The organism is Streptomyces sp. NPDC048461 (assembly GCF_055587105.1).
The window spans coordinates 185,560-298,654 of record NZ_JBVJGW010000002.1 but is presented as its reverse complement, the minus strand read 5'-3'; the positions used below and the strand labels follow the sequence as shown (position 1 = coordinate 298,654).

General features: G+C 74.3%; 93 protein-coding genes, 1 tRNA gene, 1 pseudogene and 1 riboswitch (2 of these 96 running past the window's edge). Of the genes and pseudogenes, 45 read left to right on the top strand and 50 right to left on the bottom strand.

Going from position 1 to position 113,095, the window contains the following annotated elements; translation table 11 throughout:
• The 4 genes from ACZ6S8_RS04270 to tsaD form a co-directional block, all read right to left on the bottom strand.
• A protein-coding gene (locus ACZ6S8_RS04270; RefSeq protein ID WP_469452308.1) for a VMAP-C domain-containing protein crosses the window boundary here: on the bottom strand, positions 1–972 show its 5' end (the start). It extends 1,290 nt beyond the left edge of the window; the window shows 972 of its 2,262 coding nt (coding positions 1–972); its start codon is at positions 970–972; its stop codon lies off the left edge, out of view.
• Positions 969–2,318 (bottom strand): hypothetical protein, encoded by a 1,350-nt coding sequence (locus ACZ6S8_RS04265; RefSeq protein ID WP_469452306.1) that lies wholly within the window; start codon positions 2,316–2,318, stop codon positions 969–971. Before ACZ6S8_RS04265 ends, ACZ6S8_RS04270 begins: the two co-directional genes overlap by 4 nt.
• Positions 2,319–2,400: 82 nt before the next feature.
• Complete coding sequence (locus ACZ6S8_RS04260; RefSeq protein WP_469452304.1) at positions 2,401–3,069, bottom strand: O-methyltransferase; 669 nt, start codon at positions 3,067–3,069, stop codon at positions 2,401–2,403.
• Positions 3,070–3,190: 121 nt separating this feature from the next.
• Positions 3,191–4,288 (bottom strand): tRNA (adenosine(37)-N6)-threonylcarbamoyltransferase complex transferase subunit TsaD, encoded by a 1,098-nt coding sequence (tsaD, locus tag ACZ6S8_RS04255; protein WP_469452302.1) that lies wholly within the window; start codon positions 4,286–4,288, stop codon positions 3,191–3,193.
• Positions 4,289–4,676: 388 nt separating this feature from the next.
• Between tsaD and ACZ6S8_RS04250 the strand changes: the two genes are divergently transcribed.
• Positions 4,677–5,246: a DUF3291 domain-containing protein gene (locus ACZ6S8_RS04250; RefSeq protein WP_469452299.1), complete on the top strand. Its 570-nt coding sequence runs from the start codon at positions 4,677–4,679 to the stop codon at positions 5,244–5,246.
• On the opposite strand, the gene ACZ6S8_RS04245 is transcribed toward ACZ6S8_RS04250, so the two are convergent.
• Together ACZ6S8_RS04245 and ACZ6S8_RS04240 are read right to left on the bottom strand one after the other, a co-directional pair.
• Positions 5,243–5,644, bottom strand: a complete 402-nt coding sequence (locus ACZ6S8_RS04245; protein WP_469452297.1) for an SgcJ/EcaC family oxidoreductase — start codon at positions 5,642–5,644, stop codon at positions 5,243–5,245. The genes ACZ6S8_RS04250 and ACZ6S8_RS04245 overlap by 4 nt on opposite strands.
• 240 nt (positions 5,645–5,884) lie before the next feature.
• Positions 5,885–6,973, bottom strand: coding sequence for a phosphatidylinositol-specific phospholipase C domain-containing protein (locus tag ACZ6S8_RS04240; protein WP_469452780.1), 1,089 nt, complete (start codon positions 6,971–6,973; stop codon positions 5,885–5,887).
• Positions 6,974–7,173: 200 nt separating this feature from the next.
• On the opposite strand from ACZ6S8_RS04240, the gene ACZ6S8_RS04235 reads away from it, so the two are divergent.
• Positions 7,174–8,115: a trypsin-like serine peptidase gene (locus tag ACZ6S8_RS04235; protein ID WP_469452295.1), complete on the top strand. Its 942-nt coding sequence runs from the start codon at positions 7,174–7,176 to the stop codon at positions 8,113–8,115.
• A gap of 261 nt (positions 8,116–8,376) precedes the next feature.
• Here the strand turns inward: ACZ6S8_RS04235 and ACZ6S8_RS04230 are convergent, their stop codons facing one another.
• The 5 genes from ACZ6S8_RS04230 to ACZ6S8_RS04210 form a co-directional block, all read right to left on the bottom strand.
• Positions 8,377–8,868: a hypothetical protein gene (locus ACZ6S8_RS04230; RefSeq protein ID WP_469452293.1), complete on the bottom strand. Its 492-nt coding sequence runs from the start codon at positions 8,866–8,868 to the stop codon at positions 8,377–8,379.
• A 97-nt stretch (positions 8,869–8,965) separates the two neighbouring features.
• Entirely contained in the window at positions 8,966–10,552 is a 1,587-nt protein-coding gene (locus ACZ6S8_RS04225; RefSeq protein WP_469452778.1) for a protein kinase domain-containing protein, read from the bottom strand.
• On the bottom strand, positions 10,549–11,295 hold the full coding sequence (locus tag ACZ6S8_RS04220; protein WP_469452292.1) for an FHA domain-containing protein: 747 nt from the start codon (positions 11,293–11,295) through the stop codon (positions 10,549–10,551). The genes ACZ6S8_RS04225 and ACZ6S8_RS04220 overlap by 4 nt, the downstream gene beginning before the upstream one ends.
• Positions 11,296–11,475: 180 nt before the next feature.
• Positions 11,476–12,336, bottom strand: a complete 861-nt coding sequence (locus tag ACZ6S8_RS04215) for a peptidoglycan DD-metalloendopeptidase family protein (RefSeq protein ID WP_469452290.1) — start codon at positions 12,334–12,336, stop codon at positions 11,476–11,478.
• 106 nt (positions 12,337–12,442) lie between these two features.
• Positions 12,443–12,874: a VOC family protein gene (locus tag ACZ6S8_RS04210; protein ID WP_469452288.1), complete on the bottom strand. Its 432-nt coding sequence runs from the start codon at positions 12,872–12,874 to the stop codon at positions 12,443–12,445.
• A 48-nt stretch (positions 12,875–12,922) separates the two neighbouring features.
• Between ACZ6S8_RS04210 and ACZ6S8_RS04205 the strand changes: the two genes are divergently transcribed.
• From ACZ6S8_RS04205 to ACZ6S8_RS04195, 3 genes are all read left to right on the top strand, one after another.
• The gene (locus tag ACZ6S8_RS04205; protein WP_469452286.1) at positions 12,923–13,453 is read left to right on the top strand and encodes a GNAT family N-acetyltransferase; all 531 of its coding nucleotides are present in this window, start codon (positions 12,923–12,925) and stop codon (positions 13,451–13,453) included.
• Positions 13,454–13,594: 141 nt separating this feature from the next.
• The gene (locus ACZ6S8_RS04200; RefSeq protein ID WP_469452284.1) at positions 13,595–14,137 is read left to right on the top strand and encodes a DapH/DapD/GlmU-related protein; all 543 of its coding nucleotides are present in this window, start codon (positions 13,595–13,597) and stop codon (positions 14,135–14,137) included.
• Positions 14,138–14,231: 94 nt separating this feature from the next.
• Positions 14,232–14,789 (top strand): pyridoxamine 5'-phosphate oxidase family protein, encoded by a 558-nt coding sequence (locus tag ACZ6S8_RS04195; RefSeq protein WP_469452282.1) that lies wholly within the window; start codon positions 14,232–14,234, stop codon positions 14,787–14,789.
• 63 nt (positions 14,790–14,852) lie between these two features.
• Here the strand turns inward: ACZ6S8_RS04195 and ACZ6S8_RS04190 are convergent, their stop codons facing one another.
• Together ACZ6S8_RS04190 and ACZ6S8_RS04185 are read right to left on the bottom strand one after the other, a co-directional pair.
• Positions 14,853–15,785, bottom strand: a complete 933-nt coding sequence (locus ACZ6S8_RS04190) for an oxidoreductase (protein ID WP_469452280.1) — start codon at positions 15,783–15,785, stop codon at positions 14,853–14,855.
• A gap of 51 nt (positions 15,786–15,836) precedes the next feature.
• Positions 15,837–16,799 carry a winged helix-turn-helix domain-containing protein gene (locus ACZ6S8_RS04185; RefSeq protein ID WP_469452278.1) on the bottom strand — a complete coding sequence of 321 codons (963 nt, stop codon included), beginning with the start codon at positions 16,797–16,799 and terminating at the stop codon, positions 15,837–15,839.
• Between the two features lie 236 nt (positions 16,800–17,035).
• On the opposite strand from ACZ6S8_RS04185, the gene ACZ6S8_RS04180 reads away from it, so the two are divergent.
• Genes ACZ6S8_RS04180 through ACZ6S8_RS04165 form a run of 4 tightly spaced genes read left to right on the top strand, consistent with a single transcriptional unit; the run spans position 17,036 to position 21,159 of the window.
• The gene (locus ACZ6S8_RS04180) at positions 17,036–18,253 is read left to right on the top strand and encodes an MFS transporter (RefSeq protein WP_469452277.1); all 1,218 of its coding nucleotides are present in this window, start codon (positions 17,036–17,038) and stop codon (positions 18,251–18,253) included.
• Positions 18,250–19,584 carry a precorrin-6y C5,15-methyltransferase (decarboxylating) subunit CbiE gene (cbiE, locus tag ACZ6S8_RS04175; RefSeq protein WP_469452275.1) on the top strand — a complete coding sequence of 445 codons (1,335 nt, stop codon included), beginning with the start codon at positions 18,250–18,252 and terminating at the stop codon, positions 19,582–19,584. The genes ACZ6S8_RS04180 and cbiE overlap by 4 nt, the downstream gene beginning before the upstream one ends.
• Positions 19,581–20,330, top strand: a complete 750-nt coding sequence (cobM, locus tag ACZ6S8_RS04170; protein ID WP_469452273.1) for a precorrin-4 C(11)-methyltransferase — start codon at positions 19,581–19,583, stop codon at positions 20,328–20,330. The genes cbiE and cobM overlap by 4 nt, the downstream gene beginning before the upstream one ends.
• Positions 20,320–21,159: a cobalt-precorrin-6A reductase gene (locus tag ACZ6S8_RS04165; protein ID WP_469452271.1), complete on the top strand. Its 840-nt coding sequence runs from the start codon at positions 20,320–20,322 to the stop codon at positions 21,157–21,159. Before cobM ends, ACZ6S8_RS04165 begins: the two co-directional genes overlap by 11 nt.
• Positions 21,160–21,198: 39 nt before the next feature.
• Here the strand turns inward: ACZ6S8_RS04165 and ACZ6S8_RS04160 are convergent, their stop codons facing one another.
• From ACZ6S8_RS04160 to cobG, 4 genes are all read right to left on the bottom strand, one after another.
• Positions 21,199–21,567, bottom strand: a complete 369-nt coding sequence (locus tag ACZ6S8_RS04160) for a hypothetical protein (protein WP_469452269.1) — start codon at positions 21,565–21,567, stop codon at positions 21,199–21,201.
• A gap of 80 nt (positions 21,568–21,647) precedes the next feature.
• Entirely contained in the window at positions 21,648–23,081 is a 1,434-nt protein-coding gene (cobJ, locus tag ACZ6S8_RS04155; protein ID WP_469452775.1) for a precorrin-3B C(17)-methyltransferase, read from the bottom strand.
• Positions 23,082–23,245: 164 nt separating this feature from the next.
• A complete protein-coding gene (locus ACZ6S8_RS04150) occupies positions 23,246–23,893 on the bottom strand; it encodes a precorrin-8X methylmutase (protein ID WP_383918949.1) in 648 nt (215 codons plus the stop codon).
• Positions 23,890–25,203 (bottom strand): precorrin-3B synthase, encoded by a 1,314-nt coding sequence (gene cobG / locus ACZ6S8_RS04145; RefSeq protein ID WP_469452266.1) that lies wholly within the window; start codon positions 25,201–25,203, stop codon positions 23,890–23,892. Before cobG ends, ACZ6S8_RS04150 begins: the two co-directional genes overlap by 4 nt.
• A gap of 463 nt (positions 25,204–25,666) precedes the next feature.
• A riboswitch (cobalamin riboswitch) is annotated at positions 25,667–25,766 on the top strand.
• 53 nt (positions 25,767–25,819) lie between these two features.
• Here cobG and cobN point away from each other — a divergent pair.
• Together cobN and ACZ6S8_RS04135 are read left to right on the top strand one after the other, a co-directional pair.
• Positions 25,820–29,437 carry a cobaltochelatase subunit CobN gene (cobN, locus tag ACZ6S8_RS04140; RefSeq protein WP_469452264.1) on the top strand — a complete coding sequence of 1,206 codons (3,618 nt, stop codon included), beginning with the start codon at positions 25,820–25,822 and terminating at the stop codon, positions 29,435–29,437.
• Between the two features lie 334 nt (positions 29,438–29,771).
• The gene (locus ACZ6S8_RS04135; protein WP_469452262.1) at positions 29,772–31,988 is read left to right on the top strand and encodes a terpene synthase family protein; all 2,217 of its coding nucleotides are present in this window, start codon (positions 29,772–29,774) and stop codon (positions 31,986–31,988) included.
• A gap of 131 nt (positions 31,989–32,119) precedes the next feature.
• On the opposite strand, the gene ACZ6S8_RS04130 is transcribed toward ACZ6S8_RS04135, so the two are convergent.
• The 7 genes from ACZ6S8_RS04130 to ACZ6S8_RS04100 all read right to left on the bottom strand — a co-directional run bounded on the left by ACZ6S8_RS04130 (position 32,120) and on the right by ACZ6S8_RS04100 (position 41,957).
• On the bottom strand, positions 32,120–33,355 hold the full coding sequence (locus ACZ6S8_RS04130) for a GNAT family N-acetyltransferase (protein ID WP_469452260.1): 1,236 nt from the start codon (positions 33,353–33,355) through the stop codon (positions 32,120–32,122).
• A gap of 88 nt (positions 33,356–33,443) precedes the next feature.
• Complete coding sequence (locus ACZ6S8_RS04125) at positions 33,444–34,706, bottom strand: YncE family protein (RefSeq protein WP_469452258.1); 1,263 nt, start codon at positions 34,704–34,706, stop codon at positions 33,444–33,446.
• 181 nt (positions 34,707–34,887) lie between these two features.
• Positions 34,888–36,039 (bottom strand): XdhC family protein, encoded by a 1,152-nt coding sequence (locus tag ACZ6S8_RS04120; protein WP_469452256.1) that lies wholly within the window; start codon positions 36,037–36,039, stop codon positions 34,888–34,890.
• 71 nt (positions 36,040–36,110) lie between these two features.
• Positions 36,111–37,574: an NCS2 family permease gene (locus ACZ6S8_RS04115; RefSeq protein ID WP_469452254.1), complete on the bottom strand. Its 1,464-nt coding sequence runs from the start codon at positions 37,572–37,574 to the stop codon at positions 36,111–36,113.
• 473 nt (positions 37,575–38,047) lie between these two features.
• Entirely contained in the window at positions 38,048–40,450 is a 2,403-nt protein-coding gene (locus ACZ6S8_RS04110) for a xanthine dehydrogenase family protein molybdopterin-binding subunit (protein WP_469452252.1), read from the bottom strand.
• Positions 40,451–40,452: 2 nt separating this feature from the next.
• A complete protein-coding gene (locus tag ACZ6S8_RS04105) occupies positions 40,453–41,061 on the bottom strand; it encodes a (2Fe-2S)-binding protein (protein WP_469452250.1) in 609 nt (202 codons plus the stop codon).
• Between the two features lie 2 nt (positions 41,062–41,063).
• Positions 41,064–41,957 (bottom strand): FAD binding domain-containing protein, encoded by an 894-nt coding sequence (locus ACZ6S8_RS04100; protein ID WP_469452248.1) that lies wholly within the window; start codon positions 41,955–41,957, stop codon positions 41,064–41,066.
• A gap of 254 nt (positions 41,958–42,211) precedes the next feature.
• On the opposite strand from ACZ6S8_RS04100, the gene ACZ6S8_RS04095 reads away from it, so the two are divergent.
• Together ACZ6S8_RS04095 and ACZ6S8_RS04090 are read left to right on the top strand one after the other, a co-directional pair.
• Positions 42,212–43,891, top strand: coding sequence for a PucR family transcriptional regulator (locus ACZ6S8_RS04095; protein ID WP_469452246.1), 1,680 nt, complete (start codon positions 42,212–42,214; stop codon positions 43,889–43,891).
• Positions 43,892–44,056: 165 nt separating this feature from the next.
• Complete coding sequence (locus tag ACZ6S8_RS04090; protein WP_469452244.1) at positions 44,057–44,836, top strand: hypothetical protein; 780 nt, start codon at positions 44,057–44,059, stop codon at positions 44,834–44,836.
• 49 nt (positions 44,837–44,885) lie between these two features.
• On the opposite strand, the gene ACZ6S8_RS04085 is transcribed toward ACZ6S8_RS04090, so the two are convergent.
• Complete coding sequence (locus ACZ6S8_RS04085) at positions 44,886–45,584, bottom strand: GntR family transcriptional regulator (RefSeq protein WP_469452243.1); 699 nt, start codon at positions 45,582–45,584, stop codon at positions 44,886–44,888.
• Between the two features lie 131 nt (positions 45,585–45,715).
• Between ACZ6S8_RS04085 and ACZ6S8_RS04080 the strand changes: the two genes are divergently transcribed.
• Entirely contained in the window at positions 45,716–46,576 is an 861-nt protein-coding gene (locus ACZ6S8_RS04080) for a (2Fe-2S)-binding protein (protein WP_469452241.1), read from the top strand.
• Between the two features lie 254 nt (positions 46,577–46,830).
• Positions 46,831–47,916, top strand: coding sequence for a DUF2637 domain-containing protein (locus ACZ6S8_RS04075; protein ID WP_469452239.1), 1,086 nt, complete (start codon positions 46,831–46,833; stop codon positions 47,914–47,916).
• A gap of 51 nt (positions 47,917–47,967) precedes the next feature.
• Here the strand turns inward: ACZ6S8_RS04075 and ACZ6S8_RS04070 are convergent, their stop codons facing one another.
• The 4 genes from ACZ6S8_RS04070 to ACZ6S8_RS04055 form a co-directional block, all read right to left on the bottom strand.
• A complete protein-coding gene (locus ACZ6S8_RS04070; RefSeq protein WP_469452238.1) occupies positions 47,968–48,399 on the bottom strand; it encodes an ATP-binding protein in 432 nt (143 codons plus the stop codon).
• A gap of 172 nt (positions 48,400–48,571) precedes the next feature.
• Entirely contained in the window at positions 48,572–50,314 is a 1,743-nt protein-coding gene (locus ACZ6S8_RS04065; protein WP_469452237.1) for a pyruvate dehydrogenase, read from the bottom strand.
• A gap of 84 nt (positions 50,315–50,398) precedes the next feature.
• Entirely contained in the window at positions 50,399–51,988 is a 1,590-nt protein-coding gene (locus ACZ6S8_RS04060) for a protein phosphatase 2C domain-containing protein (protein ID WP_469452236.1), read from the bottom strand.
• Positions 51,989–52,090: 102 nt separating this feature from the next.
• Positions 52,091–55,858, bottom strand: coding sequence for a S8 family peptidase (locus ACZ6S8_RS04055; RefSeq protein ID WP_469452234.1), 3,768 nt, complete (start codon positions 55,856–55,858; stop codon positions 52,091–52,093).
• Between the two features lie 200 nt (positions 55,859–56,058).
• Between ACZ6S8_RS04055 and ACZ6S8_RS04050 the strand changes: the two genes are divergently transcribed.
• The 3 genes from ACZ6S8_RS04050 (at position 56,059) to ACZ6S8_RS04040 (ending at position 58,878) form a co-directional block, all read left to right on the top strand.
• The gene (locus ACZ6S8_RS04050) at positions 56,059–57,036 is read left to right on the top strand and encodes a helix-turn-helix domain-containing protein (RefSeq protein ID WP_386528564.1); all 978 of its coding nucleotides are present in this window, start codon (positions 56,059–56,061) and stop codon (positions 57,034–57,036) included.
• A 24-nt stretch (positions 57,037–57,060) separates the two neighbouring features.
• Positions 57,061–57,546, top strand: coding sequence for a DUF456 domain-containing protein (locus ACZ6S8_RS04045; protein ID WP_469452232.1), 486 nt, complete (start codon positions 57,061–57,063; stop codon positions 57,544–57,546).
• Positions 57,547–57,708: 162 nt separating this feature from the next.
• The gene (locus ACZ6S8_RS04040; protein ID WP_469452230.1) at positions 57,709–58,878 is read left to right on the top strand and encodes a cation diffusion facilitator family transporter; all 1,170 of its coding nucleotides are present in this window, start codon (positions 57,709–57,711) and stop codon (positions 58,876–58,878) included.
• Between the two features lie 43 nt (positions 58,879–58,921).
• Here the strand turns inward: ACZ6S8_RS04040 and ACZ6S8_RS04035 are convergent, their stop codons facing one another.
• Positions 58,922–59,455, bottom strand: coding sequence for a putative immunity protein (locus tag ACZ6S8_RS04035; RefSeq protein ID WP_469452229.1), 534 nt, complete (start codon positions 59,453–59,455; stop codon positions 58,922–58,924).
• A 212-nt stretch (positions 59,456–59,667) separates the two neighbouring features.
• On the opposite strand from ACZ6S8_RS04035, the gene ACZ6S8_RS04030 reads away from it, so the two are divergent.
• Positions 59,668–60,168: a DUF4232 domain-containing protein gene (locus tag ACZ6S8_RS04030; RefSeq protein WP_469452228.1), complete on the top strand. Its 501-nt coding sequence runs from the start codon at positions 59,668–59,670 to the stop codon at positions 60,166–60,168.
• Positions 60,169–60,227: 59 nt separating this feature from the next.
• On the opposite strand, the gene rsgA is transcribed toward ACZ6S8_RS04030, so the two are convergent.
• The 5 genes from rsgA to ACZ6S8_RS04005 all read right to left on the bottom strand — a co-directional run bounded on the left by rsgA (position 60,228) and on the right by ACZ6S8_RS04005 (position 69,453).
• Positions 60,228–61,334 (bottom strand): ribosome small subunit-dependent GTPase A, encoded by a 1,107-nt coding sequence (gene rsgA / locus ACZ6S8_RS04025; RefSeq protein ID WP_469452226.1) that lies wholly within the window; start codon positions 61,332–61,334, stop codon positions 60,228–60,230.
• Positions 61,335–61,597: 263 nt separating this feature from the next.
• The gene (locus ACZ6S8_RS04020) at positions 61,598–61,711 is read right to left on the bottom strand and encodes a cytochrome (protein ID WP_469452224.1); all 114 of its coding nucleotides are present in this window, start codon (positions 61,709–61,711) and stop codon (positions 61,598–61,600) included.
• A 97-nt stretch (positions 61,712–61,808) separates the two neighbouring features.
• The gene (locus tag ACZ6S8_RS04015) at positions 61,809–66,644 is read right to left on the bottom strand and encodes a DNA repair ATPase (protein ID WP_469452223.1); all 4,836 of its coding nucleotides are present in this window, start codon (positions 66,642–66,644) and stop codon (positions 61,809–61,811) included.
• 99 nt (positions 66,645–66,743) lie between these two features.
• Positions 66,744–68,828, bottom strand: a complete 2,085-nt coding sequence (locus ACZ6S8_RS04010) for a flotillin family protein (protein WP_469452221.1) — start codon at positions 68,826–68,828, stop codon at positions 66,744–66,746.
• A 28-nt stretch (positions 68,829–68,856) separates the two neighbouring features.
• Positions 68,857–69,453 (bottom strand): hypothetical protein, encoded by a 597-nt coding sequence (locus tag ACZ6S8_RS04005; RefSeq protein ID WP_469452218.1) that lies wholly within the window; start codon positions 69,451–69,453, stop codon positions 68,857–68,859.
• A 210-nt stretch (positions 69,454–69,663) separates the two neighbouring features.
• Here ACZ6S8_RS04005 and ACZ6S8_RS04000 point away from each other — a divergent pair, with 210 nt between their 5' ends.
• Complete coding sequence (locus ACZ6S8_RS04000) at positions 69,664–70,077, top strand: VOC family protein (protein ID WP_469452216.1); 414 nt, start codon at positions 69,664–69,666, stop codon at positions 70,075–70,077.
• On the opposite strand, the gene ACZ6S8_RS03995 is transcribed toward ACZ6S8_RS04000, so the two are convergent.
• Positions 69,996–70,757 carry a helix-turn-helix domain-containing protein gene (locus ACZ6S8_RS03995; RefSeq protein ID WP_469452215.1) on the bottom strand — a complete coding sequence of 254 codons (762 nt, stop codon included), beginning with the start codon at positions 70,755–70,757 and terminating at the stop codon, positions 69,996–69,998. The genes ACZ6S8_RS04000 and ACZ6S8_RS03995 overlap by 82 nt on opposite strands.
• Before the next feature lie 38 nt (positions 70,758–70,795).
• Positions 70,796–71,911: a YihY/virulence factor BrkB family protein gene (locus ACZ6S8_RS03990; protein ID WP_469452213.1), complete on the bottom strand. Its 1,116-nt coding sequence runs from the start codon at positions 71,909–71,911 to the stop codon at positions 70,796–70,798.
• A gap of 17 nt (positions 71,912–71,928) precedes the next feature.
• Here ACZ6S8_RS03990 and ACZ6S8_RS03985 point away from each other — a divergent pair, with 17 nt between their 5' ends.
• From ACZ6S8_RS03985 to ACZ6S8_RS03920, 14 genes are all read left to right on the top strand, one after another.
• Positions 71,929–73,572, top strand: coding sequence for an acyl-CoA dehydrogenase family protein (locus ACZ6S8_RS03985; protein ID WP_469452211.1), 1,644 nt, complete (start codon positions 71,929–71,931; stop codon positions 73,570–73,572).
• A gap of 381 nt (positions 73,573–73,953) precedes the next feature.
• Positions 73,954–75,216 (top strand): GAF domain-containing protein, encoded by a 1,263-nt coding sequence (locus tag ACZ6S8_RS03980; RefSeq protein ID WP_469452773.1) that lies wholly within the window; start codon positions 73,954–73,956, stop codon positions 75,214–75,216.
• Positions 75,217–75,221: 5 nt separating this feature from the next.
• On the top strand, positions 75,222–75,785 hold the full coding sequence (locus tag ACZ6S8_RS03975; protein ID WP_469452210.1) for a GNAT family N-acetyltransferase: 564 nt from the start codon (positions 75,222–75,224) through the stop codon (positions 75,783–75,785).
• A 205-nt stretch (positions 75,786–75,990) separates the two neighbouring features.
• Entirely contained in the window at positions 75,991–76,074 is an 84-nt protein-coding gene (locus ACZ6S8_RS03970; RefSeq protein WP_312847410.1) for a putative leader peptide, read from the top strand.
• Positions 76,075–76,295: 221 nt separating this feature from the next.
• Entirely contained in the window at positions 76,296–77,987 is a 1,692-nt protein-coding gene (locus ACZ6S8_RS03965) for a nitrite/sulfite reductase (protein WP_469452208.1), read from the top strand.
• A complete protein-coding gene (locus ACZ6S8_RS03960) occupies positions 77,984–78,163 on the top strand; it encodes a hypothetical protein (RefSeq protein WP_469452207.1) in 180 nt (59 codons plus the stop codon). The genes ACZ6S8_RS03965 and ACZ6S8_RS03960 overlap by 4 nt, the downstream gene beginning before the upstream one ends.
• Positions 78,160–78,861 carry a phosphoadenylyl-sulfate reductase gene (locus tag ACZ6S8_RS03955; RefSeq protein ID WP_469452206.1) on the top strand — a complete coding sequence of 234 codons (702 nt, stop codon included), beginning with the start codon at positions 78,160–78,162 and terminating at the stop codon, positions 78,859–78,861. The genes ACZ6S8_RS03960 and ACZ6S8_RS03955 overlap by 4 nt, the downstream gene beginning before the upstream one ends.
• A 44-nt stretch (positions 78,862–78,905) precedes the next feature.
• The gene (cysC, locus tag ACZ6S8_RS03950) at positions 78,906–79,451 is read left to right on the top strand and encodes an adenylyl-sulfate kinase (protein ID WP_469452204.1); all 546 of its coding nucleotides are present in this window, start codon (positions 78,906–78,908) and stop codon (positions 79,449–79,451) included.
• Positions 79,448–80,389 (top strand): sulfate adenylyltransferase subunit CysD, encoded by a 942-nt coding sequence (gene cysD / locus ACZ6S8_RS03945; protein ID WP_469452203.1) that lies wholly within the window; start codon positions 79,448–79,450, stop codon positions 80,387–80,389. The genes cysC and cysD overlap by 4 nt, the downstream gene beginning before the upstream one ends.
• 2 nt (positions 80,390–80,391) lie before the next feature.
• Positions 80,392–81,741, top strand: a complete 1,350-nt coding sequence (locus tag ACZ6S8_RS03940) for a sulfate adenylyltransferase subunit 1 (RefSeq protein WP_469452201.1) — start codon at positions 80,392–80,394, stop codon at positions 81,739–81,741.
• A gap of 214 nt (positions 81,742–81,955) precedes the next feature.
• A complete protein-coding gene (locus ACZ6S8_RS03935; RefSeq protein WP_469452199.1) occupies positions 81,956–83,104 on the top strand; it encodes an ABC transporter substrate-binding protein in 1,149 nt (382 codons plus the stop codon).
• Between the two features lie 34 nt (positions 83,105–83,138).
• Complete coding sequence (locus ACZ6S8_RS03930) at positions 83,139–83,936, top strand: ABC transporter ATP-binding protein (RefSeq protein ID WP_469452197.1); 798 nt, start codon at positions 83,139–83,141, stop codon at positions 83,934–83,936.
• Positions 83,923–84,825, top strand: coding sequence for an ABC transporter permease (locus ACZ6S8_RS03925; protein ID WP_469452195.1), 903 nt, complete (start codon positions 83,923–83,925; stop codon positions 84,823–84,825). The genes ACZ6S8_RS03930 and ACZ6S8_RS03925 overlap by 14 nt, the downstream gene beginning before the upstream one ends.
• Positions 84,826–84,833: 8 nt before the next feature.
• Positions 84,834–85,598, top strand: a complete 765-nt coding sequence (locus ACZ6S8_RS03920) for a sirohydrochlorin chelatase (protein WP_469452193.1) — start codon at positions 84,834–84,836, stop codon at positions 85,596–85,598.
• Positions 85,599–85,604: 6 nt separating this feature from the next.
• On the opposite strand, the gene ACZ6S8_RS03915 is transcribed toward ACZ6S8_RS03920, so the two are convergent.
• The 3 genes and pseudogenes from ACZ6S8_RS03915 to mgt form a co-directional block, all read right to left on the bottom strand.
• The gene (locus tag ACZ6S8_RS03915) at positions 85,605–86,606 is read right to left on the bottom strand and encodes a ketopantoate reductase family protein (RefSeq protein ID WP_469452191.1); all 1,002 of its coding nucleotides are present in this window, start codon (positions 86,604–86,606) and stop codon (positions 85,605–85,607) included.
• Between the two features lie 195 nt (positions 86,607–86,801).
• Positions 86,802–87,365 (bottom strand): DUF1697 domain-containing protein, encoded by a 564-nt coding sequence (locus tag ACZ6S8_RS03910; protein ID WP_469452190.1) that lies wholly within the window; start codon positions 87,363–87,365, stop codon positions 86,802–86,804.
• A 9-nt stretch (positions 87,366–87,374) separates the two neighbouring features.
• A pseudogene (mgt, locus tag ACZ6S8_RS03905) lies at positions 87,375–88,627 on the bottom strand (macrolide-inactivating glycosyltransferase).
• A 215-nt stretch (positions 88,628–88,842) separates the two neighbouring features.
• Here mgt and ACZ6S8_RS03900 point away from each other — a divergent pair.
• Positions 88,843–89,700 carry a hypothetical protein gene (locus tag ACZ6S8_RS03900; protein ID WP_469452189.1) on the top strand — a complete coding sequence of 286 codons (858 nt, stop codon included), beginning with the start codon at positions 88,843–88,845 and terminating at the stop codon, positions 89,698–89,700.
• On the opposite strand, the gene ACZ6S8_RS03895 is transcribed toward ACZ6S8_RS03900, so the two are convergent.
• Entirely contained in the window at positions 89,691–90,053 is a 363-nt protein-coding gene (locus ACZ6S8_RS03895; protein WP_469452187.1) for a hypothetical protein, read from the bottom strand. The genes ACZ6S8_RS03900 and ACZ6S8_RS03895 overlap by 10 nt on opposite strands.
• A 164-nt stretch (positions 90,054–90,217) precedes the next feature.
• On the opposite strand from ACZ6S8_RS03895, the gene ACZ6S8_RS03890 reads away from it, so the two are divergent.
• Together ACZ6S8_RS03890 and ACZ6S8_RS03885 are read left to right on the top strand one after the other, a co-directional pair.
• The gene (locus ACZ6S8_RS03890) at positions 90,218–90,883 is read left to right on the top strand and encodes an HAD family hydrolase (RefSeq protein WP_469452186.1); all 666 of its coding nucleotides are present in this window, start codon (positions 90,218–90,220) and stop codon (positions 90,881–90,883) included.
• Positions 90,884–90,973: 90 nt separating this feature from the next.
• Positions 90,974–91,825 carry a phosphotransferase enzyme family protein gene (locus tag ACZ6S8_RS03885; RefSeq protein ID WP_469452184.1) on the top strand — a complete coding sequence of 284 codons (852 nt, stop codon included), beginning with the start codon at positions 90,974–90,976 and terminating at the stop codon, positions 91,823–91,825.
• A 9-nt stretch (positions 91,826–91,834) separates the two neighbouring features.
• On the opposite strand, the gene ACZ6S8_RS03880 is transcribed toward ACZ6S8_RS03885, so the two are convergent.
• Both ACZ6S8_RS03880 and ACZ6S8_RS03875 read right to left on the bottom strand, forming a co-directional pair.
• Complete coding sequence (locus ACZ6S8_RS03880; RefSeq protein WP_469452182.1) at positions 91,835–92,548, bottom strand: exonuclease domain-containing protein; 714 nt, start codon at positions 92,546–92,548, stop codon at positions 91,835–91,837.
• A gap of 268 nt (positions 92,549–92,816) precedes the next feature.
• Entirely contained in the window at positions 92,817–94,082 is a 1,266-nt protein-coding gene (locus tag ACZ6S8_RS03875; RefSeq protein WP_469452180.1) for an SAV2148 family HEPN domain-containing protein, read from the bottom strand.
• Positions 94,083–94,356: 274 nt separating this feature from the next.
• Here ACZ6S8_RS03875 and glgX point away from each other — a divergent pair, with 274 nt between their 5' ends.
• Complete coding sequence (gene glgX, locus ACZ6S8_RS03870; protein ID WP_469452178.1) at positions 94,357–96,471, top strand: glycogen debranching protein GlgX; 2,115 nt, start codon at positions 94,357–94,359, stop codon at positions 96,469–96,471.
• A 109-nt stretch (positions 96,472–96,580) separates the two neighbouring features.
• Here glgX and ACZ6S8_RS03865 read toward each other — a convergent pair whose 3' ends face one another.
• Positions 96,581–97,861 carry an MFS transporter gene (locus tag ACZ6S8_RS03865; RefSeq protein WP_469452176.1) on the bottom strand — a complete coding sequence of 427 codons (1,281 nt, stop codon included), beginning with the start codon at positions 97,859–97,861 and terminating at the stop codon, positions 96,581–96,583.
• Between the two features lie 82 nt (positions 97,862–97,943).
• Between ACZ6S8_RS03865 and treY the strand changes: the two genes are divergently transcribed.
• Together treY and ACZ6S8_RS03855 are read left to right on the top strand one after the other, a co-directional pair.
• Positions 97,944–100,337 (top strand): malto-oligosyltrehalose synthase, encoded by a 2,394-nt coding sequence (gene treY, locus ACZ6S8_RS03860; protein ID WP_469452174.1) that lies wholly within the window; start codon positions 97,944–97,946, stop codon positions 100,335–100,337.
• Positions 100,338–100,507: 170 nt separating this feature from the next.
• Positions 100,508–101,791 carry a M14 family zinc carboxypeptidase gene (locus tag ACZ6S8_RS03855; protein ID WP_469452172.1) on the top strand — a complete coding sequence of 428 codons (1,284 nt, stop codon included), beginning with the start codon at positions 100,508–100,510 and terminating at the stop codon, positions 101,789–101,791.
• Here the strand turns inward: ACZ6S8_RS03855 and ACZ6S8_RS03850 are convergent.
• Together ACZ6S8_RS03850 and ACZ6S8_RS03845 are read right to left on the bottom strand one after the other, a co-directional pair.
• Entirely contained in the window at positions 101,788–102,273 is a 486-nt protein-coding gene (locus ACZ6S8_RS03850) for a GNAT family N-acetyltransferase (protein ID WP_469452170.1), read from the bottom strand. The genes ACZ6S8_RS03855 and ACZ6S8_RS03850 overlap by 4 nt on opposite strands.
• Before the next feature lie 85 nt (positions 102,274–102,358).
• Positions 102,359–102,922, bottom strand: a complete 564-nt coding sequence (locus ACZ6S8_RS03845) for an FHA domain-containing protein (RefSeq protein ID WP_469452168.1) — start codon at positions 102,920–102,922, stop codon at positions 102,359–102,361.
• 110 nt (positions 102,923–103,032) lie between these two features.
• Between ACZ6S8_RS03845 and treZ the strand changes: the two genes are divergently transcribed.
• Positions 103,033–104,781, top strand: a complete 1,749-nt coding sequence (gene treZ / locus ACZ6S8_RS03840; RefSeq protein ID WP_469452167.1) for a malto-oligosyltrehalose trehalohydrolase — start codon at positions 103,033–103,035, stop codon at positions 104,779–104,781.
• A gap of 58 nt (positions 104,782–104,839) precedes the next feature.
• Here the strand turns inward: treZ and ACZ6S8_RS03835 are convergent, their stop codons facing one another.
• A complete protein-coding gene (locus ACZ6S8_RS03835) occupies positions 104,840–106,000 on the bottom strand; it encodes a M24 family metallopeptidase (protein WP_469452165.1) in 1,161 nt (386 codons plus the stop codon).
• Entirely contained in the window at positions 105,969–106,841 is an 873-nt protein-coding gene (locus ACZ6S8_RS03830; protein ID WP_469452163.1) for a LysR family transcriptional regulator, read from the bottom strand. Before ACZ6S8_RS03830 ends, ACZ6S8_RS03835 begins: the two co-directional genes overlap by 32 nt.
• 77 nt (positions 106,842–106,918) lie before the next feature.
• Here ACZ6S8_RS03830 and ACZ6S8_RS03825 point away from each other — a divergent pair, with 77 nt between their 5' ends.
• The 4 genes from ACZ6S8_RS03825 (at position 106,919) to ACZ6S8_RS03810 (ending at position 111,357) form a co-directional block, all read left to right on the top strand.
• Entirely contained in the window at positions 106,919–107,701 is a 783-nt protein-coding gene (locus ACZ6S8_RS03825) for a CTP synthase C-terminal region-related (seleno)protein (protein WP_469452161.1), read from the top strand.
• A 74-nt stretch (positions 107,702–107,775) separates the two neighbouring features.
• Positions 107,776–107,848, top strand: a tRNA-His gene (locus tag ACZ6S8_RS03820).
• A 565-nt stretch (positions 107,849–108,413) separates the two neighbouring features.
• Positions 108,414–110,489 (top strand): RICIN domain-containing protein, encoded by a 2,076-nt coding sequence (locus ACZ6S8_RS03815; protein ID WP_469452159.1) that lies wholly within the window; start codon positions 108,414–108,416, stop codon positions 110,487–110,489.
• 220 nt (positions 110,490–110,709) lie between these two features.
• Complete coding sequence (locus ACZ6S8_RS03810; RefSeq protein ID WP_469452157.1) at positions 110,710–111,357, top strand: hypothetical protein; 648 nt, start codon at positions 110,710–110,712, stop codon at positions 111,355–111,357.
• A gap of 104 nt (positions 111,358–111,461) precedes the next feature.
• Here the strand turns inward: ACZ6S8_RS03810 and ACZ6S8_RS03805 are convergent, their stop codons facing one another.
• Together ACZ6S8_RS03805 and ACZ6S8_RS03800 are read right to left on the bottom strand one after the other, a co-directional pair.
• Positions 111,462–112,217: an alpha/beta fold hydrolase gene (locus tag ACZ6S8_RS03805; RefSeq protein ID WP_469452155.1), complete on the bottom strand. Its 756-nt coding sequence runs from the start codon at positions 112,215–112,217 to the stop codon at positions 111,462–111,464.
• A gap of 116 nt (positions 112,218–112,333) precedes the next feature.
• A protein-coding gene (locus ACZ6S8_RS03800) for a phosphocholine-specific phospholipase C (protein ID WP_469452153.1) crosses the window boundary here: on the bottom strand, positions 112,334–113,095 show its end. It continues 1,299 nt past the right edge of the window; 762 of the gene's 2,061 nt are visible here — the last part of the coding sequence; its start codon lies beyond the right edge, outside the window; it ends in the stop codon at positions 112,334–112,336.

Here is a 113,095-nt window from a genome sequence, read left to right as displayed (position 1 = left end):
GTCGGGGAAGTCCAGGAAGGAGCAGGAATCCCAGTCCCGGTCGACGACGAACTGCGGCAGCTGCCAGCCCTCGCCACGCTGTTGCAGCTCCTGGAACGTGCGGTGGATCGAGCGGGCGGCGCCGGCCAGTCCGGTGACGCCCTCCCGGACGGAGCGCTGCCCGAGTTCGCCGAGCAGCGCCTCGGTGAAGCGGCCCGCGCCGCGTTCGGCGTCGTTCTGCGCAGCCTCCCCCTCGCGGGAGGCGTACAGCCGGAACTGACGCCGGCCCGGGACGGAGCTCCCGCCGCCGTAGTCGGTGGTCCCGAAGTTCCACCGGGTGTCGCGGGGCGCGTCCACCCGGCAGGCGTCGACGAGCGCGGCCTGCAGCGGGAAGCGGCGGTGCTTGACCATGTCGGTGTGCCACCAGCGCAGCGCCGAGTCGAGGTTGAGGTGGCGGATCTGGCCGGGGCGGGCGTCGGCGCAGGGCAGGATCAGTTCGCTGCGCGGTCCGAGGTAGCCGTGCCCGGCCCAGAAGATCCACAGCAAGTCGCCGTCGCACTGCGGGAGTTCGTCGAGGAGCGCCGTCTTCGCGTTGTCCTCGGTGGCCGGGCGGTGGGCGGCTCTCAGCGCGGCCATGGCCGGGGAGTCCGACCAGTCGAGGGTGTCCGGGTCGTCGAGCGGGGAGAGCAGCAGCCGGACGTTGCCGGCCGGCACCTGGCCGGGGCCGGTCAGCCAGCGGGCGAACCGCAGCGCGTCACGGGCCGGGCCGCGCAGGTTCCACCGGTGGCTGATCTCGTAGCGCTCCACGCCGGCGACGAGCGCGAAGGTGCGCCGCGGGCCGAGGGACGCGGGGAACCGGTCGAACCGCGCGGGATCGGGGCGCGCGGGGTCGGGCCGGGCGGAGTCGGGGCGCACGGGATCGGGGCGCACCGGTTCGGGACGCGCAGGATCGGGGCGCACGGGATCGGGACGCACCGGTTCGGGCCGGCTCACCCGATCTCCGCCTCGGCCACCGCCTGTTCGATGCGCTCGTAGAGGGAGTCCTGCTTCCAGTAGGCGCTGTGGCAGGCGGGGAAGGGCTGGCGGCTGCTGATCTCGTGGTCGGTGACGCGGGCGTCGCCGGGGAAGACCGGGCCCGCCAGGTAGGAGAGCACGTCCTGGCGGTCGTAGACGTTGAGCCAGCGGGGGAAGCCGTGCGGGAGCTTCGCCCCGGGGGCGAGCGCCGTCAGCGCGCCCAGCTCGTGCAGGAAGGGGGCCTGCGAGCCGACGGTGACGAGCAGTTCGGCGCCGGGGACGGGTTCGCCCCGGGCGGCGGCGAGGGCGAGGAGGTCGACGAGGGCGATCCCGCCCAGGCTGTGGCCGACGAGGACGACCGGTCCGGGCACGGCGGCGATCTCGGCGCGCAGGAACGCACGCAGGTCGCGGCCGCGGGCCTGGTAGCGCAGGATGTCGCCCAGCGCGGGGGTGGCGCCGACGGTGAGGGAGCCGCGCCAGGCGTTGAGCAGCGGCTGCGTGGTGACCCGCAGCGCGAGCCGGCCGAGGACGGCGGCCGCGCGGGCGCCGGGGACCCGGGCGTCGCCGCCGAGGCGCTGGGTGAGCAGCTCGACCACGCGGTCCCGTTCGGCGCCGGTGCAGTAGGCCTCGGCTCCGGCGGCGGCGAGGGCCGAAGCGGTGACGGCCCGGGCGAGGGCGGTGGCCAGCTCGCGGGCCTGCGGCTCCTCGGCGGCGCGTTCCCCGGCCCGGCGGGCCTCGGCGGAGCGGGCGGTGTCCTCCAGCGCGGAGGGGTAGCCCTCGGCGAGGCCGGTGTCGCGGAGCAGGGCCCCGAGCTCGTCCCCGTCGGCGGGCCGGGCCGGTAACCCGTCCAGCAGGGCCAGCACCCGGTCCCCCGCGGCCCGTACGCCGGGCATCGCGAAGCCGTCGTCGCCGTCGCCGGGTTCGGTGTCCCAGCCGAGGCCGGTTTCCCAGCCCGTTTCGGCGAGGACGCGCAGCTCGCACAGGGGGTCGGCCACCAGCAGCGCCCACTCGGCGGTCTCGGCGTCCACCGGGTCGGCGAGGAGGCCGGGGTGAAGGGCGTCGGGGTGGAGCGCGTCCGGGTGGAGCGCGCCGGGCTGCGCGGCCTCGGGGTACGGGGTCTCGGGGTACGGGGTCTCGGGGCGCGGGCGCAGGCCGGGTACGGAGCGGCCCCCGGCGCCGAGGGTGGCGCCGAACCGGTCGCCCCAGAAGCAGGAGTCGACGGCCGCGCCGGGGAAGCGGGCCGTCAGCCGCTTCCGGACCAGCGCGAACAGCGTGTCGTGCCGCTCGCGCCGTACGCCCGTGCCGTGGACAAAGAGAAAACGCATCGCCGTCCGCCCCCCTCGTACGATCGTCCCCCGCCCGGCACCTTAGCGCCGTGCGGGGAAGCGGGGGCCGGGAACGGCGGGTTCAGCGCTTGCGGGCCAGGGTCAGGCCGTCGGCGACCGGCAGCAGGACGGACTCCACCCGGTCGTCGGCGCGCACGCGGGCGTTGAACTCCCGGATGGCCAGGGCGTTGCCCGCGGCGTCGGCGCGGGCGGCCTCGCCCCCGTACAGGACGTTGTCGGCGAGGAGCAGCCCGCCGGGGCGCACGCGCGGGACGAGCTGCTCCCAGTAGGCCTGGTAACCGGGCTTGTCGGCGTCCAGGAAGACCAGGTCGATGACGGGTTCGGCGGGCAGCGCGGCGAGGGTCTCCAGGGCGGGGGCGATCCGCAGGTCGATGCGGTCCTCGACCCCGGCGGCCCTCCAGGCCTCCCGGGCGATCGCCGTCCACTCCTCGGAGACGTCGCAGGCCAGGACGGTGCCGCCGGGCGCCAGACCGGCGGCGAGCGCGAGCGTCGAGTACCCGGTGAACGTGCCGACCTCCACGATCCTCCGGGCGCCGGTGAGTTTGGCCAGCAGGGTGAGGAACACGCCCTGCTCGTGGGAGACCTGCATCTGCGCCGGGCCGCCCAGGGCGCGGGTGCGCTCGACCAGCTCGCGCTGGACCGGGGTCTGCGGTTCGGCCTGGGCGACCAGGTAGTCGTAGACCTCCCTGGTGAGCGGCACGGTCTTGACTCCGTCGTCGGTCCTGCTCATACGGGCCTCCTTGCGTCGTCGGGCAGGTGGCCGTAGGGGGCGGCCGGGGGATCACACCCGGCTGGTCAACGACGGCGGCGGCGCGCGGAAACGAACCGGACCGGACCGGACCGTGCGGCGCTCAGCGCCCGGCGGGCCGGGCCGGCCTGCCCGGCGCGCTCGCGACCGGCGTCAGTGCGGCGTACTCCAGCGGGGCGGAGGGGTCGATGGTCATCTCCAGCGGGCCCGGTTCGGCGCCCGCGCGCACCAGGAGGTCGCCGATGGCGGCGATCATCGCCCCGTTGTCGGTGCACAGGGTCATCGGCGGCACCCGCAGCTCGATGCCGGCCGAGGCGCACCTTCGCTCGGCGAGGGCCCGGACCCGGGAGTTGGCGGCGACGCCGCCGACGACCACGAGGGTCCTGACGCCGTGGGCCGTGCAGGCCGCGACCGCCTTGCGGGTGAGCACGTCGGCGACCGCCTCCTGGAGCGAGGCCGCGCCGTCGGCGACCGGCGGCTGCTCACCGCGCAGCCGGTACCCCTCGGCCCAGCGGGCGGCGGCCGTCTTGAGCCCCGAGAAGGAGAAGGAGTACGCGTACGGATCGTCCCCGCGCGGCCCGCCGGTCAGCGGGCGGGGGAAGGAGACGGCCTTGGGGTTGCCGCCGCGGGCGGCGCGGTCGATGGCCGGACCGCCGGGGTAGGGCAGGCCGAGGACCCGGGCGACCTTGTCGAAGCACTCCCCGGCGGCGTCGTCCAGGGTGTCCCCGAGGTGCAGGATCGGCTCGCGCACGAGGTCGCGGACGAGCAGCAGCGAGGTGTGGCCGCCGGAGACGATCAGCACCATGCAGGGCTCGGGCAGCGGCCCGTGCTCCAGGGTGTCGGCGGCGACGTGGCCCGCGAGGTGGTGGACCCCGTACAGCGGCAGGCCGAGGGAGTAGGCGAGGGTCTTGGCCCCGGCCAGGCCGACCTGCAGGGCCCCGGAGAGGCCGGGTCCGGTGGTGACGGCGACGGCGTCGAGCTGGGAGGCCTTCAGCCCGGCCTGGTCCAGGGCCCGGCGGACGACCGGGTTGAAGGCGTGCAGGTGGGCGCGGGCGGCGATCTCGGGGACGACCCCGCCGAAGCGGGCGTGCTCGTCCATGCTGGAGGCGACGACGTGCGCGAGGAGCTTCCCGTCGCGAACGATGCCGGCCCCGGTCTCGTCGCAGGACGACTCGATGCCGAGCACCACCGGAGATCCCACCACAGCACCCTCAACCCTTATTGCGAATAGCTCGCAATAAGGATACTGCGCCGGCGAACGGGCGGGCTCCGCCGCGGGGCGGAGCCGCGGGGCCACGGGCGGGACCGCGGCGTCGGCCCGATCCCCGCGGAGCCGCACGTGGCGTGGTATCCGCCGGCCGCAGCGACCGCAGCAAGAGGCCACTTGGACAGGGAAAACGCAACGTCGACACGGCCCGCAGAGGCAGCTACCTTCACCTCGTCTCCGGCGATCGCCCACGCTCGCACCGGAGTTCCTCCAGGCTCAGCCACCCGCGACGATATGAGCCGGTCACGCCCCGCGCATCCGCGCCCCCATGTGAGCCACCGAACCGGGTCCCCACCGGACACCCCCGACCAGGGAGAGACGAATGCCCCGTCTTGCGCTGTACACATTCGGCGTACTGAAGTCACCTCGCGCCGATCCCGCACCTCTCACGCGGGAACTCCACGACAGCGGCGCGGCCGTCTACCGGAAGATCACCGGGCACCCCGGGTACCTCGGTCGCGCCGAAGCGGCGGACCACGGCCGGGGCACGCACTTCGACCTGGACTGGGGCGCATGGGGAGCGTTCGCCGTACCGACCTGGTACGGCAAGGGCCGTACGGCGGAAACCACCGCCCTGGACGCGACCCTCTCGCTCTGGACCGACCTGCACTCCGCCTTCGACGCCGTCTACACGGGAGTGCACCGTGAGGCACTGAACAGGCGTCACGACTGGTTCGAGAGGACGGGACACCCGAGTCACGTGTTCTGGTGGGTCTCCGACGGCGGCACGCCCACCTGGCAGGACGGGGTGTCCAGGCTGGAACACCTCCACGACCACGGCTCGGCGCCGGACGCCTTCACCTTCCACCACGCGTTCGCCCCGGACGGAACCCCGACCGGGATCAAGGCCATCGGACCGAACGGCAACCGGGTTCGCCGGCAAGCGGCCTAGGCGGCGACCCCCGTGTTCTGGCAGGCGGTCAGCAGCCAGCGGCCGTCGGGCTGCTTCGAGATCACGTACAGCGGGGCGCCCTCGCTCTCCTCCGCCGGCGACACGTAGCGCTGGCGGACCTTGACGGCCGCGACGTCGGGGCGGATGAAGAGCACGTGGACCACCTCGTAGGTGACCTGGCCGTCCCAGCTCGCCGTGGGAAGGACCGCGCGGGTGAACTCCGCGATCGCGTCGAGGCCGATGAGGACCTTGCCGTGGGCCGTAGTCCAGATCGCGTCCGGGTGGAAGAGGCCGAGGAACTCCTCGGGGTCCTTGGTCCGCTGGGAGTGCTCGACGGTGGCGACGAGGCGGTGGATGGCTTCGGTGTCCGCTGCGCGGGACGTGGCTTCCGTGGTCATGCCGACCACGGTCACACCTCGAGCGCGCTTGAGGTCAAGGGGGCGGGCACAGGCACCGTACGGCCGGGTGCCGGGGCCGTAGGCCGTGTCTTTCGGATCAGGGCGGATCAGCCCGGGGTGTCCGGTGCCGTGCGTCGCAAGGCCGAGGAGGGAGTCGACGTGGTGTGTCGGCGACCGACGAGAACGCCGCGAGGCGCGGTGCCGGGCAGCCCGGGCCCGCCATGATCCGAAAGACACGGCCTAGCCGCGCGGGACGACCGTGCCCAGCACCTGCGGCAGCGGGTACCAGTCGGACGAGACGATCGAGGCGTGGTGCCCGGCGAGCAGCGCGAGGCGCTCGCGCGCCTGGGCCTCGGTGGGGCGGACGCCGTCGATGGCGGGCGCCACGTTGTGGGCGTCGGTGGCGATCAGCAGGTAGTGGTTGCGGTCGTACCAGCCGGTGTCGATCGTGCCGCCCGCGTACGCACTCGCGTCCCCGTCGAAGACGACGAACCAGGGGCGCAGGGAGGCGTCGGCGTAGCGGCTACGCGGGTCGCCGGGCTCGGCCCGGTGCACCGCCGGGAACGCGGCCGCGCGGCCGAGCCGGCCCTGGGCGGCGAGGGCCCGCAGGTGCTCGGCGTACTCCCGGTCGGTCCACAGCGTGTCGGCGCTGTTGCCCTCCTCCAGGGTGCCGGGTATCAGCTCCACGAGGAACTTCCCGGCGAGGGCGGCCCGTCCGGGCCAGGCGCCGGCGCGGGCGGCGGTGTCCAGGTCGGGGTGGCCCGCCGCGAGCTGCCCGGGGCGGTAGACGGCGTCGCCGAGCTTCGCGGTCAGCAGCGCGTCGAGGTCGGCGGGGCCGCGCCCGAGGTTGGCGGCGAAGCCGTCCTTGAGCTCCAGCTTGAGAACGATCGGGCGGTGTCCCGGGTGGGCGTCGTGCCAGGCGCGGAGGTCGGAGAGGCATCCGGCGAGGTTCTGGTTGCGGGACTTGGTGCGCAGCTCGCCCGGATGGGCGGCGTTCTCGCAGTTGTTGTCGTTGCCGAAGGGGTTGTCGTGGGAGACCCGCCAGGAGCTGCCGAAGAAGTTGGTCCACACGTCGAGTTCGAGCATCGCGGCGCCCGAGTCCAACGCGTCGGCGAGGTAGGGGTACTTGGTCTTCTCGTAGGCGTTGTGCACCCCGACTCCGGTCGATGCCGCGTAGGGGAGGTCCGCGGCGGCCGGCGCGGCGCCGGCGGGCGCCGTGCCCAGTACGAGGGCGGTGGCCACGGCCACCGCGGCCACCGCGCACGCGGTCCGGCTCGACACCCGCCGCGCGGTCCGGCGCGAGGTGGGGTGCGAGGTCCGGTGCGGCATTCCCATGACGGCTCCCACAGATCGGTACATGACAAGTCGCGCGGAGCGTAGGGGACCCGGGTGACGCACGGAAGGACGGGAGGTGACGCATCGGGCGGCTGTGACGACGGACACGCCCCTCCCGGGGAACCGCGGCGCCCGCACCCCCATCGAACGGTGCGGAAAAGAATCGGACGGGTGAACGGGCGGGAGTGCCACACATGTCGAACGAGGTCCGCCGGCGGGCCCTGCGCGCCACCGCGCTCGCCGTCGTCCTCACCGCGCTGCTCTTCGCGGGGGGATGGTACGTGTGGGAGCTGCGCGGCATCGCGGCCCACCGCGCGGACGGCAACCCGGCCGAGGGCTTCTACCTGCAGGACCCCGAACGCGCCGACCGGACGGCCTTCGCCGTCCTGGAGTCGGTCACCCAGGGCACCCCGGAACCCGCGCCGGAGGCCACGTCCTCGGCCGCCACCGCCCCGGAGCGGTGGCGGTCCGGCGGGTGGCGGCCCTCCGACCCCCTGGAGGCCGGGCCGGTACCCGCCCAGCCCTCGGTCGGGGCGCTGTTCTCGCCCGGCGACGACGCCGACCCCGACCACCACTGCTCGGCGGTCGTGGTCCACTCCCCCGCCGGCGACCTCATCGCCACCGCCGCACACTGCGTGTACGGCGCCGGCTTCCGCACGAACCTCGCCTTCGCCCCGGGCTACCGCGACGGCACGGCCCCGTACGGGGTCTGGGTGCCCACGCGCATCGACGTGGACCCGCGCTGGAGCGAGGACCAGGACCCCGACCACGACCTCGCGTTCGTCCGCCTGCGCCGGCCCGGCTACCCGGAGCAGCGGCTGGAGGACATCACGGGCGCCGAGACGATCGCCTTCGGGACCGAACTGCCCGCCCCTGCCCGGCTCGTGGGCTACCCGAACGATACCGAGCAGCCGGTCGACTGCCGCACCACCGCCACGGCGGCCGGCCCGACGCAGCTGCGCCTGGACTGCGCGGACGTCCCCAACGGAACGAGCGGCGGCCCCGTCCTGACCGACGGCCACACCCTGATCGGGGTGATCGGCGGCCGGGACGGGGGCGGCGACGACGAGACCTCGTACAGCAGCCGCTTCGGCGACGCCGCCCGCGCCCTGTACGAACGCTCCACGAAGGGCTGAGCGGCCGGCTCCGGAGCGAGGACCCCGGGAGCGCGACCGGGTCCGGCGCGGCCGTGGGCGCCTGGGTGGTTGTCCGTAGCGTCGTCGTCCATGCCGCCGAGTCTCCGGGGCCGGCGGCGCACCGGTCAGGTCCCGTCCGGGGCGCCCTGAGGCGTTCCGGGGGCGGACGGACTCACATCGGGGCGCCCACCCGCCCCGCACACGACCCCGGCACGGCCGGGGCCACGACCCCGCAACCCGGTGCGACCGCGCGGCGACCGGTCAGCAGTTGCGGATGGACCAGATCGGCGTCCAGTCCTGGCCGGTCTGACCGCCGCCGGGCTTGAACGACTTCACGACGCCACCGCCCTGGTTGTACAGGTACGAGGTGACGTTGCCGGTCTGGTTGTCGAAGTACCAGCCGTTGCCGTTCCAGTCGTACATGTAGTAGCGGTTGCAGGCGTTGAGGTGGAACATCTTCCAGTCCGACGTCGTCGGGTCCCAGACGAAGGCGCAGAGGTTCCCGCTCGCGCAGCTGTACGTACCGCCCGGCGGCACGTGGGAGGTGGGTGCGCCGGGCGAGACCCTCGGGGACGCGGCCGCCGCGAGGGCCGACGAAGCGGCCTCGGGCGCGGCGGGCGCGACCAGGACGCGGGCGGCGGGCCGGGCCGCCGGTTCGGGTGCGGCTGCCTGGGCGGGCCCGGTGGCGAGGGTCGCCGCGAGCAGCGTGGCGGTGATGCCGGCCATGCCGAGGACGGAACGTGTGACGCGCATCGTGAACCCCTTGTCAGGTGCGGTGTGACGTGTCCCCAGGCTCGCGGAGGAGCCGGCCGGGCAGTACCTCGCACGTACGAGGTTCACGACGGTGCGGTCAGCAGCTCGGGACCCAGGCGTGCGAGCGCGGCGACCGGTCGGCGCCGGCGAGGTTGGCCCTGGTGCGCACCTTCACGCACCCCAGCTGCTCCTGCCGGTCGGGCCGGGCGTAGTAGAGGACGTCGACCTGGCTCGCCCCCTCCGCGAGGTCGAAGCCGTTGTTGTAGACCGAGCGGGGCGCTGCGCGGGCCGTCCACGGGCACGGGGACAGGCCGTCGGCCCAGTCGGCGTCGCCGTCCACCCAGGAGCACATCTCGCCCCGGCCGTCCGCCTCCGCGAAGAAGCAGACGGCCCCGCGCCGGCACCGGTCGTACCCCTCCGGCCCGGCGGCGCCCCCGGGGCTGAGCAGGCCCGCGCCCCACGCCGCGGCGAGGCCCGCGAGCACCGCCGTACCGGCCGCGATCAGCAGGCGGCGCCGCAGCCGCCCGGGCCGGCGGCCCGGCGGCCCGGGCACGTACGGTTCGGGGCCCGGCTCCCGGCGTACGGACGGCTCGGGGCCGGGCTCCCGGCGTACGGACGGCTCGGGGCCGGGCTCCCGGCGTACGGACGGCTCGGGGCCGGGTGATGCCGGCTCCGGGTCGGCGGCCCGGTGGCCGGACCCGGCGGCCGGGCTGCCGGGCGGGCTCTCGGGCGGGCAACCGGCCAGGGCGCCGAGGCGGCCTTCGGCACGGCCGGCCGCCGCCGACTCCACCCGGCACAGCAGCGACGCCGCCGTGTGCCGGACCCGGTCCTCGTGCCTGCGGGCCAGGCAGTCGTGGACGATGTCCCGCCAGGCTTCCGGCAGCCGTGCCGACAGACGCAGTTCCTCCTCGCCCCGGGCGTAGCGCAGCGCGGCGTCCCGGCGGGCGGCGGGCGTACCGCCGGGCAGCGGGAGGACGCCGGTCAGGACGACGTGGGCGAGGACGCCGAAGGCCCACACGTCGGCCGTCGGCCGGATCTTCATGCCGCGTTCGCCGACCTCCGACCAGAGCAGGTCCGGCGGGGTGTAGTCGGGCGTCGCGAAGGCGGGCGCGTAGGCGTGGGTCCCCTCCAGCTCCGCCGCCATGCTGAAGTCGGCCAGGCGGGCCGTGCCGTCGGCCATCAGCAGGACGTTCCCCGGTTTGAGGTCGCCGTGCACCCACCCGGCCCGGTGCAGCTGGTCGAGCCCCTCGCAGACCTGGGCCAGGAGCGCCGGGCCCCCGGCCGGCGCTCCGTCCCCCGCCAGCAGGGCGTCCAGGGAGCCCGCCGCCTCCTCCAGGACGAGGACGGTGGCGCCGTCGAGTTCGGGCCGGCCGGGGTCGTCGACCGTGAGCACCTCGTACATCCGGATCAGCCGGGGCGTGCACACCCGGCGCAGCACCTCGGTCTCGCGGTCGGCGAGCTCGCTCAGGTGGCGCAGCTGGCGCGGGGTGCGGGTGCCCGTCGGGAGGACCTTGAGCGCGGCACGCTCGGGCAGGCCCGGCTCGGGGACGGCGCGCAGCGCCGCGTACACGCTGCCGAAGGCTCCGGCCCCCAGCAGGCGGCCGGTGGACCAGGGGCCGATCCGGTAGCCGGGCGGAACCGCGAGGGCCCCCGGGCGGCCGTCCCGCCCGCCCCGCCCGGTCAGCGGGCGGTACCGGTCGGGGCGGACCGCAGGGCCGCCAGGTCCTGCTCGCGGACGAGGTCGAAGCGCAGGGCCAGCGAGACCAGGGTCTCCTTCTTGCCCACCAGTCGCGGCCCCTGCTCGGCCGTCTCGGGGCCGGGCTTGAGGCGGAGCTTGACGGCCAGGTAGTCGATGTTCCACTGCACGACGGCCCGGTTGGCGGCCGGCCAGAGCGGCTTGAGCCGCTCGACGACCTGCTCGACGGTGGGCGGCGGCGCCTGCGGTGCGCCGCGCAGTCGTGGCTCGCAGAGCGCGGCGAGGACCAGGAAGTACCGGCTGGAGCGGTCGAGGGGGAAGGCGAGCGCGGTCGGTTCGCCGCCGGATGCGTCCGGCTCGTCGCGGTCGGCGTAGTCGTGGCGCGGAGCCCAGACGTCCAGGGTGAGCAGTTCGGAACCGGCCGGCAGCACGATCCGCGCGAACTCGAACGGGACGGGGGCGTCGAGCCGCCCGGGCGCGATCTTGATGTGCTCGCCGGCGCCCTCGGGATTCTCGACCACGTACGTCGACGAGCGGCTGAGGTTGCTGAGCGACCAGTACGTGCCGGTGGCGGCGATCTCCCCGGCCGAGCGCGAGACGCCGGCGTGCGGGATCCGCAGGTGCCCGCCCGGCGCCTCCTCACGGCCGAACCGGAGGCTCTGCCCCGGTGCGAGGCGGATCTGTGCGGCCGGGGACATGGTGGGTCCCGGTACCACGAGGATGCTGTACACGGTGTTCCCTTCCCCCGGAGCGCCGGGGGAAGGTTAGCCGTCGGAATCAATCGTTCCCGTAACGATGGGATGCGTGCGGGCCTTCGGACACGGGGGCGGCCGCGGCGCGCGGTCCCTCCGGGCGCCCGAGCCCGACCCGCCCGGCCCCGCGGCGGGCGCGCCCCGGGCCCTTTGGGCTCCTCAGCACTCGCCGCGCCAGTGGAACCGGTCGACGACCCTGCCGCCGGCGGGGAGGTTCCCGCGGCCCTCGTCCCGGCCGAAGTGCAGGCAGGCGCTGCCGCCCTCGCCGAAGTAGACCTGTACGTGGTCGTAACCCGTCTGCGGCGTACCGTTGTTGAAGAACGACCTGCGCAGGCCGCAGGTGCTGCGGGGCTCGTCGCCGGCGGAGCGGCAGACCGTGCCGGTGCCGTCGGCTCCCGAGTAGAAGCAGACGTGGCCGGAGGGACAGTGCTGCCAGGACGGCGGCGTTCCGGTGCAGTTGCGGCTGGTGACGCCGGTCCAGGCCTTCCCCGCACCGGTGTACGCGACGCCGTCGAAGTGGACCGGCACGCGGTGGCTCTCGTCGGTGAAGTCACCCGCGGCCAGGTAGCGCTGCTCGTAGTGCAGGTGGGCCCAGCCCGAGGCGCCCGAGGTGCCGATGCGGCCGATCGGGGTGGCCGCATCGACGGCGTCGCCCTTCTTCACGTAGGCCGCCGGGTCGTCCTTCAGGTGGTAGTACGCCGTGAACCAGCCGTTGCCGTGGCTGATCTGCACGGTGTTGCCCGAACCGGTGTCGCGGTACGTGGCGGACACCGTACCGGCGGCCGACGCGAGGACGGGCAGCCCGTCGGACCCGGTGTTCCCGTCGACGACGATGTCCAGGGCGGGGTCGTGGCCCCAGGTGTTCAACTGCCAGGCCGTGCCGCACGGGAACGGCAGGTGGAACAGCGGCTTGGCCGGGGCCACGTCCCGGACTTCGGCGGAGGCGGTCCCGCCCGCCAGCACCAGTCCCGCCACGCACATCAGCACCACCGCCCGCAGCCTGCGCACGTACAGCAGCATGTCGTCCCCTCCCGGCCCGCGTGGACGCCACCCGGACGGGCGGCGTCGAGCGCCATGCTCGGGGACGCCGCGCGGCGCCACCACCTCGCAACTGCGAGGGCCGGACTCAGTCGAGGCAGAACTCGTTGCCCTCGATGTCCTGCATCACGATGCACGCGTCGTCGCCGCCGTCGTACAGGAGCCGCACCCGTACCGCGCCGAGGGGGACCAGTCGGGCGCACTCGGCTTCGAGCGCGGCCAGGCGCTCCTCCCCCACCAGACCGGCGGCGACCCTCACATCGAGGTGCAGCCGGTTCTTGGCGGCCTTGCCCTCGGGGACCCGCTGGAAGAACAGGCGCGGACCCACCCCCGAGGGATCGCCGCACGCGAACCACGCGCCCCGGTCCTCGGGGCTCCGGGAGCGGTCGAAGTCGTCCCACGTGGCGAACCCCGCCGGTGGGGGCGATACGGCGTACCCCAGCACCTGGCACCAGAAGCGGGCGAGGCGCTCGGGTTCCGCGCAGTCGAACGTGACCTGGAACTGCCTGATCGATGGCACGGCCGCACCCTAACAGCGCGGTCACCGGACGCCCCCTAGGATTTCTCCGTGAACGACACCACCCCCGGCATACGGATCCGACCGGGCACCCTGGGCGACGCACCGGCCGTGCTGGACATGCTCGACTCCGCGGTGGCCTGGATGAACGCGCGCGGCAACACCGAGCAGTGGGGCACGACGCCCTACTCGCGGAAGCCCGGCGGGGTGGAGCGGGTCGAGCGGTACCTCACGGAGAACTCCCCGCACATCGCCGAGCTCGACGGAGTGCCCGTCGGAGCACTGGTGCTGGACACCGGGCCCAGCCCGCAGATGCCGATCGCGCCGGCCGGGGAACCCGAGCGCTACGTCCGGCTGCTGGTCACCGACCGGCGGCACGCGGGCCTGGGGTTCGGGGCGCTCCTGCTGGCCCACGCCGCGGAGGAGACCCGGCGCGAGGGGGTGGAGCTGCTGCGGGTCGACTGCTGGGCGGGCGGCGGTGGCGAGCTCGTGTCGTTCTACGCGCGCAACGGTTTCACCCCCACCGAGCCCTTCGTGTCCGGGACGTGGCCGGGGCAGGTGCTGGCCCGCCGGGTCGGCTGACGGCTGCAGGGGCGGGCCGGACGGGCGGGCCGGCCGGCGCCGCACGGGCTCGCCCGGGGGCCCGGCGGGGCCGCGCCGCCGCCCTCTCTCCGCCTCCCGTGGCGACTTGTCCGGTGTGCGTCCGCGCGCGAGGATCGGGGGATGCCCAGCGAACGTCTCATGCGCATCCACAGCCCGGAGTTCCAGGCGATGGCCGACAGGGTCCTGCGCGTCACCGCGCTGACCTCCCGCCTGAACGTCCTGCCCTTCGAGGACGAAGCGGGCAAGGCCGCGCTGTGGGAGGAGATCCTCGGCCGGCCGCTGCCGCCGAGAACCACGATCTATCCCCCCTTCTTCACCGACCACGGCCTGCACCTCGACCTCGCCGAGCGCGTGTTCATCAACCAGAACTGCACGTTCCTGGACTACGCCGGCATCCGGATCGCCGAGCGCGTGATGATCGGCCCGAAGGTCACGTTCATCACCGGCGGCCATCCGGTCGATCCCGAGGAGCGGCGGCTGTACCTCACCGGCGCGCCCATCGACGTCGCGGAGAACGTGTGGATCGGCGCCGGGGCCACGATCCTGCCCGGCGTCAGCATCGGCCGTGACGCCGTGATCGCCGCCGGCGCCGTCGTCGCGGAGGACGTGCCCCCGGCGAGCCTGGTGACCGGGCCGAAGGCCGCCGTGAAACGGCAGTGGTGACGCCCCCTCCGGCCGGCCCGGCGCCCCCGGCCGGCGGCCGGGAGCCACCGTGCGGCCGCCCGCTCGTTGGGAGGTGAAAGGAAGGAGAACCGCCATGCCGACACGAGGACCCGCCGACCGGCCCACGACCGAGCTCGACGCCCGCTACAGCTCCGCGCTCAATCCCCGCCCCGGCGCCGCCTACGTCGTTCCCACCGAATGGGAGGACGCCCAACGGCAGTTGGAGGCCGCCGAGATCTTCTGGTTGTCCACGGTGCGGCCCGACGGCCGGCTCCACGTCACCCCGGTGATCGCCGCCTGGCACGACGGGGTGCTGTACTTCTCGACCGGTCCGGGGGAACAGAAGGCGAAGAACCTCGCCCTGGACGGCCACTGCGCCCTGACCACCGGCGGGAACGCGCTCACCGAAGGGCTCGACCTCGTGGTCGAGGGCACGGCGGAGCGCGTGGCCGGCCCGGCGGCGCTGGAGGCGGTGATCGGGGCGTACGAGGCGAAGTACGGGGCCCACATCACCTCGCCCGAGGGCACCTTCCACGGGATCGGCGACGCCTTCCGCAGGGGCGACGCGGTGGTGTTCGCGGTGGCCCCGGACACCGCGTACGGCTTCGGCCGGGACGACGGGGTCTACACGCACACGCGGTGGACGTTCTGAGCCCGGGCCCCGCGACCCCGCACCCGGGCCCCGCTGCGCCGTAGAGACGCCGGCCCGGGGGCGTCAGCGCGGCAGGGAGGCGTACGAGACGCCGGTGAGCTTCTCGGAGGCGGCCCAGAGCCGCTCCCCGGACGTGTCGTCCAGGGTCCACTTCGCCCGCCAGGAACGGGCCGGGGCGCCCCGCCAGCCGAAGCGCGGGCCGATGAAGTCGTCCGGGCGGACGCCGGGGGCGGTGGCCGCGTAGAGGGTGGGCAGGGCGCCCGAGGTGGCGGGCTGGGCGACGACCGCGTTGCCGAGGGCCGCCACGCGCGAGTTGAGGCTGTGGCCCTCCTCCTTCGCCGCGCCGGCGTGGAGGTTGGTGGAGGCGTACCCGGGGTGGGCGGCGGCCGCGACGATCGTCTCGCCGGCATCGGCGAAGCGGCGGGACAACTCGTGGGTGAAGAGCAGGTTCGCCGTCTTGGACCGGCCGTACGCCACCCAGCGGCGGTAGCCGTGCTCGCTGCCGAGGTCGGCGAGGTCGATGTCGCCGAGCGCGTGGAAGCCGCTGGAGACGTTGACGATCCGGGCACCCGGTGCGGCGGAGCGCATCCTCGGCAGGAGCAGCCCGGTCAGGGCGAAGTGTCCGAGGTGGTTGACGCCGAACTGCGTCTCGAAGCCGTCGGCGGTCCGCCCGTACGGCAGCGCCATCACGCCGGCGTTGTTGACCAACAGGTCGAGGTTCCCGTGGCGTTGCCCGTACCACTTCGCGAACTGCCGTACCGAAGCCAGGTCGGCGAGGTCCAGCTCGGCGAACTCCACCTCGGCTGCCGGGACTTCGTTGCGCAGCCGGATCACGGCCGCGCGCCCCCGGGCCGCGCTCCGGCAGGCCAGCACCACGACCGCCCCGCGCCGGGCGAGCTCACGGGAGGCGGCGTAGCCGATCCCGCTGTTGGCGCCGGTCACGACCGCGGTGCGGCCGCTCTGGTCCGGGATGTGCGTGGCGTTCCAGCCGGGCATGGCTACTCCCTCGCGACACAGGTGGGTTACCTTCGGTAAATCCGGGCCACCCTACTCGGGGCGGGTCGCCGCCGACACCAGCACGTCCCCGGCAGCCACCCGGCTGTACAACACGGTACGTCCGGTGCGGCGCCGCAGGATCAGCCCCGCCCCGAGCAGCACCTTCAGCTGCCCCGCCACCGCTCCCAGGCTCAGCCCGGTCAGCGCCACCAGCTGTGTCGTGGACTTCGGGCTCTCCAGCAGCACCAGCACCCGCGCCCGTACGGGTCCCAGCAGCCGGACCAGCGCCTGCGGGGCGCCGGCGGCCGGCTGGGCCAGCTGTCCCGCACAGGGGTACACCAGCGCGTGCCGGCCGGGGCCGGCCCACGACACCCAGCCGTGTCCCGGCGTCACGGGGACGAACACCAGCCCGGCCCGGCCCGTGAGGTCGCGCGGCGGCCGTTCCTGGAGGTTGATCCGCAGCCGGCCCCCGCCGAGCCACGCCATTCCCGGCCGCATCCCGGAGAGCGCCGCCGACCATCCGCCCAGGCTCAGCTCCCGCGTGCGCAGCAGGACGTCCGCCTCGGCGATCCGGCGCCGCCGCTCCCAGTCCGGGAGCACGGTCTCGGTCCAGACCCACTCCAGCACCTCGGCGGCGCGCGCTCCGAGCCCCCGGGTGCGGGCGAGGGGGGCGGGCAGCCCGGACGCGGCGCGCAGGTCCGTACGGACCACGGCGTCCGGGGTCGCGCGCACCGACGCCAGTTCCTCCGCGAAGGGGCGGTCGTCGGGCGGCGGGGTCAGGAAGCCCGCGTTCCACACCCGGCCGAAAGCCGCCCGTACGAGCGCGGCGTCGAGCGGATCGGCCGCCAGGCGGGCCCGGTAGTGCGGGAGCCGGTCGGCGAGCCAGGCCCGGTCCCCCGGATGTGCGGCGGTCCGCCGCTCCAGGGCCATCAGCGCGGCCGTGGTCTCGGCGAGCGCGGACACCACGAACCGGCTCCCGGCCAGCGCGTCGGTGTCGATCCGCCACCACCCCATCCCGCCCCGCTCCTCCCCGGCGCCGCCTCCGACACCACCCCGGGCTCCGACACGACGCCGGTCTCCGACACCACCCCGGCCGCCGGCCCGCTCGCCGCCGCCCGCCCACGCTCCCGGGCCGGGCGCCCGGCCGGCCGGGCCGCGATGACGAGCCCGGGCCGCGGGCCGCGGGCCACCACGTTTCGCCTCCGCGCGAAACTCTAGGCGACCCGGCGGCCCGCCCCGAGACTCCCCGCATGCCCCGGACCTACCGCGCGCTCGCCCGCGTCCCCGAGTTCAGCCCGTTCTTCGCCGCCACCGCCCTGCGGACCGGTGCCTCGACCATCGGCGGGCTCGCCCTCGGCGTCCTCGTCTACGACCGCACCAACAGCCCGCTCCTGGCCGCGCTCGGCATGTTCGGCCCCTCCCTCGCCCAGGTGCTCGGCGCGACCCTGCTGCTCTCCGCCGCCGACCGGCTGCCTCCGCGGGCCGCCCTCGGCGGCCTCGCCGCCCTCGCGGCGCTCGGCACCGCCCTGCTCGCCGCGCCGGGCCTGCCGCTGTGGGCCGTGTTCGCGGTGCTGCTCGGCCAGGGGCTCGCCGACTCCCTGGCCGGCGGGGTCCGGTACGGGCTGCTCACCGAGATCCTGCCGCCCGCCGACTACCTGCTGGGCCGCTCCCTGCTCTCCGTCTGCGGCGGCGCGACGCAGATCGCCGGCTTCGCCGCCGGCGGCCTCCTCGTCGCCGCGCTCTCCCCGCGCGGGGCGCTGCTGGCCGCCGCCGGACTGGGACTGGCCGGCGCGCTCACCGTCCGGCTCGGGCTGCGCCGCCGCCCTCCGCGCGCGGTCGGCAGGCCTTCGGCGGGCCTGACCTGGCGCACCAACGCCGCCCTGCTCTCCGACCCGTCCCGGCGCGCCCTCTACCTGGCGCTGTGGGTCCCCAACGGCCTGATCGTCGGCTGCGAGGCGCTGTTCGTCCCGTACGACCCCGCCCGCGCCGGCCTGCTCTTCGGCTGCGCCGCCGCCGGGATGCTCGTCGGGGACACCCTCGTCGGGCGCTGGCTGCCCGCGCGGCTGCGGGCCCGGCTCGCGGCCCCGCTGCGGCTGCTGCTGGCCGTGCCGTACCTGGTCTTCGCCCTGGAGCCCGGGCCCGTCCTGGCGACGGTCGCGGTGACCGTGGCCTCCGTCGGGTACTCGGCGGGGCTGCTGATGCAGGAGCGGCTCGTCGCCCTGCTCCCCGAGGGGACGCAGGGCCAGGCGCTCGGCCTGCACTCGGCCGGGATGCTCACCCTGCAGGGCCTGTGCGCCGCGCTCGCCGGAACCGTCGCCCAGTTCACCTCGCCCGCCGTCGCCATCACCGCCCTCGCCGCGGCCTCCGTCCTGGTCACCCTGGCTCTGGAGCGCAGCCTGCGCCCCAGTAGGCTGCGGGTCCACCCCTCGCACGCCCCTTCGACCGTTCCCCGAGGTACCGCGCAGTGAGCTCCGTACCACCCCCCTCGCCCGTGACGGTCGTCGGCCTCGGCGCCGACGGCTGGGACGGGATCACCGCCGCGGCCCGGTCCGCGCTCGGCTCCGCCGACGTACTGATCGGCGGGCCCCGGCAGCTGGACCTGCTGCCCGCCGACGCCTGCCCCGGCGAGCGGGTGGCGTGGCCGAGCCCGCTGCGGCCGGCCGTGCCGAAGCTGATGGCGGAGCACGCGGGGCGCCGCATCGCGGTGCTCGCGAGCGGCGACCCGATGTTCTACGGCATCGGCCGCGCCCTGGTCCAGGAGCTGGGCGAGGGCGTCCTGCGGGTCCTCCCGCACCCCTCCTCGGTGTCGTACGCCTGCGCCCGGCTGGGCTGGCCGGTGGAGGACACCGAGGTCGTCACGGTCGTCGGCCGCCCGGTGGCCCGCCTCGCGTCCGCGCTGTACGAGGGCCGGCGGGTGCTGGTGCTCAGCGCGGGCGCCGGCTCCCCCGGCGAGATCGCCGCGCTGCTGCGGGAGCGGGGCTTCGGCCCGAGCCGGATGCGGGTGCTGGAACAGCTCGGCTCCGAGCGCGAGGACGCGTACGAGGGCGTCGCGGACGGCTGGGAGCACCCGGCGCGCGATCCCCTGAACGTGGTGGCCGTCGACTGCCGCCGGGACCCCGCGCACCCGGGCCCGCGGCTCGGCGCGGCCCCCGGCCTGCCGGACACCGCGTACGAGCACGACGGGCAGCTCACCAAGCGGCACGTCCGGGCGGCGACCCTCGCCGCGCTGGCCCCGGCCCCCGGTGAACTGCTGTGGGACATCGGCGGCGGCTCCGGGTCGATCGGCATCGAGTGGATGCGGACGCACCCGTCGTGCCGGGCGGTGGCGGTGGAGCGGGTCCCGAAGCGAGCGGAGCGCATCGCGCGCAACGCGGCCGCCCTCGGCGTCCCCGGCCTGCACGTGGTCGTCGGCGCCGCCCCGGAGGCGCTCTCCGGGCTGCCGGCCCCGGACGCCGTGTTCATCGGCGGCGGCCTGACCGCGCCCGGCGTCCTCGACACGGTCTGGGCGGCACTCGCCCCGGGAGGCCGGCTCGTCGTCAACACCGTCACCCTGGAGTCGGAGGCGGTCCTCGCCGGACGCCACCGGCGCCACGGCGGTGACCTGGTGAAGCTCGCCGTCGCGCACGCCGTGCCGGTCGGCGGCTTCACGGGCTGGCGCCAGGCCATGGCGGTCACGCAGTGGTCGGTGACGAAACCGGCGGAGCCGGCGGAAGCCGTGGAAACGCCCCAGACGGCGGAAATGGCGGAAGTGGCGGAGCCCGCCGGGACCGCACGGACCAAGGAGACGGAGCAATCATGACCGTGTACTTCATCGGTGCGGGCCCCGGCGCCGCCGACCTGATCACGGTGCGCGGCGCCCGGACCCTGGCCGCCGCCCCCGTCTGCCTGTACGCGGGCAGCCTGGTCCCGCGCGAGCTGCTGGCCGAGTGCCCGGAGGGGGCGCGGCTGGTCGACACCTCGCAGCTGAACCTGGACGAGATCGTCGCCGAGTGCGTCCGGGCGCACGCGGCGGGCCTGGACGTGGCCCGGCTGCACTCCGGCGATCCGTCGATCTTCAGCGCGGTCGCGGAGCAGATGCGCCGGCTGGACGCGGCGGGCATCCCGTACGAGGTGGTCCCGGGCGTCCCGGCCTTCGCCGCGGCGGCGGCCGCGCTCAAGCGGGAGCTGACCGTCCCCACCGTCGGGCAGACCGTGATCCTGACCCGGATCGCCCAGCAGGCCACGCCGATGCCGCCGGGCGAGGACCTGGCGACGCTGGGCCGCAGCGGCGCGCTGCTGGTGCTGCACCTGGCCACCCGGTACGTGGACCGGGTGGTGGACGAACTGCTTCCGCACTACGGCGCCGCGTGCCCGGCGGCCGTGGTGGCAATGGCGAGCCGGCCGGACGAACTGGTCCTGCGCGGCACCCTGGCCGACATCGCCGCCCAGGTGAAGGAGGCGGGGCTGGTGCGCACCGCGGTGATCCTGGTGGGCCGCACGCTGGCCGCGGAGCAGTTCCGCGACAGCCACCTGTACTCCCCCGAGCGCGACCGGCATGCCTGCTGATCCCGCCCGTCGGGCGGACCGCCACGTACTCGTCCTGGGCGGTACGACGGAGGCCCGCCGCCTCGCGCAGGCACTGGCCGGCGCCCCGGTTGCGGAGGAGGCGGCCCCCGGAACCGGGGACCCGGCAGCGGGGGGTCCGCCGACCGGCCCGTGGGAGGCGACCCGCGTCACGACCTCCCTCGCGGGGCGGGTCGCCTCGCCGGTGCTCCCGCCGGGCGAGTCCCGCATCGGCGGCTTCGGCGGTCCCGACGGGCTCGCGGCGTGGATCACCGCCCACGGGGTCACGCACGTCGTCGACGCCACCCACCCCTTCGCGGAGCGGATGAGCTTCAACGCGGCCCGCGCCGCGGAGCTCACCGGCGTCCCGCTGCTGGCGCTGCGCCGTCCCGGCTGGTCCCCCGGGCCCGGCGACGCCTGGACCTTCGCGGACTCCCTCGCGGGGGCGGCCGCGATGCTGCCGGAGCTGGGCGGCGGGCGGGTGTTCCTGACCACCGGCCGGACGGGCCTGCACGCCTTCGCGCACCTGGCCGGCCCCTGGTTCCTGGTGCGCTCGGTGGACCCGCCGGCCGGCCCGGTACCGCCGCGGCTCGAAGTCCTGCTGGACCGGGGCCCGTTCACCCTCGACGGGGAGCGGGAGCTGCTGGCCCGCCGCCGGATCGACGTCCTGGTCACCAAGGACAGCGGCGGCTCGGCCACCGCGCCGAAGCTCACCGCGGCCCGCGAGGCCGGCCTCCCGGTCCTCGTCGTACGCCGCCCCCCGACCCCGCAGGGCGTCCCGGAGGCCCACTCCCTCCCCGCAACCCTCCACTGGCTCACCCACACCCCGTAACACCCCCGCGCGCCACACGGGCAGGCGTTCCCGCACCTCCTACAGGGGGTCGTCACTTTCCCACGGGTGGACGAAGGCGCCCGGGCGGATCCCCCACGATGCGAGTACGCCGGTCAAGCCGGCCTCGTCGGCGGCATCTGCGGCTCGGACGAGCGCGGCTCCGATGTCGTGGTCGAAGCCGTCGATCCGCTCGCTGTCGTATTCCCGGTGCTCGATGCGGAAGCGGCGTCCCGCATCACTGCGGACCCATCCCTCGGCCAGGGCCCGGGCATCGGCCTCGCCGGTCGCCGGGGTGACGCCCACGAACGCCCGCCGGTCCGGGCGCGAGGCCGGAACCTCGGCGACCAGCCTCCTGCCGAGCCGGAGGGCGGTCAGTTTGCCCACCGGCCAGGCCGGTCCGTCGGTCATGGGACGTCATCCTGCCTCGTGCCCGCGCCCGCGCCCGCGCCCGAACGCGACGGTCACGGGCGGCGGGGGCGGGGGGGCGGTCAGCCGTAGCGGCGGGGGGTCCAGGTGAGGCGGGAGCCGTCGGGGCGGTCCGTGACCCGGGTCTGCGACGAGCCGATCAGCAGGATCGTGCGCATGTCGACCTCGGACGGCTCCAGTTCGGCGAGCGTGACGATCCGCACCGACTGCTCGGGGCCGCCCACGTCCCGCGCCACGACCACCGGGGTCTGCGGCGGCCGCAGCTCCAGCAGCAGTTCGCGGGCCTGCGCCACCTGCCAGGTACGGGTCCGCGAGCCGGGGTTGTACAGGGCCAGCACCAGGTCGGCCGCGGCGGCGGCGCGCAGCCGCTCCGCGATGACCTCCCACGGCTTGAGCCGGTCCGAGAGGGAGACGGTGGCGTAGTCGTGGCCGAGCGGGGCTCCGGCGGCGGCCGCGGCGGCGTTGGCGGCGGTCACCCCGGGCAGGACCCGTACGGGCACGTCCGCGTACTCCGGCTGCGCCGCGACCTCCAGGACGGCGGTGGCCATGGCGAAGACGCCCGGGTCGCCGCCGGAGACCACGGCCACCCGCCGGCCGCGGCGGGCCAGGTCGAGGGCGAACTCGGCGCGCTCGGACTCCACCTTGTTGTCCGAGCCGTGCCGGACCTGGCCCGGCCGGACCGGCACCCGGTCCAGGTAGGTGGTGTAGCCGACCAGCACCTCGGCGTCGGCCAGCGCCCGCCGCGTCTCGGGGGTGAGCCACAGCGGGCCCGCCGGGCCGGTGCCGACGACCACGACCCCGCCGGGCCCGGACGGCACGCTGCCCGGGTTGCCGATCCGGCTGGGGACGACGGCGACGGCGAAGTACGGCACGGACCCGGGGTCGGTGTCGGCGAGGAGTCCGGTGCGCTCCCCGTCCATGGTGGCGCGCTCCACGTAGCGGGCCTCGGCGAGCCGGCCGCTGGACTCCATCGCCCCCATGACGGCGGGGAAGGTGCGGCCGAGCTTCATGACGACCGCCGAGTCGGTGGCGGCGAGGCGCGCGGCGAGCTCCTCCTCGGGCAGGGTGCCCGGCAGGATCGTCAGCACCTCCTCGCCCTCGACGAGCGGCGTGCCGAGGCGGGCGGCGGCGGCGCTCACGGAGGTGACGCCGGGGATGACCTCGGTGTCGTACCGGTGCGCGAGCCGCTTGTGCATGTGCATGTACGAGCTGTAGAAGAGCGGGTCGCCCTCCGCCAGCACGGCGACGGTCCGGCCGGCGTCCAGGTGGGCGGCCAGGCGGGCGGCGGCGGACTCGTAGAACTCGTCCATCGCGCCCTGGTAGCCGCCGGGGTGGTCGGTGGTCTCGGTGGTGACCGGGTAGACCAGCGGCTCCTCGACGTGGTCCTCGCGCAGGTGCTTCGCGGCGATGGACCGGGCGATGGAGCGGCCGTGCCGGGCGCTGTGGTAGGCGACGACGTCCGCCGCGGCGATCGCCTCGACCGCGCGCAGCGTCATCAGGGAGGGGTCGCCGGGGCCGAGCCCGACGCCGTAGAGGCGACCCGTGGACTGCAGAACGGGCTGCTCGACGGCCTGCAGGACGGGCTGGTCCACGGGCTGGTCTGCGGGCTGGTCTGCGGGCTGCTCGATGGGCTGCTCGATGGGCTGCTCGACCGCGGCGCTCATTCGGCCACGCTCGCAATGGCGTTGACGGCGGCGGCCGCGATGGCGCTGCCGCCGCGGCGGCCCCGGACGATCAGGTGGTCGAGCCCGGAGGGGTGTGCGGCGAGCGCGTCCTTGGACTCCGCGGCGCCGATGAAGCCGACGGGCACGCCGATGACGGCGGCGGGGCGCGGAGCGCCCTCCTCGATCATCTCCAGCAGTCGGAACAGCGCGGTAGGCGCGTTGCCGACGGCGATCACCGAACCCTCCAACAGGCCCCGGTCGCGCCACACTTCGAGCGCGGCGGCGCTGCGCGTGGTGCCCATCCTCGCCGCCAGGTCCGGTACCGACGGATCGGAGAGCGTGCAGATCACGTCGTTCCCGGCGGGCAGCCGCTTGCGCGTGACCCCGCTCGCGACCATCTGTACGTCGCACAGCACCGGCGCGCCCGCCTCCAGCGCGGCGCGTGCCCTCAGCACCACCTCGGGCGTGTACCCGAGGTCCTGCGGGAGGTCGGTCATCCCGCAGGCGTGAATCATGCGCACCGCGACCTGGGCGACCGAGGCGGGCAGCCCGGAGAGGTCGGCCTCGGCACGGATCGTGGCAAAGGACTGGCGGTAGATCGCGGCGCCGTCCTTCTCGTACTCGAACACTGTGTACTCGCTCATCTCTTCACTGCGTCTTCGGAGGTGGTGCGGGCCGCCGTGAGGGCGGCGGCCAGGTCGGGACGGTACGGCAGGGGCCGTCCGTGCACGGAGAGCCGGTAGCCGTCCGCGGTCGCGAGGGCGTCGACCCAGGCCGTCCCCCGCGGGTGCCCGCACCGGCGCTCGCAGCCGGACCAGTGCACGGGCAGGGGCCCGCGGGCCGCGTGGACGACGGCGGCCGCGTCGGCGCGCACGTCCGCGAGGGACTTGGCGCAACCGGGCCGCCCCGTACAGGCGGTGACGGACCGTCGGGGGTCGTCGGCGGCGGTGATCAGGCCTGCGTCCGCGAGGCCGGCGAGGGCCAGGCCGGCGCGGTCCGCGGGCAGGCCCGGGACGACGACCCCGCGCCAGGGCGTGAGGCGCAGCCGCCCCGTGAGGCCGGCCAGGCGGCGCCACTGGTCGACGGTCAGCCGCCCGAGGGGCGCGAGGACGGACAGTGCGACGGTCCCGCCGGGGCCGGGCACGAGCCCCGGCTCGGGCGCGGCCGGGGCGCCGGCCGGTCGGGCGGGCAAGGAGACGGGCACGGGTACGGGCTCCGCGCCGATCCCCGCGGCGGCGAGCCGTTCGGTCAACCAGGCGCAGGACAGGGCGTGTTCGGCGGGAAGCTCGCTCACCCGCCAGGCGCGGGTGCCGGCTTCGCGGGCCGCGTCGAGGAAGTACGCGGCGGCCACCAGGGCGGCCCGGGCGGCGTCCGGCGCGGCGACGAGCGCGCCCTCGCGGGATCCGGCCGTCCACACCACGGCCCGGCCGGGGTCCCGGGCGGTGAGGTTCACGTCCGCGGCGAGGGAGGCGACGTCACCGCGGCCGTCGTCGAGGGCGAAGAGGAAGCGCCCGGACAGGGCGGCCGCGGCCGGGTCGGCGCACAGCAGCCCGTCCAGTTCCGGGACCCAGGGCGCCACGTCGGGCAGCCCTCGCCCGTCCAGGCCGCTCAGCGGCGAGGCGACGACGTTGCGCACCCGCTCGTGGGCGGGGGCGGGCAGCAGCCCTGCCGCCGCCAGCAGCTCCGCCAGCTCGCCGCCGCAGCTCGCGCCGAGGCCGCGCAGCTGTACGTTGCCGCGCGAGGTGAGGTCGAGGTGGCCGTCGCCGAGACGGTGCGCGGCCTGCGCCAGCACGAGGGCGGCCCGGCCGTCGAGCAGCCCGCCCGGGATCCGCACCCGCGCCAGGAACCCGTCGTCGGCCTCGTGCAGCCGCAGCGCGCCGGGGCAGGCGTCACCGCGGTCCCGTACGACGGTTTCGTCGCGCGGCACGGCGGAGGCGGGCGGGGGCGGGGGCATGGCGGCGAGCATACCCACGATTCCGGCCCCCCGACCTGTGTCCGTCGCCACCCCACCCCCCGCGACCAGCACACCCCTCCCCACCCCGCCCGCCCGTGCCCGGACCACGAAACCGGCCCACCACCCGCACGCGAACAGCCGCACACCGGCCCCGTCCAGCCCCGCCGGCGCCCACGCCCGGCCCACCACCACACGTACGCACCGCGCACCGCACACCACCCACACGCACACCGCCCACCGCCCACCACCCACCGGTCCCGTCCAGCCCCGCCGGCGCGTGAGGCGCGGGGTCCTGGGCGGAGCCCCGGGAACCCCGCCGCACCGGGCCGCCGCCGGCCCGGACGCCCGCCGCCGGCGAACCGGCACCCCCGCCCGCCCCGGCGGACCGGCAGGACCGGCCCCCCACTCCCGGCCGGGGATCACGCCACCTAGGATGACCACCGGCAGGCCACTCGGCCCGCCATCGCCGAGGACGGCGACCTGGGAGGAAGCCCGGTGCGATTCCGGCGCGGTCCCGCCACTGTGAACCCCGCGGAGTGCTCGGCGGGGTGAGTCAGGAACTCCCGCCGCCCTCACTGCCCGGGGCGCGGAAACCCCGAGGAAGGCCTGCCGCCGCATGATCCTGCTGCTGTCGACGTCCGACACCGATCTGCTCAGCGCCCGCGCCGCGAACACGGCGGACGGCCCCGTGCCGTACCGGTTCGCGAACCCCTCCCGCCTTCCCCTCGACGACCTCCCCGGCCTCCTCGACGGCGTCGGCCTCGTCGTCGTACGCCTCCTCGGCGGCCTCCGCGCCTGGCAGGAGGGCCTCGACGTGCTGCTGGCCGCCGACCAGCACCGTCCGGTCGTGGTCCTGACCGGCGAGCAGGCCCCGGACGCGCAGCTGATGGAGGCCTCCACGGTCCCGATCGGCATCGCGGCCGAGGCCCACGGCTACCTCGCGCACGGCGGCCCCGCCAACCTCGGCCAGCTGGCCCGCTTCCTCTCCGACACGGTCCTGCTGACCGGCCACGGCTTCGAGCCGCCCGCGGCGTCCCCCACCTGGGGACCGCTGGAGCGCACCGCCGGCCGGACGGACGGCCCCCGGGTCGCCGTGCTGTACTACCGCGCCCACCAGATGAGCGGCAACACCGCCTTCGTGCACGCCCTGTGCGAGGCCGTCGAGGCCCACGACGCGCAGCCCGTGCCGCTGTACGTGTCCTCCCTGCGCACCCCCGAGCCGGAGCTGCTGGCCGCGCTCCGGGGGGTCGACGCGGTGGTCACCACCGTCCTCGCGGCGGGCGGCACCAAGCCCGCCACCGCCTCGGCCGGCGGGGACGACGAGTCCTGGGACGCGGGCGCCCTCGCCTCGCTCGGCGTACCGATCCTGCAGGCCCTGTGCCTGACCGGCTCGCGCAGCAACTGGGAGGAGAACGACGAGGGCTTGTCCCCCCTGGACTCCGCCACCCAGGTCGCCGTGCCGGAGTTCGACGGCCGTCTGATCACCGTCCCGTTCTCCTTCAAGGAGTTCGACGAGGACGGTCTGCCCGCCTACGTGGCCGACCCCGAGCGGGCCGCCCGCGTCGCGGGGATCGCCGTGCGCCACGCGCGGCTGCGGCACATCGCGCGCCGCGACAAGAAGGTCGCGCTGGTCCTCTCCGCGTACCCGACCAAGCACTCCCGCATCGGCAACGCGGTGGGTCTGGACACCCCGGCCAGCGCCGTCGAACTGCTGCGCACGCTGATCGCCGGCGGGTACGACTTCGGTCCCGTCGAGGGGATCCCGGGCCTGGTGTCCGGTGACGGCGACGAGCTGATCCGGGCCCTGATCGAGGCCGGCGGCCACGACCAGGACTGGCTGACCGAGGAGCAGCTGGCCCGCAACCCGGTCCGCATCCCGGCCGCCGACTACCGGCGCTGGTTCGCGCAGCTCCCCGCCGAGCTCCGCGAGAGCGTCGAGCGGCACTGGGGCGAGGCGCCGGGCGAGATGTTCGTCGACCGGTCCTCGAATCCGGAGGGCGACATCGTCCTGGCGGCCCTGCGCCGCGGGAACCTGCTCATCCTGATCCAGCCGCCGCGCGGCTTCGGCGAGAACCCGATCGCGATCTACCACGACCCGGACCTGCCGCCCTCGCACCACTACCTCGCCGCTTACCGCTGGATCCAGGCGCGGACGGAGGACGGCGGCTTCGGCGCCGACGCGATGATCCACCTGGGCAAGCACGGCAACCTGGAGTGGCTGCCGGGCAAGAACGCGGGCCTGTCCGCTGCCTGCGCGCCCGACGCCGCCCTCGGCGACCTGCCCCTGATCTACCCCTTCCTGGTCAACGACCCGGGCGAGGGCACGCAGGCCAAGCGCCGCGTGCACGCCACCCTGATCGACCACCTGGTGCCGCCGATGGCCCGCGCGGAGTCGTACGGGGACATCGCGCGCCTGGAGCAGCACCTCGACGAGTACGCGCAGATCTCGGCGATGGACCCGGCCAAGCTGCCGGCGATCCGCGCCCAGATCTGGACCCTGATCCAGGCCGCGAAGCTGGACCACGACCTCGGTCTGGAGGAGCGTCCCGACGACGAGGGCTTCGACGACTTCCTGCTGCACGTCGACGGCTGGCTGTGCGAGATCAAGGACGCCCAGATCCGCGACGGACTGCACGTCCTGGGCGGCGCCCCGACGGGTGCGGCCCGGGTCAACCTGGTCCTGGCGATCCTGCGCGCCCGCCAGATCTGGGGCGGTACGACGGCCCTGCCGGGCCTGCGCGAGGCGCTGGGCCTGGACGAGTCCGCCGCCACCCGTACCTCGGCGGACGCCGTCGAGGAGACGGCCCGCGCCCTGGTGCAGGCGATGGAGGACGCGGACTGGTCCCCGGACGCCGTCGCGGCGGTCGCCGAGGGGCACTCGGCCGACGTCGCCGCGGTCCTCGCCTTCGCGGCGCACGAGGTGGTTCCCCGCCTCGCGGGCACGGTGGACGAGATCGCCCACGTGGTGAGCGCCCTGGACGGTTCCTTCGTCCCGGCCGGCCCCTCGGGCTCGCCGCTGCGCGGTCTGGTGAACGTCCTGCCGACCGGCCGCAACTTCTACTCCGTGGACCCCAAGGCCGTCCCGTCCCGGCTCGCCTGGGAGACCGGGCAGGCCCTGGCGGAGTCCCTGCTGACGCGCTACCGCACGGACAACGGCGAGTGGCCCGCGTCCGTCGGCCTGTCCCTGTGGGGCACCAGCGCGATGCGCACCTCCGGCGACGACATCGCGGAGGCCCTGTCCCTGCTGGGCGTCCGCCCGGTCTGGGACGAGGCCTCGCGCCGCGTCACGGGCATCGAGCCGATCCCGCTCGCGGAGCTGGGCCGTCCCCGCATCGACGTCACGCTGCGCATCTCGGGCTTCTTCCGGGACGCGTTCCCGCACGTCATCGGCCTGCTCGACGACGCGGTGCGACTCGCCGCCTCCCTCGACGAGCCGGCCGCGGACAACTACGTCCGGGCCCACGCCCAGGCGGACCTGGCCGAGCACGGCGACGAACGGCGCGCCACGACCCGGATCTTCGGCTCGCGCCCGGGGACGTACGGGGCGGGCATCCTCCAGCTGATCGACTCCCGCGACTGGCGCACGGACGCCGACCTCGCGGAGGTCTACACGGTGTGGGGCGGGTACGCGTACGGCCGCGGCCTGGAGGGCCGTCCGGCGCGCGCCGAGATGGAGACGGCGTACAAGCGGATCACGGTGGCCGCGAAGAACACGGACACCCGCGAGCACGACATCGCGGACTCGGACGACTACTTCCAGTACCACGGCGGCATGGTGGCCACGGTGCGCGCCCTGCGCGGCACGGCCCCCGAGGCGTACATCGGCGACTCCACCCGCCCGGAGACGGTCAAGACCCGCACCCTGGTCGAGGAGACCTCCCGCGTCTTCCGCGCCCGCGTGGTGAACCCGAAGTGGATCGAGGCGATGCGCCGCCACGGCTACAAGGGCGCCTTCGAACTGGCGGCGACCGTCGACTACCTCTTCGGGTACGACGCCACGACGGGCGTGGTGGCGGACTGGATGTACGACAAGCTGACGGAGACGTACGTCCTGGACCCGGAGAACCGCGCCTTCCTGGAGGAGGCCAACCCCTGGGCCCTGCACGGCATCGCCGAGCGGCTGCTGGAGGCCGAGTCCCGCGGCATGTGGGAGAAGCCGGACCCGCAGGTCCTCGAAGCCCTGCGCCAGGTGTACCTGGACACGGAGGGCAACCTGGAGGGCGAGGCGGAGTAGCCCGTCCCCGGGGCGCCCCCTGCGGGGCCGGGCCCCGGTCTCCACGGTGAAGGCCGTCCCGCCGCCCGCCCCCGGGCCGGCCGGGACGGCCTCTTCGCGTCCGGGTGTCCGCTCGGTCCTCGGCCCGGGCTCCTCCGCCGGGGTCCCCCGACAACGCCCTGCGCCCGCCTCCCATATCGGGCGCGGGGCCGCCGCGGCGCGGAACGGCGCGTCCGTCACCTGAAGCGGTGAACTACCCCTTAGCCCGGCTGCATCAGGGGTAGGGCACTGCTGATCTCGTGCGGGGGCCGGGCCCAACCGGCCCCGCACCCATGGACGAAGGGCCGACCCTGCCGTGACGCAGCCGTTTCAACTGCCGGATTTCTATGTGCCTTATCCGGCGCGACTGAACCCCCACCTGGAGGACGCGCGGGTACACACCAAGACGTGGGCGCGGGACCTCGGAATGCTGGAGGGCTCCGGCGTCTGGGAGGAGAGCGATCTCGACTCGCACGACTACGCGCTGCTCTGCTCGTACACGCACCCCGACTGCGACAGCGAGGCGCTGTCGCTGGTCACCGACTGGTACGTGTGGGTGTTCTTCTTCGACGACCACTTCCTGGAGATGTACAAGCGCTCGCAGGACCGTGACGGCGCCAAGGCGTACCTCGACAGGCTCGCGGCCTTCATGCCCATGGACCTGTCCGACGGGTTCCCCGAGCCCACCAACCCGGTCGAGGCCGGGCTCGCCGACCTGTGGGCGCGGACCGTGCCGGCGATGTCCGCGCACTGGCGGGAACGGTTCTTCGAGTCCACGAAGAACCTCCTCGACGAGTCGATGTGGGAACTCGCCAACATCAACATCGGACGGGTGTCGAACCCCCTCGAATACATCGAGATGCGCCGCAAGGTGGGCGGCGCCCCCTGGTCGGCCGGACTCGTCGAGTACGTCTCCGCCGAGGTTCCGGCGCGCGTGGCCCACTCGCGCCCGCTCGGAGTGCTGCGCGACTCCTTCTCCGACGCCGTCCACATCAGGAACGACATCTTCTCCTACGAGCGCGAGGTCGCCGACGAGGGCGAACTCTCCAACGCCATCCTGGTGTTGGAGACCTTCCTCGGCTGCTCCACCCAGGAGGCCGCCGAGGCCTCCAACGACCTGCTCACCTCCCGCCTCCAGCAGTTCGAGCAGACCGCCCTCGCCGAGCTGCCCCAGCTGTTCGCCGACCACGCCATGGACCCGGCCGAGATCGCGGCCGTCCTGGCCTACGCCAAGGGCCTCCAGGACTGGCAGTCCGGCGGTCACGAGTGGCACATGGTCTCCAGCCGCTACATGAACAAGGGGGCCAAGGCCACCGCGCCGCTCACCCTCCCCTTCCTTCCGGCCGGGCTCGGCACCACCGCGCTCGACCTCCGGTCGGTCTTCAACCGGCGCTCCGTGGAGCTGCGCCGGCGCTCCTTCACCCACGTCCCGTTCGAGAAGACGGGCCCCTCCGTCATCCCCGACATCTACATGCCGCACCCGCTGACCCTCAGCCCCCACCTGGCGCACGCGCGCGAGGAGTCGGTGGCGTGGTGCGGGCGGATGGGCATGCTGGACCCCCAGCCGGGCGACCCCGGCTCGGCGATCTGGAACGAACAGAAGCTGCGGGGCTACGACTTCGCGGTCTGCTCGGCGGGGATCGACCCCGACGCCACCCCGGAGGCGCTCGTCCTGAACGCCTGCTGGCTGAGCTGGGGCACGTACGGGGACGACTACTACCCGGTGGTCTTCGCCCAGGCCAGGAACCTGCCCGCCGCGAAGGCGGCCACGGCGCGCCTGATCGCCATGATCCCCGTGGACCACTCCGAGCAGGCCGTCCCGGCGACGGCCATGGAGCGCGGACTCGGCGACCTGTGGGTGCGTACGAGCGCCGGCATGTCCACGCAGCAGCGGACCGAGTTCCGCGCCACCCTGGTGGACATGCTGGATGCCTGGCTCTGGGAGGTGGACAACCAGATCCAGAACCGCATCCCGGACCCGGTGGACTACGCCGAGATGCGGCGCAGCACCTTCGGCAGCGGCCTGACGATGTACCTGTGCCGGCTCGGCCACCAGGGCCGGGGCATCCCGGAGGAGATCTACGCCTCCGGGACCATCCGGTCGCTGGAGAACGCCGTCTCGGACGCGGCCTGCCTGATCAACGACATCTACTCGTACCAGAAGGAGGTCGAGGTCGAGGGCGAGGTGCACAACTACGTGCTCGTCACCCGGAACTTCTTCGACATCGACTACCCGCGGGCGCTGCACATCTGCCACGCGCTGATGACGCAGCGCACCGAGGAGTTCGAGCACATCGTGGCGAACCAGCTGCCGCTGCTCTACGACGACTGGAAACTGAGCGCGGAGGCACGGGCCGCCCTCGACGCGTACGTCGGCGAGCTGAAGGACTGGCACGCGGGCATCCTCAACTGGCACCAGAAGATCGCCCGTTACCGTCCGCAGGACCTGCACGCGCTGCCCGACGGACTGTCCACCGGCGTCTGGGCATCGGACTTCGGCATGTCCGCGGCCCGCATCTCGCTGCCCGTGTAGTCCTCGCGCCGTCCGGGGGCGGTGGTGGGGGCGGTCCGCTCGCCCGCCCCCGCCACCGCCCCCTCGGGCCCGGGCCCCCGCGGGTCCGGGCCCCTCCGGTCCGGGCGCCTCCGGTCCGGGCGCCGTACGCCTCAGAACTCGTCGGCGGTGTGCGGCAGCAGCCGCGTCCGCAGGGCCGCGTCCAGCGCCGCCGCCGCGCCCGGCGTGTGCTCGGCGACCAGTCCGGCGGCGACCAGCTCGGCGGCCCGGGTCCCGCCCAGGTAGCAGGAGGCCAGCTCCCGTACGTCCAGGGACAGGTCGGGGGCGGCGCGGGCCGGATCGAACGCGGCGCCGTCCGGGCCGGCATCGAGCCGGTACCGCCCGGCGTTCGCGGGGAGCCGCGCGTCGGTCAGCTCCAGCACCAGTTCCACCGGAGCGGCCCAGGAGCGCGCCGTCAGCGCCGCCCGTACGTCGACCAGCCGCAGCCAGAGCGCCGGGAACTGGGCGGTGACCCGCACCTGGTCCCGGTCGGCCGCGAAGTGGAGCAGCGGATCGTCGGCCGGGCGCCCCCAGGCACGGACCCGGCCGGTCAGGTCGAGGGCGGCGACGCATTCCCACAGGGCGGCGGCGACCGCCGGGCCGTCGGCCTCCAGCTCGTCGACGCGGACCAGCCCGAGGGTCCGCCCGGCACCGTCGCCGCCGCCCTCGGGCTTGGTCCGGTAGAGGACGTACCCGGCGACCGGCTCGCCCGGCTCCCCCAGGACGATGACCCGGGGCGGACCCAACTCCTCGTCCTCCTCGTCCTGTTCGGAGAGCCACTCCTCGGTCCAGCGTTCGGTGCCGCGGGTCGGGCGGCCGGCCCGCAGCCCTCGGGCGCGTTCGTGGAGGGGTCCGACGGCGGCGAGCGCCTCGTCCGGGTCGAGGAGCCGCAGCGGGCGCCGGTCGGGGGCGATGCGCAGGGCGAGCGGGCGGGTGGAGTCGATCTCGACGGTGACGCCGGTGGTGGCGCCGCCGAAGCCGAAGCGGCCGTAGATGGCGGCCTCGGAGGCCCAGAGCGCGGCGAGGGGCCGGCCCGCGTCCGCCGTGCGGCGCAGCTGCGCGGCCATCAGGGCGGTGAGGACCCCGCGCCGGCGGTGGGTGGGGGCGACGGACACGAAGGTGAGTCCGGGGCAGGGCAGGTCCGCGCCGGGTACGGAGAGGTGGAAGTCGTGCGCGGCCATGAACCCGACGAGGGAGCCGCCCTCGTACGCGCCGATCCGTTCGCAGCGGGTGAGGAGCGCGCGGTGCTTCTCCCGGCGCTCCTTCTCGGGCCGGTCGTGGAAGACCAGGTACGCGAGCTCCAGAGCACGGTCGATGTCGGACTCGGGTACCTCGCGGATGTCCACCATGATCGCGAGACTAATCGGTCATCGCGGACCGGTCACCCCATAGTGGCCGGATGTGCCCGCCCGGCGATCACGGGGCGACCGCGAAGGGTCAGCGCGCCGCGGGGCCGGTCCATCCGGCCGGGACGTGCCCGATCCGGACCCGCTGCGGGTGGTCCCCGACGGGGACGGAGACCCGCTTGAGGCCGGTCGCGAAGTCGATGGCGGTGACCTGGTCGGAGCCGCTTTCGGAGATGACGCAGCCGGTGCCGTCTCCGTCGACGGTGGCCCAGTACGGCTTGTCGGCGGGCACCAGCGGCCCTTCGGCGAGGGTGGCCCGGTCCACCACGGTCGCGTAGTCGTCCATCGTGCCCGCGATGCAGAGGCTGCTGCCGTCCGGACTCATCGACATGCCGTGGTGCCGGGAGTCGTTGACCCAGGTGGTCCGGTCCGTGCTGGTGTCCGGGTTGCCGGGGAGGGTCTTGAGCCGGGTGATCCGGTCGCTGGCCACGTCGTACTCCAGGAAGCCGTTGAAGAACGACACCTGGAAGTACAGCTTCGACTCGTCCGGGCTGAAGGACACCGGCCGTACGGCGTCGGACAGGTCCGGGCGGCCGAAGGCGTCGAGGCGCTCGCGCATGTCGATGACGCGGACCGTGCGGAAGGTGTGCGCGTCGACGACGGTGATCTTCCGGTCGCCCTTCGTCCAGTCCAGCCACGGTGCGTCGAGGGCGGTGTTCACCTCGCCGATGGAGCTGTTCCAGAGGAACCGGCCGTCGCGCGTGAAGGTGTTCTCGTGCGGCTTGTCCCCGGTCCGGAAGGAGCCGAGCCCGCGGCCGGTCGCGATGTCGAGGACGTGGACGGTGTTGGCGGTCGAGGCGGAGACGGCCACGCGGGTCCCGTCGGGCGAGACCGCCATGTGGTCGGAGCGGAAACCGGCGACGGGAAAGCGCCAGTTGATCCTTCCCGAGCGTACGTCGATGGAGACGACGTCGGCGAAGCTGGGCCGGGAGACCACGACGGCGGCGCCGTCGGGGGTGGTGTACATGTCGTCCACGAACTGGTCGTGGCCCTCGCCGGCGGTTTCCCGGACGCCGAGGAAGAACGCGAGCCGGACGGGGTTGAGGTAGATCTCGCGGAGCCGCTCCGCCTTGTCGGGGATCACGTCGATCCGGCCGACCTTGCCGAGGTTCCCGGTGGAGTCCAGGACGTCGGCGGTCCCCTCCCAGTTGTTCCCGACGAAGAGCACCTCCCGCAGTCCGTCCGCGGGAGGGGCGGGTGCCGGCCCCGCGGCGGGAGCGGCTGTCGCCGGTCCCCCGGCGGCCAGCAGGGTGGCCGCGGCGAGCAGGCCCAGGGTGCGCAGGGTGCGTGACATCCGTTCGACTCCGATACGGGGAAGGGATGGAGAGGGTGCCTCCTGTTACCGGCCGGTAAGGTAGGGGAAACGGCGAAAGGGCGCAACCCCTGCGGGTGGCGCCCTTTTCTCACGTTCGGCGTTCAGCGGCCGGTGCCCGTGCCGGTGTCGATGCCCGTGCCGGTGTCGCGGGGTCCGCTCTTCAAGCGACGGAGCCTATGCGGCCGATCACCGTGCTGGAGACGTCGGGGTGGATCGGGATGTGCGCCCCGGTGAGCGCGACCCCGGTGCCGCCGCGGCGGTTGGCGACGATCTCGGCGGCGATGGACAGCGCGGTCTCCTCCGGGGAGCGGGCGCCGAGGTCCAGGCCGATCGGGGACCGCAGGCGGGCCAGTTCCAGCTCGGTCACGCCCACCTCGCGGAGCCGCTTGTTGCGGTCCTCGTGGGTGCGGCGGGAGCCCATGGCGCCGACGTAGGCGACGGGGAGGCGCAGGGCGGTTTCGAGGAGCGGGACGTCGAACTTGGCGTCGTGGGTGAGCACGCACAGGACGGTCCGCCCGTCGACCTCGGTGGCCTCCAGGTAGCGGTGGGGCCAGTCGACGACGATCTCGTCGGCCTCGGGGAAGCGGGCCTTCGTCGCGAAGACGGGCCGCGCGTCGCACACGGTGACCCGGTAGCCGAGGAACTTGCCGATGCGCACGAGGGCGGAGGCGAAGTCGATGGCGCCGAAGACGATCATGCGCGGGGGCGGGACGCTGGACTCGACCAGCACCTTGAGCGGCTCTCCGCAGAGCCTGCCGTCGGCCCCGACCTCCAGCACGCCGGTCCGGCCGGCGTCGAGCATGGCGCGGGCCTCTTCGGCGATGGTGCGGTCGAGCTCGGGGTGGCCGCCGAAGCCGCCCTCGTGTGCGCCCTCGGTACGGACGAGCACGGCGCGGCCCATGAGCTCGGCCGGCCCCTCGGCTATCCGGGCGACCGCGGCGGCCTCACCGCGGGCGGCGGCGGCCAGCGCGGCCGCGAGCACCTCCCGGGCGGCGGAGCCCACGGACACCGGGGTGACGAGGATGTCGATGATCCCGCCGCAGGTCAGACCCACGGCGAAGGCGTCGTCGTCGCTGTACCCGAAGCGCTCGGTGACGGTCTCGCCGTCCTCGAGCGCCTGCCGGCACAGCTCGTACACCGCGCCCTCCACGCATCCGCCGGACACCGAGCCGATCGCCGTGCCCTCGCCGTCGACGGCGAGGGCGGCCCCGGGCTGCCGGGGCGCGCTCCCGCCGACCGCCACGACCGTGGCGACGGCGAAGTCACGTCCCTGCTCGACCCACCGGTTCAGTTCTTCGGCGATGTCCAGCATGGGGGCCTCCTCGGAGGGGTTCGGTTCCAGTATCGGATGCGTGGAGGGTCAGGTACGGATCATCGCCGGGCCTAGCCGACGCCGAGCCATCCCTCGATGGGGTGGAGGGCGAAGAAGACCAGGAAGATGCCGGTCAGCGCCCACATGAAGGCGCCGATCTCGCGCGCCTTGCCCTGCGCCACCTTGATGGCCACGTAGGAGATGACACCGGCGGCGACGCCGGCCGTGATCGAGTACGTGAAGGGCATGACCACGACGGTCAGGAAGACCGGGATGGCGGTCGCACTGTCGGCCCAGTCCACGTGGCGGGCGTTCTGCATCATCATCGCGCCGATGACGACGAGGGCGGCGGAGGCGACTTCACCGGGGACGATCTGCGTGATCGGGGTGAAGAAGAGGCAGGCGGCGAAGAACAGGCCGGTGACCACGGAGGCGAGACCCGTACGGGCGCCCTCGCCGACTCCGGTGGCCGACTCGACGAACACGGTCTGGCCGGAGCCGCCCGCGACGCCGCCGATGGCGCCGCCGGCGCCGTCGATGAACAGGGCCTTGGACAGGCCCGGCATGCGGCCCTTGTCGTCGGCGAGCTTGGCCTCGGTGCCGACGCCGATGATGGTGGCCATCGCGTCGAAGAAGCCGGCGAGCACCAGGGTGAAGACGATCATGCCGACGGTCATGTAGCCGACGTCGCCCCAGCCGCCGAAGCTGACGTCGCCGAAGAGCGAGAAGTCGGGCGGGGAGACCACGGAGCCGTCGAGCACCGGCGGGCCGTTCTTCCACGCCTTCGGGTCGATGTCCACGACGGCGTTGAGGATCGCGGCGAGGATGGTGCCGCCTACGATGCCGATCAGGATCGCGCCGGGCACCTTGCGGGCCTGGAGCATGAAGATGGCGATCAGGGTGATGGCGAAGAGCAGGACGGGCCAGCCGGAGAGCTCACCGGTGGCGCCGAGCTGGACGGGGGGCATGAACTCCCCGCCGTTGCCGACGAAGCCCGCCTTGACGAAGCCGATCAGGGCGACGAACAGGCCGATGCCCATGGTGATGGCGTGCTTGAGCGCGAGCGGGATCGCATTCATGATCATTTCTCGGAGGCCGGTGACGACCAGGAGACAGATCACGACGCCGTAGACCACGCACATGCCCATGGCCTGCGGCCAGGTCATCTGCGGGGCCACCTGCGAGGCCAGTACGCCGGACACGGAGAGGCCGGCGGCGAGGGCCAGCGGCACCTTTCCGACGAAGCCCATCAGCAGGGTGGTGACGGCCGCGGCGAACGCCGTGGCGGTGATGATCGCCGAGGCGGCCATCGTGGTGCCCTCGACGTCCTTGCCCGAGAGGAGCAGGGGGTTGAGGAGCAGGATGTACGCCATGGCCATGAAGGTCGTGATACCGCCACGAACCTCGTTGCCGACGTTGGATCCTCTGAGCGTTATGTGGAAGTACCGATCGAGCCAAGACCGTCCGGCGGGGTTCAGAGAGCCGTCGCCGGCCTCTTCCGCACTGGTCTTGGGCTCCACAGACGATTGGGTCATGGTGCCTAACTCCCAAGGTTCAAAGGGGCACCCGCATAAAGATTGGAGACGCGGGATTTGGGAAACTCCGTTGGCTGCACGACCCGGGGTGACGGCCCGAGGCGACGCGAATGTTCACTGCGTGTACTGCGGGTAGTGCGGGGGTTACCGCTGGTACTACATGGGGGGGGTCGCAGGGGTACTGCCGGGTGAAGGGACCGCGAGCGGTGCGGTACTTCGTGTACTCCGGGCGGTGTGGGTGGAAGTGTGACGTTCCCGGGTCACACCGCCCGGAGAGTCTTGGGGGGGGTGCGGGGGGGGGGGGGGCCCCCGCCCCCCCCCCCCGGGGGGGGGGCGGGGGGGGGGGGGGGGCCGCGGGGGGGGGGGTGTGTCACCACACCCGGCGGGCGCCCGGGCCCCCCGCGCCCCGCCCCCGGGGGGCCCCGCGCCCGCCCCCCCCCCCCCCCCCCCCCCCCCCCCCCCACCGCGCCGTCCTAGAGGGTGCCGGTGAGGGCTTCCGGACGGATCGGCGTCTTGTTGATCTCCAGACCGGTCGCCTGCCGGATCGCCGCGAGGACGGCCGGGGTGGACGAGAGGGTCGGGGCCTCGCCCATGCCGCGCAGGCCGTACGGCGCCTTCGGGTCGGCGAGCTCCAGGACGTCGACCGGGATGGTCGGGGTGTCGAGGATGGTCGGGATCAGGTAGTCCGTGAAGGAGGGGTTGCGCACCTTCGCGGTCTTCGGGTCCACGATGATCTCCTCCATGATCGCCACGCCGAGGCCCTGGGTGGTGCCACCCTGGATCTGGCCGACCACGGAGAGCATGTTGAGCGCCTTGCCGACGTCCTGGGCGGTCGCCAGCTCGACGACCTTGACCAGGCCCAGCTCGGTGTCCACCTCGACGACCGCGCGGTGCGCGGCGAAGGTGTACTGGACGTGCCCGTTGCCCTGGCCGGTGACCAGGTCGAAGGGCACGGTCGGGTGGTGGCGGTATTCGAGCTCGAGGTCGATGGCCTCGTCACCGAGGATCTCGGCGATGTCCGCGAGGACCTCGCCGCCGTCGGTGACGATCTTGCCGCCTTCGAGCAGCAGCTCGGCGGTCGCCCACGCGGGGTGGTACGAGCCGTTCTTGCGGCGGCCGATCTCCAGCAGGGCCTCGCGGACCGCCTCACAGGTGTTCTTCACCGCGCCACCGGTCATGTACGTCTGCCGCGAGGCGGACGTGGAACCGGCGGAGCCGACCTGGGTGTCGGCCGGGTGGATGGTCACCTGCGTGACGCCCAGCTCGGTACGGGCGATCTGCGCGTGGACGGTGATGCCGCCCTGGCCGACCTCCGCCATGGCCGTGTGGACCATCGCGACGGCCTCGCCGTTGATGACCTCCAGGCGCACGCGGGCGGTCGAGTAGTCGTCGAAGCCCTCGGAGAAGCCGACGTTCTTGATGCCGACCGCGTAGCCGACGCCGCGGACGACGCCCTCGCCGTGCGTGGTGTTGGAGAGGCCGCCGGGCAGCGCGCGGACGTCCGCGCCCTCACCGGCCGACTCCCACTGGCGCTCCGGCGGCAGCGGACGGGACTTCACGCGGCGGAGCAGCTCGGCGACGGGCGCCGGGGCGTCCACGACCTGGCCGGTGGGCATGACCGTGCCCATCTCCATGGCGTTCAGCTGGCGGAACTCGACCGGGTCCATGCCCAGCTTCGCCGCGAGCTTGTCCATCTGGGCCTCGTACGCGAAGCAGGCCTGGACGGCGCCGAAGCCGCGCATCGCGCCGCAGGGCGGGTTGTTCGTGTAGAGCGCGATCGCCTCGATGTCCACGTCCTCCAGGACGTACGGACCCACCGAGAGGGAGGACGCGTTGCCCACGACCGCCGGGGAGGCGGACGCGTAGGCGCCGCCGTCCAGGACGATCTTGCACTTCATGTGCGTGAGCTTGCCGTCCTTGGTGGCGCCGTGCTCGTAGTAGAGCTTCGCCGGGTGGCGGTGCACGTGGCCGAAGAAGGACTCGAACCGGTTGTAGACGATCTTGACCGGCTTGTTCGTGGCCAGGGCCAGGAGGCAGGCGTGGATCTGCATCGAGATGTCCTCGCGGCCGCCGAAGGCACCGCCGACGCCCGAGAGCGTCATGCGGACCTTCTCCGGCGGGAGGCCCAGGACCGGGGCGATCTGCTGGAGGTCCGAGTGCAGCCACTGGGTGGCCACGTACAGCTCGACGCCGCCGTCCTCGGAGGGCACGGCCAGGCCGGACTCCGGGCCGAGGAAGGCCTGGTCCTGCATGCCGAAGGTGTACTCGCCCTCGACGATGACGTCGGCGCGCTTGCGGGCCTCCTCCACGTTGCCGCGGATGATCGGCTGGCGGTGCACGATGTTCGGGTGCGGGACGTGACCGATGTGGTGGTCGTCGCGGCCCTCGTGGATCAGCGGCGCGCCCTCGGCGAGGGCGGAGGCCTCGTCCGTGACGAGCGGCAGCTCCCGGTAGTCGATCTTGATCTTGGCGGCCGCGCGGCGGGCGGTCTCCGGGTGGTCGGCGGCCACGAGGGCGACCGGCTCGCCGTGGTGGCGCACCCGTCCGTTGGCGAGGACCGGGGTGTCCTGGATCTCCAGGCCGTAGTTCTTCATCTCGGCCGGCAGGTCGTCGTACGTCAGCACCGAGTACACGCCGGGCATGGCGAGCGCCTCGGAGATGTCGATGGAGACGATCTCCGCGTGGGCGACGGTGCTGCGCAGCGTCTGGCCCCACAGCATGTCCTCGTGCCACATGTCCGAGGAGTACGCGAACTCACCGGTGACCTTGAGGGTGCCGTCCGGGCGGAGCGTGGACTCGCCGATGCCGCCCTTGTTGTGCTTCTGGCTGACGTTCGTCGGAGCGCCTGCGGGCACGGTGCGGGTGTTCTGAGCCATGGTCAGACCGCCTCTGACTGACGGGCGGCCGCGAGGCGGACCGCGTCGAGGATCTTCTCGTAACCCGTGCAGCGGCACAGGTTGCCGGACAGGGCCTCGCGGATGTCCTGGTCGGACGGGGAGGAGTTCTCCTCCAGCAGCGCGTCCGCCTGGACCAGGAGGCCCGGGGTGCAGAAGCCGCACTGGACGGCGCCGGCGTCGATGAACGCCTGCTGGATGGTGGAGAGCTCCACGCCCTCGCCGGTCTGCGAGTCACCGGGCTTGGCCTGCCACTGCTTGGCCGCGTCCAGGGTGACGCCGCCCTTGCCGCCGCAGCCGCCGCCGGTGCCACAGGCACCGCCGTGGCCGTGCTCCTCGCGCTGCTTGGAGAATTCCGCCAGGCCCTCGACGGTCACGACGTCGCGGCCCTCGACCTGGCCGGCGGCCACGAGACAGGAACAGACCGGCACGCCGTCGAGGCGGACGGTGCAGGAACCGCACTCGCCCTGCTCACAGGCGTTCTTCGAACCGGGCAGGCCCATGCGCTCGCGCAGGACGTAGAGGAGGGACTCGCCCTCCCAGACGTCGTCTGCTTCCTGCGGACGGCCGTTGACAGTGAAATTGACGCGCATGATTACGCAGCCCCTTCAAGCGAGCGGCCGGTGGTGCCGCGGTACTGCTCCCAGGTCCAGACGAGCTGGCGGCGAGCCATGATGCCGACCGCGTGACGGCGGTACTTCGCCGTGCCGCGGACGTCGTCGATCGGGTTGGCCGCGCCGGAGGCGAGGTCACCGAACTGCTTGGCGATCGACGGGGTGACGACCTTGCCGGACTCCCAGAAGCCGCCCTCTTCGAGCGCGGCGTTCAGGAACTCCTCGGCGGCCTTCGCCCGGATCGGGGTCGGCGCGGCCGACCCGATGCCGGTGCGGACCGTGCGGGTCTCCGGGTGCAGCGCCAGGCCGAACGCGCAGACCGCGATGACCATCGCGTTGCGGGAGCCGACCTTGGAGTACTGCTGGGGGCCGTCCGCCTTCTTGATGTGGACGGTCTTGATGAGCTCGTCGGCGGCGAGCGCGTTGCGCTTCACGCCGGTGTAGAACTCGTCGATCGGGATCAGGCGGGAGCCGCGTACGGACTCCACCTCGACCTCGGCACCGGCCGCGAGGAGCGCCGGGTGGGAGTCGCCGGCCGGAGAGGCGCAACCGAGGTTGCCTCCGACACCGCCGCGGTTGCGGATCTGCGGGGACGCGACCGTGTGCGAGGCGAGCGCGAGTCCCGGAAGCTCCGTGCGGAGGTTCTCCATGATCTGCGTGTACGGGACGGAGGCGCCCAGACGAACCACGTCCTCGCCGACCTCCCACTCCCGCAGGAGACCGATGCGGTTCAGGTCCAGGAGGTACTCCGGCCGACGGTGGTCGAAGTTGATCTCGACCATCACATCGGTGCCACCCGCAATCGGCACAGCTGTGGGGAACTCGGCCTTAGCGGCGAGCGCCTCCTCCCAGCTGGCGGGGCGAAGGAAGTCCATGTGCGGCTCTCTTCTTCTTAATCGGGTCGTTCACTTCAAGCCAGGAGGCCCAATGGCCCTCGACTGGTCGTTCACGTGCTGTTAACGCGGTGTGGAGTCAGTACACAAGCCGCGCGTCCCCCGGGTGCAGTCACCGAAACCATGAAGGAGTTGGCTGGGGACCTCCCTCGTCTTGTAGATTCGTATGAAAGGCAGGATGCGACGACCTGCCCGATTTCCAACGGCAACATTCGAGACAGATCGGCGGCGACATCATGCGGCTGCGCGCACTGCTGGAAACCGAGGCGCTGGGGCTGCGGCTGCTGGGCGGCGAGGATGAACTCGACCGGACGGTCCGCGGGGTCATGACGACCGACCTGCGGGACCCCAGCCGATACCTCTCCGGAGGCGAGCTCGTACTCACCGGCCTGGCCTGGCGAAGAAATTCGGCCGATTCCGAGCCGTTCGTACGAATCCTGGCGGGCGCGGGCGTGGCGGGCCTCGCCGCGGGCGAGGCCGAGCTCGGAGACATCCCGGACGACCTGGTCTCGGCCTGTCTGCGCAACCGCCTGCCCCTGTTCGCCGTGAACGAGGACGTTGCATTCGCCACCATCACCGAGTACGTGGTGCGCCAGGTCTCGGGGGAGCGCGCCGGGGACCTCGCGGCGGTCGTGGACCGCCACCGCCGCCTGATGACGTCGGGACCCGCCGGCGGCGGGCCGGACGTGGTGCTGGATCTGCTCACCACCGACCTCGATCTCCGGGCCTGGGTGCTGTCCCCCACGGGCCGGCAGATCGCCGGGGCGGGCGAGCCGCTGGCCCCGGGCGTCTGTGCGGCGCTGGCGAGCGAGCACCTCGCGGCGGTCCGGACGGGCCGCAGGGGCCCGCACCGGATCTCCATCCAGGGTATTACGTACTCGCTCTTCCCGATCAGGGGACACGGCCGCGGCGCGGCCGGTCCCGCCGTCCGCGACGTGCGCGAGAGCGTCCTGTCGGACTGGCTGCTGGCCGTCGAGGCCGACGCCGGCGACTGGCCCGCCGAGCGCCTGGACCTGCTGCAGGGCGTCACCCAGCTGATCGCCGTGGAGCGGGACCGGCGCGACGCGGCCCGTACGGTGCGCCGCCGCCTCGCCCAGGAGGTGCTGGAGCTGGTCCAGACGGGCGCCGCGCCCGCCGAGATCGCCGCCCGCCTGCGGGTCGCGGCCCCGGTGCTGCTGCCCGGGCTGGGCGGAGCGCCGCACTGGCAGGTCGTCGTGGCCCGGGTGGACTGGGACGGCGGCGACATCCCCGGGGGTCCGGTGGCGCAGTCGCTGCTGGAGGAGATCCTCGTCGACCCGACCCTGTCGGGACCCGAGCCCTCGGACCGGATCGCCGTGGCCCACGCGGGCGACGAGGCCATCGCCCTGGTGCCGCTGCCCGCGCTGTCCGGGGAGGCCGGGGAGGACAAGGGCCCCGATGCGGCGCTGCACGCCGACGAGCTCCTGGCCGTCGTGCGGGACCCGCTGCAGGCCGGCCTGGCCGACGACGGGCGGCTCACGCTGGGCGTCAGCGCGGCCGTGCACTCCGCCGAGGGGCTGCGCGGGGCGCTGGAGGAGGCGCGGCACGCCCGCCGGGTCGCCGCGGCGCGCCCGGGCCGGGTCTGCGCGGCGGGCCACCACGAGCTGGCCTCGCACGTCCTGCTGCTGCCGTTCGTGCCCGACGACGTGCGGCGCGCGTTCACGGCGCGGCTGCTGGACCCGCTGCGGGACTACGACCGTCGCCACCGGGCGGAGCTCATCCCGACGCTGGAGGCCTTCCTGGACTGCGACGGTTCGTGGACCCGCTGCGCGACGCGGCTGCACCTCCACGTCAACACGCTGCGGTACCGGGTCGGGCGAATCGAGCAGTTGACGGGACGGGACCTGTCCCGGCTGGAGGACAAGCTCGACTTCTTCCTCGCACTGCGCATGAGCTGAGGAGATCCGCTCCCGGACCGCACGGCCCGGGCCGGGGGCGGCTGATGATCCGTCCGGACTTTGTGAAAGAGTTCACCCGACCCCTTGGCCGGAGCCTCCGATCCGTGCTCTCATTTCGCCCCAGGGCTCAACGACGTGCTGCTTGGTTGCTTTGGGGAGGGCAATGTGGCGGATACCGCCATGTCCGGTGCCGGATCTACCGGGGGGGACGATCCCCTCCAGCGGGCGATATGGCGGCTGCGCTCGCGCGGCTGTTGGACCGACGCGGCGGCCCTGCTGACGCCGCACCTGAGCCACGCCGGAGCGGCCGTGCAGCGCACGGCGCTGCTGGTCGAGCGCTGTCTGTTCACCGGGCAGGGCTGGGCCGAGGCCGAGGACGCGCTGCGGGTCGCCGAGGCCGTCGCGCAGGACGACGACGACCGCGGGGCGGCCGCCTGCGAGCGGGGCCACCTGGCGTACGCCGCCACCGTGCTGGGCGTGCGCGACCGGGCCGACGAGGCCCGCTCGGCGCTGGGCCGGGCAGCCGCCCTGCTCTCCCCCGGGTCCCGGACCCGGCCGCTGCTGGACTTCCGGCGCGGGCTCGTGGCCGAGCACCTGGCGGACGCCCCGCAGTCGGCCCGCCCGGCGTACCACCGGGCGCACGCGGGCGCGGAGGCCCACGGCGACACGCTGCTGCTCTCGTTCACCTGGCGGCACCTGGCCGCGCTGGCGCTGCGCGACGGCGAGGTGGCCGAGGCCCGCCGGGGCTTCACGGAGTCGCTGCGGATCCGGGAGGAACTGGGCTTCCTGATCGGTACGGCCCCGGCGCTGGCCGCCCTGGCCGAGGCCGAGCCGGAGCCCGAGGCGGCCCGGCTGCGCGCGGAGGCCCGCCGGCTCTTCCACCTGCTGGGGGGCATTCCCACCTGGCTGGCGGACCAGCTCCACCCGGACCCGGCTCCCGCTTAGGGGGTGGCGCGGGCCGGTCGTACGGGGGCCGGGTCGGCCCGCGCCCCCGTCAGCCGGTCGAGCCCGCGAAGTGCTCCCGTACGAGTGACTCCACCACCGGGAGGTCGCCCGCGATCAGGGCCTCCAGCAGCGCCGTGTGCTCGGCCGCGTCGGCGACCAGTTCGGCGCGGCGCACCCGCGGGGCCCCCGGCAGGGGCCACTGGGCGCGGCGGTGGAGCTCCCCCGCCACCTGGACCAGCTGGTCGTTGCCGGCCAGCGCGAGCACCTCGCGGTGGAACGCCCGGTCGGCCTCCGCGTACCCGGGCAGGTCGCCGAGCGCGGCGGCGGCGGCCGTGGCGGCGGCCGCGGGCCGCAGGGCCTCCCACCCGGCCGCGGGCACGTCGCGGGCCAGCCGGAGCATCACGGGGACCTCCAGCAGGGCCCGCACCTCGGCCAGCTCGGCCAGCTCGCGCGGGGTGCGCGACAGGACGCGGAAGCCCCGGTTCGGCAGGCACTCCACCGCCCCCTCCAGGGCCAGCTGCTGCATCGCCTCGCGCACGGGGGTCGCCGACACGCCGAAACGTTCACCCAGGGCCGGGCCCGAGTAGATCTCCCCCGGCTCCAGTGCGCCGTCGACCAGCGCGGCCCGGAGCGCGTCGAGGACCTGTCCGCGCACCGAATGGCGCAGCACCTTCTGCGGTATCTTCTGCGCCGGAATCGACGGCCGGGCAGCCTCCGCATCGCCCCTGGCCTGCGCCGCCTCGTGCACTCGGTCCTCCTCACAGGTCTCGACCTGTTCTGAGAATAGGGGACGGCGCGCGAGGCGTGAGGGTACGGTTCACTCTCAGTCGGGTAAGGTAAGGCTAACCTCTTAACGATCGCTTGAATCGGTGGTCCCCCATGACCGTCACGGTCCTCGGCGCCTCGCCGCGCGTCACACCCGCCACGGACGGCTCTCCGGTGGCGGATGCGTACGCACGCCTGGCCGAGGTCTACGGCGGGCTCAGGGTCGTCGAGCCGGCCGCACACGAACCCGTCCCTCGCGGTGTGGGATGGGTCGGCGCGGACGAGCTCGCGGCCGGGGGGCCCGCGCTCGACGCCTTCCTCGCCTGGGACAACGCCCAGGTGCTGAAGGACTACGGGCACCAGGCGCGCCCCGACGTGGTGGCGAGCTTCGGCCTGCACCGGTACGCGTGGCCCGCGTGCCTGCTGATCACCCTGCCGTGGTTCCTCCACCGGCGGGTGCCGGACCTCCCCGTGTCGGGGGTCACCTTCCACCGGACGCTCGGCCGGATGGCCGTGCGCGTCGGCGGTTTCGCCTGCCTGCCGGACGATCCGGCGGCCGCTCTCCCCGGGGCCCGGGTCGTGCCCGACGAGGAGGCGCTGCGCGACGAGGTGCGGGCCGCGGTGGCCCGGCACCTCGGACCGGTGCTGGAAGGTTTCGGCCCGCGCATGCGGCGCGGCCGCCGCGCCCTGTGGGGCATGGTCACCGACGAGGTCGTCGAGAGTCTCTGGTACGTCGGAACGCTGCTCGGCGAGGAGCAGCGGGCCATGGCCGAGCTGGAGGCGTTGCTGCCGGGCTCGACCGCCCCCTACACCGGCGGCGCGGGCTTCCGTACGCTCACGGGCCCCGACGGCACGGAGCTGCCCACCCGGGACCGGGCCAGCTGTTGCTTCTTCTACACGATCCGCCCCGACGACACCTGCGTGACCTGCCCCCGAACCTGCGACGCGGACCGCGTCGCCCGGCTCACGGCCTAGCTTCCGGCCCGTCACGGCGGGCCGGGTACCGGCCGGCGGGCCTCCCCGCACCGAACCCACCCGCGGGGGTGACCGTGATTCGAACTGGGCTCAGCTCGCACGGGCGTCAGTTCGAAACACAACACCCTATCCGGCGGGCCCCGCCCCCCGATGGCGTCCACTTGCCCCGAAACCCGCGTGTACGGCGGACCGGCTGCGCCACTATGGCGCCCGGAAAGCCGCACGACCGCAGACGCGAGGCAAGGGACATCCGCATGAGACTGACCGACATATCGCTGGACTGGCTGCTGCCCGGCAGCCTGCTGATCCTGGGCGTGCTTGCGGCAGTTGCGGTACTGGCCCGGGGGAAGCGCGAGAACGAGAAGGCCGCGGCCGAGGACAGCTGGGAGCGCAGCGAGGAGCGACGGCGCCGCAAGGAGGCCGTGTACGGGACCGCCTCGTACGTCCTGCTCTTCTGCTGCGCGGCGGTCGCCGCGGCGCTCTCCTTCCACGGGCTGGTCGGCTTCGGCCGGCAGAACCTCAACCTCACCGGGGGCTGGGAGTACCTCGTCCCCTTCGGGCTCGACGGCGCCGCCATGTTCTGTTCGGTGCTCGCCGTCCGCGAGGCCAGCCACGGCGACGCGGCCCTGGGCTCGCGCATGCTGGTCTGGCTGTTCGCGGGGGCGGCCGCGTGGTTCAACTGGGTGCACGCGCCCAGGGGTCTGGGCCACGACGGGGCTCCGCAGTTCTTCGCCGGGATGTCGCTCTCGGCGGCGGTCCTCTTCGACCGGGCCCTGAAGCAGACCCGCCGGGCGGCGCTGCGCGAACAGGGGCTGATCCCCCGGCCGCTGCCGCAGATCCGGATGGTCCGGTGGCTGCGGGCGCCCCGGGAGACCTTCGGCGCGTGGTCCCTGATGCTGCTGGAGGGGGTCCGCACCCTCGACGAGGCCGTGGACGAAGTGCGCGAGGACAAGAAGGAGAAGGAGAACGACCGGCACCGCCGGCGCGAGCAGCACCGTCTGGACCGCGCCCACATCAAGGCACTGGGCCGGCAGAACAGGGCGTTCGGGCGGACCCGCGCCCGCGAGGGCGACGTGCCGGGACTGCCCCCCGGACCGGGCTCCGCGCCGGTCGGCGCGGAGCCGGCCATAGCGGACCCGGGACAGCTGACCCCGCCGCCCCGGCTGCCGCTGGGAGGGAGCGCCGCACGGCCCTCCCTGCAGGCGGTGTCGGGCTCCGAACCACATGAGGTGACCGGGCCCCGGACGGTGGACCTCACCGCCGAGGACGACACCCAGACCATTCCCCGGCTCGACTCCCTGGAGCGCAAACTGAAGGATCTGGAGCAGCAGTTCGGCTGACGCAACGCCCGGCTGGCGGGGCCCCGTCGGCGCCGCGCGGGGCCCGCTCGTTCAGGCGGGCCCCGCGCCGTACGCCGCCTCGCACCCGGGGGCACGGGTGGCGTGCAGCTCGAACCACACCACTTTGCCGCCGCCCGCGCCGGGCCCGTCGACGCCCCAGGCGTCGGCGAGCGCCTGCACCAGCACCAGGCCCCGTCCGTGCGTACCGTCGTCGGCGGTCGGTACGTGCGGGCGGGGGCGGCGGGCGGCGTGGTCGCGGACCTCCACCCGGAGGCCGGAGCCGCCGAGGCTGGCGGAGACCTCGGCGCCCTGGTCGGTGTGGACGAGGGCGTTGGTGACCAGTTCGGTGATCAGCAGCTCCGCCACGTCGGCGGCGTCGATCCGGCACCGGTGGCGCATCAACTCCCGTAACGCCCGGCGGACTTCGCCCACCGCCTTGAGGTCCGCCCGGCGCACGCTCCGCGTGATCCGCAGCGTGTCCACCGCTCCCCCGTCCTCGGCGCCGGTCGATGGTTCTCGCGGTACGGGCCGCCCCCTCTTCCACAGCTTTCCGGTCTTCGCCCCCACCCGCACGGCGATGTACCTCCCGCGTCCATGACTCTCGAACAGGTCTACGGGATGCATGCCCCTCGGGCCGATCCGCACTCCTGCGGGCTTACGGGCGGGGCACGTTGCGCAGGTTGGATCGAGCCATCTGGATCATCCGTCCCACTCCGCCGTCCAGCACGATCTTGCTGGCGGAAAGTGCGAAACCGGTCGCCATGTCGGCACTGATCCTGGGCGGGATCGACAGGGCGTTGGGGTCGGTCACCACGTCCACCAGAGCGGGTCCCTTGTGCCGGAACGCGTCCTTCAGGGCCCCGCTGAGCTGCTTGGGCTTCTCCACCCGGACGCCGTAGGCCCCGGCGGCGCGGGCGATCGCGGCGAAGTCGGGGTTCGTGTTCGTGGTCCCGTACGAGGGCAGGCCGGAAACCAACATCTCCAGCTCCACCATCCCGAGGGATGAGTTGTTGAACAGGACCACTTTGACGGGCAGGTCGTACTGCACCAGGGTGAGGAAATCTCCCATCAGCATCGAGAACCCGCCGTCGCCCGACATCGACACCACTTGACGGTTCCGGTCGGTGAACTGTGCGCCGATCGCCTGCGGGAGCGCGTTGGCCATGGAGCCGTGGCTGAAGGAGCCGATGATACGCCGCCTGCCGTTCGGGGAAAGATAGCGCGCGGCCCACACGTTGCACATGCCCGTGTCCACGGTGAACACCGCGTCGTCGTCGGCGAGTTCGTCGAGGACGGCCGCCACGTACTCGGGGTGGATCGGGGTGTGCTTCTCCACCTTCCGGGTGTACGCCCTGACCACGCCCTCCAGCGCGTCCGCGTGCTTCTTCAGCATCCGGTCCAGGAAGCGGCGGTCCGTCTTGGCCCGCACCCGGGTGTTGAGGGCCCGCAGGGTCTCCCGTACGTCGCCCCACACCGCCAGGTCCAGCTTGCAGCGGCGGCCGAGGTGTTCGGGACGGATGTCCACCTGGACGATCTTCACGTCGTCGGGGAGGAACGCGTTGTACGGGAAGTCCGTGCCGAGCAGGATCAGCAGGTCGCACTCGTGAGTGGCCTCGTAGGCGGCGCCGTAGCCGAGCAGGCCGCTCATCCCGACGTCGTACGGGTTGTCGTACTGGATCCACTCCTTGCCGCGCAGGGCGTGCCCCACGGGGGCCTTGACCCGGCCGGCGAACTCCATCACCTCGGCGTGCGCCCCTGCGGTGCCGCTGCCGCAGAAGAGCGTGACGCGCTCCGCCTCGTCGACGAGGCGGACCAGCTTCTCGATCTCGCCGTCTCCGGGCCGGACCGTGGGACGGGCCGTGACGAGCGCCTGCTCGACGGTCTTCTCCGGAGCGGGCGCGCCCGCGATGTCCCCGGGCAGCGAGACCACCCCGACGCCGCTGCGCCCGATGGCGTGCTGGATGGCACTCTGGAGCACCCGGGGCATCTGGCGGGGGTTGGAGATCAGCTCGCTGTAGTGGCTGCACTCGGAGAACAGCCGGTCGGGGTGGGTCTCCTGGAAGTAGCCGAGGCCGATCTCCGAGGAGGGGATCTGCGAGGCGAGCGCGAGGACCGGGGCCATCGAGCGGTGGGCGTCGTACAGGCCGTTGATCAGGTGCAGGTTGCCCGGGCCGCACGAGCCCGCGCAGGCGGCGAGACGGCCGGTGATCTGGGCCTCCGCACCGGCGGCGAAGGCGGCCGTCTCCTCGTGCCGCACCTGGATCCAGTCGATGTCACCCGTCCGGCGGATTGCGTCCACCACCGGGTTGAGGCTATCGCCGACGACTCCGTACATCCGTCGGACGCCCGCGCGCACGAGGATGTCGACGAACTGCTCCGCGACGTTCTGCTTGGCCATGGGGAGGCACCCTCTCCGGTGTCCGGTCCGTTCCCGTCCGGTTCTCCGTTGCGTGTGCCTCCCATCCAGCCACGCGCGCGCCGGTTACGCCTCCCAGACGGCGGCGGCCGTGCGGTCGTCCGCGTACCCCTTGAGGCGCAGCTGGGCGTCCGCGAGGAAGGCGGCCAGGCCCGGCGGCTCCTGTCCCGACCAGCGGGCGGCGAGCTCCGCCGACAGCACGGCCTCCTCGCGCATCGGCTCCGCGAGGCCGCCCGAACAGAGCAGCAGGGTGTCCCCGGGGCGGGCCACCGAGGCGCGGAAGCGGAAGTCGCCGTCCCGCTCCTCGGAGGCGGTCGGGGCGTCGGGCTCCAGGTCCTGCCACGTGCCCGACCGGAGCCGGAACAGCCCGCCGGCTCCGGAGCCGAAGCAGACCCGGGTGCGGCACTGCGGGTCGACCGGGAGCAGCAGCCCGCGCAGCCCCGCGGTGTACGCCTCCTCGGCGAGGCCGCGCTCGGCTGCGTGGGCCCGCAGCCGCCCGTAGCCCCGGTCGGTGAGCCGCTGGAGTCCGGAGCGCAGCGCCTCCCGGTGCCCTCCGCGGATGTCGTCGGCCAGCCGCTCCTGGCTGCGCCCGACGGCCGCCGCGACGGTCCGGCACAGTTCGGCGGCGGCCTCGGCGGCCCCGGGCGCGGCCCGGTCGCCGCCGGCGAGGACCACGAGGACCAGGGCGTCGTCGCCGGTCCCGAAGCGGGCGGTGAGCAGGTGGTCCCGGCGGGGCTCGCCCCGGTAGCGGGCGGAGTCGCCGCGCAGCGAGGCGGCGCGCAGGGTGTACGTGCCGTACCGGGCCCCGTCCATGACCGTGTCGGGGGTCAGCCCGGCGAGGGCCGCCGGGTCGGCGGCGGGCAGCGCGCCCGGTTCGGCGGCGTAGGTCGGGGCCCGGTCGCCCAGGTGGCGCACCTCCGGGCGGGCGGTGGCCGGTTCCGGCGCGGGGACGCCCGCGGGCGGCGGTACCGGTACGGGCGGCACCTCCACGCCCCCGAGCGCGTACCCGGTGGCGCCGCCCGCCCGGGGGTCCCGGGCCGGGGGGAGCGCTCCGGGCGCGGCGGCGGGCGGTGCGGGGGGCGGCGGTGGCGGCAGGGGCGGCGGAGGCCCGTCCGGCGCCGGCGGCACGGCGGCCGAGCCCTGCCGGGGCCCGGGCAGGAGCACCTCGCCGGGCCGGACCGGCGAGGGCCCCGGCGCGGCGGCGGGCGCGGCGGGCGGCGCGGCGGGCGGCACCGCGCCGCGCGGCCCCGGCGCGGCGGCCGGAGGTTCCGCGGCGGCCGGGGTCTCCGGGCGGCGGGCCTCCGGCGGGGGCGGCGGTCCGGGCGGCCCGAAGACTCCGGACGCCGGGAGCCGGGGCATCGGCGGTGGCGGCGGCGGTCCCGCGGCGGCCGGCCGGGCCGGCGGCGGGCCGGGCTCCGCGGGCGGCTCCCCCGGCGGAAGCGGCGGAACAGGCGGAGGTGCCGCCGGCGTCGGGGGTGCCGTGCCCGGGCTCTCCGCGGCGTCCGGGGTCGCCTGCGGGGGAACCGTCGGGGGCGTCGTCAGGACCGCCGCCGAGCGGAAGCGGTGGTCGAGCGTGTCCCCCGGATCGGGGTCCGCTCCCGCGTCCGGGTCGTCGTAGAGCTTCTGCCACCAGTCGTCCGCGCCCTGCTGACTCATGGCCCTATTGTCGGCCTCCCGCGGGTGCGGAAAACACAGAACGCGCGAAAAGGGTCCACCGGACCGCCGTCCGGTGGACCCCTCCCGCTCTACCCGTACGGATCAGCGGACGTCGTACGCCCGCGTCACCGTCTGGGTCACCGACACGCCGTTCGCGTCGGTCAGTTCGACCTTCAGCGACACCGGCTTGCCGGAAGCTCCCGCGTGGTCGACGACGGCCGTCCACCGGCCGCCGCGCTCGTCCACCTTCGCCGCGGTCCAGTTCTCGCCGTCGTAGGAGTACGACAGCTTCGCGGACTTCAGCGCGCCGGGCGCGTAGCCCGCGTGCCCCGTCACGCTCAGCCCGACGCGCTGGCCGTTCGCCGCCGGGACCGTCTTGTTCCCGTCGAGCGGGGCCGCGTACCGGGGGAAGAGCAGCGGCAGGCCCTGCGAGTACGCCGACGCGTCCCGCTTGGAGGTGAAGCCCCACGCCGTCCGGACCGCGGTGGACCGCTGCCAGGTGCGGGCGGGCGGGCCGATCTTCTCGATGCTCTGGGTCAGTTCGTACCGCGCCTCGTCGGCCGGGACCTCGAAGACGCCGAAGGGGTACCAGCTGTCGCCGACGACCTCGCCGTTCCGCTTGAGCTGGAGGCCGCCGATGTCGCCGAAGGAGCCCGGCTGCGCGAAGTGGGAGCTGTCGCCCCACATCGCCGGGGCGAAGCCGATCAGGTCGCCCTGCCGTTCGGCGGCCAGCGCCTCCTTGCCGGTGCGGTCGCGGGGCGCGACCGGGGCGGTCACGCCGTCGTACCAACTGGCGCTGGTCTTCTTGCCCTTGGCGTAGCTGCGCTGCTCGCCGGTCATGAACTCGCCCCAGGGGAAGCTGCTGGAGAGCAGCTGGTCCCAGGAGGTGTCACCGGCCGAGTAGTACTCGGTGCGCCGGCCCGGCGCGGCGACGGTCTCCACGGAGCCGAAGTAGACGGCGCTGCCGATGGGCCGGTAGGCGCCGGAGATGTCGATGAAGTCGGCGGCCACGCCCATGGAGTGGTAGGTGGCGTCGACCTGGCCGAGGTCGCGGTCGCGGACCCGGTAGGTGTGGTTGCCCTGGACCTGCCCGGTCTCCGGGAAGGCGAGGGAGTAGACGTACGGGCTCTTCGCCGTGCCCTTCCAGGACAGGGTGACCTTGCCGGCGGCGAGCCGGGCGAGCAGGGCCCGGCCCTCGCCGGACTGGACGGCGAGGACGGGCACCGGGGCGCCCGCGAAGCCGGTGGAGGCGACCCAGCGGCCGGGGGCGTCACGGTGGGCGAGCACCGCCACCGCTCCCGCGTCCCTGGCGTGCGCGGCGACGTCGTACAGCGCCCCGTCCGCGGCCTTGACCAGGACGATCGCTCCCTTGGCGGCGACCGCGGCGAGCTCCTCGGGGGTGCCGGATCCGGCGTCGACCAGGGGCGCGTTGCCGTGGCCGTCGAGGTTGTCGCTGCCCGTGGACGCGGTGATCGGGTGCAGGACCGGACCGCCGGCCACCTTCAGCTCGGAGAGCACGGGCGCCCCGGCCCGCCAGTAGCTGCCGAACTCGAACGCACCGTCCTTGGCGCGTCCTTCGACGGAGGCGTAGTAGCCGCGGATGGTCCGGCCGCCCATGGCCGTGCCGGCGTGCAGCCAGGTGTCGTCCCAGCTGCGGGCGAAGCCGAGGGTGGTGTTGCGGGCTTCCAGGGGCTTGTCGCCGGCGATGTCCAGCCGGCCGGCCTTGCGGGCGTCCAGGACGACGGTCGTGTCCTTCTTCAGCTCGACCTGGGGACGCCCGAGGTAGGTGAGGGAGTCGGTCAGCTCGGCGCCCTCGCCCGCGTCGGGGGTGCCGACGAAGGCGGAGAGGAAGTACGCGCCGGGACGCACGCGGTAGACCTGGTCCACGGCGCCCTCGTTGAAGCGGCGCTCGCCGCTCGCGTCGTCGGTGCCGATGACGTCGAGGGAGGACGGTCCGGCGGCCGGCTTGCCCGAGCGGTCGATCAGCTTGACGCGCAGGGTGACCGTCTCCGGCTCGACGTAGAGCGAGAACGGGGTGGAGACGCGCACGCCGTTCGCGGTGGCGACGAGGCGGCCGGTGACGTCCCCGTACTGGGAGCGCTCCAGCTTCGCGGCCGGGTCCAGGGCGAGCGGCACCCTGACGGTGGCGCCGGCCGGGACGGTCACCGTGCGGCGGTCAAGGCGGGCGACCTGGCTGCGGACGGCCGAGCCGTCGTTGCCGGTGACCTTCTCGACGGCCAGGTCCAGGGTGACGGGCCGGGTTCCGGTGTTGGTGTACGGGACCTGGACGCTGGTGCGGTCGCTGCGGTCCTGCGGCCAGTTGTACGAGCCGCCCTGTACGGCGGGGGCGCTGAGGACGGCGGTGTCGATCGCCGCCTTGACGTCGAGGCGGCCGCCGCCGGTCTGCCGCACGTCCCCGGGGACCTTGGTGTTCGCGGAGCCGACGAGCGCGGCCTTGACCTGCTGGGCGGTCCAGTCCGGGTGGCGCTGCTTGACGATGGCGGCGGCGCCCGCGACGTGCGGGGTGGCCATCGAGGTGCCGGACATGGACTGGTAGGCGTACACCCCGCGTCCGCCGGCGGCGGCGGCCGAGATCCCCACGCCGGGGGCGGCGATCTCGGGCTTGAGGGTGTGCTGGAGTCCGGCGGGTCCGCGGCTGGAGAAGGAGGCGGTGGTGTCGTCGCGGTCGACGGCGCCGACGGTCAGCACGCTGGGTGCGCAACCGGGCGCGGAGACGGTGTTGTTGCCGGGGCCGGCGTTGCCCGCGGCGATCACGAAGAGGGTGCCCGTGTTCTGCGCCAGTCGTTCGGCGGCGGCGCTCATCGGGTCGTCGCAGCTGGTCTGGGAGGGGTCGCCGAGGCTCATGGAGACCACGTCGGCCTTGGCGGCGACGGCCCATTCCATGCCGGCGATGATCCACGAATCCAGGCCGTAGCCCTGGTCGTTGAGGACCTTGCCGCTGAGCAGTTCGGCGCCGGGGGCGACGCCCTTCTTCGCTCCGCCGCTCTCGGCGCCGGACCCGCCCACGGTGGAGATGGTGTGGGTGCCGTGGCCCTGGCGGTCGCCGTCGGTGTCGGAGTCGGTGAAGTTCTTCGACGCTCCGACGCGGCCCTTGAGGTCGGGGTGCTCCAGGTCGGTGCCGGTGTCGAGGACGGCGACCCTGGTGCCCTTGCCGTCGTACCCGGCGGCCCAGGCCGCGGGTGCGTTGACCTGGCGGGTGGAGCGCTCCAGGTTCGCCTGCACCTTGCCGTCGAGCCACAGCTTCTTCAGCGGGCCGGAGGCGGCGCGGGCGCGGGCGTCCGTACCGGTGACGTCGGCCCAGAAGGCGGCGGTCTGCTGCTTGTCGGCGGAGAGCGCGACGGCGCCGATGGAGTCGAGGACCAGGGAGCGGTCTGCGCCGCGAGGCGCGGGCGGGGCGCTGCGGGCCACGTCGACGGAGGCGTCGTAGACGGCGATCAGCGGGAGCTTCTTGCTGCGGGCGTCGTCGTAGCCCTGACGGACGAGGCCGGTGACGTTGAACAGCTCGTGGTCGACCTTGCCCGCGGCGAGCGCGGCGACGGCGCCCTCGGGGTAGACGTAGAGGTCCTTGCCGGACTGCCGGGTCTGTACGAGCGGCTGCGAGCCGTCCTCGCGCGGCATCGCGGTGGCGGCGGTGCGGCCGGCGGCGTCGGTGGAGACCAGGATCCGGTCGCCGGTGACCAGGGTCACGGTGACGGGGGCAGCGGGCTGCTTCCCGGCCGCTTCGCTTCCGGTGACGGGTCTTCTGTCCGGCGCTCCGTCGCTCGGCTGTGCCGTGGACGGGCCCACGGCGGTGACGGCCAGGACGGCCGCCGTGGCCGCTCCCAGCGCCGTACGCGATATCGGGCGCATCGCTCTCCCCAGGTGAATTCCGGCCAACTACTGCATTGCACGGCAAAGCTGCCGCGTAAATGGCTTCTGGCCAGCGGATGTTGGTGCTGCGGTGGCATGACCTTGGCAGAGTGGCGGGGGGTGCGGCGATGATGTCCGCGGCGGGTTTGCGCCGTGGCCGCTTCCCGCCAGGCGCCGCGTGGAGAGGTGGGGTGGACGGGTTGCTGGGTGCGATAGGCCTGGACGAGGGCCAGGAGTCGGCGTACCGCGCGCTGGTGGCGCTGGGGGCGGCGGAGGTTCCCGACCTCGCGCACCGGCTGACCCTGCCGGTGCCGCAGACCGAGCGGGCGCTGCGGCACCTGGAGCGGCACGGGCTGGCGGCCCAGTCCTCGGCCCGGCCGGGGCGCTGGGTGGCGGCGCCCCCGGGGGTCGCCCTGGGGGCCCTGCTGACACAGCAGCGGCACGAGCTGGAGCAGGCGGAACTGGCGGCGGTGCTGCTGGCGGAGGAGTACCGGGCGGAGGCCGCCGAGCCGGCGGTGCACGACCTGGTGGAGGTGGTGCAGGGCGCGAGCGCGGTGGCGCACCGCTTCCACCAGCTCCAGCTGGGCGCGGTGGAGGAGGTGTGCGCGCTGGTCACCGGCCGCCCGCAAGTGGTGACGGGCACCGACAACGAGGCGGAGGACCGGGCGGCCGTGCGCGGGGTCGACTACCGGGTGGTGATCGAGCGGGAGGTGCTGACCCTGCCGAGCGGGATCCGGGAGGCGTCGACGGCGCTGGCGCGGGGCGAGCGGGTGCGGGTGACGGGGCAGGTCCCGACGAAGCTGGTGATCGCGGACCGCACCCTCGCCATGGTGCCGCTGACGGCGCGCGGTGCGGAGCCGGCGGCGCTGGTGGTGCACGCGTCGGGGCTGCTGGAGTCCCTGACGGGCCTGTTCGAGGCGGTGTGGAGGGAGTCGCTGCCGCTGCGGCTGGGCGCGGCGGGCTCGGCGGAGGAGTCCGGCGGCAGCCCCGACACGACCGACCTGGAGATCCTCTCGCTGCTGCTGGCGGGCATGACGGACGCGAGCGTGGCGAAGCACCTGGAGCTGGGCCTGCGGACGGTGCAGCGGCGGGTGAAGGGCCTGATGGAGGTCTCGGGGGTGACGACCCGGCTGCAGCTGGGCTGGCACGCGTACGAGCGGGGCTGGGTGGCCCGATAGGTCCCGGTCGGTCAGGCTGGGCAGATGGATCTGCCGCAGCTGCTCCTGGTGGGGCTGGTGCTGCTGCTCGGGGTGGTGGGGGTGATGGTCCCCGGGGTGCCGGGTACGTGGCTGGTCTGGGCGGGGCTGATGTGGTGGGCGGTCCGCGAGCGGTCCGACCTGGCGTGGACCCTGTGGATCGCGGCGACGGCCCTGATGCTGCTGGTTCAGGTGGTGAAGTGGCTGCTCCCGCCGCGGCGGCTGCGGGGTGCGGCGGTCTCTCCGCGGACCGCCGTGTACGCGGGTACGGGCGCCGTACTGGGTTTCGTCCTGGTCCCGGTGGTGGGCGCGGTGCCGGGCTTCGTCGGCGGCATCTACCTGTGCGAGCGGCTCCGGCTCGGGACGCACGGGGAGGCGTGGGCCTCGGCGCGGTCGGTGATGCGGGCCGTGGGGACGAGCGTGCTGGTGGAGCTGTTCGCGTGCCTGGCGGTGGTGGGGGCCTGGGTGGGGGCGGTGGCGGCCGGGGCCTAAGGGCTGTAGTCGAAGTCGTTCCGTACGCCCGCAGGGCGGGCCGTGCGGTGCCCGGCCCGCGCCCGTACGGCGCCAGGGGCGCTGCTGCGCAGGCATCGCAGCTGGTCACGCCGTGTAGGACGGTGATGGCTGCAATGGGATCGCTGTGCCACCGTGGGCCGGATGGAGGGTCACGGGCACACGCACGGACACGACGCACACGGCCACAGCCACAGCCACAGCCACAGCCACAGCCACGATCAGGGCCGCGCAGGGCAGGGTCACGGCGGGCCCGGCCGCGCCCCGCGCACCGGTCATGGTCATGGTCACCCTCCCCAGGACGGTGGGGGCGGCGTGCGCGGGTGGCGGCGCCGGGCGGCCCATCTCCTGCGGCCGCACCGCCACGAGGCCGCCGAGAAGGTCGACGCCGCCATGGAGACCTCCCGCGAGGGCATGCGGACGTTGTGGATCTCCCTGGGCGTGCTCGGTCTGACCACCGTCGTCCAGACCGTGATCGTCCTGCTCTCCGGATCGGTGGCGCTCCTCGGCGACACGGTCCACAACGCCGCCGACGCGCTGACCGCCGTGCCGCTGGGCATCGCGTTCGTCCTCGGCCGCCGGGCCGCGAACCGCCGCTACACCTACGGGTACGGCCGCGCCGAGGACCTGGCGGGCATCGTCATCGTGGCGACCATCGCGGCGTCCGCGGCCCTGGCCGCCTGGACGGCCGTGGACCGGCTGCTCGACCCCCGGGACGTCACCCACCTGTGGGCGGTCGCGGGCGCGGCGCTCGCCGGCTTCGCCGGCAACGAGTGGGTCGCCCGGCTCCGGATCCGTACGGGCCGCCGGATCGGTTCGGCCGCGCTGGTCGCCGACGGTCTGCACGCCCGTACGGACGGATTCACCTCCCTGGCCGTCCTGCTGGGGGCCGGCGGCGCGGCCCTGGGCTGGCGGGCCGCCGACCCGGTGGTCGGGCTGCTGATCACCCTGGCCATCCTGCTGGTCCTGGGGGACGCCGCCCGCGAGGTCTGCCGGCGGCTGATGGACTCGGTCGACCCGGCCCTCGTCGACGCGGCGGAGGCAGCGCTGCGCGCGGTGGACGGCGTACTGGACGTGGGGGGCGTGCGGATGCGGTGGATCGGCCACGCGCTGCGGGCCGAGGCGGACATCGTGGTCGACCCCGGACTGACGGTCGTACGGGCGCACGCGCTGGCGGTGGCCGCCGAGCACGCCCTGATCCACGCGGTACCCCGGCTGACCGCGGCGACGGTCCACACCGACCACGCCCCCACCACCGACGGCGACCCCCACACGCCGCTGGCCCACCACGCCCCCCGCCCGGCGCCGGCCTGAGCCCGCCGGCCCCGCCCGGGGTCCCGTCGTCGGCGGCGCAGGCTCAGGGGCGCAGGACGGTGTCGAGGTCGCGGATGAACTCCCCCACGCGCCCGCCCCCGGAAGGGGCGGCGGGCAGGCGGCCGAGCACCGCGCCGACGGCGGCGGGGGCGTGCCGGCCCGCCCACTCCAGGGTCGCCTCGGCGGCGGCCCGGCCGTCCCCGGCCGCGCGTTCCTCCGCCCGCGCCGCGTGGGCCGCGGCGCCGAGGATGTGTTTCACCTGGTGGGCGCTGGCCTTGGGGTGCAGGTACGCGGCGGCGGCCGCGTGGCTCGCCGCTCGCGCCGCGTCGGCCGCGGCGGGCGAGGCGGCCTCCTGCGCGGCCTTGTACGCCGCCCAGGCGCTCTGCCGCAGCGCGGCCGTGCGCCGGCCGTTCCCGGCGAAGGCGCGTGCCGCGTCGATGGCGTCGCGGGGGCGGGTGTCGGCGGGGAGGCCCGCTTCGAAGATCGCCAGTGCCCTGCACGCGCACGCGGCGGCGTAGCCCGTGATCTCCCGGAGTTCGTCGTTGCTGAGCTCGATCTCGTCTGTCCTGGTTGCCACCGTCCCATCGTGCCGCAGCCCCCCGCGCCCTTCGAAGCGCGGGCCGTCCGGGTCAGCCCTCGAAAAGGAATGCGTGTCCCCGTCGGGCGGGAAGCGCGGCCGGAGGGGCTCACCGGCGCGCCGTGCCCGGCCGTGTCGAGCCGGGATCGTGCCGATCCGTGGTTCGGTGGGGACGCTCCGCGGAACCACCGGCACGCCAGGGAGAGTCCAGCATGCGCACGCACCGCACCACCGTCACCGTTGTCGCCGTCGCCCTGGCGGCCCTCGCCGGGGCGGGCACCGCGCGGGCCGGGACGGCGGGCGAGGCCCCGGCTCCGTCGGCCTGCCGCCCGGCCAACCACCTCGCGAAGATCACCCAGGACCGGTCCGGGTCCGGGTACCTCCGCTTCCGGGTCACGCTGACCGCCCCGACGGGGTACGCGGCGTGCGAGCTGGCCGGCTCCCCCTTCGACGTGGCCTTCGCCCACCACGGCGTACCGCTCGGCGTCACGGCCGGGCGGTACGGCGGCCGGGGCGCGGTGGTGTCCTTCGGGCCGGGCCGGCCCGTCCACTTCGACATCCGGGTGCCCGACCGCGGCCGGAGCGCCGCGGCCGACGAGGTCTCCTTCGGGCTCCGCGCCCCGGGCGGGGAGATCCCGGGGACCTCCGTCGCCACGGGCCGCTTCCGCGTCACCCCGGGCACCGCCGTCGGCCCGGTCCGCCCCGGAGCCTGACGGCGCACGAGCGCACGGCCGCCCGGGCGGCGCCGGCCGGTGGTGGGGCCCCCGCCGGGTCAGGCGCGGCCGGTGCGCTTGGCCGCGTAGTTGGCGCGTCCCTCCGCCGACTTCAGGCGCCAGTCCCGGCGGATCTCCGACCGCAGGCGGGCGTCCGTCTTCGCGACGATCCGCTGGTTCTCCCGCAACAGCTTGCGGTAGCTCTCCAGGCGGCGTTCCGCCAGTTCCCCGGAGGCCAGGGCGGCCAGCACCGCGCACCCCGGTTCCGCCTCGTGCGCGCAGTCGTGGAAGCGGCAGCGCGCCGCGTACTCCTCGATCTCCGCGAAGACCTGGCCGACGCCGGCCTCGGCGTCCCAGAGCCCCACCCCCCGCAGCCCGGGGGTGTCGATGAGGACGCCGCCGCCGGGGAGGACGAGCAGGTTGCGCGTCGTGGTGGTGTGGCGGCCCTTGCCGTCGACGTCGCGCGCCTCCTGCACCTCCATCACGTCGGCGCCGAGCAGGGTGTTGGCCAGGGTGGACTTGCCGGCGCCGGAGATGCCGAGCAGGACGCTCGTACCGCCCGCGACGACGGCCGACAGGACGTCCGTGCCCTCCCCCGTGTGGGAGGAGACGGTGAGCACCTGGACCCCGGGCGCGGTGTTCTCCACGTCCTGGACCAGGTGGGCGAGCGTCGCCGGGTCGGGGACCAGGTCCGCTTTGGTGAGGACGACCAGCGGGAGCGCGCCCGACTCCCACGCCAGCGCCAGGAAGCGCTCGATGCGCCCGAGGTCGAGTTCGACGGCGAGGGAGACGGCGATGATCGCGTGGTCGACGTTCGCGGCGAGGATCTGGCCCTCGGAGCGCTGCGAGGACGTGGACCGCACGAAGGCGGTCCGGCGGGGCAGGTACGCCTTCACGTACCGCGGGTTGCCGTGCGTCTCGACGGCGGCCCAGTCACCGGTGCAGATGACCCGGAGCGGATCGTGCGGGGTGACGAAGGCGGTGTCGGCGCGGACGGCGCCGTCCGCGGTCATGACGTCGCACTGGCCCCGGTCGACCCGTACGACGCGCCCGGGCACGAGGCCCTGTTCGGCGTACGGGGTGAACTCGGCCTCCCACGCCGCGTCCCAGCCGAAGGGGGCGAGGGCGTGCGGGGTGGCCTGCGGGAAGGAAGAGGAGAAAGACAAGGGGAACCCTTCACAGGGTGGCCCCGGCAGCACGCGCGCGGCGCGTGGACGTGTGTGAGGTCAGCCGGAGACCACGGAAGTGACATCGATGGTCTTCTGAGTGCGGGCAGTGCCCTGCGCGACGACGGTCATCAATGAACTCACCTCCGGGTCATGCACGTACCGGTCGTTCCGCACCGGTCGGCGGGAACGGATCCACCGTAACAAGGTCCCGCGCGCGGGGGCCACTCCTTTTTCCGCCGCCCCCGCGGCGGCTGCGCGCGTCAGCCGAACCGCAGGGGGAGGTACGTGATGCCGTTGATGAAGCCGGACCACAGCCGGCGGACCTCGCCGGTGACCTCGACGTCCGTCTCCCGGCGCAGGAGTTCGCGGATCATGGCCTTGATCCGGGTATGGGCCGGCCCCGCGCCCAGGCGGAAGTGGGAGCCTCCCCCGCCGAAGGCGGCACCATGTGCTCCCCGAACTGACGCCCCGTCAAGACCCGTGCGCGCGGATCGCCGACTCGACCGCGGTCAGGCGGTCCGCGAGGAGGGTCAGGGCCGCCACCGCCCGGGTCGCCGGGTCGGCGTCCGGGCCACCGAGCGACTGGGACCGTACGTACGCCGCCTTGAGCGCGGCCCAGCGTTCGGCCCGGGCGGGGGTCAGCAGGCCGCGCAGCTCCGCGAGTTTGAGCAGGTTCGCCTCCGCCCCGGCGGCGAGGGTCTGGGCCTCGGCCCGGTAGTGGTCGCCGATCAGCGCCGCCAGCTCGGCGGCGTTCATCACGGGGTCGATCCGCGCCGTGATCTTGTTCATGTCCCGGTACGAGCCCTGCAGCCGGAACGGCGGTTCCGTACGGGTGGCGTCCGCCTGGGCCGCCGAGGCGATGTAGGCCCCGTTGACCGTCACCACCGTCTCCCGCGCCGCCAGCACGTGCCGCAGCACCGCGAGGATACGCTCCAGCTCGGCCGGGGCGTACGGGTGCTCCAGCCGGTCCGCGCGCGCGGCCGGGTCGCCGCCCGCGAGCCGCACCAGCAGCTCCAGGTCGGCGCGTTCCCGCCCGGCCAGGGGCGCCAGCACCGGGTGCGAGGTGAGGGCGTTCTCCACGAAGCTGAAGGCGAACGCCTCCTCCCGGCCGGTCAGCACGTCCCCCAGGTTCCAGACGTCGGCGCGGTTGGCCAGCATGTCCGGGATGCGGAACCGCTCCCCGCTCTCGGTGTACGGGTTGCCCGCCATGCACACCGCGAACCGCTTGCCCCGCAGGTCGTGGCTGCGCGGGGCTCCGTCCTGGACGCCCTCGATCCGCCGGGTCGCGTCGCACAGGGAGATGAACTTCTGCAGCAGCTCCGGCGAGGTGTGCTGGATGTCGTCGAGGTACAGCAGGGTGTTGCTGCCCGCCGCCAGCGCGAAGTTGATCTTCTCCACCTCCTGGCGGGCGGCCTGGTCCGGCGCCCGTTCCGGGTCCAGGGAGGTCGTCGCGCGGCCGAGGGCCGGGCCGTTGACCTTCACCAGGAGCAGGCCGAGCCGGTCGGCCACGTACTCGACCAGGGTGGTCTTGCCGTAGCCGGGCGGGGAGACGAGCAACAGCAGGCCGTGGCGGTCGGCGCGCTCGGCGGAGTCCGCCGTGCCGAGCTGCTTGGCGAGGTTGTCGCCGATGAGCGGCAGGTACACCTCGTCGATGAGCCGGCCCCGGACGAAGGACGACATCACGCGGGGCCGGTACTCGTCCAGCCGCAGCCGCTCCCGCTCGGCCGCGACCAGCTCCGTGCGCCGCTTCTGGTACGCCCGGAAGCCCGGCACGGACACCGCCTCGAACTCCCCGACCCGGGCGAGGACTTCGGGCAGGTCCACCCGCAGGCCTCCCCCCGCGGCCCGCGGGTGCGCACCGAGCAGCCCGGTCACCGCCTCGACGGTCGCGCACCCCTCGGCGGCGTCCCGGTGCGCGAGCGCCCGCCCGCACAGCTCCACGGCGACGGCCTCGGCCAGCTCCCCCGCGCCCAGCGGCGCACCGAGCGACCCGGCGAAACCGGCCAGCCAGGCCGCGGCGAGCTGGCGGCGGGCCGGCAGGTCCTCGCCCAGCGCCGCGAGGTCGTCCCGGAAGCCCGCGTGCAGCCCCGCCCCCCGGCACTTGTCCAGCAGCGCCCGGACGGCCGGTGCGACGACGAACGCCGCCTCCTCCCGGGCCAGTTCCTCGAAGAGGTACTCGGCGGCCACCCCGTCGCCGCCGAACTCCCTCATCATCGAGGCCAGTTCCCGCTGGAGCTCGCCGATGGCCGCCGCGGGCCCGAAAGCCGCGCGGGCCCGCGCCAGCGACCTGGCCCGGCGGGTCCAGGCCGTCCGGACCCCCTCGGTGGTCCCGTACGCCCAGAACAGCTGCGCGGCGGCCCGTGCGGGCGCCGGGTAGCGCAGCAGTCCCGCCGCGGCGTACAGCCGCAGCAGCGCGGCGAGGACCAGCGCGGCGTCGTGGTCGTGGACCCCGCGCTCGTACCCCTCGTCGTACGCCGCCTCCGCGGCCTCCCGTACGAGCGCCGGAAGGTCGGCGTCCGCGAGCGCCCGCGGCCCGTGCGCGGCCAGCAGCCGTACGGCCAGGTACTCGGCGCGGTACACCCCGGCGGTCTCCGAGGGCAGCAGCTGCTCCCAGTACGGCCGGGTCGCGGCGAAGTCCGGGTCGGTGACCGGGGAGCGGTAGTCGGTCCCTGCCAGGGCGAAGCCGAGCCCCTCCCCGTGCGGGACGAGCGTCAGCTCGGGCGGCCGGCCGTTGACGGCGAACGCGTGCCGGCCGAGCCGGACGGCGCTCCCGCCCCCGGTGTAGAGGTCCCGGCGGTCCCGCAGGGCGCGGCCGGCCTCCTGGCGGGCCGCGGTCAGCCGCCCGTCGAGCTCCTCGGCCCGCGCCCGGTCGCCGAGCGCGCGCAGTTCGGCAGTGGTGCGCCGGACCTTGGCGACCATCGGGTCGGAGGCGAAGTACGTGTGCACGGCGTCGGTGTCGTCCAGGGCGGCCAGCCGCCGGGCGACGGTGTCCAGGATGCGCCCGGCGGAGGCGGCGAGCCGCTGCGCGTGCCGCGCCCGCGCGTCCTGGAGGGTCTGGCGGCGGGCCGAGAACGCCTCCTGGACCTCGGTGCGCCGGGCCTCCAGGCGGTCGAGGAACGCGTCGGACCCGCCGAACCGGGCCTCCAGGTCCTCCAGCCGCAGCAGCAGCCGGGCCAGCTGCTCGTCGCAGTCCTCCGGGGTGCCGGCGGCCGCCAGCGCAGCCGTGACGGCCTGGGCGAGCAGCGCGGACTCGGCGGCGAACTCGGCCTGCCCCTCCGCTCCCACCAGCTCCCGGCGGCGGGCGTCGAGGACGGCCCGGGCACGGTTGGTCCCGCCCAGCACCTCAGCGACGCGCTCCAGGATGGCGGTGCGGACGGTGGCGTCGCCGATGTCCAGCGCGGCGACGACCTCGGTGACGGTGCGCAGGCCCTCGGCGGCCTCGTCCAGCCGCCCGGCGATCGGCCCGGCCGCGGCGGCCGCGGTGATCCCGGCGGCCTCGGCGGCCAGTTCGCCGACGGCGGTGCGGTAGTCGGCGAAGGCGTCCTCGCCGGCGAGGAACGCGACGGCCCGGCGGCCGACGGCGTCGATGTCGGCGGCGACCTCGGCGGCGAGCTCCTCGATCCGCCCGGTGTCGGCGTACCGCAGCTCGCCGAGGGAGACGAGCCGGCCCTGCGCCCGGCGCAGCTCGGTGAGCTGCTCCACCCAGCCGGCGGCGGTCCGCGGGGCCGTCCCCCGCGCCCGGCGCACGAGGCCGGCCACCGTGCCCGCGGCCTCCTCCAGCGCCCCGGCGGCCCGCCGGGTCAGGTCCTGCACCGTCTCGAACTCGGCGAGGACCTGTTCGGCGGTCTCCCGCAGCTGCGCCAGCGGGCCGTGCAGGTCGCCGGCCTCGGGGTCGGACAGCCAGTGGTACTGGTCGGCGGCGCGCACGCAGGCCGCGGCGAGCGACTCGTACAGCTCGGTGGTGGGTGCCCGGACGTCCCGTACGGCGCCGGCCAGTTCGAGGCAGTCCGCGATGCCGCGGACCAGGTCGGGGTTGCCGATGCGGGCGAGCGGCCCGGCGGCGCCGACCGCCGTCTGGGCGGCGGCGTACGCGTCGGAGACGAACGGGGAGCTCCAGCGCTGGAGCGGGTGGATGCGGGTGGCCTCCGCGGACTCGGCGCGCAGCACGGTGAGGGTGCCGTCGCCGGAGAGGGCGTGGCCGTGGCAGGGGATCGGTGTCGCGGCCTCCTTGCGGATCATGTTGTACGGCAGGAGCAGGGTGCGGGCGTCGTCGCCGGAGAACACGTGGAGGACGTCCTCGCCCGAGGGCGCGCGCACGGTCCGCTCGTAGGCGAGTCCCTCGGTGTCGACCTCGAAGGTCTTGTGTGCGCCGCCGGCCAGGCAGTAGCCGTCGGGGAAGACGATGCCCTGGTCGCCGGGCAGCCGGCGGCAGCCGCGGCCGATGCCGTCGAGGCGCACGACCTCCCGCGTCACGGTGTTGAACACCAGGTGGCGGTGGGCGTCCTCCTTGTACGGGCGCACGCGCAGCAGCATCAGGGGCCCCACCCTGGCGTACGCGACCTCGGCGTCCGCAAGTGCCTGGAGCGGTTCGGCGACGGGCTCGGCGTAGACGCCGGCGTCGGTCTCTGTGTCGTTCTCCGTCTTGACGGTGAGGCTGCCGCCGACGGTGGACACGAACAGTTCGCCGCCGCCGAGCGACAGGTGCGGGTACCGGCCCTGGACCTGGTCCTCGCGGGTGGCCGCCGTCCACTCGACGTCGTGCGCGGGCGGCCGTACGTGGTCGCGCTCGCCCCGCGCGTCGAGGAACTCGGCGCCGTCCGCGGTGAGCCGCCAGCGCAGCACCCGGATGTCCGAGACCCTCTCGCCCGTCTGGAAGACGGCGAGCAGCCGGCCCCCGACGGGGCGCAGCCGCAGCAGCCGCGCCTGCCGGTAGTAGCGGAACAGGGCGCCGAACTCCCGCAGGAACTCCGGGTCGTCGAGCAGTCCGGGGACCGCCGTCGCGGGGTCCGCCGGGTTCGCCGCGCGGTCGTAGAGCCCGAACACGTCGGACGGGCGGACCTCCCCGGTGTGCCCGGCGGGGACGTCGTGCCCGAGGAGCAGCCACTCCCCCACGGCGGCGACGTCGCGCGCCACCACCGGCTCGGCGGTCCGGGCCCGGGTGGTCCCGGTGAGGGCGAGCCCGGTGGAGCCGAAGGCCTCGACGCGCCGGGCGTCGAGCGCCTCGGCCCGCCGGGCCAGTTCGGCGGCCTGCGCGCCGAGCCGGTCGCGCAGGACCTCGTACGTGCCGGCGTCGATGTCCGTAACCATGGCTGGTCTTCACTCCTGGACGCGAGGGGAAAGGGGGGTCCGGGGCCGCCCGCCGCTACCGGGCGGCCCGGGACGTCTGCACGGCCGGGGCAGGCGGCCTCAGGTGCCGGACGGGCCGCCGTGGGCGGCGGCGCCGTTCACCCCGGGCCCGGTGCCCGCCAGGGCGCCCACGGGGAGGTCGGCCAGGCCCAGCCGCCGGGCCTGCGCGAGCAGTTCGCCCAGCGGGGCCGACGAGGTGCCGCCGCCGCTCATCAGCTTCGTCAGCAGCGCCGAGACCGTCAGGTCGCGTACGTCCGAGGTGGAGACCGACCCCAGCATCCGGGTCAGGTCCTCGGTGAAGTCGGACGAGCCGTCCAGCCAGGGGCCGGCGAGCGTGCGCGCGGTCCGCGAGTGCTCGACGAAGCCGTCCAGGCTCTTGCCGAGCGAGATCGAGGAGACCAGCCGGTCGAAGAAGACGGAGTCCCCGCCGACGATGTTGATGTCGGCCTTCTCCAGCCCGGCCGCGACGACCACGGCCTGCGCCTCGGCGACCTGCCGCTGGACGTCCAGCCCGGCGAGGCGGACCTCCTTGTCGGCGGCCAGCCGCAGCCGGTACTCCTCGTGCCCCCGCGAGGCCTCGTCGAGCGCGGCCATCGCCGCGGCCTTCTCGGTCAGGCCGGCCGCCTCCGCCTTCAGCTTCTCGCCGATGGCCTCGGCGTCGGCCAGGGCCTGCGCCCGGGTGCCGGCCGCCTGGGCGAGCAGTCGCGCCTCGGTGGCGTGCGCCTCCGCGAGGCCGGACTTCTCGACGGCGTCGGCCTCCTTCTCCCGCACCTGTACGGCGGCCAGCCCGGGCGCGGCCGCCTCGGCCTGGACGCCCTCGGCGAGGCGCAGCTTGGCCCGCGCGTCGAGGTCGGCGGTCTTGACGCGCGCCTCGGCGAGCGTGACCTGCTCGGCCGCCCGGTGCACGGCCGCGGTCTCGGCCGCCTCCGCCGCCTTGATGTCCTTCACCAGGCGCTCCTGGGCCTCCGCCTCGGCGGCGATGACCACGGCCTGCCGGGTCCGCTCGGCCTCCTCGACCGTACGGAGCCGCTTGATCGACTCCTCCTGCTCGGCGACGGTGCGGTCCACGGCGACGCGCTCGCGCACGACTTCGGCGATGTCCCGCCGCTCGGTCTCGATCTCCTTGTCGGCGGCGATCCGGCTGAGCTGGGTCTCGCGCTCGCGGGCGATGACCTCCAGCTGGCGGTCCTTCTCGATGCGCTCGCTCTCGACGGCGATGACCCGCTCGCGGTTCTTCGCGGCGACGGCCACCTCGCGCGCCTGGTTCTCGCGCTGGACGCCGAGCTGTTCCTCGGTGCGCAGGAAGGCCGCCTGGGCGCGCAGCCGCTCCTCCTCGACCACCTTGGCGGTCTCCGCCTCCTCCTTGGCCCGTACCGTCTCGATCTCGCGGCGCTGCTTGATCTCGGCGTCGGCCTGGCGGCGTTCGAGTTCCAGGATGGCCTCGCGGGCGTCGACGTTCTGCCGGGTGATCTCCTTCTCCTCGGTGCGCTGGAACTCGTTGGTGCGCACGTGCTCGATGGCGGTCAGCTCGGTGATCTTCCGGATGCCCTGTGCGTCGAGGATGTTGGAGCTGTCGAGCTGGCTGAGCGGCGTCTGCTCCAGGTAGTCGATCGCCGCGTCCTCCAGGCTGTAGCCGTTGAGGTCGGTGCCGATGACGGCGATGATCCGGTCGCGGAACTCGTCGCGCATCGTGTAGAGGTCGGTGAAGTCGAGCTGCTTGCCGACGGTCTTCAGCGCCTCGGAGAACTTGGCGTTGAACAGCTCCTGCAGGGTGGCCTTGTCGCTGGCGCGCGCGGTGCCGATCGCCTGCGCGACCTTGATGACGTCCTCGACGGTCTTGTTGACGCGGACGAAGAACGAGATCCGGATGTCGGCACGGATGTTGTCCTGGCAGATGAGGCCGTCGCGGCCGGTCCGGGAGATCTCGATGGTCTTCACCGAGATGTCCATGATCTCGGCCTTGTGGAGCACGGGCAGCACGACCTGCCCGGTGAAGGTCACGTCGACCTTGCGCATGCGGGAGACGATCAGCGCCTTGCCCTGTTCGACCTTGCGGAACAGGCGGCTGACGACGAACAGCATGACCAGGACGAGGAGGAGCACGACGCCGACGAGCACGCCGACGCCCAGGGTGATGGCATCCATGGGAACCCTTCAGGTGGAGAGCTGTGGCTCAGGCGCGGGGGTCGAGCGCGCTGTCGTACGGGGCGACCCAGAAGAATTCCCCGGGTTCGTCGTACGCGTAGAGCAGGCCCGTACTGCCGTGGGAGAGCGGGTCGGAGCCCGTCTGGCGGACCTGTACGAGCGCGGTCGAGCCGTCGGCGGCGGCCACCTCGGCCTGGCCGAAGCCGGTGTCGACGCGGCCGGTACGGATCACGCAGGTCTGGCCGAGGAAGTCCTGCCGGGACGGCGGTGGCACGTCGGGCCCGAACACCCCGCGCAGCGGCCGTACGAGGACGGCGGTGGCGGTGCGGGCCGCGAGGACCGCGAGGACCAGGACGCCGGCTCCGCTCCAGCCGCCGAATCCGGCCCGGTCGAGCAGGACCGATCCGGCGAGGCTGATGAACCAGGCGACGGACGTGAAGACGGTGGCGGACACGGGGAAGGGGATCCCCAGGGTGCCCAGGGCCGAGGAGCCGGAGTCGGTGTCGACGCTGTCGTGCTCGGCGGCGCCGAGCAGGACCAGCAGCCAGTAGCCGACGGTCACGGCGAGGGCGAAGGAGAAGACGGCGGCGGGAAAGCCGAGCGCGGCCGAGACGAATTCGCCCACCCGTAATCCCCCCTTCCGCTTCCCGGCATCGCAGGGCCCCCGCCCTCCCGGTGTTTCCCAGTCTGCCCGACCCCACCGGGGGATTTCATTGCCGGATCCCGGCAGTCTTCGTGCCCTTCCGGTGCCGGACGGCGACCGGCGCGGCGGGGGCGCGCCGCGATGTCCGTTTCCTTCAAGACGGGGGCCGGGGGCGGTGCCTAGGCTGCCGTCATGACTCCTCGACTCGACATGATCGGCATGGTCGTCTCCGACATGGCCGCCTCGCTCGCCTTCTACCGCCGTCTCGGCATCGACGTCCCCGCGGGCGCCGAGGACCAGCCGCACGTGGAGGCCGTGCTCCCCGGCGGGCTGCGGATCGGATGGGACACGGAGGACGTCGTCCGCTCCTTCGACCCGTCCTGGGTCCGGCCCACCGGCGACGGCCGCCGCGACCTGGCCTTCCTGTGCGACTCCCCCGCCGAGGTGGACGCGCTGTACGCCGAGCTGACCGCTGCGGGGCACCCGGGCCACCTGAAGCCGTGGGACGCCTTCTGGGGCCAGCGCTACGCGGTGGTCCTCGACCCGGACGGCTGCGGCGTCTCGCTGTTCGCCGCCGCCGAGCCCGGGCCGGACGCAGCGGTGTAGGCGGTCAGCGTCGTCCCCGCCAGCGCGCGGACCTCGCGGGCCAGGTGCGCCTGGTCGGCGTACCCGGTGGCCTGCGCGACCTCGGCGTAGCCCGTGCCGGACCGGGCGAGGGCGAGCGCCCGGCGCAGCCGCAGGACCCGGCCGAGCGTGCGGGGGCCGTACCCGAAGGCGTCGAGCGAGCGCCGGTGCAGCTGCCGCTCCCCGAGCCCGACGGCCGCGGCGACCGCGGCCACCGCCTCCCCGGCCCGGATCCGGGCCGCGACCTCGGCGGCCAGCGGGTCGGGCGGTCCGGCCCCGGCGGCGCGCCGCGCGGCCAGCGCCTCCAGCCCGGCGCGCGGGTCCCCGTACGACCCGACGAGCCCGGCGAGACGGCGCACCTCGCGGGCCGGCCACAGCTCGGCCAGGTCCACCCGCCGGTCCCGCAGGACGTGCGCGGGGACGCCGAGCAGGGCGGGGGCGGTGCCGGGCGCGAAGCGGATCCCGGCGAAGACACCGCCCGGGACCTCTCCGGCCGGGTGCGGGCGGGTGTCGGTGCCGGCGACCAGCAGCCGCCCGTCGTCCGCCCACAGCAGGTCCATGCAGCCGTCGGGCAGCACCATGCCCCCGGGTCCTCCGCCGGGAGCCCCGGCCCGCCACAGCACGGCCCCGGGGACGGCCTCCGAACGGGCTTCCTCGTACATGGGACCAGGCTAGGGGGTGTCCGGCGGGGTCCGCCGGGTCAGTGCTTGCGGATCCGGGAGGTGTAGTCCTCCGGCGGGAGGAACTTCGACCACCGCTCGGGGAACTCCGACGGCATCCCGTCGTCCTCGTCGTCCTCGGACTCGCCCTCCGCCATCGCCCGCCAGGCGGCGGCCCGCGCGATCAGCTGGGCCGCCTCCGCCTCGCGGACCCGTTCGTTCGCCTCGCGGGCCGCGGCCGTGGCCACGGACGGCCAGACGCGGTCGATGGCGGCGTTGACGGCGGCGCCGACGAGCACCGCGAAGGCCGAGATGCCGATCCACAGCAGGATGGCGACCGGCGCGGCCAGCGATCCGTAGATCGTCGGCCCCTCCACCGTGTTGGTGAGGTAGATCCGCAGCAGGAACGAGCCCAGCACCCACATCGCGAGGGCCACCAGCGCGCCCGGCACGTCCTCGATCCACGGCGAGCGCACCGGGACGGACACGTGGTAGAGCGTGGTGAGGAAGGCGATGGACAGCACGGTGACCGTCGGCCAGTAGAGCACCGCGATCACCTCGGTGCTCCAGGGCAGCAGCCGGACGACGGCGTCGGGGCCGACGACCATCAGCGGCAGCACGATCGCGCCGATCAGCAGGGCGATGATGTACAGCAGGAAGGCCAGCAGCCGGGTCTTGACGATCCCGCGCTGGCCGTCGAGCCCGTACATCACGGTGATGGTGTCGATGAAGACGTTGACGGCGCGGGAGCCCGACCACAGCGCGAAGGCGAAGCCGAGCGAGATCAGGTCGGGCCGGCCCCGGCTGGTGACGTCGTCCAGCATGGGCTTGGCGATGTCGTTGACGCCCCGGTCGGAGAGCACCGTGCCGACGGCCCGCAGGATGTTCTCCTCGATGCTCTGGACGGACGCGGTGTCCGTCCAGCCGTCCACGTAGCCGAGGAGGCCGAGCAGGCCGAGGAAGAGCGGGGGGAGCGAGAGCAGGGTGAAGAAGGCCGCCTCGGCCGCGAGCCCGAGGATGCGGTACTCGATGCACGAGTTGACGGTGTCCTTCAGCAGCAGCCAGGCCATCTTCCGCTTGGAGACGTTGCGGTAGAGGGCGCGGGCCCGGTGGAGCCGTCCTGGGATCCGCTCGGGTGTTTCTTTTGCTGGCTGCACGTCCTTACGGTATCCGCATGGCAGCCACCACCCACACAGTCAGCAACCAGGCCCCGCCCCTGGTGGGCCACGACGTCTACGGGGGCGATCGCGTCCTCACGGAGGGCGTGGAACGGCACCTCGCCTCCGCGGACCCCGAACTGCTGGGAGACGTAAGGGAAGAGCTCACCGCCCTCGGGCGCGCCGCGGGCTCCGCGCAGGCCCGGGAATGGGGTGAGCAGGCGAACGCGCATCCGCCGGAACTGCGCACCCACGACCGGTACGGGAACCGGATCGACGAGGTGGACTTCCACCCGGCCTGGCACCGGCTGCTCGGGCACGCCGTGACCTCCGGGCTCACCGACGCCTGGGGGCGCCCGGCGGGGCACCTGCGCCGTGCGGCCGGGTTCTTCGTGTGGTCCCAGGCCGAGGCGGGGCACGGCTGCCCGGTCTCGATGACGCACGCCGCCGTGCCGGCGCTGCGGGCCGATCCGGAGCTGGCCGCCGAGTGGGAGCCGCGGCTGACCTCCCACGTGTACGAGCGGGGCCTGCGGCCGGCCGGGGAGAAGGCCGGCGTGCTGTTCGGCATGGGGATGACGGAGAAGCAGGGGGGCAGCGACGTACGGGCGAACACGACGTCGGCGGTGGCGCTGGACGCCTCCGGGGAGTACCTGCTGACCGGGCACAAGTGGTTCTGCTCGGCGCCGATGTGCGACGGCTTCCTGGTGCTGGCGCAGGCTCCGGGCGGGCTGACCTGCTTCCTGGTGCCGCGGGTGCTGCCGGACGGCACGCGCAACGTCTTCGCGATCCAGCGGCTGAAGGAGAAGCTGGGGAACCGGTCGAACGCGTCGAGCGAGGTCGAGTTCGACGGGACCTGGGCGCGGCGGGTGGGCGAGGAGGGCCGGGGGGTGCGGACGATCATCGAGATGGTCGCGGCGACCCGGCTGGACTGTGTCATCGGCTCGGCCTCGCTGATGAGGCAGGCGCTGACGCAGGCCGTGCACCATGCGGAGCACCGCTCTGCTTTCGGAGCGCTGCTCGTCGACCAGCCGCTGATGCGCAACGTGCTCGCGGACCTCGCCCTGGAGTCGGAGGCGGCCACGACCCTCACCCTGCGCCTCGCCGCGGCGTACGACGCGGGCACGGACCGGGAGAGGGCGTTCCTGCGCCTCGCGGTTCCCGTGGCCAAGTACTGGGTGACCAAGCGCTGTACGCCGATGGTGGCGGAGGCCCTGGAGTGTCTGGGCGGCAACGGCTACGTCGAGGAGTCCGGCATGCCGAGACTGCTGCGGGAGTCCCCGCTGAACTCCATCTGGGAGGGCTCGGGCAACGTCCAGGCGCTGGACGTACTGCGCGCCCTCCAGCGGGAGCCGCACGCGCTGAACGCGTTCCTCACCGAGGTCGGCCTGGCCCGGGGCGCCGACCACCGGCTCGATTCGGCCATCAAGGGGCTGCTCACGGAGCTCGCCGACCTGGACGGCATCGAGGCGCGGGCCCGCCGCGTGGTGGAACGCATGGCGCTGGTGCTCCAGGGTTCCCTGCTGGTGCGCTGGGCCCCGCCGGAGGTGGCCGACGCGTTCTGCGCCTCGCGGCTCGGCGGCGACTGGGGCGCGGCCTTCGGCACGCTGCCGCACAGCCTGGACCTCGGCGCCGTCGTGGAACGGGCGCGGATCGCGGGCTAGGGCGCCGGCCGTCTCGCGGGAGACGGACCGGGAGGGCGGGCACCCCCCAAGGTCCCCGCACCGCTCCGAGCACGGGATCCGGGCCCGTCGAACGGGACCAGGGGCGGCGCCGCGCCGACTCGGCACCGCCCCTGACCCGAGAAGCCCCGAGGAGGAGCTGTCACGCCGCTCGGCGGCGTGCGGACAGTTTCGGTCGGGCGACCGGGACTTGGCGAGAGTTGCATGAGGTTGCACCCTGTGAGTCGGCAGCCGCCCGCCGGGGCCGGGGGCGCGGCATCCACGGAGCCGCCCGGGCGGCTCCGTCGTACGTCCTGTTCGCACGGGGAGGTTCCGGTGGCCGACACCGCAGGCAGCACGGTCGATGGGGCACGCGTCTCGGCCATGGACGCGCGGCAGGCCGCGCGCCTGCTCAAGGGGGTGCGGGCGGCGGTGCTCGCCGGCGACCGGCTGCCGGCGGCGGCCCGGCCGGAGATCGCCGAGTCCTGGCGCCGGATGCTGGCCGGCGGGGTGCACCCGGACCGGGACGCGCGCTCGCGGATGCTGTCGGCCGCCGAGACCGAGGAGCGGCGCCGTACCTCGCCGCTGCGGGAGGTGCTGCCCGTGCTGCGGGAGGGGCTGCTGCCCGCGCTGGACGGGGCCCTGCACATCATGGTCGTCGCCGACGCGGACGGCCGGCTGCTGTGGCGCGAGGGCCACGCCTCGATCCTGCGCAAGGCGGACCGGCTCGGCTTCTCGGTCGGGGCCGACTGGGACGAGGCCGTGGTCGGCACGAACGGGGTGGGCACGGCCCTGGTCGCCCGGCGCCCCGTCCAGGTGTTCTCGGCGGAGCACTTCGTCTCCAGCCACCACGAGTGGACCTGCGCGGGCGCGCCCGTGCGCGACCCCCGCGACGGGCGGCTGCTGGGCGTGGTCGACGTCAGCGGGCCGCTGGCGACCATGCACCCGGCGACGCTGGCGTGGGTGAGCTCGGTGGCCCGGCTCGCGGAGCGGGAGCTGCGCCTGCGCCACCTGGAGTCCCTGGAGCGGCTGCGCGCGGTGGCCTCGCCGCTGCTGGCCCGGCTGCCGGGGCGGGCGCTGGCCGTGGACCCCGACGGCTGGACGGCGGCGGTGACGGGCCTGGCCCCGACGGACCGCGTGCCGCTGCCGAAGGGGTTCGGGCCGGGCCGGGTGTGGGTGCCGCAGCTCGGCGAGTGCGCGGTGGAGCCACTGCCGGGCGGCTGGCTGCTGCGGATCGCGGAATGCCGGGCGCCGGCGGCGGCGACCCGCGTCGTCCTCGACCTCAGCCGGCCGGGGGCCTGGTCGGCGACGGTGTGCGGGGCCGCGGGGAGCTGGACGCAGGAGCTGAGCCCGCGCCACGCGGAGCTGCTGTTCCTGCTGGCGGAGCGCCCGCGCGGCCGGACGGCGGCGGAGCTGGCCGCCGAGCTGTTCGGCGACCCGACGCGCACGGTGACGGTCCGCGCGGAGCTGTCGCGGGTGCGCCGCCACCTCGCGGGTGTCCTCGCCCACCGCCCGTACCGCTTCGCCGAGGACGTGGAGGTGGAGGTGGTCCGCCCCGACGACCCCCTCGCGCTGCTGGCCCACTCCACCGCCCCGGCGGTGATCCGGGCCCGCCTGGTCCGTACCGGGCCCGGCGTGATTCCCTGACCTGCATGAGCACCATCACCCTCACCACCTGGTCCCTGGAAATGACCTCCCCCGGAGACCTGGTCCCCGCGGCCGCGCCGGGCCCGGAGGTCACCGTCGTCCGGTCCGAGGTCCCCTCCCCCGAGTTCAGCCGCTTCCTCTACGCCTCGGTGGGCGGCGACATCCACTGGACGGACCGCCTCGCCCTGACCCGCGCGCAGTGGGTGGAGCAGCTGTCCCGGCCGGGAGTGGAGACGTGGGTGGCGTACGACCGCGGGACGCCGGCCGGCTACGTCGAGCTCGACCCGCAGGCCGACGGCACGGTGGAGATCATGTACTTCGGGCTGCTCCCGGAGTTCCGCGGCCGCCGCATCGGCGGACACCTGCTCTCGCTGGGCGTCGCGCGCGCCTGGGACCTGGCGTCCCGCTGGCCGGACCGGGAGCAGACGCGGCGCGTGTGGGTCCACACCTGCAGCCAGGACGGGCCCACGGCGATGGCGAACTACCAGCGGCGCGGTTTCCGGCTGTTCGCGACGGAAACGGAACCGAAGGAGGAGTCCGAGACCCCCGGACCGTGGCCCGGCGCGTAGCCTCCGCGGGGGCCGCTCCCGTTCGCCCGCCCGGCGCCCCGCGGGCCCGCCCGCGGGCTGCGGGGCGCGCCCGGAGGGGGCCCGGAGGAAACCGGAAGGGGTGCGTCACGTGACCCCGATCACGCCATCCCGCGATGCGAGACGAGTTCGTCCATATCGTGGACAGTAGTGGACTCGTCCAATCGGCACATGACACGCTTCCGTCATGAATGGAGCTGGAATTGCCTTGGTGAGTCGGCGGCACGTCGACCTCGGCCGCATGTCCAGCGCCATCTGTCCGGCGCGCTGACGGAACCAGCCACCGCCGCACATCGCCGCACGCCCGGCATCGCCGCCGTGGAAGCGTCGATCACCGCAGTCCCCTGAAGGCCGCATACCGCCCTGCCCGCCGGCCACCCCGGCACGGGCGCGGGTACCAGCCGCACCCACTCAGCGACGCCGACGTGACAGGGGCGCGTGCCGCCCTCTCCCCTGCCCCCGCCTTGAGCCGCCGAAGAAGGACGTACCGCCATGGCCGCCACCCCCGAAACGCCCGCAGCCGCGCGCCGCAAGACCGGCCGTCACCGCGGTGAGGGCCAGTGGGCCGTCGGACACCACACGCCCCTCAACGGCAACGAGCAGTTCAAGAAGGACGACGACGGTCTCAACGTGCGGACACGCATCGAGACGATCTACTCCAAGGCGGGGTTCGACTCGATCGACCCCAACGACCTGCGCGGCCGCATGCGCTGGTGGGGGCTCTACACCCAGCGCAAGCCCGGGATCGACGGCGGCAAGACCGCGATCCTGGAGCCGGAGGAGCTGGACGACAAGTACTTCATGCTGCGCGTGCGCATCGACGGCGGCCGGCTGACCACCGAGCAGCTGCGCGTCATCGGCGAGATCTCCGAGGAGTTCGCCCGCGGCACCGCCGACCTCACCGACCGCCAGAACGTCCAGTACCACTGGATCCGGATCGAGGACGTCCCGGAGATCTGGCGCCGCCTGGAGGCCGTCGGCCTCTCGACCACCGAGGCCTGCGGTGACACGCCCCGCGTGATCCTCGGTTCGCCCGTCGCCGGCATCGCGCAGGACGAGATCATCGACGGCACCCCCGCCATCGACGAGATCTACCGCCGCATCGTCGGCAACCCCGACTTCTCCAACCTGCCCCGCAAGTTCAAGTCCGCGATCTCCGGCTCGCCGCTGCTCGACGTGGCGCACGAGATCAACGACATCGCCTTCGTCGGCGTGAACCACCCCGAGCACGGCCCCGGCTTCGACGTCTGGGTCGGCGGCGGCCTCTCCACCAACCCCAAGCTGGGCGTGCGCCTGGGCACCTGGGTCTCCCTCGACGAGGTCCCGGACGTCTACGAGGGCGTCATCTCGATCTTCCGCGACTACGGATACCGCCGGCTGCGCACCCGCGCCCGCCTGAAGTTCCTCGTCGCCGACTGGGGTCCGGCCAAGTTCCGCCAGGTCCTGGAGGACGAGTACCTGGAGCGGAAGCTGACGGACGGCCCCGCCCCCGAGCAGCCTTCCGGCCAGTGGCGCGACCACGTCGGCGTCCACCAGCAGCAGGACGGCCGGTTCTACGTGGGCTTCGCGCCCCGCGTGGGCCGCGTGGACGGCGCCACCCTCACCAAGATCGCGGACGTCGCCGCGCAGCACGGCTCCGGCCGCCTGCGCACCACGGCCGAGCAGAAGATGATCGTCCTCGACATCGAGGCCGACCGGGTCGACTCCGTGGTCGCGGCCCTGGAGGCGCTGGACCTGCGGGTCAAGCCGTCCCCGTTCCGCCGCGGCACCATGGCCTGCACCGGCATCGAGTTCTGCAAGCTGGCCATCGTCGAGACGAAGGCGCGCGGCGCCTCGCTGATCGACGAACTGGAGCGCCGCCTGCCGGAGTTCTCCGAGCCGCTGACGATCAACATCAACGGCTGCCCGAACGCCTGCGCCCGCATCCAGGTGGCGGACATCGGTCTCAAGGGCCAGCTGGTGCTCGACGAGGACGGCAACCAGGTGGAGGGCTACCAGGTCCACCTGGGCGGCGCCCTCGGCCTGGAGGCCGGCTTCGGCCGCAAGGTCCGCGGGCTCAAGGTCACCTCGGCCGGCCTGCCCGACTACGTGGAGCGGGTCGTCACGCGCTTCCAGGAGCAGCGCGAGGACGGCGAGCGCTTCGCCTCCTGGGTCACCCGCGCGAGCGACGAGGCCCTGTCATGAGCGAGCGCGCCGCACCCTTCTACTGCCCGTACTGCGGCGACGAGGACCTGTTCCCCAACGAGACGGGTCACGGCGCCTGGGAATGCAGGGCCTGCAACCGGGCCTTCCAGCTGAAGTACCTCGGGCTGCTGTCCCGGGGCGTTCAGACCAACGGCACTGGAGGGGACGAGATATGACGACGGCTCAGGAGACCACCGACCTGAAGGAACTGGCCGAGCGTGCGGGCCGGGACCTGGAGGACGCCTCCGCGCTGGAGATCCTCAACTGGGCGGCCGAGACCTTCGGCCGGAAGTTCGCCGTGACCTCCTCCATGGAGGACGCGGTCGTCGCCCACCTGGCGTCCCGCGCCTTCCCCGGCGTGGACGTGGTGTTCCTCGACACCGGTTACCACTTCGAGGAGACCATCGGCACCCGTGACGCGGTCGAGGCCGTGATGGACGTCAACGTCATCACGCTCTCCCCGCGCCGCACCGTCGCCGAGCAGGACGCCGAGCACGGCCCGAAGCTGCACGACCGCGACCCCGACCTGTGCTGCGCCCTGCGCAAGGTCAAGCCGCTGGAAGAGGGCCTGACCGCGTACGACGCCTGGGCGACGGGCCTGCGCCGTGACGAGTCCCCGACCCGGGCGAACACCCCGGTGGTCGGCTGGGACGAGAAGCGCCGCAAGGTCAAGGTCTCGCCGATCGCCCGCTGGACGCAGGACGACGTGGACGCCTACGTCGCCGAGCACGGCGTGCTCACCAACCCGCTGCTGACGGACGGTTACGCCTCCGTCGGCTGCGCCCCCTGCACCCGCCGGGTCGCGGAGGGCGAGGACGCGCGGTCCGGCCGCTGGGCCGGCCTGGGCAAGACCGAGTGCGGACTGCACGGCTGATGACGACACCCCCCACTCGTACGGAACCGACGGAGAAGAACCAGATGAGCGTGAGCGACCAGGGCGCCACCGTGTGGCTGACCGGGCTGCCGAGCGCGGGCAAGACCACGATCGCCTACGCACTGGCCGAACGGCTGCGCGCCGGCGGCCGCCGCGTGGAGGTGCTCGACGGCGACGAGATCCGCGAGTTCCTCTCCGCCGGCCTCGGCTTCAGCCGGGAGGACCGGCACACGAACGTGCAGCGGATCGGCTTCGTCGCCGAGCTCCTCGCGAGCAACGGCGTCACGGCGCTCGTGCCCGTGATCGCGCCGTTCGCGGACAGCCGCGAGGCCGTCCGCAAGCGGCACGCCGCCGAGGGAACCCCGTACCTGGAGGTCCACGTGGCCACCCCGGTCGAGGTCTGCTCGGAGCGTGACGTGAAGGGCCTGTACGCCAAGCAGGCGGCGGGCGAGATCTCGGGTCTGACCGGGGTCGACGACCCGTACGAGGCCCCGGAGTCCCCGGACCTCCGTATCGAGTCGCACACGCAGTCCGTGCAGGAGTCGGCCTCGGCCCTGTACGAGCTGCTCACCGAGAGGGGTCTGGCATGACCACGGCCGCACACCTGCACACCGATTCCGGCTCCGACGCCCCGTACGCGCTCTCGCACCTGGACGCGCTCGAGTCCGAAGCCGTGCACATCTTCCGCGAGGTGGCGGGCGAGTTCGAGAAGCCGGTGGTCCTCTTCTCCGGCGGCAAGGACTCCATCGTCATGCTGCACCTGGCGCTGAAGGCGTTCGCGCCGGCGCCGGTCCCCTTCACGCTGCTGCACGTCGACACGGGCCACAACTTCCCCGAGGTGCTGGAGTACCGCGACCGCACGGTCGCCCGGCACGGTCTGCGCCTGCACGTGGCGTCCGTCCAGGACTACATCGACGCGGGCAAGCTGCGCGAGCGCCCCGACGGCACCCGCAACCCGCTGCAGACCCTGCCGCTGACGGAGGCCATCCAGAGCCTCAAGTTCGACGCCGTCTTCGGCGGCGGACGCCGCGACGAGGAGAAGGCCCGCGCCAAGGAGCGGGTCTTCTCCCTGCGCGACGAGTTCTCCCAGTGGGACCCGCGCCGCCAGCGCCCCGAGCTGTGGCAGCTGTACAACGGCCGCCACGCCCCGGGCGAGCACGTGCGCGTCTTCCCGCTCTCCAACTGGACCGAGCTGGACGTGTGGCAGTACATCGCCCGCGAGGACATCGAGCTGCCGGAGATCTACTTCGCCCACGAGCGCGAGGTGTTCCAGCGGAGCGGCATGTGGCTGACGGCCGGGGAGTGGGGCGGCCCCAAGGAGAGCGAGACGCCCGAGAAGCGCCTCGTCCGCTACCGCACCGTCGGCGACATGTCCTGCACCGGCGCCGTCGACTCCGACGCCACCACGCTGGACGCCGTGATCGCCGAGATCGCCGTCTCCCGCCTCACCGAGCGCGGCGCGACCCGCGCCGACGACAAGATGTCCGAGGCCGCGATGGAAGACCGCAAGCGCGAAGGGTACTTCTAGACATGACCAGCACCACCGAACAGGTCGCCGGCCTCGCCGACGCCGCGGCCACCACCCTGCTGCGCTTCGCGACCGCCGGTTCCGTCGACGACGGCAAGTCCACCCTGGTGGGCCGGCTGCTGCACGACTCCAAGTCGGTCCTGACCGACCAGATGGAGGCCGTCGAGGCCGTCTCCGCCCAGCGCGGCCAGGAGGCCCCCGACCTCGCGCTGCTCACCGACGGCCTGCGGGCCGAGCGGGAGCAGGGCATCACCATCGACGTCGCGTACCGCTACTTCGCCACCGCGCGGCGCCGGTTCATCCTCGCGGACACCCCCGGGCACGTGCAGTACACCCGGAACATGGTCACCGGCGCCTCCACCGCCGACCTGGCCGTGGTCCTGGTCGACGCCCGCAACGGCGTGATCGAGCAGACCCGCCGGCACGCGGCCGTCGCGGCCCTGCTGCGCGTCCCGCACGTGGTCCTGGCCGTCAACAAGATGGACCTGGTGGACTACGCCGAGTCGGTCTTCGCCGCGATCGCCGAGGAGTTCACCGCGTACGCCTCGGACCTGGGCGTCCCGGAGATCACCGCCATCCCGATCTCGGCCCTGGCCGGGGACAACGTGGTCGAGCCGTCCGCGAACATGGACTGGTACGGCGGCCCCACGGTGCTGGAGCACCTGGAGACCGTCCCGGTCAGCCACGACCTGACCGCCTGCCCCGCGCGCTTCCCGGTCCAGTACGTGATCCGCCCGCAGTCCGCGGAGCACCCGGACTACCGCGGCTACGCGGGCCAGATCGCCTCCGGCGTGCTGCGCGTCGGCGAAGCCGTGACGGTCCTGCCGTCGGGTCGCACCAGCACCATCGAGGGCATCGACGCGCTCGGCGAGAGCGTCGACATCGCCTGGGCGCCGCAGTCCGTGACGCTGCGCCTGAAGGACGACATCGACATCTCGCGCGGCGACCTGATCGCGCCGTCCGCGAGCGCCCCGGCCGTCACGCAGGACGTGGAGGCGACGGTCTGCCACGTGGCGGACCAGCCGCTGGCCGTCGGCGCGCGGGTGCTGATCAAGCACACGACGCGCACGGTCAAGGCGATCGTCAAGGAGATCCCCTCGCGGCTGACCCTGGACGACCTGTCCCAGCACCCGCTCCCCGGGCAGCTGGTGGCCAACGACATCGGCCGCGTCGTCGTCCGCACCGCCGAGCCGCTCGCGCTCGACGCGTACGCCGACTCGCGCCGCACCGGGTCCTTCCTGCTGATCGACCCGGCCGACGGTACGACCCTGGCGGCCGGCATGGCGGGCGAGTCCTTCGCCTCCAAGGCCGAGACGACCGTACAGGCGGACGAAGAAGGGTGGGACTTCTAAGCATGCTGTCCGACATCTACTCGACCTTCGCCAAGGAGGGCGGCCGCGTGGGCAGCGGCTCCCTCGGCAGCGGCCAGGGAGGGGTGGCGCGATGTGCGCGATGACGTACGCGCACCGCATGCGCGCCCACACCCCCCACGTGCCGTACCCGTCCCCGCTCCACAGACGAAGACCTGCGTCGTGACCACACGGCGCTCCGAGAGGAAGCCCTCCCGTGCCTGCCACCGGTACCACCACCCGTACTGCGCTTTCCCGTAAGACCGGTCTGCGCCGCGGCATCGTCGCCGCCGCCGCCCTGCCGCTCCTGATCGGTGGGCTCGCCTCCTGCGGCTACGGCTCCGAGGCCAAGAAGGACGAGCCGAAGGACAAGGCCGCCAACGTGGCCGACGCCAAGAAGCTCTCCGCCGCCGAGGTCCGCATCGGGTACTTCCCGAACCTGACGCACGCCACCGCGCTGGTCGGCCTCCAGGAGGGCCTGATCCAGAAGGAACTGAACGGCACCACGATCAAGCCGCAGTCCTTCAACGCCGGCCCGTCCGAGATCGAGGCCCTCAACGGCGGCTCTCTCGACATCGGCTTCATCGGCCCCTCCCCGTCGATCAACGGCTACGTGAAGTCCAAGGGCTCCAACCTGCGGATCATCTCCGGCTCCGCCTCGGGCGGCGTCAAGCTCGTCGTGAACCCGGACAAGATCAAGACCCTGGACGACCTCAAGGGCAAGAAGATCGCCACCCCGCAGAAGGGGAACACGCAGGACGTCGCGTTCCTCAACTGGATCTCCGAGAAGGGCTGGAAGGTCGACCCGGAGTCCGGCAAGGGCGACGTCTCCGTCGTCCGCACGGACAACAAGGTCACCCCGGACGCCTTCAAGCAGGGCTCGATCGACGGCGCCTGGGTGCCGGAGCCCACGGCCTCCAAGCTCGTCTCCGACGGCGCCGCCGTGCTCCTCGACGAGACCGACCTGTGGCCCGACAAGAAGTTCGTCATCACGAACATCATCGTGTCGCAGAAGTTCCTCAAGGAGCACCCGGACGTGGTCGAGGCCGTGCTCAAGGGCACGGTGAAGACCAACGAGTGGATCAACGCCAACCCGGACAAGGCGAAGGCCTCCGCCAACGCCAAGCTGGCGGCGGAGGGCGGCAAGCCGCTGGACGCCAAGGTCATCGACCCGGCGTGGCCGAGCATCGCGATCACCGACGACCCGCTGGCGTCGACGCTGAAGACGCAGTCCGAGTGGGCGGTCAAGGCCAAGCTCATCGAGCAGCCCGACCTGGCCGGCATCTACGACCTGACGCTCCTGAACAAGGTGCTCAAGGCCGCGGGCAAGCCCGAGGTCTCCGACGCCGGTCTCGGCGCCAAGTAACCCCGTAGTCCAGCAACCCCAGGAGGTGACGACCATGGCCACGACGCTTGCCAAGGCTGCCGAGGGCACCGTAGCGGAGCAGCACGCGCACGCCGCGCGCATCGAGCACGTCTCGAAGTCCTTCTCCGGCCCGGCCGGATCGCAGCTCGTCCTGGACGACATCAGCCTCGATGTCGCTCCCGGAGAGTTCGTCACCATCCTGGGGGCCTCCGGGTGTGGCAAGTCCACACTGCTGAACCTGGTCGCCGGCCTGGACAAGCCGTCCGTGGGGTCCATCGCGACCCCCGGCGGCCGCCCGGCCCTCATGTTCCAGGAGCACGCCCTCTTCCCGTGGCTCACCGCGGGCAAGAACATCGAACTCGCCCTGCGCCTGCGCGGGGTGGCCAAGGCCGAGCGCCGTCCGGAGGCGGAGCGGCTGCTGGAGCTGGTCCGGCTCGGCGGGGCGTACGGCAAGCGCGTGCACGAGCTGTCGGGCGGCATGCGTCAGCGCGTCGCCCTCGCCCGGGCCCTCGCGCAGGACAGCCAGCTGCTGCTGATGGACGAGCCGTTCGCGGCGCTGGACGCCATCACCCGCGACGTGCTGCACGGCGAGCTCACCCGCATCTGGGAAGAGACGAACCTGTCGGTCCTCTTCGTCACGCACAACGTGCGCGAGGCCGTGCGGCTCGCGCAGCGCGTGGTCCTGCTCTCCTCGCGGCCCGGCCGGATCGCGAAGGAATGGACCGTGGGCATCCCGCAGCCGCGCCGCATCGAGGACGCGGACGTCGCGGAGCTGTCCCTTGAGATCACTGAACACCTGCGTGGGGAGATCCGCCGCCATGGCCAGCACTGACACCACCCCGAAGGTCGCGGCCAAGGGCAAGGCCGACGACCTGGCGGGCCTGGAGGCGGGCCTCGACGCCCTGGACGCGGTCGAGACCCACCGGACCCCGGTCCGCGAGGTCCTCGTCAAGAAGGTCCTGCCGCCGCTCCTGGCCGTCGGCCTGGTCCTCCTGGTCTGGCAGGTCCTCGTCGCGGCGAAGGTCACCGACGAGACCAAGCTCCCGGCCCTCACCGACGTGTGGGACAGCCTGTCCGACATGTGGATCAAGGGGACGCTGCTGGAGGTCATCTGGACCAGCGTGTCGCGCGGTCTGCTCGGCTTCCTGCTGGCCCTGGCCATCGGCACCCCCCTCGGCCTGATCGTCGCCCGGGTGAAGTTCGTGCGCGCCGCGATCGGACCGATCCTGCAGGGCCTGCAGTCCCTGCCCTCGGTGGCCTGGGTGCCGCCGGCCGTGCTCTGGTTCGGCCTCAACGACGCCATGATGTACACCGTGATCCTGCTGGGCGCGGTCCCGTCGATCGCCAACGGCCTCGTCTCCGGCATCGACCAGGTCCCGCCGCTGTTCCTCCGGGCGGGCCGCACCCTGGGCGCCACCGGACTGCGCGGCGCCCGGCACATCGTCATGCCGGCCGCGCTGCCGGGCTACCTGGCCGGTCTGAAGCAGGGCTGGGCCTTCTCCTGGCGTTCGCTGATGGCCGCCGAGATCATCGCCAGCTCCCCGGACCTGGGCCTCGGGCTCGGCCAGTTGCTGGAGAACGGCCGCAACAACATCGACCTGCCGGGCGTGTTCCTCGCGATCCTGCTGATCCTGGTGGTCGGCATCGCCATCGACCTGCTGATCTTCAGCCCGGTCGAGCGGTGGGTGCTGCGCAGCCGCGGCCTGCTGGTCAAGAGCTGAGCGCCGCCATGCACCGCGCCCGACCCGTCCTGCTGGTCATCGCCCACGGCAGCCGCGACCCGCGGCACGCGGCGACCGTGCACGCCCTCACCCGGCGTGCGCGGGCGCTGCGGCCCGGGCTGCGCGTGGAGACGGCCTTCCTGGACTTCAACGCCCCGCGCGTCGACCAGGTGCTGTCCGCGCTCCACGCCTCCGGTGTCCGGGAGGTCGTGGCCCTGCCGCTCCTCCTGACCCGGGCCTTCCACGCCAAGGCCGACGTCCCGGCCGTGCTGTCGGAGTCGACGGCCCGGCTGCCGGGGCTCACGGTGCGGGTGGCCGAGGTCCTCGGCCCGTCCCCGCTCCTGGTCTCGGCCCTCGAACGCCGGCTCGCCGAAGCCGGCGTCACCCCGGCGGACCGCGCCACCACCGCGGTGGTGCTCGCGTCCGCCGGTTCCTCCGACCCGGAGGCGATCGCAGTGATCGCTGAAACCGCGCGGGAGTGGCGGCACACCGGTTGGTGCGCCGTGCGGCCTGCGTTCGCCTCCGCCGCTCTGCCCCGTACGGAGGACGTCGTACGGGAGCTGCGCGCCGAGGGCCACCGCCGCGTGGTGGTGGCCCCGTACGTCATCGCCCCCGGCCGGCTCCCGGACCGCATCGTGGCGGGCGCCCGGGCCGCGGGCGCGGACCTCGTCGCGGACGTGCTGGGCGCGGCCCCGGAGCTGGCCCGCCTGCTGCTGCACCGCTACGACGCGGCCGCCCGCCTCCCGGCCCGGCTGCGGACGCTGGTGGCGTAGGCCCGCCTAGCCGCGGGCCGCCGCCTCGTCCGCCAGTGCCGTCAGGTCCGCGATCGACATCGCGCCCGGCGGGAGTCCCTCGCGGGCGAAGATGTTGGCCGCGTGCCGCAGCACGTCGTTGACCGGTGTCGCCACTCCGTGCAGCCGGCCCAGCAGGGAGACCTCCCCGTTGAGGTAGTCGGCCTCGACCGAGCCCGTCCCGCGCGCGAGGCTCTGCCACGACGAGCCGCCGCGGACCCCGGCGGGCTGCTCGACCTTGCCGTCGCGGGCGTCCCACTGCTCGGCTTCCGAGGCGTACGGGATGCCCGCCGCGAGGAAGGCCGCCTTGGCCTCGCGGACGGCCCGCAGCAGCAGGGCCTCCTTCGCCGGGTCGGGCTCGGGACCGGTCGTCGCCTGGATCGCGTTCCCCAGGTTGCCCAGGAGCTTCGCGTGCTTCCAGCGCATCACGTCCGTGACCACGGGCGCCTCGAACCCGGCCTTCACGAGGTCCGCGGCGACGGCCGCGGCCGTCGCGTCGGCGCCGCCGGCGGCCCGGCCCAGGTGCAGGATGCCGGTCAGCGGCGCGCACAGGGCGGAGACCACGCCCGGCTCCAGGAAGGTGGAGGGCAGCCAGACGCACACCCCGTAGACCCGGGCGAAGCGCCGCAGGGCCAGGCGCTCGCTCTCCACGCCGTTCTGCGCGCAGAGCACGGGCAGCCGCTGGGCGGCCGTGCCGCCGCCGGAGACCTCGGCGTCGCCCCACGCGTCGAGCGCGGCGATCGCGTCCTGGGTCTTGACGGTCAGCAACAGCACGTCGTCGGGGCGCAGTTCGCCCAGCTCGGCGGGTTCGCCGACGACGGGCAGCCGGTGCACCCGGGTCCCGTCGGCCGTCGTGAGCCGCAGTCCGTCCGCCCGGAGGGCCTCCGCGTGCGCGCCGCGCGCGACGAGGACGACCTCGCCGCCCGCCTCCGCGAGCCGTCCGCCGATGGTGGCGCCTACCGCGCCCGCGCCGATGATGATGTAACGCATGCCCCGAGCCTGGCACATCCCGTGCCCGCGGGAGCCGCCGGGGCGGGACCCTCCGGCCCGCCGTGACCGAACCGGCACCTCGGCGGGCCGCGTTCGGTCGGGTTCGGTCGGGGCGGGTCGGATCCGGTCGGGACCGGATCGGACCGCCCGGTTCAGGCCCGGTCAGGCCCGGGTCGGGCCCGGGTCGGGCCCCGGTCAGGCGCGGGTCAGCTCGACGAGCTTGGCGACGGTGTTCCAGTTCCGGGTGGTGGCGTCGATCCCCTTGACGACGGCGGGCCGGGCGAGGGCCTCGGCCAGCTTGGAGCGGCCGAGCCCGTTCGGGGCGTAGAGGTACACGACCCGGTCGCCGACCCGGTACTCCTCCGGGAGGTACGCCGCCGCGTCGAGCCCGGCGAACCGCTCGGGCCCGGGCTGCTCGGAGCAGAACGTGGCGTGGAGCTGCCTGCCCTCCAGCTCGGCGGCGGGGAAGGGGCAGGCCTCGGCGACGGCCCGCAGGTACGCTCCGTCCACCACGAGGCACGCCACCCGGAAGCCGAAGTGGGCCTCGATGGCCGCCTCCAGCTCCCGGGCGAGCGCCGCCGGGTCCTGCCCCGTGCTGGTGAACACGGCATTGCCGCTCTGCAGGTAGGTCTGCACACCGCCGTGGCCGAGTCCCTCCAGGACCGCGCGGAGTTCCGCCATGGGGACCTTCCGGCTCCCGCCGACATTGATCCCGCGCAGCAGCGCCGCGTACGTCACGGCCGAGGTCTTCTTCGTCATGGGGGAACCCTAGGCGGTGTCGTCCCGGGACAGTTCGGCCTCGACGAGGTCGGCGGCCTGCGCCGTTCCGCCCTCCTCGGACATCCGCGCGCGGACCTCCGCGCAGCGGGCCGCGACCGCGGGGTCCCGGACCAGGGCGAGGACCGCCTCCCGCAGGGTCTCCGCGTCCGCCTCGGCCATCGGGACGTGCCGGGCCACGCCGAGCGAGGCGAGCACGTCGGCGTTGCCGAACTGGTCGACGGCCTGCGGTACGGCGACCATCGGCGTGGCGGTGGCCAGGCCCTCGCGACTGCCGCCCGCCCCCGCGTGCGTGATGAAGGCGTCGGCCTGGCGCAGGATGTCCTGCTGCGGCACCCAGCGGTAGACCTCGACGCTGGCGGGGACCGGGCCGAGTTCGGCCTCGTCGGTGAACGCGCCGATCTGGAGGACGACGTGCCAGTCGGGCAGGTCCCCGAAGGCCTCGATGCAGGCGCGGTAGAAGGCGGGCTGCTTGGTGAAGGTGGAGCCGAGCGAGACCAGCAGCACCTTCCTGCCCTCCGCCGACGCCGGACGCGTCCAGCGGTCGCGGGCATCCGTACGGTCGCCCTGGCAGGCGCCGACGAAGGTGTACACGGAGGGGTCGACGCGGTCGGCGTGCGGCTGGAGCACCCGGGGGATCAGGACGATGCTGCGGCGCGGGCGGCCCTGGAAGCGGTCGACGTCGCCGTCGAGGCCGTGCGCGGTCAGCCAGGCGGCGAACCTCGCGTAGTACGCCCGTCCGCGCGCGGACGCCTTCAGCTCGGCGAACAGCGGCCCGGCGACCTCCTCCTCGTACCCCTCCCACGCGACGAGGTTCGGGGAGAGGGAGACGGCGGGGACGCCCCAGCCGTGGGCGAGCACGGGCGCCGGGTAGGAGGTGATGTCGTGGAGGACGAGGTCCGGCTCGTCGCCGGCGAAGGCAGCGGCGAGTTGCGGGAGCGCCTGGACGGCGTCGTCGAGGAAGGGCTCGACGTTGTCGATGAGTTCGGTGCCCCAGGCGTCGGGGTCGTCGTCGGTGGGGAGGGTGGAGGTCCAGATCACCGGGGTGGCGCCGGTCTCCGCGACCTTCTCGGCGAAGGAGGCGGGGATGGCGTAGCTGACGCGGTGGCCCCGCGCGACGAGCTCCCGGACCACTTCGATGCTCGGGTTCACGTGTCCGTGGGCGGCGATGGAGAACATGGCGATGTGGGCGGGCTTCGCGGAGGTCATGATCCGAGCCTAACGAGACGAGACGTCTCGTGCAACCACGTATCCGGCCCGCCCTCGGAATCCGCTCCCGCGCCACGACAACCACGCCGACCCGGAACGGGTCCTGCCCCCGCCACTCGGGCGGGCGAGGGTGGGCCCGCACAGGGACGGAGCAGCACGACGGCGATCCGCGGAACGGCGATGTTGACGGAAGGATCCGTGTCGGCGGACCTCTTCCTGCTACGGTCATCCGTTCGCCGAGGAGGTCATGATGAACGGATCCCTGCCCGTTGCTGCCCCGGTGGATCTACGCCGTCAGCCGGTGGAAGACGTGCTGGAGCGCGTGGAAGAGGCCCTCCACGTGCGACTGGATCGGCAGGCGCTCGTACGCAAGCGCCGTTCCTTGGGTGGCCCTACGGAGCGGGGCACGTGGGTGCGTATCGAGCGGCGGGGCTTCGAGCGGATCGGCCCGCAGGGCTGGAACGGGACCGAGGCCGCCGCCGTGCTGCAAGGGGTCGCGATGCCCGAGTGGTACCAGGGCGTGGCGTGGCGCGAGCCGGGCGAGCCGGTGATGTGGCGCGCGGATGAGCTGGAGCTGATTCCATCGCCGTCTGTCGGCAAGGGCGCCCTGGTGCTCGAAGACCCGGGCCTGCCGGACGAGTGGTGGGTGGCGCTGAACGCTTCGTTGGACGCGCTTGCCTCACAGCAGACACCGCGGATCGCGACGCCGGACACGGTGACGATCACGCAGGAGCAGGTGACCCAGACTCTCGGGGCTGTCTTTCCCGGGGTGGCCGATACGCAGATCGAGCGGTGGGCGCCGGCTCATGCAGATCTGACCTGGGCCAACGTGATGGGACCGGAGCTCTCCCTCATCGATTGGGAGGACTGGGGCATGGCACCTCGGGGCCTGGACTCCGCAACGTTGTGGGGCAACGCGCTTGCCGTCCCTGGGCTCGCGGACCGTGTCCGCCATGAGCGGCATGCGGACTTGGAGAGCCGGGACGGCAAGCTGATGTCACTGTTCTTCCTGTCGAAGATCGTCGGCCCCTACGCGTACGAGGAGGACCCGCTGCTGGCGCCGGCCCGGAAGGAGGCCGAGCGCCTGGTGGCCGAGCTTCAGCTCTGACGGTGTACGTGGAGGGCCCACAAATACTGGCTGACAGCGGCGGTGTCCACCTCCGCGCCCAGGGCCTGGATCAACTGGGCCAAATGCCCCGGGTCGTCGGTGCCGACCGCCATCGCGGAGGCACTGGGCAGGTGGAACGCGGTCCGGAACGCCGCCTGTACGCGGGACAGGTCCCCGTGATGCGGTCGCAGGAACGGCCGAGGGTCGAACTCTTCCCACACCTTCCCGTTGCCGCCACCGAAGGGGCTCATGCCCCAGGTCTCGCCCGCCTGGGTCGCCCGCTGCGGACCGAACCCGATGAGTCCGTCACTCTGGCAGCTCTTGGGGCCGGCGCTGCGGAGGTAGCTCCTCATATGGCGCGGATGGTGATCTTGCAGGCCAGCAGGTAGCCCCGAACTGACCCAGTGGACCAGGCGTGGACCGTTCGAGCCGGAGTAGACCCCCGGAGGGCAGGCAAAGGCCAGGCCGACTGCGGCTGCGTGTGAACCCGCCGGCGACACCCCCTAGGGTGGCGGGCATGATCCGCACCGTCGTGCTCGACATCGGCGAGACCCTCACCCGCGACGACCGCCACTGGGGCAGCTGGGCGGACTGGCTCGGCGTCCCGCGGCACACCGTCTCGGCGCTCGTCGGCGCCGTCGTCGTGGACGGCCGGGACAACTCCGACGCCCTGCGCCTCCTGAAGCCGGGTTTCGATCCGGACGCCGAGTACGCGGCCCGCGAGGCGGCCGGCCGGGGCGAGCAGCTCGACGAGAGCGACCTCTACGACGACGTCCGGCCCGCGCTCGGCGCCCTGCGCGACATGGGGGTGCGCGTCGTCGTCGCCGGGAACCAGTCCGCGAAGGCGGGTGACCTGCTGCGGGCCCTGCGCCTGCCCGCGGACCTGGTCGTCACCTCCGCCGAGTGGGGCGTCTCCAAGCCCGGCCCGGACTTCTTCCACCAGGTCGTCGGCGCCGCCCGGGCCCCCGCCGGTCAGACGCTGTACGTCGGCGACCATCCGCAGAACGACGTCTTCCCCGCCGCCCGGGCCGGTCTGTTGACCGCGCACCTGCGCCGCGGCCCCTGGGGCCACTGGTGGGCCGACGACGAAACCGTCCGGCAGGTCGCCGACCACTCCATCGACTCCCTCCTCGAACTCCCCGGCCTCGTCGACCGGTCACGGGGCGGCACGGACTCGGCCTGACCGGCTCCCGGTACGCGGCTCGGGCGCCGCCCCCGGGGATGCGAGACTGGGCGGATCCACGACGCTGCGGCAAGGGACGAGACGAACGGCATGGACGAGGCGCAGGCCAGGGACGTACTGACGGCGGCGGGCCTCACGGAGCCGCCGGCCCTCCTCGCCTTCGGCGAGAACGCCGTGTTCGCCGTCGGGGAGCTGGTGGTGAAGGTCGGCCGGGAGGCGGCGCTGCTGGAGCGCGCCGAGCGGGAACTCGCGGTCGCGGACTGGTTCGCCGCGTCCGGCATCCCCGCCGTCCGCGCGGCCGAGCCGCAGCCGCGGCTGGTGGACGGACATCCGCTGACGCTGTGGCACCGGCTCCCGGAGGCGGTCCGGCCGCCCGGCCCGCAGGACCTCGCGGCCCTGCTCCGCGCCGTCCACGCGCTGCCCGCACCGCCGTTCGCCCTTCCGCCGCGGGACCTGCTGGGCGGGGTCGAGCGCTGGCTGCGGCTCGCCGGGGACGCCGTCGACCCGGCGGACGCCGCCTACCTGCGGGCCCGGCGCGACGCCTACGCCGGCGAGGTCGCGGCGCTGACCCCGTACCTGACCCCGGGCACCGTCCACGGCGACGCGCTGACCCGCAACGTGCACGTGGGCCCGGACGGGCCGGTCCTGGTCGACCTGGAAACGGTCTCCGCCGACCTGCGCGAGCACGACCTCGTGGTGATGGCCCTGTCCCTCGACCGGTACGGCCTGCCCGCGGAGGCGTACGGGGAGTTCGTGACGGCGTACGGGTGGGACGTCCGCGACTGGAAGGGCTGCGCGGTCCTGCGCGGGGCCCGCGAGACGGCCAGCTGCGCCTGGGTGTCCCAGCACGCGCCGGCCAACCCGGCCGCGCTCGCCGAGTTCCGCCGCCGGGTCGGCTCGCTCCGGAACGGCGACCGGGAACTGCGCTGGCACGCCTTCTAGGGGGTGCCGTCACCGGCTCCGTGGGATCAGCGGCCAGGCCGGCTCGACGACCGCCGCCGGGTCCGCGGTGCGCCGCAGGTAGGCCTGGAGCGAGACCGACTGCTCGGCGGCCGCGCGCACCTGGAGGTCGTGCAGGTCCGCCAGGGCCATCGCGCCGACGGGCCGGTGCCTCTCGGCCATGCGGCGCACCACCCGGGCCGCGGCCACGGCGTCGGCCTTCGCGTCGTGGGCGTCGTCGAGCGACACGCCGTAGTGGGCGCACAGCGCGTACAGGGCACGCTTGCCCTTGCGGTACTTGTCGACGTGCTTGTCGATGACCAGCGGGTCGATGACGGGCGAGGGCGCGTCGCCCAGCCGCTCGCTGATCGACGCCACCCCGTGCCGCCGGCACTCGCGGTCCAGCAGCGACAGGTCGTAGCGGGCGTTCATCACCACCAGCGGTGTCCCGGAGCGCAGTCCGTCGGCGACGGCCCGCGCGATCTCCTCGACGGCGGAGACGGCCGGTACGCCGTGCGTCCGGGCGTGCTCCGTCGAGATCCCGTGGATCGCCGACGCCTGCTCGGGTATCGCGATCCCGGGGTCGAGCAGCCAGGTCCGCTCCTCCGCGACGGCGCCGTCCGGGTCCAGCCGGACGACCGCTGCCGTGACGATGCGGTCGGTTTCCACGTCGGTGCCCGTGGTCTCCAGGTCGAAGGCCACCAGCGGCCCGCTGATCCAGCTCATCGCACTGCCCCCGCTCCGGCGGTGACCGCCGGCTGCATCCGGAGCCGTGTCCCCGGCTCCGTGCCGGCCGTCTCCAGGCCGAATCCGATCGGCAGACCGCCGTACCGGTCCCCCGTGCCGTGCCAGTCCTCCACCCCGTGCCCCTCCCCCGTACGCCTTCGGTCAACGGCTTTCAGCCTGACACGGGGCACTGACAAGCCGGACGACGCCCCCCTCGACGCCCCCGCTACGCCCCCTCGGCAGCCCCCGCCCCGCGCCCGCGCCGGGTTCACGAGACGGGCCGGGAGTCCTCCCACACCGACTCGAACTCCTCCCGGTACGTCGTGAACAGCCCGTGCTCGGAGTCCTTCGGCACCCCGCGCCCGCCCCCGCGCAGGACCAGTACCGGCGCCTCCATGCCCCGGGCCCGCCGCAGGTACGACTGGACCACCGCGATCCCCGAGGACTCCCCCTCGACGAGGTAGGCGGTGAACCGCGGGGTCTCGTCGAAGACGTGGATGTCGAAGCGCGAGGGGTCGCGCAGCCCCGCCCGCACCCGCCGCACGTGCAGGATGTTCATCTCCACCGAGCGGCTCAGCTCGCCCTTGCGCAGCCCCAGCTCCCGCTCGCGCCGCTTGACCGCGCTGCTCGCCGGGTTCAGGAACACCAGCCGCACCCGGCAGCCGGCCTCGCTGAGCCGGACGAGTCTTCGGCCCGAGAAGTTCTGCACCAGCAGGTTGAGGCCTATGCCGATGGCGTCCAGCCGGCGGGCGCCGCCGAACAGGTCCTCCGCCGGCAGCTGCCGCTGGAGCCGCACCCGGTCCGGGTGGACGGAGATGACGTCCGCGTACCGGTCCCCCACCAGGTCCTCGACGGCGTCGATCGGCAGCCGGTCGGCCGACGGGCTGCCCGCTCCCCCGCCGAGGACCTCCAGCAGCCGCGCCGAGGCGCGTTCCGCCTGCTCCAGGACCGCGCGCGACAGCGCCCGGTTGCGGGAGACCACGTTCCGCGTGACCTCCAGCTCGTCCAGGGCCAGCTCGATCTCGCGGCGGTCGTCGAAGTACGGCTCGAAGCAGGGCCAGTGCTGGACCATCAGCTCCCGCAGCTGGGGCAGCGTCAGGAAGCTCAGCACGTTGTCGTCGGCCGGGTCGAGCAGGTAGCCCTTGCGCCGGCTGACCTCGCGCACGGCGACGGCCCGCTGCACCCACTCCTGCCCGGCGGGCCCGGCCGCGGCGACCACCCAGTCGTCCCCGCCGTGCACCGGCTCGTAGATCGGCCGCAGCACGGCGCCGACCACCGCCCGCAGGCGCTGCTCGATGAGGTTCAGCCAGATGTACGCCCGGCCCGCCCGCTGGGCCCGGGTGCGGACCTCGCTCCAGGCCTCCGCGCCCCAGTCGAGCTCGGCCCCGGCCCGCACCTCGCGGGCCTCGTCCGGTCCGCCCGCCAGGGAGACCGCTCCGGCCGGGACCCCGGCCGCCCCGCCTCCGGTGGCGTCCGCCGGGCCACCCTCGTGACCGCTGTCACCAGGGGGCAGCTCCAGACCTCCCGAGCTCACCCGTGCACCGCCTTCTGCGTCTGGACGCCCGTCTCAAGTGATCACGGAAGGGTACTCCGCGCGCGCGGCCCGTTGCAGCCCGATGGCCCGTACACCGGCTGCCCGTTGACCCATTATCCGATGCCCACACAGTCCGCTGACCCGACCGTCAGCTCTCCGGGTCACCCGGTAGGAGCAACCCAAGTCCACGCGTGGGGGGCCTCTTTCGGGGAAGATCTGGCAGTGACGTGGTCCAGCCGGATCAGCCGGAGCAGGATGGGAAGAGTCGTTATCTATGCAGGCATGGCCTGGACAGGCGTATCCGCTGGGCGCCACTTACGACGGCGCCGGCACCAATTTCGCGGTCTACTCCGAGGCCGCCCGCCGCATTGAGCTGTGCCTTCTCCACGACGACGGCTCGGAGACCGCCGTCGAACTGCGCGAGACGGACGCGTTCGTCCGCCACGCCTACCTGCCCGGCGTCATGCCGGGCCAGCGGTACGGGTTCCGCGTCCACGGCCCGTACGAGCCCGAGCGCGGGCTGCGCTGCAACGCGGCCAAGCTGCTGCTGGACCCGTACGCCCGCGCCATCGCCGGCCGTGTCGACTGGGGCGAACAGGTGTACGGCTACCACTTCGGCCGGCCCGACTCGCGCAACGACCTGGACTCGGCCCCGCACACCATGAGCTCCGTGGTGGTGAACCCGTACTTCGACTGGGCCGACGACCGGCCGCCGCGGCACGAGTACCACCACACCGTGCTGTACGAGGCGCACGTCAAGGGCCTCACCATGCACCACCCCGAGCTCCCCGAGGAGCTGCGCGGCACCTACGGGGCGCTCGCCCACCCGGCGGTCATCGCCCACCTGACCAAGCTCGGCGTGACGGCGCTGGAGCTGATGCCGGTGCACCAGTTCGTCAACGACCACCGCCTGGTCGACGACGGGCTGAGCAACTACTGGGGCTACAACACCATCGGGTTCTTCGCCCCGCACAACGGCTACGCCTCCGGCGACCGCGGCCAGCAGGTGCTGGAGTTCAAGTCGGCCGTACGGGCGCTGCACGAGGCCGGGATCGAGGTGATCCTCGACGTGGTCTACAACCACACCGCCGAGGGCAACCACCTGGGCCCGACGCTCTCCTTCCGCGGGCTGGACAACGCCTCGTACTACCGGCTGACGGACGACCAGCGGCACTACATGGACACCACGGGCACGGGGAACTCGCTGCTGATGCGGTCTCCGCACGTGCTCCAGCTGATCATGGACTCGCTGCGGTACTGGGTGACCGAGATGCACGTCGACGGCTTCCGCTTCGACCTCGCGGCGACGCTGGCCCGCCAGTTCCACGAGGTGGACCGGCTGTCGTCGTTCTTCGACCTGGTCCAGCAGGATCCGGTGGTCAGCCAGGTGAAGCTGATCGCCGAGCCCTGGGACCTCGGCGAGGGCGGCTACCAGGTGGGCAACTTCCCGCCGCTGTGGACCGAGTGGAACGGCAAGTACCGCGACACCGTACGGGACTTGTGGCGCGGGCAGCCGCGCACGCTGGCCGAGTTCGCCGGACGGCTGACGGGCTCCTCGGACCTCTACCAGGACGACGGGCGGCGGCCGCTGGCCTCCATCAACTTCACCACCTGCCACGACGGCTTCACCCTGAACGACCTCGTGTCGTACAACGACAAGCACAACGAGGCCAACCGGGAGGGCAACCGGGACGGGGAGACCCACAACCGGTCGTGGAACTGCGGGGTGGAGGGTCCGACCGAGGACCCGCAGGTGCAGGAGCTGCGCGAGCGGCAGATGCGCAACTTCATCGCCACGCTGATGCTGTCGCAGGGCGTGCCCATGCTCAGTCACGGCGACGAGTTCGCCCGGACGCAGGGCGGCAACAACAACGCCTACTGCCAGGACAACGAGCTGGCATGGGTGAACTGGCCCGAGCCGGGCAAACCGGCGCCGTCGCTGCTGGAGTTCACCCGGCGGATGGTGTGGCTGCGCCGCGACCACCCGGTCTTCCGGCGGCGGCGCTTCTTCCACGGCCGCCCGGTGGAGGGGACGCACGACGAGCTGTCCGACATCGCGTGGTTCACCCCGCACGGCGAGGAGATGCGGGCCCGGGACTGGCAGGCGCAGCACGCGAAGGCGCTGACGGTGTTCCTGAACGGGGAGGCGATCTCGGAGCCGGGCACCCGCGGGGAGCGGATCACCGACGACTCGTTCCTGCTGATGTTCAACGCGGGGGCCGAGCCGCAGGACTTCACCGTCCCGGCCGGTCACGGCGCGCAGTGGCGCCTCGTCGTGGACACGGCCCGGCCGGAGGTACTGCCACCCGGCACCGGGCCGCAGTACGCGGCCGGGGACCGGGTGGCCCTGACGGGACGGTGCCTGGTGGTGCTCCAGCGGCCGGCGTAGGCGGCTTCGGCGAGCCCGTCCGGCGGCTCGCGCGGACCGGTCGCGCGGACCGGTCGCGCGGGCGGCTGGGCGGGCGGCTGGGCCCGCTCGGCCGGCTGCGCCGACCGCCTCAGCGCCCGGCGGGCGCGGCCGCCTCCCCGAGGACCGGGGAGGCGGTCCGCTGGGCCGGGATGAGGGCCGTGCCGTGGGTCCGGCCGGACGGCACCCGGGTCAGGAGGGCGAGGCCCAGGCACAGCGCGGCCGCGCCGACCGCCACGGCGAAGGCCCCGGCGGGGCCGTACCGCTCGGCGAGCCGGCCGCACGCGAAGAGGGCCGTGGCCTGCCCGGCCACCAGGCAGCTGGCGGCGAAGGCCATCGACGCGGAGAGCCGGGCCGGTTCCACGGCCCGCTCGATGAGCGCGAAGGCGGTGATCAGGTGCGGGGCGTAGGCGGCCCCGAGGACGGTGACGACGGCGTACAGCGGCCACAGGCTGTCGGTGAACAGCAGCGGCACCGACAGCACCAGGGCCGCGCCGGTGGCCGCCCGCCAGCGCAGCCGCAGCCCGTAGCGGGCCGGCAGGGCGCCCAGCGCGAGCCCCACGACGGCGCTGACGACGCCCATCGCGGAGTAGACGACGGCCGCCTGGTCGGGGACGCCCAGCCGGATGGTGAGCGCGGCGATCCCCGCCTGGCAGGCGCCGAACATGGCGCCCTGGAGGGCGAGCGAGCCCCGTACGGCGTAGACCACGCCGGGCGGACGGGCCCGGTCCCCGGCGGTGCGGGCCCGTGCGGGCGACCCGGCCGTGACGGCGGCGGTCGGGTGCAGCGCGTACGCGGTGCCGAAGACGGCGACGAGTCCGGCGGCGCCGCCGAGGGCGACGGCCGGGTGGGCGAGCAGCGCCGCGAGGCCCACGAGGGCGGGCCCGAAGACGAAGGAGACCTCGTCCAGGGTGCCTTCGAGCGCGTGGACGGCGCCCACGACGCTCTCGTCGGAATCGGCCCGGCGGGCCAGGGCCACGGACCGGGTCCGGGCGAGCGGCCCGATCAGCGGCACGGAGGCGCCGGTGACGGCTCCGATCGCGGCCAGCGGGGCCGTGGCGAGGTGCGTGAGCGCCCCGGCGACCAGCGCGGCGGTGGCCAGCGCGTTGACGGCGGCGGCGGTGAGGACCACGCGCCGCTGCCCGTACCGGTCGGCGAGCCTCCCGAGCAGGGGGCCGCAGAGCACCTGGCCCACGGAGAGGGAGCCGCCGACGATGCCGGCGGTGGCGAGCGAGCCACTGGTCTCGGCGACCAGGAGGAAGCTTCCGAACTGGGACATCGCGACGGGCAGTCGGGCGAAGAACGAGACGAGGGGGAGTAGGGGCCCGGTCAGGGCGATGACTTTTCGATAGGTGTTGACGGTTCCAACCACTTGAGCAACGTTAACCCGCCGCAGTCACCCGGATGCATTGGGTCATGGCACGGAATCCCGCAGGCTGGGTACGTACGTTCTCATGAGCCAGCCGCAGTCAAGCCTCCGTCCGGAATCCGATGTTCCGCACCCTGTCACTCCGGCGTCGACCTACCGTCTCCAGCTGCGCCCGGAGTTCCCCTTCGCGGCGGCCGCTGCCGCCGTGCCGCACCTCGCCTCCCTCGGCGTGTCCCACCTGCACCTCTCCCCCGTGCTGGAAGCCGTGCCCGGCTCGGCCCACGGGTACGACGTCACCGACCACTCCCGGGTCCGGGACGAGCTGGGCGGCGAGCCCGGCCTGCGTGCGCTCGCCTCCACCGCCCGGGCGCACGGGCTCGGCCTGGTCCTGGACATCGTGCCGAACCACATGGCGGTGCCGTCGCCGCTGCGGCTGAACCGGCCGCTGTGGGAGGTGCTCCGGGACGGGCCGGACTCCCCGTACGCCCGCTGGTTCGACATCGACTGGGAGGCGGGTGGCGGGCAGGTCCTGCTGCCGGTGCTGCCCGGCCCCGCCGAAGCGTGCGCGCTCGCGGTGGACGGGGACGTGCTGCGTCACGGGGAACAGGAGTTCCCCCTGCGCGCGGGCACCGCCGGCCTGGAGCTGCCGGAGCTGCTGGCCGCCCAGTGGTACCGGCCCGCCTGGTGGCGGGAGGCCCGCACCTCCCTCAACTACCGGCGCTTCTTCACCATTTCGGAGCTGATCGGGGTCCGGGTGGAGGAGCCGGAGGTGTTCGCGGCCACCCACGCCAAGGTGCTGGAGCTGGTGCGGGACGGGGTCGTGGAAGGGCTCCGGATCGACCACGTGGACGGGCTGGCGGATCCCGGGGAGTACCTGCGGCGGCTGCGGGAGGCCGCCGGGCCGCGCTGCTGGGTGGTGGTGGAGAAGATCCTGGCCCGCGACGAGCGGCTGCCGTCCGCCTGGCCGGTCGCGGGGACCACCGGGTACGACGCGCTGCACCGGGTCGACGGGGTGTTCACCGATCCGGCGGGCGCCGCCGAACTGGCCCGCGAGTACGCCGAGTTCACCGGTACGGCGCCGTGGGAGCAGACGGCCGCGGCCGCCGCGCGGGAGGTGCTGACCGGCGACCTGGCCGCCGAACTGGCCGCGCTGGAACGGATGGCCGGCCCGGACCTCGGACCGGCGGTGCGGGAGCTGCTCATCGCCTACCCCGTCTACCGGCCGTACCCCGAGGCGCCGGAGCCCGACCCGGGAGCCGTGGAATCGGCCGCCGCGGCGCTCGCGGCGGCCGGCGAGGACCCGGGCGGGCAGCCCGGCGGCAACGCGGACGTCCCGGGCGCGGACGGAGGGAACGCGGACGTCCCGGGCGCGGACGGAGGGAACGCGGACGCCCCGGGCGCGGACGGCGGCAAGGACGCCCTCGGCCGCGTGCGCGAGCTGCTGCTGCACGAGCCCGCCTTCGCCGCCCGCTTCGCCCAGACCTCGGCGGCGCTGCGCGCCAAGTCCCTGGAGGACCGGGCGTTCTACCGGTACGCCCCCCTGCTGTCCGCCACCGAGGTCGGCGGCGAGCCGGGCCACCCGGCGGTCGCGCCCGCGGAGTTCCACGCGTACTGCGCGGCCCTGGCCCGGGAGTGGCCCGGGTCCGGCACGGTGCTGTCCACGCACGACACCAAGCGCAGCGCGGACGTCCGGGCCCGGATCGCGGCGCTCTCGCAGGCGCCGGAGCTGATGGGCCGGCCCGCGGGCGCCGACCCGCAGCTGGCGTGGGTGGCCCGGCAGACCGCCGTGGGCCTCGGGGACGCCCCCGAGGCCGCGGACCGCCTGGCGCAGGCCCTGCTCAAGGCGGTCCGCGAGGCCGCCCTGCACACCAGCTGGACCGAGGGGGACGAGGCGTACGAGGCGGCCGTCCCGGACTACGCCCGGACCGGGGGTGCGCTCCCGCCCGAGCTGGCCGAGGCGGCCCGGGCCAACCTCCTCGGGACGGCTCTGCTGCACCTGGCGATGCCCGGGGTCCCGGAGGTCTACCAGGGCGCCGAGACCGAGTACCGGGCCCTGGTCGACCCCGACAACCGGCGGCCGGCCCGCTTCCCCCGCGAGGCCCTGGCACGGCTGGACGCGGGAGGCGCGCCGAGCGGTCCCGCCGAGGAGAAGCTCGCCCTCACGGCCGCCGTCCTGCGGCTGCGGCGGGCCCGCCCGTCGCTGTTCGCCGGGTACGCCCCCCTCACCGCCCGGGGGCCGGCGGCGGAGCACTGCCTTGCCTTCGCCCGCTCGCCGGGGCTCGTCGTGGTGGCGACCCGGCTCGCGTACCGGCTGGCCGGGGCCGGGGGCTGGCGCGACACGGTGCTGCCCCTGCCGCCGGGCCGGTGGATCCCGCTGGCCGGGCCGGACGGCGCGCGCGGAGCCCCGTACGCCGGGAAGGCCGGCCTCGGCGAGCTCCTGGCCGCCCGGCCGGTGGCGCTGCTGCTGCGGCAGGAGTGACCGGGCGGCGGCCGGCGGCGCCCCGGCCGGGTGTGCGAACGGCGCCCGGGGGCCCGGCGGCGACGGCGTGGCCTGGCGGTTCGCGGGACATTCGGGGAAGTGCGGGGCGCCAGGAGCGGTAGGGGGCGCGCCGGGCGGGCATGGCATCCCCTGTGACCCTCCTTCGCGACATGCACTACCCCACGCCGCTCGAACTCGCGCTGGCCGCCCGCGCGCTGGCGGACGACCATCCGGGCCAGGTCCGGCTCCGCCAAGCGGGCACCTCCCGGGCGGGGCAGCCGCTCTGGGTGCTGTCCGTCGGCGCGGCGGACGGCCCCGGCGGCCCGGCGGCCGGGGCCCCGGCGGGGCCCGGCCGCAACGTCCTGGTCGTCGCGGGCGCGCACGCCAACGAGCCCGTCGGCGGCGCGACCGCGCTGTCCCTCGCCCGGCACCTGCTGCGCGACCCGGGGCCGCGCGCCGGCTGCGGCTGGCACTTCCTGCTCTGCGCCGATCCGGACGGGGCACGGCTGCACCGCACGCCCCGCCCGTACTCGCTCCTGGAGTACCACCGGCACTTCTTCCGGCCGCCGGGTCCCGAACAGCCCGAGTGGGCGCCGTCTTTACTGCCCGCGGACCGGCTGCCGCCCGAGACCGTGGCCCTGACCGCCCTGATCGACGAGCTGCGGCCCGTGCTGCAGGTGTCGCTGCACGCCACCGATCTCGGCGGCTCGTGGGTGCAGCTCACCCGCGACATACCGGGCCTGGCGGAGCCCTTCGCCAAGTCGGCCGCCGAACTGCGGATCCCGGTGGAGAACGGGGCGTCGGACGCGGCCGGCTGGCTCTCCCCCGGGCCGGGGATCTTCGTGATCCCGGAGCCGGGCAGCGAGGCCGCCGGGGCCTTCCACCCGGAGGACACCCGGCTCAGCACCTGGTACCACGCCCACCGGTACGCCGGCACCACCGCGATCGTCGAAGTCCCCATGTGGGCCTCGGACCTGGTGGACGACCCGGCCCCGCACCCCGATCCGCGCCGGGCGCTGCGGGTGCTGTCCGAGCGGCTGGTCCAGGACGCCGCCCTCGTGTCCCGGGTGCGCGACGGAACGCGGTCCGGGCCGGACCCGTACGGCGACCCGGACGCGGAGCCCCTGCTGCGCGCCGTGGACTGGACGCTCGCCCTGATCCCGCGGATCGCCGCCGAGTGGACCGGCCCGGGCGCCCCGACCGAGGCCACGGCCGCGTACGTCGCCAGCATCGACGCGTTCGGGCGGCGGCTGTCGCTGCGCGCCGCGGCGATGCTGCTGCGGGTGCTGCGCGCGCGGGACGACGCGGCGGCGCCGGAGCTCGACCGCCTCGTCACGGGGTGGTGCGAGGAGTTCGCTGCCCGCTTCCAGGCCCGCTGGGTCCCGGTGGCCACCCAGGTGGAGCACCAGTCCCGGACCGTCCTGGCCGCGTACGAACGCCTCGCGCCCCCCTAGACCGTGTCCGGAGCCGGGGCGGGTGGGGTCCACGTGTAGCGGCGCTTGGGGGCGCCGGTGGCGCCGAGCCGGTCGTAGAACCGGATGGCGCCCTCGTTCCACTCGGGGGTCTGCCACTGCACCTCGTCGAGGCCGAGTTCGTCCGCGAGCCCGGCCACCCCGTCCATCAGGGCGGCGCCGAGCCCGTGGCCGCGGGCGTCCCCGGCGAGGTACAGGCAGTCCATGTGGAGGTGGGAGCGGGCGTCCCAGAAGGCGAACTCGGCGGAGCAGGCGGCGTATCCGGCGATCCCGCCCTCCGGCGTCTCGGCGAGCAGCACCCACAGTCGGGCGCCCTCGGCGAACAGCAGCGGGCCCAGCCGCTCGGCGAGGCCGGGCGGGCGGGGCGCGGCCCTCTCGTACGCGACGTGCTCGTGGACGAGCTCGACCAGGCGGGGCAGATCGGCGGGGCGGGCGCGGCGCACGACGGGGGTGGTGTGGTCCATGCGGCCATCCTGCGGGGCGCCGCCCGCCCCGCGCATCCGCCGCCGGCGCCGCGCCCGCGTCACGGGCCGCGGTCCCGGGCGCCCGTCAGCTCGCCGAAAGCCGGAAGGACATCTTCCCGAAGCCGATCTCGTCGCCGTCCCGGACCACCGCCGAGCCCGTCACCCGGTGCCCGTTGACCGTGGTCCCGTTGGTGGAACCGAGGTCCTTCAGCACCCACGTCCCGTCCCTCAGGCTGAGCTCGGCGTGCGCCCGGGAGACGGTCTCGTGGGTGAGCCGCAGGCCGCTGCCCGGGTCGCGGCCGATCCGCAGGACCCCCGAGCCGGGGTGCGGGAGCAGCAGCCGGGGCAGCTTCTCGGCGGCCCACGCGCGCCGGATGCCGACGCTCACCGCGGACGCCCGGCCCACCCAGCCGAACAGCCGACGGGTCCACGGGCTTTCGCGGGCGCCCCGGACCTGGAGGTCGGCGGTGAGGACGGCGAGGTCCTCGGAGCGCCTGGCCACCAGGGCGAGTTCCATCCTGCGCAGGAACGTGTCGTGGGACAGCTTGCCGAGGGCAGCGCCCTCCCTGAGCTGGCCCAGCGCCCGGTCGCGCTCGGCGTCGGAGAGCCGCGGCGCGGGATAGGCGGGGAACTCGAAACTCGACGTCACAGGGTGATTGTCGGCCCGTCGGGGGTGGAGTGTCCAGAACTCCCCCGCCCGGCCCGGAATGATGGGCAGGATACGCATGCTGGACACCGCCGGAGACGAGGGGACCGTCCGTGCAGTTCGAGGTGTGGGCACCACTGACAGGTCATGTCGCCATGCGACTCGACGACGCGACGTACGACATGGCACCCGATCCGGACCGGGACGGCTGGTGGGTCGTGCAGGCCCCGGCCGCCGACGGCAGCCGGTACGGGTTCCTGCTGGGCGGTGACACCGTCCCGCGCCCCGATCCGCGCGGCCGGCGGCTGCCGGACGGGCCCGACGGGCTCTCGGCGGTGGTCGCCCCGGACGCCCCGGCGCCCCACGCGACGCCGCCGCCGCGGGTGCCGCTCCAGGACGCGGTCCTGTACGAGCTCCACGTCGGCACCTTCACCCCCGAGGGCACCTTCGACGCCGCCGCCGCGCGTCTGGGCCACCTGACCGGCCTCGGCGTCACGCACGTGGAGCTGATGCCGGTCTGCTCCTTCCCGGGCCGGCACGGCTGGGGGTACGACGGGGTCGCGCCCTGGTCGGTCCACGAACCGTACGGCGGGCCGGCCGGCCTCTCCCGGTTCGTCGACGCGGCGCACGCGGCCGGCCTCGGGGTCGTGCTGGACGTGGTCCACAACCACCTCGGGCCCTCGGGCAACCACCTGCCCGCCTTCGGCCCGTACTTCACGGACGCCCACCACACCCCGTGGGGCGCCGCGGTCAACCTGGACGCGCCCGGCTCGGACGAGGTCCGCGCGTACTTCCTGGGCAGCGCCCTGGCCTGGCTGCGCGACTACGGGATCGACGGGCTCCGGCTGGACGCCGTGCACGCGCTGGCGGACGGGCGGGCGCTGACCTTCCTGGAGGAGCTGGCCGCCGCCGTCGACGCGCTGGCGGCCGAGTCCGGGCGTCCGCTGTTCCTCATCGCCGAGTCCGACCAGTGCGATCCGCGCACCACGACCGCGCGCGGCAGCGGCGGGCTGGGCCTGCACGCGCAGTGGAACGACGACTTCCACCACGCCCTGCACTGCGCGCTGACCGGTGAATCCCAGGGCTACTACGGCGACTTCGCGGCGGCGCCGCTCGCCGCCCTCGCCAAGACGATGACCCGGGCGTTCTTCCACGACGGGACCTGGTCCTCCTTCCGCGGCCGCACCCACGGCCGGCCGGTGGACCGCCGGCGCACCCCGGCCCACCGGTTCCTCGGCTACACCCAGACCCACGACCAGATCGGCAACCGGGCGCTCGGCGACCGGCTCTCCGCCTCGCTCTCGCCCGGGCTGCTGGCGTGCGCCGCGACGGTGGCGCTGACCGGGCCGTTCGTGCCGATGCTGTTCATGGGCGAGGAGTGGGGCGCGGGCACCCCGTGGCAGTACTTCACTGACCACCCCGACCCCGACCTCGCCGAGGCCGTGCGGAGCGGCCGGCGGCGGGAGTTCGCCGCGCACGGCTGGAAGGCCGAGGAGATCCCCGACCCGCAGGACCCGGCGACCCGGGACCGCTCCTGCCTGGACTGGACGGAGCCGGGGCAGGGTGCCCACGCCCGCCTGCTGGCCTGGTACCGGACCCTGGTCGCCCTGCGCCGCACGCACCCGGACCTGCGCGACCCCGACCTCGCGGCGGTCCGGGTCGCCTTCGACGAGGAGCGGCGGTGGCTCACCTTCCGGCGCGGCGACGTGCGGGTGGTCGTCAACCTCTCCCCCGAGCCGGCGACGATCGCGCTGGGGCGCAACGGGGTCCGGGTGCTGGCCGCCTGGGAGCCCCTCGACCAGCCGGGCCCGGACGGCCGGGTGCACGTTCCGGGGGAATCGGCGGTCGTCCTCGGCCCGTGACGGCCGCCGTCCCGGGGGCCGGCCGGCGGCCGCGCGGCGGGCCGCGGGCCCCGGAGGGCTACTCGACGACGGCCAGTTCGCGCGGGGCGTTGTTCAGGCGGCGCCCGCCGTCCCGGGTGACCGTCACGATGTCCTCGATGCGGACGCCGAAGCGGCCGGGCAGGTAGACGCCCGGTTCCACGGAGAAGCACATGCCGGGGACCAGCGGCCGCTCCTCGCCCTCGACCATGTACGGGGGTTCGTGGGTGGTGACGCCGATGCCGTGGCCGGTGCGGTGGATGAAGCGGTCCCCGTACCCGAACTCGGTGATCACCGCGCGGGCCGCCCGGTCCACGTCCTGGCAGGCGGCGCCCGGCCGGACCGCCGCGAAGCCGGCCTGCTGGGCCTCGCGGACGACGTCGTGGACCCGCTGCTCCTCCGCGGTGGGCTCCCCGACGTGGACGGTGCGGGAGATGTCGGAGCCGTAGCCGTACCGCAGACCGCCGAAGTCCAGGACGACCATGTCGTCGCGGCGGATGACCCGGTCGCCGGCCTCGTGGTGCGGGTTGGCGCCGTTGGGGCCGGAGCCGACCACGGTGAAGTCGACCTGGGAGTGGCCGTGCGCCCGCAGCAGGGCGGCCAGGTCCGCGGCGACGTCGGTCTCCCGGCGGTCGGCGAAGGGGAGGTGGAGGATCTGCGCGTACGCGGCGTCGGCGGCGGCTCCCGCCGCGGCGAGGCGCTCCAGCTCCCGTTCGTCCTTGACCGCGCGGAGCATCGGGAGCACGTCGGTGAGCGGGGCGTACGAGCTGGCGGGGAGCTCCCGCTGGAGGCCGAGGAGGTGCAGGGCCCAGGTGTTGTCGCTCACGCCGAAGCGCCCGGCGGCGTCCAGCAGCGGGGCGGTCGCGGCGTACGGGTCCTTGCCGTCGGTCCAGTCGCGCAGGGTCACCGCGGGGGCGCCGGGGGCCTTCTCCGCGTCGGGTGCCTCCAGCGCCGGTACGACGAGCACCGGTTCCCGCCCGGCGGCCAGGACCAGCACGGTCAGCCGCTCGGTCTCGGCGGTGGGGCGGTAGCCGGTGAGGTGGGTGAGGTCGGGCCCGGGGGCGATCAGCAGGCCGGCCAGGCCCGCGTCGGCCGCGGTCCGCGCGGCCGCGGCCATCCGGGCGGCGTAGTCCGCGGCCGTGAAGGGTGCGGGTTCGGCGGGCGCGGGGTCAGGCGTCGCGTGCGTGGGGTCGGGAGTCATACGGCGATCCTGCCGCGAGCCGTGCGGCGAGCGCAGCGGCCGCGCCGGTCGGAGTTCCGGGCGAGAGCAGTTCCGTACGGTGCACCAGGCGCGGGGCGGCCAGGGGTACGGCGACCCCGGCGCGGGCGCCCGCGGCGACCCGGCGGGGCAGCAGCACGAGGCCGTGCCCGGCCGCGGCGAGGGCGCACAGGGCCAGCAGGTCGGTGCCGTCGTACCGCAGGGCGCCGCGGGCGGCGGTGAGCGGCAGCCCCACGCCGGGGGCGTCGAGCCAGCGGGCGTCGGTGAGGTCGTCCAGCCGGACGGAGGCCCGCGCGGCGAGGGGGTGCCCCGCGGGGAACAGCACGGCCAGCTCATCCTCGCCGATCCCGGTCACGGTGAGCGGGGCCACGTCGGGCAGCCGCAGCGGGTCGCTGGGAGCGGCGAGCCCGTCGACGAGGCCGAGGTCGCAGCCCCCGGTGGCGACGGCGGCGGGCACCTGCTCCGGGGGCAGCACCCGCAGGGTGACGCCGGTGACGGGCAGGGCCGCGAGCAGCGACGGGCCGACGGCGAGCGGGGAGGCGGCGAGGGTGACCCGGCCGGGCGGGGCGGCGGCCAGCCGCAGGACGTCGGCCCGGGCGGCGTCGAGGCGCAGCAGCAGCGGTCCGGCGTGTTCCAGGAGCCGTTCCCCGGCCGCGGTCGGTGCCACGGGCCGGCGGGTGAGGAGCTCGGTCCGCAGGTCGCCCTCCAGCGCGGCGACCTGCTGGGACACGGCGGACTGGGTGTAGCCGAGTTCCCGGGCGGCCCCGGAGAAGGAGGCCAGCCGGGCCACGGCGACGAAGGTGCGGAGCAGGTGCGGTTCCATGCCCATCAGCGTTGCTTATCGAGAGAGCAACAACAATCGTTGGCGCTGAAGTGGCAGCGGGTCGCAGGATGATCCGCATGACCACCGCACCGGCCGGCCCGTCCGCCGCCCCCCTCGCCCCCGCCCCCGTACGCGCCGCCCGGCTCGCCCTCGTCGGCGACCGCTCGCCGCACGTGACGGCCCACACCCGCATCCCGCTCCTCCTCGACTCGCTCGCCTCGCGCGACGGGCTCGTGCTCGACGCGTACTGGATCCCGACCGGCGACGCCGTGGCCGAGGCCGCCTCGGGGGCGCTGGCCCGCTTCGACGCCGTGTGGGTCCCGCCGGGCAGCCCGTACGCCAGCGAGGCCGGGGCGCTCGCCGCGATCCGGGTGGCGCGGGAGGCGGGCATCCCCTTCCTCGGGACCTGCGGCGGCTTCCAGCACACCCTGCTGGAGTACGCCCGCTCCGTGTGCGGCCTGGCCGGAGCCGCGCACGCCGAGAACGACCCCGGCGCGGCGGACCCGCTGATCGCGCCGCTGGCCTGCTCGCTGGCCGGGCACGAGGGGCTCGTGCGGGCCGAGCCCGGGTCGCTGGCCGAGTCGGCGCTGGGCGCCGAGCGGTCGATGGAGCGCTACAGCTGCAACTACGGGCCGGTGGCCCGGCACCTGGAGGTGCTCACCGCGCACGGTCTGCGGCTGTCGGGCCGCGACGAGGAGGGGCAGGCGCGCATCGCGGAGCTGCCGGGGCACCCCTTCTTCCTCGCGACGCTCTTCCAGCCGGAGCTGTACGGGGACGGCACCCGGCCGCACCCGATCGTGCGGGCGCTCGCCGCGGCGGCCGTCGCGCACGCCGCCGCGGGGGCTCCCGTGGCGGAATAAGGCGTCGCGGAACCACCCCGCTGATCGGCTATGCTGTGCATGCACATCGAACGGGTGGTCCGCCACCCTTCGTGGTGGGTGTAGCTCAGTTGGTAGAGCACCTGGTTGTGGTCCAGGTGGCCGCGGGTTCAAGTCCCGTCACTCACCCTGTCGAACCCCTGGCGGGTACGAGGTCCTCCTCGTACCCGCCAGGGGTTTTTCCACGTCCGGGAGCGGCGCTCCGGGTGCGTCCCCTCCCCCGCCCGGCGCGATCGCCGGCCACGGCCGACACCCGTGCCGGCGCTGCCGCAGACCCGTCCGCCGGCGTCGCCGGAACCCGGCAGCGGAGCGGAAGCCGTCCGGCCGGAGGGCGGCCGGACCGGCGATCGTCCTGTCTGCCGCGGATCGCCCGCGATGTCCGGCCGTTTCCTCACGGGTCGTGACGGAGGGAATTCGGCAGGTAGTAATTAGGTGAATCCCTGACTGAATTCCAGTCAATAGACCCTCCCCGATTATTTCGATTCGATAACAAGGAACCCATAAAGGCCTGGACCATTAAGTCCTGATTACCTCAACTCATCGCCGGACAAAGACAATTGAGTGTTCGTCAAATCAGACCGACAGGTAACGGAATGATTTCCCGGGTCACGCTCCCCTTTGTCCGAATTCTCCGGCGCGTACGTCTGGCAGGCTTCCGCGGACCCAGTCACTCCGATCACCATTTGAGGTGCGCATGACAGGACGCAGACGGCGGGAACACCGGCGCAGACCCCGGCGGTTGATCCTCCTGACCGCCGCCACGGCCACGGCGGCCGTGATCGCGGCGGGCATCGCCTATTCCGGAATCGGCGACGGCGCCCAGGCCGCGGCCCCCGCGCAGGCCTCGGGGGCCGACGCGGAGACGGTCGTACCGGCCGCCGCGGCCGCCCGGGACCAGGAGCCGGAGCCGATCGCGGCCGCACCCGCCAACGAGAACGCGCGCGGGATGGTCTACGACGGCCTCAAGGCCGCTCCGAAGGGCGACCGGTGCGTGGGCGTCTACCGCACCGACACCGGACTGTGCACCCACGGACCCGACGCCCCGCCCAAGGGCGTCGACATCAAGAAGGAGATACCGCCGGCCGTCGCCACCACCGCGGCGGCCGCCGACCCGTCCCGCCCCTCGTCCGAGGACCCGGCCGCGACGCAGGACGGCGGGCGTCCTCAGGACGCGCCCGCCGCCGACGCGGCCGCCACCAAGGACGCGGCGCCCGCGCCCGCCGCCGCCCCCTCGGCCGGCGAGAGCGCCGTGGCCGCCGGGCCCGCGGGCCAGACCGTCCAGTGCGAGGGCGACGGCACCACCGGCAACCGCGTCCAGGTCGTGTACGTCCACGGCCCCGGCCGTGACCGGTTCTCCCAGTACGCCGCCTCGTTCCGCAAGTGGGCGGCCGACGCCGACCTGATCTACTCGGCGAGCGCCCAGGAGACCGGCGGCGTGCGCCACATCCGCTACGTGACGAACGCGGACTGCACGCCGACGGTGCTCAACATCGAGCTCCCCGACTCGGCACTGTCCGAATTCAGCGCCACCAACGCGGCGCTCGCCGGCAAGGGCCTGGACCGCCGGGACCGCAAGTACATGATCTTCGCCGACACGCAGGTCTACTGCGGCATCGGCACGTTCGCCGGAGACGAGCGGCCCGGACAGAACAACCAGAGCAACTTCGGCCCGTCCTACGGGCGTACGGACTCCGGGTGCTGGGGCGGGCACACGGCGGCGCACGAACTCGGCCACAACCTCGGCGCGGTCAACAACAGCGCGCCCAACACCAGTCTGGGCGCGCACTGCACCGACGAGTTCGACGTCATGTGCTACTCGGACTCGCCGAACTACCCGAAGATGCGCAACGTCTGCACCAACCAGGCCGCCGAGAACATCCTGGACTGCAACCACGACGACTACTTCCACACCAGTCCCAAGGCCGGCAGCTATCTGGCCTCGCACTGGAACATCGCCGACAACCAGTTCCTGATGAAGGCGAAGGGCGGCGGCGGAGGCGGCACCGACCCCGGTCCGAACCCGAGCCCGACCCCGAGCCCGACGAAGAAGCCCTCGCCGACGCCGACCAAGAAGCCCGGCGGCGGACCGGGCGTGACGGCCGCCCAGGTCCAGTCCACCTCGGTCGTGGTGAGCTGGCCCAAGGTCGAGGGCGCCGCCTGGTACCAGGTCCTGATCAACGGCAAGCACCTCACCTGGGTGCAGTCGCAGGTCCTGCGCATCCACGGCCTCAAGCCGGACACCGCCTACAAGGTGACCGTGTCCGTGCGCGACGGCTCCGGCCGGGACACCGGCCCGGGCAAGGCGGCCTCCTTCAAGACCCCGAAGGCCGGCGGCGGCGCCACCACCCCCGGCAGCCGCTACACCCTCGGCAACGGCAGCACCGGCATGGCCGCCGAACTCTGGGGCGGCCGCACCGCCGACGGCACCGTGCTCGTCGGCTCCCGCGCCAACGGGTACGCGCAGCAGCAGTGGTACTTCGACGACGCGGGCGGCGGCCAGGTCCGCATCCGGTCCGCAGCGTCCGGCAAGTGCCTGCAGCCGGGCGGCGCCCCCTCCGCCGGCATGTGGGTCGCCCAGCGTCCCTGTGGCACCGACGCGGCGCAGTCCTGGCGGCTGACGACCCGCGGCGGCGCGGTGACCGTCACCGACCCCGGGGGCGGCTTCGCCCTCACCGTGAGCCGGCGCCCGTACTACGGCAGCTGGCTGCTCGACCTCCAGCGCGCGGACGGCGGTGCCGCACAGCTCTGGACCGTCCAGAAGGCCGGCTGACGGCCTGCCCGAAGGACCGGACGACGACACGGCCGATGCCCCTTGACCCGAGCCCGGCCGACGGTCCGACCCCGCCCGACCGACGGATCCACCGGCCGACCTGACGGAGTGCCGGTGGTTCCGACGGCCGGGCCGCCGCCCCGCCCGACCCGTTCCCCGGTGGACGGCCGCTCCGCGCGGCCGTCCACCGACCCCTCACCCCTTCCGGAGCACCGCAACGATGCGTACCAGATCCGTCTTCCCGGCCCTCGTGGCCGCCCTCGGCCTCGTCCTCCTGGCGCCCGCCCCCGCACTGGCACACGGCGACACCGTCAAGGTGGTGGTCACCGGCCAGCGCGAGGGCCGCGTCACCGCCGCCGTCACCTGGGAGAACGACGGGGACGCCGTCGACGAAGCCGTCGCCGCCACCGTGAACGCGGTCAGCGTCGACGGCACCCGCACGCTCGGGCCCTTCCGCCTGATCCGCGACCCGCTCGCCCCTCCGGCGGGCTGGACCACCGCCGAGGCCCTGCCGCCCGGCACCTGGAAGGTCAGCGTCGACGTGGGCTTCCCGGCCCTCGGCCACGGCGAGCTCGAAGTGGGCGTCCCCGTGGTGGACCCGGCGCCCGCACCGTCGGCCGCCGGCCCCTCCGCCGGCCCCGCGGCCACCGGCGCGACGGCCACCGGAACCTCCGCCGCGACGCCCACGGCGGCCGCCTCCCCGACCGCCTCCTCGCCGCAGTCCGGCGCGCCCGCCCCGGACGCCGCCGAACCCGCCTCCTCCGGACCGGCCCTGTGGTGGACCACCGCCGGCGTCGCGGTCACCGCGCTGACCGGCGCGGCCGCCGGCATCCTCCTGCGCCGCCGCCGCGCCCGCCGCCTGCGCTAGACCGGCTCCGCCGGCACTGGACCGGCTCCGCCGGCGCGCCACCGTACGGACCCCGTCCCCCACCGGGGTCCGCCGAACGGCGAAGGCTCCGGACGGGACGGCCCTCAGCTCACGAGGAAGGCCTCGACCGCCGTGGCGAAGGCCACCGGGGTCTCCTGGGGCGGGTAGTGGCCGGTGCCCGGCAGGGTGCGGATCCGGCAGTTCGGGTACCACGCCTGCCAGGTGCCCCGCATGACCTCGGCGGTCAGCGCGAGGTCGTACTCCCCCACCAGGACGAGCACCGGGATGGTGTTGCCCTTGACGGCGGAGGACAGGTCGAGCGGCTGCCAGCTCGCGAGGTAGCCGGCGAAGGCCTCGGGCCGGGACGCGGCCAGCGAGTGGGCGACCATCCGGTCCAGCCAGTGGCGGCTCGCCCGGTGCCCGGTGACCAGGTCCAGGATGGCCCGGCGCTTGTCGGGGTCCTCGGCGGCGCCGTGAAAGAGGGCGTGGGTCGCGTCGTCCATCGCGTAGGGCGCGGCCGGGACCGGCGCGACCCCGACGAGCTTCTCGATGCGCTCGGGAGCCCGTACCAGCACCTGCTGGGCCGCCTTGCCCCCCATGGAGTGGCCGAGGAGCGAGAAGGTCTCCCAGCCCAGCTGGTCGGCGAGTTCGAGGACGTCGTCGGCGATCTCGGGAAGGCTGTAGCGGCCCGCCACGTCCCGGCGGTCCCCGTAGCCCCGGCAGTCGAGGAAGGCGTACGAGAACCCCGCCGGGTCCAGGTGGTCCAGGACGGACCCCCAGGTGGCGCAGGTGCCGAACCAGTCGTGCAGCACGATGACGCGAACGGGTCCGATGCCGATCCTGCGGTGGGCGATGGCCATGCGTTCTCCCTCGGTGACGGGGTGGAGATGCCGACGCCGTACGTACTGCCCACCGGACCTGCCATCACACCGCGGACATCACACCGTGAATCCGCCTCCGGCCGCCGCGGACCGGGTCAGACGGTCCTGAGCGCCGGGTCGGAGACGCCCGGGGCGCCCGTCTCCACGTGGCCCGCGAAGCGGCGCAGGAAGGTGGCGTCGGCGTCGGAGACCACCTTGACGTCGTACCAGCGGCCGGTGGTGCGCAGGTCGACCGTGTGCGAGACGGTGGCGCCCGGGTTGACCTTGAAGGTCTGGGCGGCGCCGCCGTAGGAGTTCGTCACGGTGAGGTTGACCGCGGTCGTGGCGTGGTTGACGAGGCTCAGCACCAGGTTGCCGGTCGCGTCCGCGTGGCGCGCCGTCACCTCGGGGCCGGCCTTCTTCGCCGGGCCCTTCCAGGTGCGCAGGAAGCCGTTCGGGCCCCAGACGGTGAGGTTGACCTGGTTGCCGGTGGAGGCGCTGGTGCTCCACGTGTCCGAGAGGGTCTTGCCCGCCTCGACGGTGTAGGGCCAGGGCCCGTCCGTACGGTTGCCCGAGGTGCTGTGGAAGTGGGCGCCCAGGACGGACCCGGCGGCGAAGGTCAGCGTGAACGCGCCGGTGGACACGGTGGCCCGGCCGTCCGCGTACGGGCTGTAGCCGAGGGGGCGGGTCGGCTTGGAGCCGGCCTCCTGCTGGGGCAGGGCGCCCGTCGCCGGCGGCACCGGGTGGTACGACGGGTGGGTGTTGCGGTCGGGCGGGAGGTAGCCGTCCGTCGGGGGGAGCGCGGCCGGGGAGGCGTCGGACCGGGTGAAGTCGAACGCCGAGGTGAGGTCGCCGCAGACCGCGCGCCGCCACGGGGA

What these genes read in the sequence shown, in the direction of transcription:
- ACZ6S8_RS04265 (WP_469452306.1), bottom strand. Translation starts at nt 2,318, where the DNA reads ATGCGTTTTCTCTTTGTCCACGGCACGGGCGTACGGCGCGAGCGGCAC.
- ACZ6S8_RS04260 (WP_469452304.1), bottom strand. Translation starts at nt 3,069, where the DNA reads ATGAGCAGGACCGACGACGGAGTCAAGACCGTGCCGCTCACCAGGGAG.
- ACZ6S8_RS04250 (WP_469452299.1), top strand. Translation starts at nt 4,677, where the DNA reads ATGCCCCGTCTTGCGCTGTACACATTCGGCGTACTGAAGTCACCTCGC.
- ACZ6S8_RS04245 (WP_469452297.1), bottom strand. Translation starts at nt 5,644, where the DNA reads ATGACCACGGAAGCCACGTCCCGCGCAGCGGACACCGAAGCCATCCAC.
- ACZ6S8_RS04240 (WP_469452780.1), bottom strand. Translation starts at nt 6,973, where the DNA reads ATGCCGCACCGGACCTCGCACCCCACCTCGCGCCGGACCGCGCGGCGG.
- ACZ6S8_RS04235 (WP_469452295.1), top strand. Translation starts at nt 7,174, where the DNA reads ATGTCGAACGAGGTCCGCCGGCGGGCCCTGCGCGCCACCGCGCTCGCC.
- ACZ6S8_RS04230 (WP_469452293.1), bottom strand. Translation starts at nt 8,868, where the DNA reads ATGCGCGTCACACGTTCCGTCCTCGGCATGGCCGGCATCACCGCCACG.
- ACZ6S8_RS04215 (WP_469452290.1), bottom strand. Translation starts at nt 12,336, where the DNA reads ATGCTGCTGTACGTGCGCAGGCTGCGGGCGGTGGTGCTGATGTGCGTG.
- ACZ6S8_RS04200 (WP_469452284.1), top strand. Translation starts at nt 13,595, where the DNA reads ATGCCCAGCGAACGTCTCATGCGCATCCACAGCCCGGAGTTCCAGGCG.
- ACZ6S8_RS04195 (WP_469452282.1), top strand. Translation starts at nt 14,232, where the DNA reads ATGCCGACACGAGGACCCGCCGACCGGCCCACGACCGAGCTCGACGCC.
- ACZ6S8_RS04190 (WP_469452280.1), bottom strand. Translation starts at nt 15,785, where the DNA reads ATGCCCGGCTGGAACGCCACGCACATCCCGGACCAGAGCGGCCGCACC.
- ACZ6S8_RS04185 (WP_469452278.1), bottom strand. Translation starts at nt 16,799, where the DNA reads ATGGGGTGGTGGCGGATCGACACCGACGCGCTGGCCGGGAGCCGGTTC.
- ACZ6S8_RS04180 (WP_469452277.1), top strand. Translation starts at nt 17,036, where the DNA reads ATGCCCCGGACCTACCGCGCGCTCGCCCGCGTCCCCGAGTTCAGCCCG.
- cobM (WP_469452273.1), top strand. Translation starts at nt 19,581, where the DNA reads ATGACCGTGTACTTCATCGGTGCGGGCCCCGGCGCCGCCGACCTGATC.
- ACZ6S8_RS04165 (WP_469452271.1), top strand. Translation starts at nt 20,320, where the DNA reads ATGCCTGCTGATCCCGCCCGTCGGGCGGACCGCCACGTACTCGTCCTG.
- ACZ6S8_RS04160 (WP_469452269.1), bottom strand. Translation starts at nt 21,567, where the DNA reads ATGACCGACGGACCGGCCTGGCCGGTGGGCAAACTGACCGCCCTCCGG.
- cobJ (WP_469452775.1), bottom strand. Translation starts at nt 23,081, where the DNA reads ATGACGCTGCGCGCGGTCGAGGCGATCGCCGCGGCGGACGTCGTCGCC.
- ACZ6S8_RS04150 (WP_383918949.1), bottom strand. Translation starts at nt 23,893, where the DNA reads ATGAGCGAGTACACAGTGTTCGAGTACGAGAAGGACGGCGCCGCGATC.
- cobG (WP_469452266.1), bottom strand. Translation starts at nt 25,203, where the DNA reads ATGCCCCCGCCCCCGCCCGCCTCCGCCGTGCCGCGCGACGAAACCGTC.
- cobN (WP_469452264.1), top strand. Translation starts at nt 25,820, where the DNA reads ATGATCCTGCTGCTGTCGACGTCCGACACCGATCTGCTCAGCGCCCGC.
- ACZ6S8_RS04130 (WP_469452260.1), bottom strand. Translation starts at nt 33,355, where the DNA reads ATGGTGGACATCCGCGAGGTACCCGAGTCCGACATCGACCGTGCTCTG.
- ACZ6S8_RS04125 (WP_469452258.1), bottom strand. Translation starts at nt 34,706, where the DNA reads ATGTCACGCACCCTGCGCACCCTGGGCCTGCTCGCCGCGGCCACCCTG.
- ACZ6S8_RS04120 (WP_469452256.1), bottom strand. Translation starts at nt 36,039, where the DNA reads ATGCTGGACATCGCCGAAGAACTGAACCGGTGGGTCGAGCAGGGACGT.
- ACZ6S8_RS04115 (WP_469452254.1), bottom strand. Translation starts at nt 37,574, where the DNA reads ATGACCCAATCGTCTGTGGAGCCCAAGACCAGTGCGGAAGAGGCCGGC.
- ACZ6S8_RS04110 (WP_469452252.1), bottom strand. Translation starts at nt 40,450, where the DNA reads ATGGCTCAGAACACCCGCACCGTGCCCGCAGGCGCTCCGACGAACGTC.
- ACZ6S8_RS04105 (WP_469452250.1), bottom strand. Translation starts at nt 41,061, where the DNA reads ATGCGCGTCAATTTCACTGTCAACGGCCGTCCGCAGGAAGCAGACGAC.
- ACZ6S8_RS04100 (WP_469452248.1), bottom strand. Translation starts at nt 41,957, where the DNA reads ATGGACTTCCTTCGCCCCGCCAGCTGGGAGGAGGCGCTCGCCGCTAAG.
- ACZ6S8_RS04095 (WP_469452246.1), top strand. Translation starts at nt 42,212, where the DNA reads ATGCGGCTGCGCGCACTGCTGGAAACCGAGGCGCTGGGGCTGCGGCTG.
- ACZ6S8_RS04080 (WP_469452241.1), top strand. Translation starts at nt 45,716, where the DNA reads ATGACCGTCACGGTCCTCGGCGCCTCGCCGCGCGTCACACCCGCCACG.
- ACZ6S8_RS04075 (WP_469452239.1), top strand. Translation starts at nt 46,831, where the DNA reads ATGAGACTGACCGACATATCGCTGGACTGGCTGCTGCCCGGCAGCCTG.
- ACZ6S8_RS04065 (WP_469452237.1), bottom strand. Translation starts at nt 50,314, where the DNA reads ATGGCCAAGCAGAACGTCGCGGAGCAGTTCGTCGACATCCTCGTGCGC.
- ACZ6S8_RS04060 (WP_469452236.1), bottom strand. Translation starts at nt 51,988, where the DNA reads ATGAGTCAGCAGGGCGCGGACGACTGGTGGCAGAAGCTCTACGACGAC.
- ACZ6S8_RS04055 (WP_469452234.1), bottom strand. Translation starts at nt 55,858, where the DNA reads ATGCGCCCGATATCGCGTACGGCGCTGGGAGCGGCCACGGCGGCCGTC.
- ACZ6S8_RS04045 (WP_469452232.1), top strand. Translation starts at nt 57,061, where the DNA reads ATGGATCTGCCGCAGCTGCTCCTGGTGGGGCTGGTGCTGCTGCTCGGG.
- ACZ6S8_RS04040 (WP_469452230.1), top strand. Translation starts at nt 57,709, where the DNA reads ATGGAGGGTCACGGGCACACGCACGGACACGACGCACACGGCCACAGC.
- ACZ6S8_RS04030 (WP_469452228.1), top strand. Translation starts at nt 59,668, where the DNA reads ATGCGCACGCACCGCACCACCGTCACCGTTGTCGCCGTCGCCCTGGCG.
- ACZ6S8_RS04020 (WP_469452224.1), bottom strand. Translation starts at nt 61,711, where the DNA reads ATGATCCGCGAACTCCTGCGCCGGGAGACGGACGTCGAGGTCACCGGC.
- ACZ6S8_RS04015 (WP_469452223.1), bottom strand. Translation starts at nt 66,644, where the DNA reads ATGGTTACGGACATCGACGCCGGCACGTACGAGGTCCTGCGCGACCGG.
- ACZ6S8_RS04010 (WP_469452221.1), bottom strand. Translation starts at nt 68,828, where the DNA reads ATGGATGCCATCACCCTGGGCGTCGGCGTGCTCGTCGGCGTCGTGCTC.
- ACZ6S8_RS04000 (WP_469452216.1), top strand. Translation starts at nt 69,664, where the DNA reads ATGACTCCTCGACTCGACATGATCGGCATGGTCGTCTCCGACATGGCC.
- ACZ6S8_RS03995 (WP_469452215.1), bottom strand. Translation starts at nt 70,757, where the DNA reads ATGTACGAGGAAGCCCGTTCGGAGGCCGTCCCCGGGGCCGTGCTGTGG.
- ACZ6S8_RS03985 (WP_469452211.1), top strand. Translation starts at nt 71,929, where the DNA reads ATGGCAGCCACCACCCACACAGTCAGCAACCAGGCCCCGCCCCTGGTG.
- ACZ6S8_RS03980 (WP_469452773.1), top strand. Translation starts at nt 73,954, where the DNA reads ATGGACGCGCGGCAGGCCGCGCGCCTGCTCAAGGGGGTGCGGGCGGCG.
- ACZ6S8_RS03975 (WP_469452210.1), top strand. Translation starts at nt 75,222, where the DNA reads ATGAGCACCATCACCCTCACCACCTGGTCCCTGGAAATGACCTCCCCC.
- ACZ6S8_RS03970 (WP_312847410.1), top strand. Translation starts at nt 75,991, where the DNA reads ATGAATGGAGCTGGAATTGCCTTGGTGAGTCGGCGGCACGTCGACCTC.
- ACZ6S8_RS03965 (WP_469452208.1), top strand. Translation starts at nt 76,296, where the DNA reads ATGGCCGCCACCCCCGAAACGCCCGCAGCCGCGCGCCGCAAGACCGGC.
- ACZ6S8_RS03960 (WP_469452207.1), top strand. Translation starts at nt 77,984, where the DNA reads ATGAGCGAGCGCGCCGCACCCTTCTACTGCCCGTACTGCGGCGACGAG.
- ACZ6S8_RS03955 (WP_469452206.1), top strand. Translation starts at nt 78,160, where the DNA reads ATGACGACGGCTCAGGAGACCACCGACCTGAAGGAACTGGCCGAGCGT.
- cysC (WP_469452204.1), top strand. Translation starts at nt 78,906, where the DNA reads ATGAGCGTGAGCGACCAGGGCGCCACCGTGTGGCTGACCGGGCTGCCG.
- cysD (WP_469452203.1), top strand. Translation starts at nt 79,448, where the DNA reads ATGACCACGGCCGCACACCTGCACACCGATTCCGGCTCCGACGCCCCG.
- ACZ6S8_RS03940 (WP_469452201.1), top strand. Translation starts at nt 80,392, where the DNA reads ATGACCAGCACCACCGAACAGGTCGCCGGCCTCGCCGACGCCGCGGCC.
- ACZ6S8_RS03930 (WP_469452197.1), top strand. Translation starts at nt 83,139, where the DNA reads ATGGCCACGACGCTTGCCAAGGCTGCCGAGGGCACCGTAGCGGAGCAG.
- ACZ6S8_RS03925 (WP_469452195.1), top strand. Translation starts at nt 83,923, where the DNA reads ATGGCCAGCACTGACACCACCCCGAAGGTCGCGGCCAAGGGCAAGGCC.
- ACZ6S8_RS03920 (WP_469452193.1), top strand. Translation starts at nt 84,834, where the DNA reads ATGCACCGCGCCCGACCCGTCCTGCTGGTCATCGCCCACGGCAGCCGC.
- ACZ6S8_RS03915 (WP_469452191.1), bottom strand. Translation starts at nt 86,606, where the DNA reads ATGCGTTACATCATCATCGGCGCGGGCGCGGTAGGCGCCACCATCGGC.
- ACZ6S8_RS03910 (WP_469452190.1), bottom strand. Translation starts at nt 87,365, where the DNA reads ATGACGAAGAAGACCTCGGCCGTGACGTACGCGGCGCTGCTGCGCGGG.
- ACZ6S8_RS03900 (WP_469452189.1), top strand. Translation starts at nt 88,843, where the DNA reads ATGAACGGATCCCTGCCCGTTGCTGCCCCGGTGGATCTACGCCGTCAG.
- ACZ6S8_RS03895 (WP_469452187.1), bottom strand. Translation starts at nt 90,053, where the DNA reads ATGAGGAGCTACCTCCGCAGCGCCGGCCCCAAGAGCTGCCAGAGTGAC.
- ACZ6S8_RS03890 (WP_469452186.1), top strand. Translation starts at nt 90,218, where the DNA reads ATGATCCGCACCGTCGTGCTCGACATCGGCGAGACCCTCACCCGCGAC.
- ACZ6S8_RS03885 (WP_469452184.1), top strand. Translation starts at nt 90,974, where the DNA reads ATGGACGAGGCGCAGGCCAGGGACGTACTGACGGCGGCGGGCCTCACG.
- ACZ6S8_RS03880 (WP_469452182.1), bottom strand. Translation starts at nt 92,548, where the DNA reads ATGAGCTGGATCAGCGGGCCGCTGGTGGCCTTCGACCTGGAGACCACG.
- glgX (WP_469452178.1), top strand. Translation starts at nt 94,357, where the DNA reads ATGCAGGCATGGCCTGGACAGGCGTATCCGCTGGGCGCCACTTACGAC.
- treY (WP_469452174.1), top strand. Translation starts at nt 97,944, where the DNA reads ATGAGCCAGCCGCAGTCAAGCCTCCGTCCGGAATCCGATGTTCCGCAC.
- ACZ6S8_RS03855 (WP_469452172.1), top strand. Translation starts at nt 100,508, where the DNA reads ATGCACTACCCCACGCCGCTCGAACTCGCGCTGGCCGCCCGCGCGCTG.
- ACZ6S8_RS03850 (WP_469452170.1), bottom strand. Translation starts at nt 102,273, where the DNA reads ATGGACCACACCACCCCCGTCGTGCGCCGCGCCCGCCCCGCCGATCTG.
- ACZ6S8_RS03835 (WP_469452165.1), bottom strand. Translation starts at nt 106,000, where the DNA reads ATGACTCCCGACCCCACGCACGCGACGCCTGACCCCGCGCCCGCCGAA.
- ACZ6S8_RS03830 (WP_469452163.1), bottom strand. Translation starts at nt 106,841, where the DNA reads ATGGAACCGCACCTGCTCCGCACCTTCGTCGCCGTGGCCCGGCTGGCC.
- ACZ6S8_RS03825 (WP_469452161.1), top strand. Translation starts at nt 106,919, where the DNA reads ATGACCACCGCACCGGCCGGCCCGTCCGCCGCCCCCCTCGCCCCCGCC.
- ACZ6S8_RS03815 (WP_469452159.1), top strand. Translation starts at nt 108,414, where the DNA reads ATGACAGGACGCAGACGGCGGGAACACCGGCGCAGACCCCGGCGGTTG.
- ACZ6S8_RS03810 (WP_469452157.1), top strand. Translation starts at nt 110,710, where the DNA reads ATGCGTACCAGATCCGTCTTCCCGGCCCTCGTGGCCGCCCTCGGCCTC.
- ACZ6S8_RS03805 (WP_469452155.1), bottom strand. Translation starts at nt 112,217, where the DNA reads ATGGCCATCGCCCACCGCAGGATCGGCATCGGACCCGTTCGCGTCATC.